Below are 115,343 nucleotides of genomic sequence, written 5' to 3'. Positions count from 1 at the left end.
GCCGCCGATGCTGCGCTGGGCGCTCGGCCGACTGCCGGTCGGCGACACCGAAAAGCAGCGCGTCGACCGCGAACTGCTCGACGAGCGTGGCTTCGTCTCCAAGCTGGAGCGGTTGCTGCTGCTCGTCGACGACAGCCCGGTCGGAAAATTCACCGCCTATCTCGCCGGCCTCGTCGGCGGCGGCAGCGGCATGCCGACCACGCTGCTCCACCTCAAGGATGGCAAACTGCCCGGCCCTGCCCGCGACAAAGGTCCCGAGCGGGCCTCCAAGCAGGTCAAGAGGGGCGCGGCCAGAAGCGCCAGGGCTGTCAGGAAGGCCGAGGATACACCCGTCGACAAGGTCCACCTCACGGCTCGCACCGAGCTTGAAGCCACCACCGAGACGATCGCGGCGGAAGCCCGCAAGGGCTACGGCCTGCTTCTGGTCGGGCTGGACAACGCGCTGGCCGAAGGCACCTTCAGCGGCACGCTGAACGCCATCACCAGCGGCTTCGACGGCCCGCTCTGCCTGGTGCTGAATGGCGCCAACGCTGATGGCAAGATGCCGATGCTGCGCGCCGGCGCGACCATTCTGGTTCCCGTCAACGGCACCGAGGTAGCCCGGCGCGCGGCCGATTTCGCGCTCGCCTTGGCGCGGCCGCACCGGGCGCGCGTAAAAGTCCTTTATGTCTCGCAGGCCCGCAAGGGCAGCCGGCCAAGCTCGGTTTCGCACCGCCGCGAGGAGGCCGTGCTCAAGGATGTCGCCGATCTCGCCGACCGCTATGGCGTCGCCGTCGAAACCGCGATCAGGACGCGCGCCACGCCCGACAAGGCGATCGCCAGGGAGGCCGCCAAGGGCGCCGCCATGGTGGTGATGGGCGTCACGCAACGGCCGGGCGACGAGCTGTTCTTCGGCGACACGGCGAGCGCGGTGCTGGCCGCCGTCGCCTGCCCGGTCGTGCTTCTGGCCAGCGACCGCGTCCGGCGAACCGAAGCCGCCGCCGAGGAGGCGGCAGCCGAGACTGGGGCTTGATGCCTGTCGGCCTTACGGGAATACGCAACTCCCCAGGGGAAGCGCTGCGCACTTTTCCTGGAATTGCGCCTACAGGCCGAGGAATTGCCGTCCGATCATGTAGCCCAGCGCCGCCGCGACGAGCGGAAACAGCGCCGGCGCGACCTTGCCGAAGAAGGAGACGCTTGTGTCCTTGGGCGGCACATAGCGTCCATTGCCAAGATTCTTGGTCATTGCGTACCCCACGCCATCAGCTAATTAGCAGATGCTTATTGACGCATGGCCGCATTAACGGGTTGCAAAGAAATTCGATCGAAAGCCGGCCATTTGAGTGGATGACTGGCGAATGCGGCTTGGCTTGGCCTGGATCTCGGAAGCGAGTTTGCCCGCGGCATCGCGCAGCCGCCGGGGCATCGGTCGTCGAGCAGCCGATCCGGCCGCTGCTTCAGCTCCCGCCAATAGGCCTGGTCGGCGTCAGGCAGGGCATAGCCCGGCGCGACGCTGGCGAAATAGGCCAGCAGGTCGCGAACATAGTCGCGCGTGAAGCGAGGCGCCCAGCGCTCGACCAGCCATCCCTTGCGGCTGACGACCTCCGGGCCCGCCTGCCGCAGGCGCGCCGGAAGCGTGGAACCGCAATCGGTGCCGAGCACGCCCCGTCGCGAACCCTGCAGCCTGGCGGCCATGAAGCCGCCAGCAGGGCCCGGTCCATGGGCAGGATTTGCAGGATGGTCGAATCGAAATCCTTGACCGCGAAGATGCCGCCCGGCTTCAGCACGCGCCTGGCCGCAACAGGGATAGAAGAGCACCCAGCGGCACCACGCAATGCCCCGCGGGAACCGACGCCGCTCTACGCCGGCAAGGACGGCTCGGTGTTGGGTTCCAGCGCCTCTTCCGCCTCATGGTCGTCTGGAAGCACGTCGCCATGCACCGCCAGTGGCCGGCCGATCCAGATGGGATCGACCAGATGGTCGCGCTTGGGATTGCTCGTGTTCGGGTGGATGAGGATGCTCAGGCCGCCATGGTTCAGCATCAGCCATGGAACCAGCGCGCCGAATATCCCGGTCGCGAAGGAGACCTGGTACATGGCCTTGTCGTGCGGCCCGATCTGTCTGTCGTGCCAATTGCCCAGGCGCACGCGGAATCGTTCCGCGATGCGCAGCCGCAGCCATTCGGCCCGCTGCCGCTCGGCCTGCCCGTCGAAATAGACATGCGCGTGATAGCTGGCGATCTCGGCAAGTGGCCGTGGACTGTCTTGGCTCATCTCGATGCCCTCCTCGCGGCATGTCCCACCATTCAGCCCAAGAACGCGGTTTAGGCAAGGTCACCGACTGCCCGCTCGAGCCGCCGGGAAGATCGGCACCGGCCGGACGCGGTTCTCGCCGACCAGGCATGCGGTGACGCCGCTGGCGCCGCGAGGCTTTCGGCCCCGCGCGCTTCGTGTAGTCTGTTCGTCCCCTTGGAAAATGACAAGATGAACACCGCCGAAACCCTGCCCTATCTGTCTTCCCGGCTGCTCGACCGCCTGTCGATCTCGACAGTCGACATGGTCGGCGAGATCGAACGCCAGATATCAGGCCAGCGGCGCGGCGAGGTCTGGTGCGCGCCGAAGGCGGTCGTGCTGCCGGGCGACGACCGCTACATCATGGCGACGCTGGGCGTCGCCTCCACGCCGCCCGTGCTGGCGACGAAGTCCCTGGTCGTCAACCCCCGCAACGCCGCGCGCGGATTGCCCACGCTCAATTCGCTGATCACGCTGCTCGACGCCGAGACAGGCCTGCCGCTTGCCCTGGTCGACGGCAATTGGGTGACGGAGAAACGCACGGCCGCCTTGAGCGCCGTCGCCGCCAAGCGCATGGCGCGCGGCGATGCGTCTTCGGTCGCCTTCATCGGCTGCGGGGTGCAAGCGCGTGGACATTTAGAGACATTCGCCGACCTCTTCGCCTTGCGCGAAATCCGCGCCTTCGGCCGCGGCGTCGCCAACCGCGACGCGCTGTGCCAAATGGCGCAATCGCGGGGACTGGAAGCAATCCCATGCGACACGGCAAGGGCCTCCATCGAAGGCGCCGACATCGTGGTGACGACGGTGACCCTGGTGCCCAAACCCGCGCCCTTCCTCGACGCAAACTGGCTGAAGCCAGGCAGCTTCGCCGTGATGACCGACCAGGCCCTGCCCTGGCTGCCGCAGACAATGCCCCGCTTCGACCGCATCATCGTCGACGATTTGGAGCAGGAGAGAAATATGGCCAAGCCGATGGTCGACCCGACGCTGGTTGTGGGCGACCTGACGGGGCTGGTGTGTGGGGATTTCGCGGGGAGGCAGGGGCCGGGCGAGACGACGGCGTTTGTGTTCCGGGGGCTGGCAGTGGGGGATTTGGCGGTGGCTGCGCTGGCGTATGGCCGCGCCCAAATGGCTGGGGCGGTTGGGGCGTAGGCGGTGCGGGAGAGCGTCCCGTGTGGCTGGATAGGGCGAGCAGTAAGTCCGCTTTTGGTGAGGGGAAAACGAAAGCGGACCCTTTAAGCTCAAACATCGGATCTCGTTGGGGGCCCCCGGGCATCGTTCTGCGGCATCCATTTTGGCTAATGAGCTGCCCCCACCCGGGCAATTGCCACGAAACCGACGGATTGCATTGCCGCTGCCCCAAGGGGCCAAGCATGCTCGCAATCAAAGTAGTACTAGAGTACGTTCTCAAGCCAAGCTTTTGCCCTTGGAGGTGGGACACCAGCGTATGGAGCGACGGCTCACTGCAATCCTTGCTGCCGACGTGGTCGGATATAGCACGCTCATGGGCGAGGATGAGGTCGGTACGCTTGAACGGCTGAAAAGCTGCCGCCGCGAGTTGATCGACCCTTCGATCAAGGAATTCCGCGGTCGCATGGTCAAACTCATGGGCGACGGGGCACTGGTCGAATTCGCGAGTGTTGTCGATGCAGTCCAGTGCGCCGCAGCGATTCAGCGCCGGATGGCTGCCCGAGACCAGGGCCCCTCCGGCCCACGGCACATCAGGTTTCGTATCGGGGTCAATCTCGGCGACGTCATCGTCGAGGAAAATGACCTATACGGCGATGGCGTAAACATCGCCGCTCGCCTTGAGGCGATGGCCGAGCCAGGCGGAGTCTGCATCTCCGGAACAGCGTTCGATCATGCCGTCCACAAGGTGGACGTCGGCTTTGCCAGTCTTGGCGAGCAGCGCCTCAAGAACATCGCCGATCCGATTCGCGCGTATCGGCTGCTGCTCGATCCCGCTGCCGCGGGCAAGGTCGTGGCCGCGCCACACTGGCCGCGCTCGCGCATTCTGATCCTGGCGAGCGTCGCGGCCCTGGTAGTTGCCGTGCTTGCCGGCATGTTCGCCTGGCAGAAGTTGTCGTTGCCGTCGCGGCCATCGGTCGCCGTGCTGCCGTTTGCGAACCTAGACGGCGATCAAGGCCAGGACTATTTCGTTAACGGCATAACCGAAGACTTGATCACGGATCTCACCAAGCTTTCCGGTCTGGACGTCATCGCACGCAACTCGGTTTTCGCCTACAAGGACAAGCCTGCGGCGGTGGCAGACGTCGCGCGCGACCTTGGGGTCCGCTTTGTCGTCACAGGGAGCGTCCGCCGCACCGGCGATCAGATCCGGCTCAATGCCCAGCTTATCGATGCGGCAACGGGCGATAATCTATGGGCCAACCGGTTCGACCGTGGCATGGCCGGCGTGTTTGCCATCCAGGACGAGATGAGCGGGGAGATCGCCAAGGCCCTTGGCATCCGGGCTTCGGCTGCGGAGAGCGAACGAATGGCGCGTCCGCCGACCGAAAACCTTGAAGCATACGACTTCTATCTTCGTGCAGAGCAGACAGCACGGACCGGTCGGCGCAACGGACTGCGGGAGGCGCTCACGCTCTACGACAAGGCGGAGCAACTCGACCCAGCCTTTGCCGAAGCCTTCGCGGCTGATGCAAGCATGACAGTCTATATCTGGCGCGAATCGTTCAACGACATCATGCAGAGCGCACCGGCCCGCAAGCGTGCCTATGAGAAGGCAAGCCGTGCGCTGCAACTCGACCCAGATCTTTCGTCGCCTTACGCGATTCTTGGCATCATGCAGGTCGTGGATCGCCGCTACGAGGAAGCCATCGCTTCGGTTGAGCGAGCCGTAGCACTTGGCCCCGGCGATGCCGAGACGCAAATAGCCCTGGGATACGTGCAGCTGTTCGCTGGCAATCATGCCGAGGCTGCGGAAGCGGTCGAGACAGCTCTCAGGCTCGATCCCAACCTTTCACCCATCAACCGACAAATTGCCGGTCTGGTCTTTCTCATTCGAGGAAGCAACGACAAGGCGATTGAGGCGCTCGAACGCACCCGCAACGATGCGCCATCAGTCGGAGATTTCACGATCACGCTTGGTGCCGCCTACGCTCGCGCCGGCCGCCTTCAGGATGCCAGGGCGGCGGTCGCCGAGGGAATGGGTGCCATGTCGACACCGGGGTTCGATTCATTGTCCGCATACCGGCTCAACGGTGCCCAGTACCGTAGCCCGCAGGATTTGGCTCTCATCATCGACGCGTTACAGCAGGCGGGCTTGCCCGAATGGCCGTTTGCCTTTACCGGCGACGAGCAGAATCGATTGAAGGGCAAAGAGATCGCCTCGTTGGTGCTGGGCCATACGCTGCAAGGCAAGCTTGAGCCCGGTCTCCAACCAGCCTTCCTGCAGATAGGCAGCGACGGCAAGGCAGCCTTCCGCTCTACGACGCGGCTAGTCACCGAGACTGTTCGTCTGGATGGCGACCTGTTGTGCGAGCTAAGCGAGAATATGTTCGGGCGCCCCGACTGCGGACCTGTCTACAAACGCCGCGACGATGCCGTCAACGGCTATTCCTTTGTCAATTCAAGCAAGGTGTTTCACTTCACTGTAGTCCAGTAGGCGGACTTGGTATCAGTGATACTTATCGAGCTTCAGGTTGGCGACGACCTTCGGCCAGTTAGCGTCGGCTTTCGGTATTTCTTCATCCGCGCGCGCAGCGAAACTGTCCGCATTGCCGACGTCGTAGACCAGGTAGAGCTTACCGTCGATAATCTTGAACGCTTCCGGATCGACATTAATCGTGACCCCTCCCCCTACGACTTCGCCAGCACAGTAGCCGCCATATTGAGGAGCGTACTTGACCGGCTCGCTCATGAACATTTCCTGGTGTTTCTTGCTGGCGAAATGCCAAGGTGTTCCCAGCCATTCATAAGTGAATTCTTCGGAGCCCTTTACGGCCTTGCCATCAGTGAAGTAAGCAACCGTATCGTAGCCCATGATCGCCACCCCGCCGAAATAGCCAGTGTTTACCGATCCGTCAGCCCAGGCCGATCCCGCGCCGGCGACCGCAGCTGCCGCGACCAGGGCAGCCGCCCCCAAATTCCGAACCAGCCGCGACTTGATCATCGTGCTCATCTGCATCCTCCGTTAATCGTGGATCTCCGCGCACTTTGCCGCATTAGCCTCGCCAAGGATCTTGGCCTGGCAGGTAGCACCATGGCGCTTGAACAGTCGTAATATATCGGTGTTGCCCTTCCAGAATGCGCGCGTTGTCGGCATGTAGCCATGCCCCTCGGGATGGTTCACATCGGCACCTTTCCCAATAAGGAATTCGGCCAATTCCAGGTGGTTTTCCTCGCCAGCCACCAACAACGGCGTAGCGCCCGCCTTATTGACGGCATCGTCGAGCACCGCGCCTTTTTCCAGCAGCAGCTTGGCGATCGGCAGGCTGCCCGAGAAGGCCGCCGCATGAAGGGGGGTAAAGCCGCCCGAGTTACGCGCCATCACGTCGGCGCCCTTGCCCAGCAGGAATTCGGCGATTTCGGGCTGGTTGTCGAGCGCGGCAGCGATGAGGAGGGTTGCCTGGTCGCGCGCCCGGCTGTCGACCTCGGCACCGTTTGCCAGGGCTTGCTCCACGGCGCCCTGGTCGCCTGCGGCGACAGACTCGAACAATTGCTCACCTGCGGCTGCTGTTGTAGCCGCCAATACCAGCATACCCAGTGCCAGCAGTCCGCGCATAACGCCGTGGTAGCATATTAGCTTGGAGTCATACAAGCGCCTTTGGGCTCACCAGGAGGATGCCGACGTGCGATCCAGCCGGGCATAGCGAACGCGGCCCAAGTGGAAGAGGCGCAGGGCTTTGGCTTCGACTAGGGCCACAGTTTTGGTTTGGCTTGAAAATCCGACTACCGGTCGTGGGCGGCCCCATGGAAACTTGTCTAGTTCCGCGATTGGACGGCCGGCAACCGCAAACGTAGCCGTTCACTGGGATTCCGCTTTCCGGATGCGACTATGGTCTGCTCAACGACTGACATTGGGCGCGAAGGTGACATCTATACCTCGCATCCTCTCCCTCACCCACCAGCCAGTCTCGGCAGCAAAAAAATCTCCGCCCCCGGCGGCAGCTTCTTCGCCCACGTGTCCCTGTAAATCACCCCGTCGATCGCCACCGCGATCCCGCGATCGATCCACGGCTCGAAGCCGGGATACTGTTCAGCCAGTTTCCTGAACAGCTCCCTGATGTCCTTGGCCTCGACCTCGACCTTGCTCTTGCCGCCGGCGAGCTGGCTCAGCGCACCCCATAGGGTGACTTCGACCATCGCCTGCCCCTATTCCTGATGGAGTATGATGTTATCCGAAAACCGCTTCGCACTTTTCGGCATCATGCTCTTAGCCTTCCCGTTCCGCCTCGATCGCCGCCAGGATGCGCGGCGGCGACATCGGGATGTGGGTCATGCGCACGCCGGCCGCGTTCGACACCGCGTTGGCGATCGCCGCCAGCGGCGGCACGATCGAGGTTTCGCCGACGCCGCGCACGCCATAGGGGTGGTTGGGGTTGGGGATTTCCAAGATCTGCGTGTCGATCATCGGCAGGTCGGAGCACACCGGGATGCGGTAGTCGAGGAAGCCGGCGTTCTGCAGCCGGCCGTCCTTGCCGTAAATATACTCCTCGTTGAGCGCCCAGCCGATGCCTTGCGCGGCCCCGCCCTGGTACTGGCCCTCGACATAGGTCGGGTGCACCGCCTTGCCGGCATCCTGCACCACCGTGTAGCGGATCACCTTGGTCGAACCCGTCTCGGGGTCGACCTCGACGTCGCATATATGGGTGGCGAAGGAGACCCCGGCGCCGTCGGCGACGAGCTCGCTATGGCCGGCGATCGGCCCACCCGTGGTGCCCGATTTGGCGGCGATCTCCTTCAGCGACAGCTTGCCGAGATTGCCGTGCTTCTCGCCCTTGGCGACCGCGTGGCCCTGCTCCCAGATCACGTCGTCGACCGAGATGTCCCACATCAGCGCGGCGCGCTCGCGCAGGATCTTGATCGCGTTGCGGGCGGCCGAGATCGTCGCCATCGAGGACGAGAATGTGCCGCGGCTGCCGTCGGTCATGTCGTTGTAACCGAGGGAAGAGGTGTCGGCGACCACCGCCTTGAGCTGGGAATAGTCGATGCCGAGCTCCTCCGCCGCGACCAGCGACAGCGACGCGCGGGAACCGCCGACGTCGACCGTACCCACGGCTAGCGACACCGAGCCGTCCATGCCGATGTTTAAGTCCACGCAGGTCTGGCCGCCGAAATTGAACCAGAAGCCGCAGGCCATGCCCCTGCCCTGGTTCTCCTTCAGCGGCGCCTTCATGTGCGCATGGCTCTTCACCGCTTCAAGCGTCGGGCCGATGCCGATCGGGCCGTAGACCGGGCCGTAGGAGGAGCGCGTGCCTTCCTGCGCGGCGTTCCTGATGCGGAACTCGACCGGATCCATGCCGAGCTCCTTGGCGAGCTCATCGACGGCACTTTCCACCGCGAAGGCCGCCATCGGCGCCGAGGGGGCGCGATAGGCGGCGGTCTTCGGCCGGTTGACCAGCACTTCGTAGCCCACCGTCTTGACGTTATCGAGCTTGTAGCAGGCGAACGCCGTCATGGCGCCGATCTCGGCCCAGGAACCGGCATAGGGGCCCGCGCTGTAGCGCAGCGTCGCTTCGGCCGCCGTGATGGTGCCGTCCTTGCGCGCGCCGATCTTGACGTCGATCGAGGTGGCGCTCGTCGGGCCCGAGGCGCGGAACACCTCGTCGCGGGTCATCACCAGCTTCACCGGGCGCCCGGCCTTGCGCGACAGAGCGAGCGCCACCGGCTCGGCCCAGACATGGGTCTTGCCGCCGAAACCGCCGCCGATCTCGGAAGAGGTGACGCGCAGCTTCGAGGCTTCCATGCCGAGCAACTGCGCGCAGTGCTGGCGGTAGACGAAATGGCCTTGCGTGCAGACCCAGAGATCAGCGGTGCCGTCGGAGCTGACATTGGCCACGCAGGCGTGCGGCTCGATATAGCCCTGGTGCGTCTGCTCGGTCTTGAACGAGCGCTCGACGATGAAATCGGCTGCCCCAAAACCCTGATGGACGTCGCCATGGCCGAATTGCGAGCGCTTGGTGACGTTGGACGGCTTGACCGGCTTTTCCTCAAGCCCTTCGGTGAAGATCGTGTCGTTGATCAGCGGCGCGTGGTGCGCCATCGCCTCGTCGACGTCGGTGACATGCGGCAGCACCTCGTAGTCGACCTCGATCAGCTTCAGCGCCTGCCTTGCCGTGCGGGCATCGATCGCCGCCACCGCGGCCACCGCATGGCCGTCATAGAGCGCCTTGGTGCGCGCCATGCAATTGTCGAGGATGTCGTACATGGCGGCATCGCCATCGGTGAGGTCGGGCAGGTCGGCGGCGGTGATCACCGCCTTGACGCCCGCAAGCGCTTCCGCCTTCGAAGTGTCGATCTTGCGGATCTTGGCATGGGCGTGCGGGCTGCGCAGCACGCGGCCGACCAGCTGGCCGGCCATGTTGAAGTCGGCGCCGTAGCGGGCGCGGCCGGTCACCTTGTCGACACCGTCGGGACGGATCGGGCGCGTGCCGACGGATGCGAATTTACGTCCCGAAAAACGCGGATCGAAATTCATCTCAGGCTCCCTTCATAACGATGGCCGCGTCCTGGACGGCGCGCACGATCTTGTCGTAGCCGGTGCAGCGGCAGAGATTGCCGGCCAGCCCGAAGCGGATTTCCTCCTCGGTCGGGTCGGGGTTCTTGGCCAAGAGATCCTTGGCCGCGATCAAGAAGCCGGGCGTGCAGATGCCGCATTGCAGCGCCGCATGTTCCAGGAACTTCTGTTGCAGCGGGTGCAGCCGGTCGCCATGCGCCATGCCCTCGACGGTCTCGATGCGGCGGCCCTCGGCTTCAGCGCCCAGCACCAGGCACGAACAGACCAGTCGGTCGTCGACGATGACGCTGCAGGCGCCGCAGTCGCCCGTGCCGCACCCTTCCTTGGCGCCGGTCAGCCCGAGCCGGTCACGCAGCACGTCGAGCAGCGTCTCGTCGGGCTGGCAGAGATATTCGACATTGTCGCCGTTGATCGTGGTTGAAACTGCTACGCCAGCCATCATTTGCCTCCTGCACGTGCATAGGCGGTCATTGCGGCCCGCCTGGCCAGCACGCCCGCAACCTTGCGCCTGAATTCGATTGTGCCTCTCTTGTCGTCGATCGGGCGGCAGGCCCCGGCGCAGACCTTGGCCAGCCGCTCCAGCGCTGCCTCGTCGAGCTTGCGGCCGATCAGGGCCTCGGCCCCTTCTTCCACCAGCAACACGGTCGGCGCCGCAGCGCCGATCGCCACCCGGGCCGCCGTCACGACGCCTGCCTCGTCCAGCGTCAGGTTGACGCCGGCGCTGACCACGGCGATGTCCATCTCGGTGCGCGGAATGAACCTGAGATACGCATCGGCCGAACGCGGCGCAGGCTTGCCGAGCAGGATCGCCTCGATGATCTCGCCCTTGGCGAGCGAGGTCCGGCCCGGCGCGGTCGGCACCGTCTCGACGGCAATGGTGCGCTTGCCCGACGGGCCGACGACCACGGCCTTGGCGCCCGCCGCCACCAGCGCCGGAACGCTGTCGGCCGCCGGCGAGGCGTTGCACAGATTTCCGACAATGGTGCAGCGTCCCTGCACCTGCTTCGAACCGATCAGCTTGGCAGCTTCGACCACGCCGGGCCAAGCCTTCTTCAAGCCGGCGTTCTCGCCGAGCACGGCGCAAGGCACGGCGGCGCCGATGCTGAACCCATCGGCGGTTTCCCTGATATCGCGCAAGCCTGCGATCGACTTGATGTCGATGATCAGTTCGGGTTCGACAAAGCCGCCCTTCATCCTCACCAGGAGGTCACTGCCACCGGCAAGGATGGCGGCGGGGCCGGCCGATCCGGCCAATTGGCCGACGGCGTCTTCGATTGAAAGCGGACGTATGTAGCGCATCGTCTCCCCTTGGTATCGCGATTTCAGCGACCGTTATAAACAATCGTCTCATAATGACCATCCGTTTCCCGAGCCGAGGCGATTGGGCCAGGTGCGGCAAAATGCGGTCCACTTGACCTGGAACATGGCCGGGAGGCGTCAGTCAGTGGGGCTTGACCGAGCGATGCCGTGCGTCGATCCTTGCCGGCCAAGGGAGGAGTTTCGATGCGACGTCTGTTGGCTGTGCTTTGCGCCGTGATGCTGGCCGCTCCCGCCGGCGCCGCGACGCTCTATTACGGCGCCCGGGTTGGAATGGAGCTTGCCATCGTCAAAAAGTCGGGCATCGGCTCCGCCCACGCCAGCATCCTGGCCAGACACGACAGGCGGAAGGCCCGCCTCTACTGCCGCGAATATGGCCATGATTTCACCGAGGAGTGCATTGATGAGGAAATGAAGGCGCCCCTGCATTTCGAAATCACCGCCAACTGCAAGACCGGCGAGTTCACCACCTTCTACGGCGCCGCCATGCTGTTCCAGGGCCGCAACAAGGGCACGGATGTGGCGACCGACTACCGGATCACCGCCGTCGACGAGAAGGTGGTGCTGGATGGCTCGGGCGCCTCGGGCTACGACTATACGCTGGATCAGTTCAAGGCGCTCTGCCCCAACCGCGTGAAATAGACCGGGCGCGAAGCCTGGCCCGCCGAAGCCCCGGACCTTGGACCGTGGCCGGCACGGCCGTTTATCGCTAGCACAGGACCGCAGTGGAGGCGAAAGACCATGACCCTGACCAATCGCGACATTGTCGAACTGACCGAGTGGCGGCGCAAGCTGCACCGGCAGCCGGAAATCTCGAACGAAGAAGAGAAGACGGCGAAAGAGGTCGTCTCCTTCCTCGCCGACACCGGGCCGGACAAGGTGCTGACCGGCCTCGGCGGCCACGGCGTCGCGGCCATCTACGACAGTGGCAAAAACGGACCAACCGTCCTGTTTCGGTCCGAACTCGATGCGCTGCCGATCGAGGAACTGTCCGGCGTGCCGCATGCTTCGCAAGTTCCTGATAAGTCGCATATGTGCGGCCATGACGGACACACCGCTATCCTGGCCGCCCTTGGCCGCCAGTTCGGGCGCGAACGGCCCGCCAGCGGCCGCGTCGTGCTTATGTTCCAGCCGGCCGAGGAAACCGGCAATGGCGCCGCCGGCGTCGTGGCCGATCCGCGCTTTGGCGAGATCGCGCCGGATTTCGCCTTCTCGCTGCACAATCTGCCCGGCGTGCCGTTCGGCGAAGTCAGGCTCAAGTCCGGCGTGGTCAATTGCGCCTCCCGCGGCATGCGCATCNCGCATTCCTCCATGCCCGAGACCGGAACCTCGCCCATGCTGGCTATCTCCGAGTTGATGCCTGCCCTGCCCGCGCTCGGCCGCGCGACTTTCGCCGATGATGATTTCTCCATGGTCACCGTCACCCATGCGCGGATGGGCGAAGCCGTGTTCGGCATCGCGCCCGCCCACGCCGAGGTCTGGGCGACGCTGCGCACCCGCCGCGACGAGCGCATGGCGGACCTCTGCGCCGCCGCCGAAACCCTGGTCAAGGAGATCGCCGGCCGCCACGGCCTCTCCGCCAGCTTCGATTATCACGAAATCTTCGTCGCCAGCGTCAACTCGCCGGATGCGGTGGAGCACCTGCGGCGCGCCCTCGATGAAGAGAGCGTCGCGCATGGCGAGGAAGCCTTGCCGATGCGCGCCTCCGAGGATTTCGGCGTGTTCGGCCACAGCGCCAAGTCGGCGATGTTCTTCCTGGGTGCGGGCGAGCGGCACCCTGCCCTGCACAATCCCGATTATGACTTTCCCGACGACCTGATCCCGATCGGCTCGAAGATATTCATGAGGACGGCGCGCAACCTCCTCGGCTGATCTCAGCGGCACCCGGCCAGCTCTGCCGCGAAGCGCCGTCCCCAATCAACTGGCCAACTGGACTCCTCGAACTGGATATTTCCAACGGGCCGGATTGTGTGGCATCTGTCAGGGCAACGCGAGGAGTTCGAAAATGTACACGCCGCCCGCCTTCCGCGATGACGACAAGGACAGCCTCTTGGCGACGATCCGCGCCGCCCGGCTGGCCAATCTCGTCACCGCCACGGCGGACGGACCGCTCGCCACCCCCCTGCCGCTTTTTCTCGACGAGACCGAGGGCGAGCACGGTGTCATCCACGGCCACCTGGCCAGGGCCAACCCGCAGTGGCGCGTTCCCGCGATCGGCGACGGGCTGGCCATCTTCATGGGCCCCGACGCCTATGTGACGCCGGCCTGGTACGCCACCAAGCAGGAAACCGGCAAGGTCGTGCCGACCTGGAACTACGCCGCTGTCCACGCCTACGGTCCGGTCGAGTTCTTCGAGGATGCGGACAGGCTGCTGGAGGTCGTCACCCGGCTGACCAACCTGCACGAAGGCGCCCGCGCCGCGCCCTGGGCCGTGTCGGACGCGCCAGCGGACTTCATCCAGTCGCAGCTTCGCGGCATTGTCGGCCTGCGCATGCCGGTCGTCAGGCTCGAAGGCAAGCGCAAGATGAGCCAGAACCGCAACGCTTCCGACCGCGCCGGCGTGGCCTCCGGGCTGGCCGCGAGCGAGCGTCCGTCCGACCGCGAGGTCTCCGCCCTCATCCCGTGAGGGCACGACGCCTCACCTTGCCAGCACCAGGTCCGCGTCGTCGAGAACGTAGCGGACATAACGGTAGTCGCGAATGAAGGTGATCCGGCCGTCGCGCCATTCCAGCCACATGAAATGGCTGGGTTTCGCGTCGGCCGGGTCTTCGAACACCGCGATCACCTCGCGGCCCTCGACCCATGCCGGCCTGAGCCACAAGCCGTCGCTCTTGGCGTAGATCGTGAAGAACATGCCGACGTCGGCGGCCCCCGCGCGCGGCTTGTGCGTGGACTGATGGAGCCTCACATCGTCGGCCAGCAGCGCGCGCAAGCCGTCCCAGTCGCGTCGGTTGAACAGATTGACGTAGCGCACGATGGCCGCCGAAGCGACGCGCGCATCGGGGAGCGGATTGGCCTCGGCGTTGATCCGCCGAAGCCGGGCGCGGCCGCGCGCCAGATGCGCCTTCACCGCATCGACCGTGATGCCGAGCAGGGCGGCGATGTCGGCCAGCGGCTCGTCGAGCACATCCCTAAGGATGACCACGCTGCGTTGCGTCACCGGAAGCCCGGCGAAGCGCGACACGGCGGTTTGCACGGCTTGCCTGCGCATCAGCACCTCCACTGGGTCGGCTTCGTCGGCTATATCGAGCGCCGTCTCGATGGGCTCGGCAACGCGGATCGCGCGGCTGCGCAGCAGGTCAAGCGCGCGGTTGTGGGCGATCCGGAACAGCCAGGGCCTGAGCTGAGGCACCTCACACAACTCCTCCAGGGCAACGACGGCGCGCGCGAACGTGTCCTGCACGACATCCTCGCCGTCGATGACCGAGCCCATCAGGCGCGAACAGTAGCGGTGCAGCTCCGGCCGCAAGGCGGTGGCAAGGGCAAGCAGCCCTTCCTGCCGGTCGCGCTCCACCGCTGGCTTTCCGTCGCTCAAGGACCCGCGCCCTCCATGATCGTCACCCCCGCGTCGCCGCTGAGGCCAAAGATGACGCCCTCGGCATATTGCGGCTCTTCCAGCAGCGAGACCACCCTGTCGCCGAACGCCCGGGGCGGCATCGGCGCGCCGAAGCGGGTGACGAATTGTTGCGGCGTGATGCCCATCGAGCCGGCATAAGCGCCGGCGGCCGCATCGCCGATCCCGGTGTCGAGGATCATCTGCCGCGGCACGATCGCCTGGAAGCGGATGCCGAGGCCTTTCTCCTGCGCCACGCCATTGGCGTATTTGGCCATGAACCAGAGCATCCGCTTGGCGCCGCCATAACCGCCCGACATCTGCGACCCGGTGACGGCCGCACCGCTCGACCCGACCAGCACCCGGCTGCCCGGCCCGAGCGGCAGGTTCAGCGCCGCCTGCAGCCAGTAGAGCCCGGCCTTCACGTCGGTTTCCCAGGCGATGGAGAAATCCTCCCACTTCAACTGGTCCAGCCGCCCCATCCGGGGCGTGGCGCCGGCGTTGAGCACCAGTATGTCAGGGCGGACCTCGCCAAGAATGCGATAGGCAGCGTCCTCGTCCGTGACATCGGCCGCGATGGTGGCGACCCCAAGCCGGGCACCGACCGCCTGCAGCGCCTCGGCGCCACGTGCGACCACGGTCACGCTGGCACCCTGCTCGACCAGCGTTTCGACCAATCCGAGGCCAAGCCCACGGCTGCCGCCCGTGACCACGATTTTCTTATCCCTGAGGCTCATTTGACCCTGCTCCAGTGTTTCACTGTAGCTAAGACGTTTGAGGGTTGGGAAAAGAGTCAGCGGTTTGCGAGATTTGATGATGTCGTCAGCCAGAAACCAGGTCGACAGTCCGCGCGGCTTCTCGCTATGGATCTTGAGGAAAATTCGTGCGCCGGTTTGGACATTGGGGCGCGACATGTGCTCCATGGGCAGGTGACGAAGCGGCGGGGAAGAAGTGAAGCGCGTTTTTCGACTGTTTGCCACGGCGGTCATGGCATCCGCACTGAGCGGCTGCACCAGCGTTTCCTACTACGCGCAATCGCTGGAGGGTCATGTCCGGATCATGGCCGCGCGCCAAGACGTTGGAAAACTGATCCAGGCCCCTTCGACACCCAAGGCATTGCGCGCCAAGTTGACATCGGCAAGCGCCATAAGGCGGTTCGCCACGGATGAGCTGGCACTGCCCGAAAACAACAGCTACCGCAGCTATGTCGACATCCACCGGGACGCCGTGACCTGGGCCGTTTTTGCCGCCCCGCAATTCTCGCTCACGCCCAAGACATGGTGCTTTCCGGTTTTCGGCTGCGTTCCGTACCGGGGTTACTTCGATCGGAAATCCGCGGCCGAAAGCGCCGTCGAACTTCATCGACAGGGGCTCGACGTCTATGTCACCGGCATCACCGCCTATTCCACGCTGGGCTGGTCCAGTGACCCGCTGCTCAGCACCATGCTGCGTCAGGACGACACCTATCTCGCAAGCCTTGTCTTTCATGAACTGGCGCATCAGCGCCTCTATGTGAACGGCGATTCCGCATTCAATGAGGCTTTCGCGGTCGCTGTCGAAACCACCGGCACGAGAAAATGGCTCCGCGCCGCCGGCGACCGCGCCGGATTGCGCCGCTACGAGACCGATCGCAAGCGCAGCGCCGATTTTCTCGCATTGGTGTCGAGAACCCGCGACGAGCTGCGGCAGGTCTATGAAAGCTCCCGCACCCCCGATGAGATGGCAGCGGCCAAGGCAGCCACGCTCGACAGGCTGCGGACGCGCTACCGGCAAATGCGCGACAGAAGCTGGGCCGGATACCGGGGATACGACGCCTGGTTCAATGCGCCGATCAACAACGCAAAGCTCGCCGCGACGTCTGTTTACGGCGAACAGGTTCCGGCGTTTATTCGCTTGTTCGATTTATGCTACGGCGACTATCCAAGGTTCTACGCATCAGTTCGACGGATCGCCGATCTGCACGAACCGGCCCGTGGCAAAGCGCTCAAGGCCGCGACCACCTGTGATTGACTTGAACGGCACGGGTTGCTGCGATGTCGGACTAGGCCCGCGAGCTGACGGCCAGCTTCTAAGCTGAAGTCACCGGCAAGCCAACGATCCGGCGTGCGCGTCGAGCACGAAACGCTCGCATTGCTCGCCGTCGGACCCATCGATGAAGCTCTCGACATGTGTGAAGCCGAGCTTCGCCAGGATCCGCAACGACGCGACATTGCGCACCGCCGCTTCGGCCGTCACCTGATCGAGCGCCAGGGCCTCGAAGGCGTAGCGAACCACTTCGCGTGCCGCTTCGGACCCCAGCCCCTGCCCCCAATGCGTACGCCCCAGCACAAATCCTAACGCGGCTGTCTTGGCCTCGTTCGCGCCGAAGGACAGGGTTATCGTCCCGATCGCGTCCGACACGTCTGCCTGGTCTATCGACCATTTGATCGCCCGGCCGTCGACCAACCGCTGACGCGCAAGGGCGAGCCATCGCGCGCCCGCGCTCAAGTCGTCGGCAACGGGATCGCCGGCAAGGAAGGCGGATTCGACATCGCTCGCCCGCGCGAACCAGGCCGGAATATCCCGCTCGCCCGGCGCCCGAAGCACGAGCCTTGGTGTGGTGAGCCTGGGAACTGTTTTCATCGAAGGCATTTTCGCCCTGGGGCAGCGCCAATGCAACGGCGCTGAGCCGCGGCGGCTGACCGCCAGGACAGAATTCGACCCCAGGGTACGCCCAACCGTCTTCAGCCTCAGCGCCGGGCGCTTCGATCGGCACTTCAATCACTCCGGGCCACCGGCTGCCGCCGATCTGCGAGTGGCGTGAGATTTGGTGATGCCGCCAGCCCACCACAGGGCGGACCATGGCAACGCGTCGGCGATTCGCGATGAACGGCCGTTGTGGGGCCGTGTATGGACGGCGGCTTTACGGAAGCTGAAGCGGTCGAGCATGCCCAGATAGTTACAATTTAGAGCTTTGCAGCAGCTTTGGTTTCGGCGCTAAAACGGGAAAGGGTCTCGGCCTATTGAGCCCGCAGGCCTGAGGCCAAGAGTGCCTGGAACAGAATAGAGCCTGCCCAGACCAAACCTTGGTTTGGTCGAACGCAAGCCCGGAGCGCAAATGCGGACGAGGGACCGCTGCTCATCCTGCATAAGGATGAGGGCGAACACCCCCAGGTTTCGTTCGTGGCAGAGTTTGAGGCATGAGGCGTAGTCAAGTGTCGATTCGTCCACGCAGGCAGGGCCGCCGGTCCCGCCCTGCAAATATAGACACGACCCAAGATCCGTCTCTTGATGCCAGCGATAAAGCTGCCGCGCCCCGGGCGTAAAGCCGGTCGTTCTCTCTTGCTGCGCCTGTCGGGAGAGCAGAGCAAGATTTGCCTCACATTGGGCAAGCTCGCCAATCGCCCTTGTGGCAGCCGCCGACCACGATGCGCCTGCCGCAAACCCCATCGCCGGACACCGGCCGGAACTGTCGCTGGAGATTGCCGCAACGACTGGCACCGCCAAATCCAACGTAAGTCGCAGAAGCCGCAATTGGCGACCTCGGTGCCGAAGCCAATCCTCGTAAGACGATACGGTGTCGCTTGCCATCGACTTCGGATCTATTCGAGGCAGGACAAGTCGATTGTACCACCAGATAGAGGTCGCATCTCGCTCTATCAGCTCGAGAAGGGCGCTCATCGCAGCGACCTCAGGGTTGATGCCCAGCGCAAGTCCGTTCGAGTCGGCAGCCGGCAAAGATGATTGCCCGCCACCGGCATACCCGAGGAAACACAGGCCCGCGGGCACCCAGGCTTGCTCGGTACCGAGCTTGTCGTCACTCAGGATCCAGTCTTCAGGCGCAGATCTGTCCCAGCGGGCCGGTACCATGTTGCGGGACTGTCGACTCCCGGCTTCTCGCTGGTCATATTGCTCTTCGCTGAAAAGCAGCACGTCGGGCGGCTCGACGATCCGCCCCGCGAACGCATTGGCATACGACCGGAGAATTCGCCCCTCGGGAATGATCTGGGCGAAGTAGGTCTCGTCCGCCTCATAAAGGCAGCCCTGCAGCGCCTGCTCGACCGTCGTGCCCCAACCAGACACGAAGTAAGTGCTCTCATCGCCATCCTTGGCAGCGCGAACGCGGCCGGCCGCCACAGTGAGAGGACAGCCGAGCAACGGGTCCGAGATCACCACCGGGCCATAAAGAAGACTTAACCCCACGCAGACCTCGAATGTGCGGATCTTTCGCATTGCGAGCACTTCAGAACGGACTTTGCTAGGTCGTACGTCGGAAGCTCTCGTGTGGCAGTTTACACGCTGCCGTGCGCGATCGCATCATGCAAATGTGCTAAAGTACGTTGGAACGTCCGACCCGAGGTATGGATTGACCCCAAAGCATGGATTGACCGTAAACAAGGGCCCCCTGAAGCGGCGCCTGGCTGCGATCGTGGTCGCCGACGTGGTCGGCTATTCGCAACAAATGGCGGAAGACGAGGAAGGCACCTTTACCCGCGTCCGGGCGCTAATGCACGACGAGGTCCCAGGCTACGTTCATCTGCATGACGGCCGCGTTGTAAAGAACACCGGCGACGGTGTCGTAGCGGAGTTCCCCAGCGCGGTCGAAGCGGTCCGGTGTAGCGTGGCTATCCAGGCCTATCTCGCAAGCCCCGAGCGATCGTCGCCCGGTCTGTTGCTTCGAATTGGCATTAATTTCGGCGATATTATCGTCGACGGCGACGGAGACGTGTTCGGCGACGGTGTGAACGTGGCTGCACGCCTCGAACAGGTCGCAGCCCCCGGAGGCATTTGCCTTTCGGCAAAAGTGCATGAGGAGGTCCGCGCAGGATTGCAATTGCCCTTCGAATTTTGCGGTGAGTTTCAGCTTAAGAACATTCCCCGACCCGTAGCCGTCTACTCGCTTATTCGCAGACCCGACCGCCCCGCTCCGCGGATGGGCGCCGAGACTTCGGGCTCGAACACGCCATCGATCCTGGTCCGCCCATTCGTCAGCACCGGCGGCGTGGAACCCTATTTCAGCGAAGGGTTCACAGAAGATGTCATCACCGAGCTAACGCGGTTCACGCAGCTCTCCGTCGCATCGTATCATACCTCGTTCCGGCTCAAGGATGTGGAGCTGCCGAAACTGGTCTCGGATATCGGGCTCGATTTCGAGCTTTCGGGGCGAATCCGGAGGATGGGGAAGCGTATCCGCCTTTCTTGCGAACTGGTTGACGCCACGTCCGGTGGTGACGTTTGGGCCGAGCATTATGACAGCGACGATCAGGACATATTCGATTTGCAGGACGAACTGGTCCGCAAGATCGTGGGCACGGTCATCGGGCGCCTCAAGGCAGCGGGGGCTGAGAAGGCGCGGCGCAAGCCGCCGGCCAACCTGGCGGCCTATGAGTGCGTGCTGCGCGGCAATGCCCTGCCGCTAGGCGACCTCGCGTCCGAAGCGGAAGCCAGGCAATGGTATCAGCGCGCCATCGATCTCGATCCGACCTATGGGCGCGCCTACGCCAAGCTGGCTCACTACAAGCAGCTGGAATGGTTTCGCGACATGGGACCTTCCGATGCCCTGCTCGACGAGGCGCATGCAATCGCTAAGAAGGCGGTGGCGCTCTCCGCCAACGATCCGGTTTGCCTCAACATTCTCGGCTGGGTGCTGCTGCACCTGCGAGATTTCGACGTCGCCGCGCAACTCTACGCCCGGGCCCTCTACCTCAATCCGAACGATCCAGAGCAGGTTTCCTATCTCGGCACCCTCTACACATTTGGCGGCGAGCCGGATCGCGCCATGCAATGGTTCGAGCGGGCGCAGGTGCTCGATCCCCTCTACGAACCATCCTGGTATTGGCCGTTTCGCGGTATCGCCCATTTCATTGCCGGCCGGCCCGAGCCGGCATTGGTCGCTTTGAGCCGTTCGTCGACGATGCCGGCATGGGTTAGCGCCTATATGGCCGCTTCGAGTTCGGCGCTTGGCCGGAACAGCGACGCAAAGTTGTATTCGGCTCGCGTGGTGGCGGGTACGCCCAGCTTTTCTTGCAGTCGATTCGTGGCCAAGGAGCCCTATCGACTGGAGGAGGATCGGGCCACGGTGCTTAAAGGACTGCTCGCCGCAGGGCTGCCGAACTGAAATTGGAGTTTGCTATCGGCAGCCGAAAAGGACCGCGGACGCAAGCTCTTCATGATAGTGCCGACCCTGCGCGTTTTTGTGGTACGCCCCAGGTAATCCAGCAGGTCCTCTCGCGTGACGACGCCTTCCGGCAGGGCTGGCAGGACTACAGTCAGCTCTCGTTGGCGCGTCGCACACAACTTTCACGTTCGCGTCNCGCCTTCCGGCAGGGCTGGCAGGACTACAGTCAGCTCTCGTTGGCGCGTCGCACACAACTTTCACGTTCGCGTCGACGATTTGTTCCAATTCGTTGCCAACATCAAATTCAGATCTTTTAGTTTCGACACTACGCCATTCTTTAAATCTTTGCCTTCGTAGGCGATATCGGCACCGACAAGATCAACAACAAGGTTTCCAGCACCCGGCGGCGGATCGCGGGTCACTGGCCCGGATTGGCGCGAGATCAACTCCACGAGGAGACCGACCTACCGGTCACGACCGATGTCCGCTCGATCGTTGACGCGGTGTTGAAGGACCACCTTGGACTTTCAAGCCGAGCATTGGCGATGGTCGCTCCAAATGCGTCGGGCCTTCAACCAATTAAAGGCTTGTTTCGGACTTGATGCACCCTTGGCAGAACGCGTAGCGGCGCCGACGTCCGCTTGTGAGCCGTGCCCGATTAACGGCAATCAACCTGCATCCCGAAACAAACCAATTGACGCTGGCAGTTCAGCAGCGCTCGCAAATACCTTCGCAACAGTCCGGTCGGGAAGGCGAAGATGCTCAATTAATACGGCCTTGATTATTGCTCGCAGATCGGTCGTAACGGCAAGATCGGTTCCGCCGCGTAGTTGGCTGGGTGCCAGCCCAGGCCACTGGTTGCCGACTCGGCCTCCGGCAACGGCACCGCCCATTAGGAACGTGACGCTGGCCGTCCCGTGATCGGTTCCGCCGTCTGCGTTGAATGCCACTGCACGGCCGAACTCAGTCACGACCAAGACAACTGTTCTGTTCCAGGCCGTTCCAGACGCTTCGGCGAACGAAACGAGCCCGTCTGCCAGGGCCTTCAATGCTCGCGCCAGACGCACGCCCTGGCTGATGTGCGTATCGAACCCAGGCAATTCGAGCGTTGCGATCCGAGGACCGCCATCCGTTGCCAGCGCCTGTGCCGCACGGGTTGCGGCGCGAGTGAAACTGGCCGCTTGGCAAAAGCTTCGCTGCGCGAGCGGATCTTCCACACATTTCGATCCGCCCACCTGCGCTTGCTCAGGGGAAAGCAGGGCCAAGTCCAGCAGCGGATTGCCCCACGCCAAATCCGATATGAGATCGATGGATCGGTCGGCCGAGCCGTTCCGCCATGGTTCAGTCTCTAAGGCGAGCGAGGCCAGTCTGGGCCAGCCGGTGAGGCCATCAAAGTCGCTCCCGAACAAAGCAAATTCCGAGGCTGCATGAGATCTCTCCACTCCCGCAATGGCCGTCCCTGGGACGATCAGCAGCTCGCCGGCATTAAAGTAGGGCAGAAGCGGCGCCAGTGCTGGATGGAGCGCAAAAAATCCGTCCAGCTTGATTGTTTTGGTCGCCGACTCCTCATTCACAAGCGCCTGAGCTTCGCGCACGGCTAGCAATTTAGGATCCCCAAACGGAGGGATCGCCGCAACGCAATCGAGTCCGCCCCGGAGAAACACCAGCAGGAGTTTTGGCTCGTATGCCGCCGGTCTAGCCCTTGCCGCGATTGGACGAAGCATGGAGGATAGTAAAATCCCTCGCAGGGCTGTCCTTCGGGTCAGTTGCATTTTGGGTGCTTTGGTGAAGTAGCGTCAGACTTGCCCGCTGCCACGTACGCAACTGTGTCCGCGTCAGGGTAGGTACTATCTGTAAGGTCGCCTGGCGACACTGACCCGCGAACGAGCAAACCAGCCAGAATTGGCGCAGCGAATGAAGTTCCCCAACAGACATTCTGTTGTGGATTATTTGAATCATCCGACAGCCACAAGGACCGCACCTCGACGCCAGGTTCTGCAAACGAAGCCCCGAACGCACTGCCTTGCCACAGTTTGTCGGACCACTTCATGGTCATTGGATCAAATTTACTGTCAGCCGCTGATACACTATATATCGCTCCAGGACTGACCGGCGAAGTATACGGTGCAGAATTTGCCGGCGTGAACCCTTCGGCCCACGACCATCCGTTGCCATTTGCTCGCTCAGCATTTCCTGCCGCCACAACAATTCGGAGTTTCCGATCCGCCATCAAATGGAATAGGTTATCTAACAACGTTATATCGTTGCTGTACCCGCCATTCCTTGCAGCCTCAAGAAAGTTAGCTCCCCAGCTTATGTTTACAACGTCACCAGCTTTGGCGTGATCCAAGACGTATCTTATTGCTTTAAGAGGTCGGTCCCACACGCTTACGGTTTCATCATCACCAAATATTTTAATGATATTCAGAGCTACCTTAGGACTAACCCCTGCCAATCCTGTATAGTGCGACGATCCATCTTTAAAAGTCCTTCCTCCAATAATACCTGCGACCATGGTGCCGTGTCCCAGCTCATCATCAACGGCCCCCGTCACGCAACTGCCTTGCGTACAGTCGACCTTTGTCGCCACATTCAGAAGATTTGAATTGACCGCAACCGGGTCAACTCCGCTGTCTAGCACCCACACCTCGGGGCCGTATGTGCTTTCCACCGGTGACCCGACCACACGGCAGACGTTTGCGGGAACGTCCTGGATAGTGGTGGTAGTATCCTTTTTGATTATCCTCGGATTGTTCTTGCATCTAGCTGCGTCAAAGAGAGTAACAGAAAATGGATTTGCAAGTTCAAACCCCTGCGATTCAAGCTCTCTTACTCTTGCTTTTGTAATTTTTAACGTTAAAAAGCTTTTACCTATTTCGGGAAAATCTATGGAAATAACTTCCTTTTTGTCAGTATTTTGAATTTCTGCTTTAAAATCCGCCGAGTTGTTCGCCTTCATAGGCATCTCGCCGTAAGGCGCAACAAATGTCGCGGCGATCTCATTCGCAGGCATCTCGTCTGCCAATGACGATCTCTGAGTGGCAGCCAATGACAAGACGCTCATGACAAAAACGGCGCGGAACTGTAGAACGACCACAGCAAGCCTCCTACGTCTGGGCAAACAGCATGCCCCCAAAAGCAGTGCGCTGTCTATAAGAACATGAATTGGGCGTCGTTCCACATCGAGAGCTATCTTGCGGTAGCTGCGAAACGCGCATACGCTCACAGATGGTCCTGTGTTGAGAAGCATGCGATGCCCAGAGCGAATCTTAGGAAGGGTCGACAAGCGCGGGAAATCGGCGCGGCGATTGTCGAGACCTGGCTCAAACTCCTGCCTACGCCGGCCACCATCTTGTCGGTCGATAGTACGGCTGGAAGCCCTCTGAAGATTACAATAAATCGCCAAATATTCACAGCTGCCGGCCAAAGTATCAACCTTCGCGACAGCGGTGGTAGCACTAAGACCAAACTCAAGGTCGGAACCCCAAGCGCGCTGGGGGACTATAAGCAGCAACTGTCGATATTCCTCGCCGACGGAGCCACTGCTTTTCTAACGGCGGGCGATTTCACGAACGGGTTGGCCTTTTCTGATGTCGGCACCCCCAGTTCTCATTTGAAAGACGAACTTACGGCCGTTTTGAACCAAATCGTCGATGGGGTGACGGTGGAACCTGAGTTCGACGAGGCCGGAAAAATTTACGTCGTGGTACCGCGGATTCCGGGAGACATACTTATCAGGGCCGACCTGCTCGACTACTTGGAGAAATACCATAGATTTGGACAGGGGCGACACTATCATGACGAGCTTGGCGCGGCGGTGCTGTTTGGCTGCAGGTAGCTGGACTTAATCCGCAAGCGCTTTGATAGTCAGGCAGATGCTAGTTCACAGCTATGGATGCAAATCACGCCTGCCAGAACGGCTTTTGAAGTTCCGCCTCGACGGCAGACAAGGTGAGACCGACGTCGTCGATCCGCTGAGGCCCATCTTCCGCAAGTCGCTTCAGCTCCTCGCGATAATACATGCGCTCGCGCCAAACCGCGACCAGGCCGCGCAGGGCGACGAGTCTCGCCCAGACCGATGCCGGTCCAGTCGTCCACGTCGGCGGTTCGCCCCAGAGAGACTGGTAGAATCTTGAGGTGAGAGAAAGCTGCGTGCTCATTTGGCTCGTCCTTTCTTGGTGTTGCTAAAAATCGATGACGCTACTTTGGCGGATGAGCGGACCTGCGTACTAAAGCGCGGCCGAAACTGTTCCGAAAAATTCCGAAACGTCTAATATGGCGGGATGCATCGGGTTCACCTCGCCTTTGGTCCGTTCGTGCTCGACCCTGAGAAGGGGACGCTCCTGCGGCAGGACATACCGATCTCCATTGGGCATCGCGGCATCACGCTGCTCGCCGCGCTTGCGGCCCGGCCCGGCGACATCCTGACCAAGGCCGAGCTGATGGAAGCTGCCTGGCCGGGCCTGGCGGTCGAGGAAAGCAATCTCACCGTCCAGATTGCGACGCTGAGGAAGGCGCTCGGCCCTACCGACCACGGTGGCGATTGGATCGCCACCGTGCCTCGCGTCGGCTATCGCTTCACCGCGCCTGTCGAGCGCGTGGAAGGTTCAGTGCAGCGACCGATCGCGCCATCCGGCAAACCCACCATTGCCGTGCTGCCCTTCGCGAATTTGAGCGGCGATCAGGACCAACAATATCTGAGCGACGGCATCACCGAAGATATCATCACTGAACTGGCTCGATACCGTTCGCTCGTGGTGATCGCGCGCAATTCATCTTTTCAGTTTCGTGGGCCAGCGCCGGACCCCGCAGAAGTCCACCGGCAACTCGGCGCGCGCTACCTCGTCGAGGGCAGCGCGCGACGGCTCGGGGACCGCATCCGAATCACGGCGCAACTGATCGACGGCGCCAGCGGCTTCCATTGTGGGCTCAACGCTACGACCGAGCGCTCGAGGACATCTTTTCGGTCCAGGAGGAGGTGGCGGCTCTCGTAGCTTCAACTGTCCAAGGCGCCGCCGAGGCAGATGCGACTAGCCGCTCGCGGCGAACCCCGCCGGCCGATTGGGCCGCCTACGACTACTACTTGCAGGGTCGCGCGCACTACCATCAGTATGAAATGGACAAGGGCGAATCCATGTTCGCCCGGAGCGCCGAACTCGATCCGGCTTTTGCTCAAGGTCATGCCTATCTGGCGCAGTGCCTGGTTGCGCGATTCTGGTACGACCGCGATTCTCGTACGCTGCAAAGTGCCTTGCAGTCTGCGCGCACGGCGCTCCTGCTCGACCGGAATGACGGCATCTGCAACCAGAGCATGGGCCTCGTGCTCGTACATATGCGCCAGCATGGGGATGCCGGATTGCATTTCCAGCAGGCCCGTACGCTCAATCCGCACGACGTGAACATTGCCGGAGATTATGCAAGCTGGCTCAACTACGGCGGCCAGGCTCAGCAGTCCTTGGCGGTCCTCGAAAGGGCCATACTGCTCGACCCGTTGCCCCCGGTCTGGTTCTGGGAGGTGAAGGGCAGCGCGCTCTTCCTGCTCGGCCGATATGCTGAGGCCATCGACGCTTATCGGAAGGCCGGCGACCAGTTCTTCATCCATGCCTTTCTTGCGGCGGCCTACGGGCATCTGGGCGAGATGGAAAACGCGCATGTCGCAGTCGAGGCCACACTGAGGCGGCAACCGGACCTCTCACTTGGCTACCTTGCACACCTTCCCTTCGCAGACCCGCCATCCTTCGAGCTCTTCCTCTCCGGCTTCAGAAAGGCCGGCTTTTTATAGGATTCAGTCGGTCCGAAAAACCCTGGACTTCGAAACACCCGCCGATAGGCTACACAAGGTGTTGCAGTGACCGGTTGAANCCGAAAAACCCTGGACTTCGAAACACCCGCCGATAGGCTACACAAGGTGTTGCAGTGACCGGTTGAACCCACCGGCGCATTCCTGACGTAGGCAACCAACGTGCGCTTCGCATCACATCTTGCGATTGCCCCCGGTGGCAGCACGGCGGCCCAACCTGCCTGTCCTACACAAAGCTGTCACCTGTATGTCTTGCCGCAACTTATGAGAGCGTTCATTCACCCTTGCAAGTCGTCTCGTAGATGTTCGTATGATCGGCAGCCGCCCACTCAACCTTCTCCAGGGAACGCAGGAACGCACGCGTCGACCGCAGGTTGCATAAAAAATCGATTTTTTCGGGGACGCGCGAAAGAGTTCCAATTGGCTCTTGCCGAAGCCGGCGGCCTCGCTCATCCATGCCGTACAGACACTGGGGCCATGATGACCGAGACCAGCCTTCACCTCGTCGAAGCGTCGATCGACCAATTGCGCCAAGCGCTCGACAACGGCGCCGTCACCAGCGTCGAACTGGTCGCGGCCTATGTCAGGCGGATCGCGTATTTCGACCGGCACGGCATTGCGCTGAACGCCGTACCCGTGCTCAACCCTGAAATGTTCGAGGATGCCGCCGCTTCCGACGAGCGGCGGCGGCAAGGAAAGACGCTCGGCCCGCTCGACGGCATCCCCTACACCGCCAAGGACAGCTACAAGGTCAAGGGCCTGACGGTGGCCGCCGGCTCGCCCGCCTTCGAGCATCTCGTCGCCAATGAGGACGCCTTCACAATCGCCCGGCTGCGCGCCGGCGGCGCGGTGCTGATCGGCCTCACCAACATGCCGCCCATGGCCAATGGCGGCATGCAGCGCGGTGTCTATGGCCGCGCCGAAAGCCCCTACAATGGCGACTATCTGACCGCCGCCTTCGCGTCGGGCTCCTCCAATGGCTCAGGCACCGCGACGGCGGCCAGCTTCTGCGCCTTCGGGCTCGGCGAGGAAACCTGGTCGTCTGGCCGTGCGCCGGCCACCAACAACGCGCTGGTCGCCTACACGCCCTCGCGCGGCGTCATTTCCGTGCGCGGCAACTGGCCCTTGGTGCCGACCATGGATGTAGTGGTGCCGCACACGCGCAGCGTGCCCGACATGCTGGAACTGCTCGACGTCATCGTCGCCGACGATCCGGAAACGCGAGGCGATTTCTGGCGCGCCCAGCCTTGGGTGGCGCTGCCGAAAAGCTCCGGGAGGCGGCCACGACGTTATACCGACCTGACGCTTGCGGGGTCGCTGAAAGGCAAGCGGCTCGGCGTACCCAGAATGTATATCGGCCGCGACGCAGAAATAGATCGCCCGATCGAAACCCGCGCCTCGGTACTTGCCCTCTGGAAACAGGCGGCCGCGGATCTGCGGCGGCTCGGCGCCGAAGTGGTCGAGGTCGACTTTCCCGTCGTCTCCAACTATGAGCGCGACCGCCCAGGGGCGCGGACCATGGTCGAGCGCGGCCTGGTGCCGCAGGACTTCGCCGACCGCGAAATCTGGGATCTCTGCATCTGGGGCTGGGACGATTTCCTGCGCGCCAACGCCGACCCTGCTCTGCCCGATCTCGCCTCGGTCGACGGCTCAAAAATCTTTCCGCGGCCGCCGGGCACGCTGCCCGACCGCTATGAAGGCGGCTTCGATCTGGCGGAGTATGTCGAGCGGGCAAAGCTCGGCGTCGCGCCCTTGGCCGACATCCCGACGATCGCAGACGGAATCAAGGGACTTGAAGCAACAAGGCGCATCGACTTCGAGGACTGGCTGGACGCACAAGGCCTCGATGCCGTGGTGCTGCCGGCCGCCGCCGATGTCGGCCCGGCCGACGCCGACGTCAACGAGGCGTCAGCCGATCTGGCCTGGCGTAACGGCACCTGGGTCGCCAACGGCAATCTGGTGTGGCGCCATTTCGGCATCCCGACCGTCACCGTGCCCATGGGCACAATGGCCGACATCGGCATGCCGGTCGGCCTCACCTTCGCCGGCAAGGCCCATGACGATGAAAGGCTGCTGCGCATGGCCGGCGATTTCGAGTGCGCCACGCAGCGCCGCGCCCGGCCGCCGCGCACGCCTGAATTGCCCGATGATGTCTTTCCGGATCGCCCCAGCCAAGCCGGCAACGGCAAGACGCCGGCGCCAACCATCAAGCTTGCGGCGGAGACGCGCGATGAAGGCGACCAGCATGAGATCGCCATCACGATCGAAATGGTTGGCGAGATAACTGAAACGGCCAGCATCAAGGTCCATGTCAACGGGGAGCCCGTTGACATGCGGCGAAGCGGCACGCGGTTCACTGGGCGCGCGCTCGTCCCTGCCGCCGAGCATCGGCGCCTGCACAGCGTCTGGCGCGGCCCGTATGGTTCGATCGTGACTGCTGTCTTGCGGCTTCAGGATGGGCGCACCGCGGGCGCCTATGCGGTTGCCGGTGGGATTGGATGATCATGCGCTGTACGGGCCGCCTCACCATGCGCGCCCAGCGACAAACGCAACCGACCAGACCACGGAATCCAGCCATGATCAAAGTCAAGCAACTCGCCCATGTCTGCATCTTCGCCAACGACCTGGAAGAAACACGGCGCTTCTACCGCGATGTCCTTGGCATGGACATCCAGTTCAATTTCCTGCGCGATGGCGCGGTTTTCGGTTTCTACCTCAATTGCGGCGGCCGCAGCCATGTCGAGGTCTTCCAGAAGGATGGAGCCCGGTTCAGCGAGACGGACCAGATCAACCATTTCTGCCTCGAGGTCGAGAACATCGACGCCGCGATCGCGCACATCACGTCCATGGGCGTGGGTATCACCGCCAAAAAACACGCCTGCGACGACACCTATCAGGCCTGGCTGCGCGACCCCAACGGGGTGAAGATCGAACTGTTCGAATACACCGGCAAAAGCGCGCAATTCACGGGCGGCGATCGCGTCGCGGACTGGTAGGCTAGTCGCGCGCGGCCCACAGCAAACCGCGCTCCATGATTAGCGCCATTTCCGGCACCGCGAACTCATCCGCCGTATGGCCAAGGGAACTGTAAAAAACCTTGCCCGCGCCATAGCGGCGCTTCCAGACGACCGGCATGACGACGCCGTCGATCCCGGGAAAATGCGCGTCAGTGAAGGTGGTGGTCGCCAGCACCTCGTTGCCTGGGTCGACATGCATGTAATATTGCTCCGACCGGTAGGCGAAATCGCTGATGCCTTTCGTGACCGGATCGTCCGGCCGGGTGATGACGACATGGTAGTCGATGATGTTGCCGGGATGCGCGACCCACTGCCCGCCGGTCATGAACTGGTAGTCGGGCTCCGCCCGAAAACTGTCGCCCATCGTGCCGTGAAAGCCGCCGAGCCCGCTTCCCAGGCGAACCGCCTGCGTCAGGTTGTTCAGCTCGGCCTTTTCGATCGTCGACATGGTGATGACAGGCACGATGAGATCGAATGAAGCAAGGTTCGGATCGGCGAACATCACTGTCCCCTCGCCGAGCGTGACCGCGAAGCCGTTGCGCTTCAGCATGTCGCGAATGACATTAGCACTGCGCTCTGGCGTGTGGCCTTCCCAGCCTCCCCAGGCAATCAGGGCTTTCCTGGACATGCGGCAACCTCCCTCGATCCACTAGACCGACGACCGCTCGCCGCACGGGTCAGCGCCAGCCGAGCGCCGGCGCGACATGGGTGAGGATCGCCTCGATGACATGGGCGTTGTAGTCGACGCCGAGCTGGTTGGGAACCGTGAGCAAAAGCGTGTCGGCCTCGGCGATCGCCTCGTCCTGCGCCAATTCCTTGATCAGCACGTCCGGCTCGGCGGCGTAGCTGCGGCCGAAGATCGCCCTGGTATTTTCCTCGATGAAGCCGATCTGGTCGCGGCTCTCATTGCCGCGCCCGAAATAAGCGCGGTCGCGGTCGTCGACCAGCGCGAAGATGCTGCGGCTGACGGACACGCGCGGCTCGCGCTTGTGCCCGGCCGCCTTCCAGGCTTCGCGATAGATGCGGATCTGCTCGGCCTGCTGGACATGGAACGGCTTGCCGCTCTCGTCGAATTTCAACGTCGAGCTCTGCAGATTCATGCCGAGCTTCGCCGCCCATTCAGAGGTGGCGTTGGTCGCCGCCCCCCACCAGATGCGCTCGCGCAAGCCCTCCGAATGCGGCTCGAGCCTGAGCAAGCCGGGTGGGTTGGGGAACATCGGCCGTGGATTGGGCTGGGCGAAGCCTTCGCCGCGCAACGTATCGAGGAACACCTCGGCGTGGTGCCGCGCCATGTCGGCATCGCTTTTGCCTTCCTGCGGCACATAGCCGAAATAGCGCCAGCCATCGATCACCTGCTCGGGCGAGCCGCGGCTGATGCCGAGCTGCAGCCGGCCGCCAGCGATGATGTCGGCCGCACCCGCATCCTCGGCCATGTAGAGCGGATTCTCGTAGCGCATGTCGATGACGGCCGTGCCGATCTCGATGCGGCTGGTCTTGGCGCCGACGGCCGCCAGCAACGGGAATGGCGAGGCGAGCTGGCGGGCGAAGTGATGCACGCGGAAATAGGCCCCGTCCGCGCCGAGCTGCTCGGCGGCGACGGCGAGATCGATCGATTGCAGCAGCGCGTCGGATGCCGAACGCACCTGCGATTGCGAAGAGGGCGACCAGTGCCCGAATGACAGGAAACCAATTTTTTTCATGGTCCTGAAGTATATGCGGGCGGCACATGCTTCAATGGCGAAAGGACAGGGTTACACACCGTCGCCCTCTCGATGCCAAGTTCGCAACATCAAAGCACCAGAGGGTCGACCGCCGTGGAGGATGGGATGCTCAGGGGAACCCGCATCGTCGAGATCGAGGCGCTGGGACCGGCGCCCTTCGCTGGCATGCTTTTCGCCGATCTCGGCGCCGATGTCATTGTCGTCCACCGCAAGCAGGCGGCCGTCCCGGGCGCGCCCCAGCGCTCGCTGCTCGATCGCGGCAAGCGCTCGATCGCGCTCGACCTGAAGAATGCAGACGACGTGGCCGTGCTGATGCGCCTCGTCGCCACCGCCGACGGGTTGATCGAGGGGTTTCGGCCCGGCGTCATGGAGCGTCTCGGGCTCGGCCCGGAGGCCTGCCTCGCGGCCAACCCGCGCCTGGTCTACGGCCGCATGACCGGCTGGGGCCAGCACGGACCGCTGGCCGGCGCCGCCGGCCACGACATGAATTATATCGGCCTGTCCGGCGCGCTCTGGTACGCCTCAGTGCCGGGGGAGCCGCCCATGGCGCCACCGACGCTGGTCGGCGACATAGGCGGCGGCGCGCTCTATCTGGCGATCGGCATGCTGGCCGGCATCATGAACGCGCGAGCGAGCGGTGAAGGCAGCGTGGTCGACGCGGCGATCGTCGACGGCTCCGCCCATATGATGAACCTGCTGATGTCGCTCGCACAATCCGGCGCACTGGCCGCCGAACGCGGCCAAAGCCTTCTCGACGGACCGCATTGGTGCCGCGTCTACCGGACATCGGATGGCGGCTTTATCAGCGTCCAGTGCGTCGAGCCGAAATTCTACGCGCTCTTCCTCGACAGGCTTGGCTTGACCACCGATCCGCAATTCACCAACCAGTTCGATCGCGAACTCTGGCAGAAGCTCAGTAATCGGCTAGCGACGATCTTTGCCGCAAAACCGCGCGACGAATGGGCGACGCTGTTCGACGGCTCCGACGCCTGCGTCTCCCCGGTGCTCAGTCCGCAAGAAGCGGCACTGCATCCGCACATGGCCGCGCGCAGGTCGTGGCTGACGGTGGACGGCGTCCTGCAGGCGGCGGCCGCGCCGCGCTTTTCCGGATGGGAACAAAAGACACCGGCCAAAAGCCCGATGCGCGGCGAACATGATGCCGAAATCCGTGCAGGCTTGCCGAGTTGAGACGAGGTCCATGGCGGTTCGGTCGATCGTAAAATTCCCCAATCCCCTCCTTCGCGCCGTAGCCGAACCCGTGGAGCTGTTCGACGGCGATCTGCAGGCGTTGGCCAGCGACCTTGTCGACACCATGCGCGCGGCTCCCGGAATCGGTATCACCGCCCCGCATATCGGCATCTTGAAACGCCTGGTCGTCATCCAGCTCCCTTCCGCGGCTAAACCGGGAATCTATGTAAATCCGTCCGTTATCCAGGCCTCGACCGAAATGATCCGTCATGAGGAAGGCAGCGTTTCGATGCCCGGTGTCACCGAGGACATCGAGCGGCACGCCCGTATCCGCGTTCGCTATCAGGATCTGGACGGCAATGAGCGGTTCGAGGACGCCGAGGGCCTGCTGGCGGTTTGCCATCAGCATGAGATCGATCAACTCGAGGGGCTGTTCTGGACACACAGGCTGACCCGCCTCAAGCGCGACCGGCTGATCAAGCGCTATAGTAAGCTGATGCGAACCTCGTAGACACCACGCAAGCGTGGACGAACGGCATTGGACTGGCAACGGTCTTGGGCGGATTGCGACGTTGCGCCGGGCGCGTGGCCGCGCCGGCGGACCGTGTCACGTTCGCAACGTGCTGACCTGATCGCGGACGAAACGTCTGCCAGTCATTTTCCGCAGTGGTGATCGTTGATCTTGTTTATCGCAAAACCGTCCGGACCAGTCCGGTGGTAGGAGCAGGCTCCGGCGGCCGTTGTGAACAACTGCTGGTCGTAGTAGCGCGGGCCGCCGAAGAGGAAGTCGATGAGATCGTCATTGGCGGGAACGTAGCGCTCCTGTTCTTCCTGGTGACGACGGTGCTTGGCCCCCGCGAATGCCGAGGAGGACATGCCGAAGCCTATCGCGAAAGCAAGAGCGCAGATCGCCAACCGTTTCGTCGTCATCGCAAANTGCCGAGGAGGACATGCCGAAGCCTATCGCGAAAGCAAGAGCGCAGATCGCCAACCGTTTCGTCGTCATCGCAAACACCCTTCTGTTCGGGATTCGATCTTACATCGAAAATCGCCAGATGACGAAAAGTTCCTGAACAAGGGCCTTGCTCCGGCCGATGCGCCGGCGACGATCTCGGACCGTAGGCGCCCTCACCTGAATATCGCCACGCCCTCAGTCCGTCTGGATCCAGACGGATTTGGTCTCCAGATACTCGTGCAGATGCTCGATGCCGCCCTCGCGACCATGGCCGGACATCTTCATCCCGCCGAAAGGCACGGCCGGATCGATGGCATGGTACATGTTGACCCAGACCGAGCCGGCCTTGATGCGGCGGGCTAGCTTGTGCGCGGTGCCGAGGTGGGTGGTGAAGACGCCGGCCGCAAGTCCGTAAGGCGTCGCGTTGGCGCGCGCCACGGCCTCGTCCAGCGTGTCGAACGGCATCGCCGAAATAACGGGTCCGAAAATCTCCTCCCGCGCGATGGTCATGGTGTCCGACACAGCGCCGAAAACGGTCGGCGCGATGAAGTTGCCGCCATCATAGAGTTCGCCTGTCAGCCGCGCGCCTCCGGCGACCAGTTGGGCGCCTTCGTCGCTGCCGGCCTTGATGTAGCCTTCCACCTTGCCGGCCTGCCTGGCATTGATGAGCGGCCCGATTTCGGTCTCCGCCTCGATGCCGTGGCCGATGCGCAGTTTTCCGGCGAACTTCGCCAACCGGCGCACGAATTCGTCATGGATCTCACGCGCCACGAACAGGCGCGAGCCGGCGATGCAGATTTGGCCCGAATGCACGAACACCGCCATCGCCGCGATTGGGACGGCCTTGTCGATGTCGGCGTCGCGGCAGACAATGATCGGTGACTTGCCGCCGAGCTCAAGCGAGACGCGCTTGAGGTTGGTGACGGCAGCCCGCGCGATCGCCTGACCTGTCAGCGTCGAGCCGGTGAAGACGATCTTGTTGACGTCGCGATGTTCGGCGAGCCGCGCGCCCGCTTCGGCCCCGGTTCCAGTGACGATGTTGACGACGCCGTCGGGCACGCCGGCTTCCTGCATCAGCCCGGCGATCAGCAGTGGCGTCAGCGATGCCTCCTCGGACGGTTTCAGCACGATGGTGCAGCCCGTGGCGAGCGCCGGCGCGATCTTCCAGATCGAAGCCGCGGTCGGCGCATTCCAGGGAATGATCGCGCCAACGACGCCAACCGGTTCGCGCCTTGTGAAGGTGACGATCTCGCCGGGGATCGAATTCTCGATCGCCTCGCCATGCAGCGCCGTCGCCATGCCGGCATAGAAGCGCAGCATGCCGATGACGCGGCGCCGATTGGCCAGCGTACGCGTGATCGGCAGTCCCATGTCGAGCGTGTCGGAAACGCTGAGCTCTTCCCAATGTGTCTCGAACAGGTCGGCGATCCTGAGCAGCACGCATTGCCGCTCATAGGGCGAGAATTTCGACCAGGGCCCTTCGAAAGCCGTGCGCGCTGCCGCGACCGCTGCATCGACATCGGCGGCTCCGCCACGCGGCACCGTCGCCAGCACCTCGCCGGTCGCCGGGTTCAGCGCCTGCATCACCTCGCCGGACCGCGCGGCGACCCACTTGCCGCCAATGAACATCGGCCGGAATTCGCCATGGTAGAGCGATGCGGCCTTCGCCCTCGGGTCGAAATTCACCGCCATCCCTTCCTCCTTGCGAATCCCCGTGACTATTACTCCCGGCGCGGGCGACCTCAACAAGGAAAGCTGAAGGGCGTTCGGATAATCGGACTGCTAGCGTCGGCGCCCGTGTTCACCAGAAAGGCGCAACAACAGGTCCGCGTCCGCTGACACAGCAAACCGTACGGGTTCAAAGATGCCTAGCCCCCGCCGCCCGGCGTGCGTTCCGACAGGAATCGCGTCAGCGCGCCGGGCCTCCCGTTGCGGATCTCGGCGTCGTTCCGGCGCGCGATCGCGGCGCGCACGAGCTTGGCGCCGAGATAGCGGAACGGTTCCGGCGGCATCGTCTTGCGCCGATCGAGCCCCACCAGTCCACTGCCGCTCCAGCGATCCTTCCGTTCCAGAACAAGGCTGGCGAGGACGCGGCCGCCGATTGGGGTCTGGGCAATGCCGGTCCCGTTGTAGCCCATGCCAAAGACAATGTTGGGATGCCCCTTCAAGTGATCGAAGACGGGGACATGCTCCGGCACGCAGTCGATCGGGCCCGCCCAGTCATAGTCGATCGGCACCCCTCGCAGTTCGGGGTAGACGCGGCCGAGTTCGCGGATATTGTCCCGTCCGTGTTCGGGGCTGCGGTTGAAGCTTTGGCCGAAATTGCCCGCATAGGCGATGTTGCCGCTGCCGCGGCCGAAGACCACCCGGCCTTTCGGGGTGCGCTGGTAATAGAGGACCTGGCGCTGCGAGTCGCAGATGGAGGCTCCGTCGCGCCAGCCGATCCTGTCGAGCAAGTCAGGGATTTCCGCGGTCGCGACCACCTGGCTCGCGACCACATAGAGATGCCGTCGCAGTTCTGGCAGCGCCGACAGCCAGGCATTGGCCGCCAGCACGACCTTTTCGGCCCGCACCTCGCCCTGCGCGGTCCGGACCAGGCAGGTCCTGCCGGGCACGATTTCGGTGACGGGACTGCGCTCATGGACGGCCACGCCGCGAGCGATCGCCAGATCGCGCAGGCCTGTGGCCAGCTTGGCTGGATGTACGGTTCCGGCATTCTGCTCGACAACGCCGGCATAGGATGCGGAAGACCCGGTGCGCTGCTTGATCTCCTCGCCGGTCAGCTGCCGAAAGCGGTTGGCCCCGGCTGCCTCGGTCATCGCGACAGCGCGGTTCCAGGCTCCCTCCTGGGCAGTGGAACTGGCCGTCCATAGCCAGCCGTCGAGACGAAGATCCATATCGATCGTGCCGTCGCGCTGAAGTTTCTCCAACTCTGCGATGGCATCGACGCTATCGGCGCAAAGTGCCCGCCCCTCCTCCTCGCCGACGACGGCGCTGATCTGATCGAGCTCGGCGAACCAGGAATGCACCTGTCCACCATTGCGCCCCGAAGCGCCGGAGCCGCACTGATCGGCCTCGAGCACCGTGACCCGGGTTTCGGGAGCCAGATCGCGGATCCGCAACGCCGTCCACAGCCCGGTATAGCCGCCGCCGACGATCACCACGTCGACCTGCTCGCCGCCGACCAAGGGTTGCGTCGCCGGAGAAGCGGCGATGTCCTGCAGCCAGAACGACCGATCGGCTGTCGCCGCGACCGCCGGCTGTCTCATCCGTAATGTGGCCATGTCAGACCCTCGTCTCGCGATTGATCACGTCGGCGTATTTCAGCGGCAGCCAGTCCGGGATAGGGCGCGGTTCCTGCGGGAAGCCGCCGAGATGCGTGCAGGTTCTGCTGGCATCGAGGGAGGCTTTTCGCATGGCATCGTCGGCGTCGAGACCCGCGAGGCAGAACGCGGTGATGAAGGTGGCGATAAAGCTGTCTCCCGCACCACACGTGTCCACGACGGAGGTCGGCGACGCCTCGGCATGGCGAACGCCTTGGCTATCGCGGAAATAGGCGCCGCGGCTGCCGCAGGTGAGCACGACCTGGCGCGCCCCGGCCGACCGCAGCGCGGCCATAAGGGGCTCGACCGGCACGCTCGGCTCGTCTGGACCGGACGCGAAGACCAGAGGCACGCCCTCCAGCGGCAAGGCCAGATGCGCGGTCGAGACGTCGAGACTGAACGGCACGCGCTCGCCAACCAGGCGGCGCACGAGATCCTTGTTGGCGTTGGTGCCCAGATGCACCCAGTCGGCTTTCGATATGACCTGCCAGTCGCGCGGCGCGGGCATGTAGTTCTCGCCGACGCCGAAGGATTCGAACAGGAAAGTACGGTCGCCCGACTGGTCGCGCAGCAAGGTCACCGCCGTATCGCCGGAGATCATCTCGACATCGTTGCGGGACAGCCCGGCGGTCTCGATCTCGCGGAGCGTTATCTCGCCTTCAGGATCATCGCCAACGGCGCCGAAATAGCGTGCGCTCCAGCCATCGCGGCGCCATTGAACGGCAACGTTGAGGGCGTTCCCGCCCACGGTCAGGAGGTCCTTGTTGAGATAGACGTCGAGGCAGTTGTCACCGACGGCGACCAGATTGGGCGATGCTCTTCCGGTCATGCTGCTGTCGGCGCCCGCGTCAGGTGGGGCTCGATGGCCTTCAGATTGCGTGTCCACGCCGCGACCGGGTCGAGCGCATAGGAGCCGTTTCCGAACGGCTCGAAGGTCAGTTTCCCCCGATAGCCCGACGCGGCGAGGTGGTCGAGATATTGGCCGATCGGAAGCTTGCCGTCGCCCCAGACAAGATGCCCCGCGGGCAGCCCGTCGACGATCTGGACATGCGCGAGGCGCGGCCCGAACAGCCTGATATAGTCGGCCACCGTATCGCCGGCCGTGGCCATGCCGACCGTGTCCAGGACCACGTCCATGGTGTCGGCGCCGATCTGGTCGAGCATTTCGCGCAGGCCCGCCGCGTTGGTGACAACGTTGGTTTCGACGCGTTGCAGCGGCTCGAGCAGGCAGCGCACGCCGAGCGAGGACGCATGGGCGGCGATCTCCGCAAGCGACTGGGCCGACCGTGCCCACGCCTCTCGCGGCGGGTCGTGTTCATATCCACGCCCGGACGTCAGGAACAAATATCGGGCGCCCAGTTCGGCGCATATGTCCGCCGCGCGGCAGAACCGCTTGACGCTGTCGCGGCGGTATTCGCCGTCGCCCGACGCGATGTTGATCGGATAGATCACCTGCTCGGGCGTGAAGCACCAGACCGTCAGGCCGTTCTGCGCAAGTATCTCGCGAACCGATCGAACATGCTCGTCGGTCGCATGAAACAGGTCGAGATGCGGCGCGATGCCCCAAAGCTCGATCTCCTTGAAGCCGAAGCCGCGAAGGATCTCCGCAACGCGCTCGAACGCGTAATGCTGGAAGGCGAAGTTGGCCCCAATCAGCTGGTCGACCTTGAATTGCGGCATTGATGTCCTTCCCGGTGATTTATTTGCCGATGCCTTCGGACAGGCCGCGGATGAAGTACCGCTGTGCGGCGAAGAAAAGCAGGACGATCGGCAGGGCCGAGATCGTCATCGCGGCGAAGACGACGCCGTAATTGGTGCCGTTCTTGGACATCAGCGAGGTCAGGCCGACGGGCAGCGTCTGCACTGCCGATCCGTTGGTGAAGACCATCGCGAACAGATACTCGTTCCAGGCAAACAGAACGTGGAGAATGATGCAGGAGATGATGATCGGCTGGCACAGCGGCAGGATGATGCGCCAGAAGATCTGCCCCTCGCTGGCGCCGTCGATGCGGGCCGCCTCGTCGAGATCCTTCGGCAGCCCAAGCATGTAGGCGCGGATCAGGAAGGTGCTGAACGGAATCCGGAACGCCGTGTAGAGGATGATCAGAGCCCAGTAGGTGTTGTAGAGGCCGATCGCCTGCAGCATCCGCACCAGCGGAATCAGCGCCACTGTCGGANCGGCAGCCCAAGCATGTAGGCGCGGATCAGGAAGGTGCTGAACGGAATCCGGAACGCCGTGTAGAGGATGATCAGCGCCCAGTAGGTGTTGTAGAGGCCGATCGCCTGCAGCATCCGCACCAGCGGAATCAGCGCCACTGTCGGACTGAGCATGAGGCCGCCAAGGACCAGGCCGACGACAAGCGGCTTGCCGGGCATTGGCGTTCGCGTCAGCCCGTAGGCGGTCCAGGCGCTGATCAGCACCGTGCAGATCGCTGAAGCGACGGTCACCAGCAGGCTCGAGACCAGATAGTCGCGGACGCCCCGGTTCCAGGCCTGCACATAATTGCCCCAGGTCCACCGCGACGGCAGCGCGAACGGGTCGCCGAAGATCTGCCCATTGTCCTTGAAGCCGTTGAGCGCCATCCAGACCAGCGGATAAAGCACGACGATGCCGAGACAGATCAGGAACGAGTACAGAAAGGCTTTCGCAAGAGCGCTCCCGAAGGTCGGGCGCGCGGTCCGCCCGCTGGCCGCCATCACCGTCACAGCTCGACCCTCCGGCGCCTGGTGTACCAAAGCTGGGCCGCTCCGGTGATCATGGTCACGGCGAAGATCACGGCGGCGATCGCGGCGCCGTAGCCGAAATTGTTCTGGATGAAGCCCTGCTGGTAAAGCCACGTGCCAAGCACCTGGCTGCGGTTGTTGGGCCCGCCGGCGGTCATGACCATGACCTCGTTGAACACCTGGAACGCGCCGGTGATGGTGACGATGATCATCAGGCCGGTCATCTCGCGGGTCAGCGGCAGCGTCACGCTCCACAGCCTGCGTAGCGGCCCGGCTCCGTCCATTACGGCGGCATCATAGAGATCGCGCGGAATCTTCTGGATCGCGATCGCGAACAGGAGCGTCGAATAGCCGAAGCCCTGCCACTGGCTCATCGCGATGATCGCGTAGATCGCCGTGTGCTCGCCGCCGAGCCAGGGTTGGATGAGTTGTTCCAGACCAATGCGCCTGAGCCCGGCGTTCAAGAGCCCGATATCGGGCTGGTAGATGAAATAGAACAGCAGGCCGGTCACGGTGATCGAGATCGCGGAAGGAATGAAATAAATCGCCCGCCAGAAACGCCTTTGCCGCTCGCTGCCCAGCCCCTCGATCAGCGCCGCCAGCACGAAGGCGCCGCCGACCTGGAAGATGATGGAGATCAACGCGTAGAGCGTGTTGTTCCACAACGCCACCCAGACGACCGGGTCGTGCAATAGCCGCTCATAATTGGCGAGGCCGATATTCGTGGTCTCGCCGGTAAAGATATCCTCGTCGGTGGTGCTGACGATAAAGTTGTCGACGATCGGGTAATACACGAACCAGCCGACCAGGATCACGGCGACGGCGACCCAGCGGAGCGAGCCCCAGTGGCGGAGCCGGCGGCCGGTTTTCGCCGCCGGCTCGCCTCTGGCGTTGCTCAAGGCAGCGCCTTCCATTCTGGCCAGACCGTGATTCGCCATTGGCCTATTTCGATGCCGCGGCCGCCTGCTTGACCTGCTCCATGACCTGTTCCGGCGTCATCGAGCCGCCGGTGAGGGCCTGGAGGCTGGACAGCCAGGCTGAAGCCACGCGCGGCGGGTTCACCGTGTCCAGCCACGGCATCAGGTAGGAGGCGGAGGCGATCTCCTTGAGGCCGGCCACGACGGAAGGGTTCATGTTGGCTTCCGACGCCCCGCCGATGGTCGCGCTAGGCTGCCCGTAGGGCGGAGCCGAGAGCACTTGGCCATTCTGCTTGGACGTAACGAATTTCATGAAGTCGATCGCCAGCGGGATGTTGCTGGAGGCGGAACTGATCATGTAGCCTTCCGGCGCGCCTTCGATCGCTTTCGCGTCGCCCTTTGCGCCGTTCGGCACAGGCAGGGTGAAGAAGCCCAGATCGGAGACTTTCAAAGCGGAATCCGCCGACGCGCTCTGATCGAACTCGATGATCTCCTGGTAGTACATGGCCGATTTCGTGTTGCTGAAGGTCTGAATGGCCGACGAATATGAGGTGCCGTTCACCGAGGCGCCGCCATCCGTGCAACTGTCGATGAGCTGCTTGTATTGGGTGAGCGCGGCGACATAGCCCGGGTCGCTATACTCCGCCGTGCCCGGGTCAAAATCCTTCTCGAGTACCGCCTGCGGGACGTCGTAGGCGAGCAGCTGCCCCACATAGTGGATTGCCGGCCAGGCTTCCTTGTTGCCGAAAGAGATCGGCGTCATGCCCGATTTCCGGATCGTCTCGCAGGACGACAGGAGCTCCTCGAAGGTCTTGGGCGCGCTCAGGCCGAGCTTGGAGAAAGCCTGCTTGTTGTAGCCCATGAATTTTGCGTCGAGATAGAGCGGAATGCCGTAGTATTCGCCGTTGTACATGAAGGCCTGAACGGCCGCCGGTGTCAGTGTCTTGCCCCACTCGGTATCGGGTCCGATGACCGGGGTCAGGTCGACGGCGCGATGGCCGCGCACGAAGTTTCCACCCCAGCTGCCGGTCCACGAAAAGTAGATGTCCGGGAGCGAGTTCGACGCGACAAGCGTTTTGGTCTTGTCCTTGACGCTGTCGTCGCTTTCCTGGATGAGTTCGACTTTCACGCCGGGATGAAGCTTCTCATAATCCTGGGCGACGCCGACGAAGTAGGGCGCCAGCTGCTGCGCGCCGAACTTCGTCAGGACCGACAGCGTTCCCTGGTAATCGACCTTCGCGTTCGGATCGGCCTGGACCGCCTCGGCGCCGACACCTTGTCCCATTGTCAGGCCCAGTGCCGATGCCGCGGCCAGCGCGGCGATTGCCGCCTGTGTTGAATATTTCATGATCAGTTCCCTTCTTCGTTTTTATGAGGTGAGGTGATCAGTATTCGACGCGCTTGTAGTAGCGGCGCGTCGTCAGCGGGTGATTGCGCAACACTTCCAGATGTGCGCTTACCCGTTCCAGCAACGTCGCAAGCACGATCGGCGAGATGAACTTGCGGACAGCAGGCGAGATACCGGGCAGTTCGACCGACGCGGCATCGAGAACGTGCACCTTGTCGGTGTATCGCTTGATGAAATTTTCGACGCGATCACCCAGCGGACGGCTGGCATCTTCCCCCTTGAAGAGGAATACGCTCACACCCGGTTCGACCAGCTCCAGCGTGCCGTGGAAGAAGTCGGCGGCATGGACCGGTCTGGTCCTGATCCACTGCATCTCTTCCAGAATGCACATGCCGTAATAATAGGCTTGCGGCCAGACGGAGCCGGCGCCGGTGAAGATGTGATAGGTTTCGTTCTTGATCGTGTCGGCGAGTTTTGCCGCGCTGTCTTCGTAGGCCGCCTTTGCCCCAACCAGCAGTTCAGGCAGTCTCTTGAGCTCGGCCACCGTGGCGTCGAAGTCCTCGTACTCGCCGCGCTCGGCCAGCAGTGCCAGCACAATCAGCAGCGACTGCAGATAAAAGGATTCCGAAGAGGTGTCGTCCTCCGCGAAGTTCGTGAAGGTGAAATCGGCTTCCCTGGCAAGTGGCGTGTCGGAATGGCCGGTGAGCGAGAGCGTGCGCACGCCTTTCTGCTTCAGGAAGGAAAGCAGCTGCACGCTTTCCCTGGTCGTGCCCGACAGCGAGGGAATGACCACGAGCGACTTCCGGTCCAGCCCGGCCGGCGGATCAAGCACGACCTGCGCCGGATATTCTCCCCGCACCGGAAAGTTCGTACGGCGCTCGGCCAGCTCGATCGCCGGAAGGGTCAGAAGCTGCACGCCGCCGGTCCCCATGAAATAGAGCCGCTCGACGCCCTCGCCGAGCAGCCGGTGCAGGAGCGCCCTCGCCTCCTCGGCGAAGGAGACGGCTCCGCTCTGGATCTTGATGAAGCGGTCTTTGTCAAAGTTGAGCATGCAGGTCTTCCTCGTATTTTCGCTGCGGCAGGGCGTCCGTTCGTTGCAGGTGCGCTGCCGGTAGGTCGCCACGGCCATCATCGATCCGGCTAATTGTGAGATCGATCTCACATATTTAACGCACGCATTGCAGAGGTTGGCAAGTCCCTCGTCGGACGAATTCGCGGAAGAGCCTATTTGGATCGGGGGATCAGCGCCCGTACAGCCGCGAGACCGAGCCGCGAACGATGAGACGGGTCGGGAAGCGCGTGTGGCGCGGGGCCAGCTTCTTGCCGGCCAGGCGGTCGAGCAGCATTTTGGCGGCAAGCGGCCCTATTTCGGCTGTCGGCTGCGCAATGACGGTGATCTGGGGATCGGTGAAGGTGGCGAGGTTGAAATCGTCGAAGCCGACCAGCGAAACATCATGCGGGATTGACAATCCCATCGAGCGCAGGCCGAGCAACGCGCCTTGGGTCATAAGGCTGTCCACGGTGAACAAGGCGGTTGGGCGATCGCGGCGGCTGAACAGTCGAATGGTGGCGTCGACAGCATGTTCCACGGTCGAGCGTGACACGCTGACCAGCGACGGGTCGAGGGCAATGCCATGCGCCGCAAGCGAATTCTGGTAACCGGCAAGGCGTTCCTGCGCGGTGAAGATGCGCGATTCGTCCCGCAATAGGCCGATGCGCTCGTGGCCATTGGCAACCAGGTAGTCCACGGCCTCGCGCGCACCGCCTTCATTGTCGACGACGACGCTGTCGCAGTGCACTTCCTTGACGACACGGTCGATCAGCACGACCGGCGTGCCCTCACGGGCGAGTTGCACGATATGCTCGCTGTCCGTCGCCGAGGTCGGCGCAAGAATGAAGCCACGGATGCTGAGCGCACGCAGGCTTTCGAGCAGTTCCTTTTCCTGGTCGACATTCTCTTCGCTGCTGGCGATCAGAAGATTGTGGCGGTGCCTGCGCAGTTCCGCCTCGATATCATGGGCAATGCGCGCGAAGAACGGGTTCTGGATGTCGCCGGGAATGAAGCCGACGATCGGCAGCTGCCCGCTGCGCAGGGCCTGCGCCACGAGGTTGGCGCGATAGCCCAGTCGCTCGGCGGCTTCCAGCACGCGCAGCGCCGTCCCGTCGCCAACGTAACCATAACTGTTGAGCGCCCGCGCCGCCGTGGCGCGCGAAACGTTGGCCGCGGCGGCCACGTCTTTCAGGGTGATCCCTTTCTGCGTCACGATCATTGTGCTCCCGGGACGGTAATATCCCGCTTGGCGAACCTGCGGGCAACTTGCCCGTACGCTATTGGTAAATAACAATAATGGTGGGCCGGAGGGTGTGCGATTGAACCCGAAAACAACGAACGAGAGTGATTGCTGACTCGAAATACCAATTTAGCCTGAGCTGGCCAAGGACTCTCTTTGCGAAAAAATGGAGCGGTTTGCGGACTGTCCGTTTTGGCGATGACGAGACTTGAAAGCGGACCGATGCGTCCAGCGTATCGCGAACTGCTTTGCGCCAACAGAGTTGATAGTCGCCTGTCAGCGACTTCAGGTCTTGCGGGGATAGCGCGTCTTGATTTGCCGGTCGCTCGCGTGGGTGTGGCTGGTACAACCACCATCGGCCCGGTTGATGGCGAGGGCATTATCTAGGCGCCCCCGCCACTCGGAAGAACAGTGACCGACGCCGCCAGTTACCTCACGTTGCTTAGTTGGAATTCGTCGCTTAGCGCGCGCTCGTTGGGATCGATCGGACCCAAATTCTTCACGATTCGGAAGCGACCGCTTTGTGCCTGTGCGATATACATGTTCATGCGAACGTGGTGCTGGCCAGGGACCATTTCGGCCGGGCCACCCGGCCCCTCGCTGAGCTTGGCGTGATCGAGCGCCCGGATAACCGCGTCGCGCTCGACCGTGCCGGCTTCGTTCACCGCAGCTTCCCACATCTTGATCGCCCGGTAGTGGCCGGTGCATCCGCTGCCTGCCGTCAACATCGCGCTACCGGGGAATCGGTCCCGGTAGCGACACAGGAGCGCTCGGCCAAATGGGTCGTCGAGCTCCTGATAATAGTCGAGGCAGCTGTAGAGGCCCTCGATCTGCTCCGACGGCACCAGGTTGAAGAAGTTCTCGTCGAAGTAGGTGCAGATGATCTTGCCGCCGCGCTTGCCGAAACCGGCCTCGTGCAATTTGTCTAGGAACGGCGTCAGGCCCGGCGGAACGATGGTGTTGAAAACCACCTCGGCGCCACTCGCCATGATGTGCTGCACTGTTCGCTGGAAATCGACGGTGTCGAGCGGAAAATACTCCTCACCGACGATCTCGCCGCCATTGGCGCGCACTACCCGGCTCGCGGCCTTGTTCAGCAAATGCGGCCAGATGTAGTCCGCGGATGGCAGGTAGAATTTCTTCGCCCCGGTGCTCTTCATCAGCCATGGGATCAATGGCTCGACCTGCTGCGCCGGGACGGGGCCGGTGCAGAAGATCAGGGGATCGTTTTCCTGCCCCTCATATTGCTCGGTATAGATATAGAGCGTCCTGCCGCGCGAGACCGCTTCGCTCTTGATGGCCAGGCGGGTCGAGCTGTAGATGCCGCCGACGACCAAATCGACTTTGTCGATGTCTATCAGTTTCGCGGACCTTGCCTTGGCGACACTTTCGCTGGTCTCGCCGTCCTCGACGACGAGCTTCACCGGCCGGCCCAGCAGGCCGCCTTTGTCATTGATGTCGTCGACGAGCATGGTCGTCAGGTTTGCGTTGGCGATGCCCATGAAGGACAACGGGCCGGTAAGTTCGGCGATGAGGCCGATCTTGATGGGTTTCAAATCCATTTCATTTCTCCGATCTTGGGGGGTCGTGGGGCGCGCCGCTGCAGGCAGCAGTCGGCGCGCAGCGCATGTCAGGCCTCATAGTGACCGAGCAGCAGTGCNCGGGCCGGTAAGTTCGGCGATGAGGCCGATCTTGATGGGTTTCAAATCCATTTCATTTCTCCGATCTTGGGGGTTTCGTGGGGCGCGCCGCTGCAGGCAGCAGTCGGCGCGCAGCGCATGTCAGGCCTCATAGTGACCGAGCAGCAGTGCCGCCTGCGGCTTGCCGACGTGGCCGGCTTCCTGCAGAATCGCCGGCACTTCGGGATCCGACACGAAATTCCTCCAGCCCTCGGCGTCCCAGTCGAAGATCGCCCAGACGCGGTCCGGCTCGCTGGGGTCACGAAACACGGTTGCGCCGTTCGAACCGTGCAACCGGCGCTTGTCGGCGCCCTTGGTCGAAAAGATACGGATGAAGCGGTCGACGTCCACCACCTTGGTCGTTGCGAGAAGCATTTGGTTTTCCTCCTGTCGGTCGCGGCCACCATTGGCCCGTCGACAGGATCACGATGCGCGCCTCTGAGCAGGCGCACATGGGGTGTATTCCCTATGCCTGCATTTCCCCCGGTCGGATAAGGCCGTGCTCGACCGCATAGAGCGTGGCTCCGGCGCGGGTGGTCACGCCGATCTTGGAATAGACGCTCTGGATATGGTGATCCGCGGTCTTGGGCGAGATATCGAGCTTGCGTGCCGCCTCCTTCGCCGTGAGTCCGGCAGCGATCAAACGCAGCACCTCGATCTCACGCGGCGTCATTCCGGCCAGCGACCGGGGCGACGCCCGGCGCGACGGCTGGCCCGCGAAGGACAGCACGGCCTCGGCGGCGGCGGCGCAGATACAGCCCTCTCGAACAGCGGCGTTCAGCTGCGTTGCCGCCGCCTCGCTGGACAACGCCTTGCGGTGCGGACGTTCCTCTCGCGAGGTCTGGAAGGCTTCGGCAGCAGCCAGGATCCGTGCCGCCGGGGACAGGTCGGAGCCGCCAACCTTGCGGTGATACCCCGAGCCATCCAGGCGTTCGTGATGGCGGAGCACGAGCGCGGACATAACATCGCCCTCGCGGCCGAACGAGGCCAGCGCGCGTTCGCCGTAATAGGCGTGCAACTGCGCCGCGTCGCGTTCGCGGACCGACAGCGGACCGTTGCGCATCCAAGTCGCCACCGGCACCACGAGTTCGCCAATGTCATGGATGCAACCGCACCAGCGCAGCGCACGGACGTCAGGGGCGGGCAAGCCGATACGTCTCCCTGCACCCTCCGCCAGTTCCGACACCATCCTCGAATGGCCTTGCGTAAAGGGCATGCGCATATCGATCATGTCGGCAATGGCCAGGAACGCCTCGTCGCAGGCTGCCTCGTCCAGCATCACCGGCGGATCGGGCTCTAGCGCCAAAATGGTCTCGCGGTCGACCGTCGCCCTGATGCCCTCCATCAGCGCCGGCGCGTTGTCCGAGACGAGTCGGGCCAGATCCGCTTCGTATGGGCCGTCAGCGCGGCTGGCGATGGCCTCGGCCATCCCTTCGATACCGACCGCATCGCAGAGTGCGATAGCATCCTGCGCCAATGTGATGAGGCGCACGGCTGGCAGTACATCCTCGCCGCTCAGCCCACGCGGTAGGCCCTTGCCATCCCAACGTTCGTAAATTTGACCGAGATTGCGCCGGATCTCGTCCGACAGGCCGAGCCGCTCGCCTATCCGCTGCGCGACCTCGCAATGAGCTGTGAGGACCGGGCGCGCCACCGCGAGCGCCTGCGACATCGCGGTCTCGATCGCCCTCGCCTGCGCGTCCGGTTCGAGGTCGTAGTAGAACCGCTTGAAGGCCTGCACGAAGACCCTCCCCAGTTCAGCACGATTGCCCATGTCTAGACCGACAAGATCCTGGCGGAGCGCGATTTCGTCGCCGAAGGTGGCCGACAGAAGGTCGGTGTCCGCATTGCAGCCGACATAGCGCAGCATCGACTGGTGGTAGGCATTGCGCCGATCCTGCTCGGAAACTCCCGCAAGATCGGCGATCCGCATTGCAAGTACGCAGGACTTGAGCGCGAAGTCGCGAGAATGGCCGGTGGCAAGGTCCGACGCATAGGCGAGGACCATCATGAAGTCCGCCCGGCGGATCGAGACGTTTGTCATCCCCCACCTCCCAGTGAGCCCATGCTAGCCCCGTGTGCCGTCAAGACCTAGGGGAAAATCTCAAGCGGGCTTAGATCCTGCAAGAAACAGAGGGTCCTGTTTGGGGCCATGTATGGACGCTCTCCGTTGGCAAGGGATTTGTGAGCTTTTGCAGTTGCTGGGTGGTGCGGCCATGTATCCGACCTGTAGGTGCGGCCTTTCATGTGCTGCTGGCCATAATGCCATTCGCGCGTTTCAGGTCCCGATCGAAAGCTCGCACTCATAGTGCACGGCCCCAGTGGGTTTTCCTGATCCGGCGGGTTGACCGGCTTTGTGCATTAGCTCCTGTCCGCCCTTTCCAACCTCGTTGGCGATCCCGCGCCTTGTTTCGTTCTATGCGATGACCGGCTCCCTGTAGCGCTCGCCGCCGGTCATCAATGCCCAGACCATGCGGGCTGTCTTGTTAGCCAGCGCAACCGCCGCCCCCAAGCTTCTTCACTATTTTCACGACCATTGCCTCCGAGACACCGGCACCGTCGGGTGCTGGCGGGCAGCGCTGCGCTGAAACAGGCGCGGCCACTCGGCCACGGTGCGCGTGCCGGGATATTCTTAGTTCCTAATGGAACAAAGAGTGCCACGTCAGATTTGAAAAGGTCCGCTGGCTTTGGAGCCGCAGATGGCTGGCTCTCCGCCAGGGCCGGCCGGCTGGCCTGCGCCCGGCATGGCGCAGGCCCCACGACGACAGGATTACACCCATGAAACGTCTGCCGCATATTCTGCTCAGCTTGGGCGCCACGATGATCTCCACTTCCCTGCTGGGTGCTGAACAATGGGAGGGGTTTGGGATCAAGCATCTGGGATTCGTATTCGACGTTCCGCCGGGGTTCGTGCTTGCCCAGCGCTCCGATCAAGGAGCAGCCTTTGAGGGCAAAAACAAAGCATTTCTTGCGATCTGGGGGGCGCAACTCGGCAAGGCAAGCTTTCGCACCGAGATCGAGCATCGCATTGCCGTGAACGAGAACGACGGCTGGAAGGTGACCTACAAGCGAGTGACCCCGCAATGGGCCAGCTATTCNTCGCATTGCCGTGAACGAGAACGACGGCTGGAAGGTGACCTACAAGCGAGTGACCCCGCAATGGGCCAGCTATTCGGGACTGAAGGACGGTCAGATCCTGTATGTCCGGGCTATCAAGATCTGCGGGGACAGAGCGGCATTGTTTACGGTCAACTATGCTCGCAATGAGAAGGTCCCCTATGATCCGCTTATCGTTCGCATGGTCAAATCACTGAAGGTCCAGGGCTGCTAGGCAGCCGGTGGCCGGCGCCGGCTTCCAGCCACCGCGGGTGCCAGCTTCTGTGGCTCGCCCCCGCAGGGCTCCTAGGCAGAGGCGCGCGCTGATACGCCCCCGAGAAGCCCTTGAAGCTCTCCCTTGGGCAGTGGCCTCGACAGCAGAAAGCCTTGGAGCTGGTCACAGCCGAGCTTGCGCAGATAATCGCACTGGCTTTCGGTCTCCACCCCTTCGGCAGTGGTGCTAAGTCCGGTCGCGCGGGCCAGGTTGATAATCGCCTGAACGATGGCCTCGTCACCGTTGGAGCGACCAAAGCCCTGCACGAAGCTTCGGTCGATCTTGATCCTGTCGACTTGCAGCGTCTGCAGTCTTCCCAAGGAGGAGAATCCGGTGCCGAAATCGTCGAGTGCAAAGCGCACTCCGATGCTGCGCAGAGCCTCGATGTTGTTTCGGCATTCGCTCCGTCGCTCCGACAGAGCGCTTTCGGTAACTTCGATTTCGAGCCGCCGCGGATCCATGTGCGTCTCCAACAAGATACTGGTCACTCGCATGGCGAAACTGGGGTTGTTCAACTGCAAGGCCGACACATTCACAGCCAAGGTCTCGATGGGCCAATCCACCGCGTCAAGGCACGCCTGCCTGAGCACCAGTTCGCCAAGCTTTTCGATCAACCCTGCTTCCTCGGACAGCGGTATGAACAAGTCCGGTGCAACCCAGCCCCGCTCCGGATCAGACCAGCGGGCCAGCGCTTCGACACCCGTCATCCTGTTTGTGTCGGCGGCGTATAGCGGCTGATAGTGGACCTGGATCTGGCCGCTCGCATCGAGCGCGTTGCGCAGGTCCTGTTCCATGCCCTTGCGGCTGGCCAGCGTCAGATCCATCTCGTGCCCAAAGAAGGCGTAGCTGCTGCGGCCCCCCGCTTTGGCATGATAGAGCGCCACGTCGGCTTTCCGCACCAACTCGACGGTGTCCAACCCGTCCTTGGGTGCAACCGCTACGCCGACACTTACGCCGACAAAGACTTGTACCCCGGCGACCTCGAACGGCCGACGGGCAGACTCGATCAAATGCTCGCATAGTGCCTTGACGTCATTCTCGCCGCCAACCGAACGTCGGATGATGATGAATTCATCGCCACCAAGACGCGCCACCGTGTCCGCATCAGTCGTCAGCCGTCTTAGCCGGTCCGCGAACTCCCTGAGCAGCTCGTCACCCGCCGGATGGCCAAAACTGTCATTAACCTGCTTGAAGCGGTCGAGGTCGAGGTAAAGTATCGCGAGCTGCTCGTCCGTCGACGGCAGGCGCGCCAGTGCATCTGCCAGACGCTCGTTGAACTGACCGCGATTGGGCAGCGCTGTAAGCAGATCGTTGTGAGCGAGGTGGTAGATCCGGTCCTCCGTCTCGATCAGCTTCAACGTCCGCTTGCGAAACCCTATCAGGGCCGTGATGACACCGGCCAGCACCAGACCAAACACGGTGACGAGAACGGGCACGAGTTGAAAGAGGACAAATGCTCCTGGCCGATATGGCCGCCAAACGAAGAAGGCGATAGGTCCAGATCGGTCGACAACGGGATAGGAAGCCTCTCCGGAAGCGAGCTTATCGTGCCAGGAGAACCGCGCGCCATCGAGCAGATAGTCTTGGCGCAGGGCGGTAAGGAAACTGCCGTCGAGGTAGCGAACGGCCACATGCAGGAATTCCTGGCCTGGCACCTGCGCGATGTGGCCACTGTCGGAAACCACGGGCTTGATGCTGACGACCGCGGGATGGCCGGCGATAACGGCCATTTCGGAAGCGCCTATTGTGAGCACCTGTTCCGTAACACCTTCGGTATCCCCTCGCTTCAACCTTGCTCTCAAAGTCTGGACCAGAGGCGCAGTGGTCNCGTGTATGGCGCGGTAGCTGCCGGGGTCAGCGGTCGCCCCATCGGTGAATGCGTAGACCGGCGCATCATTGGCATCGAGAATATAAACCTGGTCATGACCGAAATACGTGTGCATCCAGCTGCCGAGATTGGTATCGATCCATTTCGCATCGCCGCCGCGCAGCGCGTTGACCGCGTCGTCCCAAACCGTCACGCTCTCCTGGTCGTGCGCTACTGCGCTCTCCAGCTTGGACATGATCAGTCCAACCAGACTTTTCTGCCGCGCCGCGGCAACGCTGTCAGTCTGGATCGTGGACCAAAGCAATAAGCCTGTCGCGGCTGCTGCAATGAGCAGTGTCACCCCAATGACGGGCAAAGCCGTTCTCATCAGGAAGAGACGACGGGTCGGTTCGGCAAAATGTCGCAGCAGTTTCATCAGATCGCTTTAAGCGATGAAGACTTCTGGACCGTTAAAAGGCCCTGCGCGACAGGGCCGGTGCGTGCCCTGCCCGGCAGCCTCGTGTTCGGGGTCGCTGCCTCGCGCGGAGCCGACGCCCCAGGCCGGCGACGAATAGGATGAAATCCAGCGAGAGACGGACGGTGCGGCGGCAGCTAACTGGGTGGGCATCTGGCGGCTGGGGTGAAACTGCGAGGCTAGGGTGGTTAGACGCGCGATGGGTCTGTCGGCGGGCACGTCGCCATCGCGTATATATACAATTTTGCTAAAATTATCGGAACTCATTGCCCTCCCACGTTTTGACTCCCGATTCCAGGAGTTCGTGTGCGCATGAGTAAGACCGAAGACCGGCTGTCATTCATCGAGTTCCAGTCGCCAATGTTGGTCGAGAAAGCTCCTGACGGCGGCAGCTGGCTTCACGAGATCAAGTATGACGGCTACCGGACCCAGCTCATTGTGGAGGGTGCAAGGGCGCGAGCCTTCACGCGCCGGGGTCACGATTGGTCACATCGGTACAAGAGAATCGTTAAGACGGCGGCGAGCCTGCCGGCAAAGTCCGCGATCATCGATGGTGAGGCTGTCGTTCTGGGCGAGACCGGCCTCCCGGACTACCAAGCCTTGGAACGGGAGCTAGGCAATCCGGGCTCGCCGAGGCTCATCTTCTATGCGTTCGATCTGCTTCATCTCAACGGCAGCGATCTTCGGCAGCGGCCGCTTTTGGAACGCAAGGCGGCCTTGGAGAAGCTGCTCAAAAGTTCAGCGCCGACGCTGACCTATGCCGAACATCTCGAGGTGAGCGGCACGGATATGTTCGCGCATGCCTGCCGTATGGGCTTGGAAGGCATAGTGTCAAAGCTTGCCGATTCCCCTTATCGCTCCGGCGTCCAGACAAGCTGGGTCAAGATAAAATGCATCAAGAGCGACACCTTTCCTATCGTGGCTTTCGTAGAGAAGCTTGGCGCTCAACCGCGCCGGATCGCCTCGCTCTACATCGGCAGGCGTGAAGACGACCGGCTGCTTTATGCCGGCAAAGCCCAGAGCGGCTACAGCTTGAGTATCGCGCGACAGGTCCGCGAGCGTCTCGACCCGCTGATTATTGACAAGGCGCCATTGTCGGAGCCGATCGACAAGCCCAAGGCCACATGGGTCAGGCCGAACGTTTTGGCCGAGGTGCAGTTCAGCGGCGTCACCGACCGCGGCATCTTGCGCGAAGCAGTATTCAAAGGCCTCCGTGAGGATCTCATCACGGTCCCGGCAAAGCCGCCCGCCTCATCGAAGCGGCGGAATAGGGCCGAGGGACACGCAGTGCCCCGTGAGAACGTCCTTCAGCTGCTGCCGGACGCGGTCTCGCCTTCCAAGGAAGCCCTTGTGCGCTACTGGGAACAGGTTGCCGAGCAAGCGCTGGTCCATCTCGGCCACAGACCACTGAAGCTGGTCCGCCACGCGAGCGGGACCACTTTCTATCACAAAGGTCCCTTGCCCGATATTCCGGGCGCCGTGCATCAGTTGCGCATCCAGAAGCGCGAGGGTGGGCAGGGTGTCCGCGTGTGGGTGGACGATCTCGCCGGTTTGCTCGGGCTGGTCGAGATGGATGCGGTCGAGCTTCATCCGTGGAACGCCACCATGGATGACATCGAGCGGGCCGACCGCGTCGTGCTGGACCTCGACCCCGGCGAGGGCGTCGAGTGGGAGCAGGTGATCGAAGCGGCGCTGGCGCTTCGCGACATCCTGGAGGCTTCAGGTCTGAAGAGTTGGCCCAAGGTCACCGGTGGCAAGGGCATCCATTTGATGGCCCCTCTTGAGACAAGGATGACCCACGACAACGCCCGGCAACTCGGCAAGTCGCTTGCCCGGTGCCTCGCTGACGCGCATCCCGACCGCTACCTCCTGTCTGCTGCACCGGCGGCAAGAACGGGACGTATTTTTATCGATTACCTCCGCAACGGGAGAGGCAACACGGCCGTGGGCGCGTTCTCTCCACGAGCACGCCCCGGATTTCCAATCGCCCACCCTGTGACATGGGGCCAGGTTGAGCGGGCGGTGCGGCCAGACGCCTTCACCATGGATCAACCTTTCAAGGCAGTCATCAGGAAAGCAGCCTGATTGGACGATGTGAAGCCAGTGCGGCTGTGCTGTGGCAGTGCTGTCAAATTTTGCCGCCACTGCCGCCTTGATCGACAAGCCGGCAGATGCGTCGTGGCGGCGGCAGGACCGGCGCCAGCCTTGTAACCAACGTCATGTCCACGGAGGGCGAGAGCACCTCGTCGCAACCAGCGCGCCGCCAAGGTCCGGTCGGTCAGCCTGTGCTGAAACCCAGCCCCCCCGTCAAGAACTGCAGTCCGGCTCCACGAGAAGCGTGCTATATTTCGCCCAAAGTTGCTCGCAGTGCTGCGCTCTCAAACTTGGTACTCCCGCGTTCCCATAGAAGATCATCGCAGAGCGAACATCGTAGCCCAAAACCGACGCGTTCGCGATAAAGTGAACCGCATCGCCCAGACGGCGAAGTTCAATGGCAGCTTCTTTCTTGTTCGCCGCGTCAAACACGCCGAGAACCCGCACTTCGTCATCGCGCGAGGCCAGTACGGCAGCCATGGCCTCGTCAGTCATCGTCCCCACGACTGGACACGCCATTGCCGCAGAACCGACCCGAGGGTGTCCCCTGCGTTGACATCCGATTCGCACCAGCAACGGTTTCTTCTTTCGTCCTCATTGCCTCTCGCAGCGAGCCAAATAGCGGCAGGCTTCGTAAGACCAATGAGGCACTGACCTGCAAACTCGGCCGGTTCGTCGGTGCTCGTGTCGAATACCGCCCACATTTCGCTTGGTTCCTGAACTGGCAAGAATTTCAAATTAGTCTCCGCTAATTTTCTACCCGAACATAAGCGGAGGCACATTGTTCCGGCGGCGACCCGCCGTTGGTCAACAGCAGTACGATCACGGTTCTTGAAGCCAGACATGCCTAAATTGCCATCCAGCACTGGAAGCGGAAGGGGTCTGCCGAATAGGTGGACGGGTTACCAGCCCGGTAAAGTCGTGCCGCTTCGGTTACGCATGAGGTCGCAGGTATGCCGAATACCTGCCGAGCGGCTCAACGCGGCACTTGTCGTTGATCCGATCCGCACGCATGCAAGCCTGGTGGCGGATCGCAAACTCACAATCGAGGTTTAGATGGCGCGCGCGATGCTCTTACAGCCCACCCTCGGCAGGTCGCCGATCAAGAAAGGTTAATTGCGACGTTGCGCAACAGCGCAACGGATTTTCGCATACCTTCCATCGGCGTCAGCATCATGTCCTCGTGCTCGATGGACAAGACATCGTCGTAGCCAACCTGCTTGAGCGCGGTACAGAACTGCCGCCACCAGGTCTCACCGTGACCGTAACCGAGTGTGATGTAATTCCAGGCTCGTTCGGCATAGAGGTTTGGTGGGCGCGGATCGAGCGTGCCGTCGATGGCCGCGGCGATGGGCTCGATCCGGGTATCCTTGGCGTGCACATAATAGATGGCCGAGCCGAGCATGCGAATGCCGGCAATCGGATCCGCCCCCATCCACAGCGGGTGACTGGGATCATAGTTGGCGCCGACCGTCTCTCCGACAGCGTCACGCAGCTTGAACAATGTCTGGACATTGTACACGGCTTGATGGCCATGCAGTTCCAGGCATAGTTTGTGAATGCCGAGATTGTTTGAAAACGCCACGAGGTCGCGCCAGTAGGGAATGATCCGCTCCTCCCACTGATAGCGCTGGATCTTGAGGCATTCCGGCGGCCAATCGGTGATGATCCAGTTCGGGTTGGCGTCACCCGGTCCGCCCGGCAGGCCTGACATCATGACGACACGGTCGATCTCCATCAGGCCGGCCAGGCGAATGGTGTCCTGTGTCACACCATGGTGGACCTGCCCCTGCGGGCCCGGGTGCAGCGGATTGCCCGAGCAATTGAGCGCTGCAATCGTCAGCCCGTGATCCCGGATCTTGGCGACGAACTCCTTGCGCGTGGCAGCGCTCGCGAGCATGGCCTGCAGGTCGATGTGGGGCGCTGACGACCAATTGCCGCACGCGAATTCCAATGTCTGAAGCCCAAGCTCGGCCGAGGCGGCTAACATCTCGTCGAATGGGAGGTCGCCGAGGCTGTCTGTAATCATCCCGATCTTCATCTGGAAGCTCCTCGTTTCGATTGCCCTAAAATCTGACCGTCTCGAACCTGCCCGACTTGGCGGAGGCAAGCGCTGCCTCGCACAGGATCATCGCCTTGCGGCCGTCGCTTGCCGTGACCTCGGGCCGTCGCCCCGTTTCGACGCAGGTAATGAAATGATCGATCTCGGCCGCGTAGGACTCGGCATAGCGCTCAACGAAGAAGTAATAGGGCTTGTCGCGCGATATCGCCTTTGCGCCTGACATTTCAACCGATGTCGGCATCCTGTTGCCGGCCCGCAGCATCCCGTCCGCACCATGCACCTCGATGCGCTGGTCGTAGCCGTAGGCGGCCCTGACGCTGTTGTTGATGTGACATTGCCGGCCCGACGACGTGCGCAGCACGAACATCGCGGTATCATAGTCCCCCAGCTTGGCATAGTGCGGCGCGACAAGCGACGACCCGGTCGCGAAGAGCTCGACCGGCTCCTCTCCCAACAGGTTCCGTGCCATGTCGAAGTCGTGAATGGTCATCTCCCGGAAGACCCCCCCTCCTCCCGCCAGCGCTTCCTCGGTTTCCGGTTCCGGATCCCGGCTGGTGATGATGACCTGTTCAACGGCACCGATCTCGCCTTGCGCAAGGCGCGCCTTCAGCGCCCGAAAGCTCGGGTCGAACCGACGGTTGAATCCGATCTGAAAGGGTACAGCTGCCTTCTCGACAGCCGCCAGACATTGATCGGTGCGCTTGAGATCGAGGTCGATCGGCTTTTCACAGAAGATCGCCTTGCCACTGGCGGCCGCGGCCATGGCCAGGTCGGCATGCGTTCTCGTTGCCGAAGCGATGAACACCATGCGGATCGATCGGTCATTCATCACGGTCTGGGTGTCGGCGATCTCGGCCCCTGTCAGGGCCGAGACCTTCGATGCAGCCTCGCGATTCGGATCGACGATATAGCGCAGGCGCACCCGGGGGTGGCGCGCCAGGTTGGCCGCATGCACCTGGCCGATAAGGCCCGCTCCGAACAGACAGACATCGAGCATATCTTTCCTTCCCTAAAAGGCGGCATGGTGTCGGCCATGAGCGTGGCCGCGACGGCGACTTGATTGACGTGAGTGACTGCCCAGCCGGGTCGTCATTTGACGGCTCCCATGGTCAGTCCGCGAACCAGATGGCGCTGCACCAACAGCGCGAAGACGACGATCGGCAACGCGCCGATAACGCCAGCGGCCGACATCGAGGCCCAGTCGGTGTCGATGCGGCCGATCAGCGTGGCGGTGCCGCGTGGCATCGTCATCGCGCGGGGCGTGGCCGTCAGCGCCAGAGCGAAGAGGAATTCGTTGAAAGTGACAAGCACGGCAAAGATGGCGGTCGCCGCGAGGCCGGGAGCTGCCAGCGGCAGCGTGATGCGCCGGAACGCGCCGAAGCGGGAATCGCCATCGACCATGGCGGCTTCCTCGAGATCCACTGGGATTTCCCGAAAGAAGCTCTCCATCATCCAGACGCAGAAGGTGATGTTGAAGGCGGTGTAGGTGGCGATCAAACCCAACCAGCTGTCGAGCAGGCCGAGCTTGAGCATCAGCAGATAGACCGGGATCAGGATCACGACCGGCGGCACGATGCGCAGCGTCAGCAGGAACAGACCGACCTTGCGCTCCGTCATGAAAGGCAGGCGAAAGCGGGCGATCGCATAGGCGCCCAGGGCGCCGCAGAACAAGGCGATCGTCACCGAGAAGAACGTCACCACCAGCGAGTTGGTCAGATAGGCGCCGAACTGCTTTTCCGTGAACAACCTGATATAATTGTCCAGCGTAGGACCATGTGGATAGAGCGTGCCTTCCTGGGTGATCTCGCGATTGGACTTAAGCGATGTCGAGACAAGCCAGTAGACGGGCAAGAGCACGATGGCCAATACGGCGCTCATCAGCCCGATCCGCGCCAGACGATTGTTCATGATGCATCGACCCTGCGCAGAAGCCGCACGGCGCTAAGGGCCAGCGCAAGCACGACCAGCCCGATCGTGACGAACAGCGCCGCCGCATAGCCCGTCTGCTGGAATTTAAAGGCGGTGTCGTAGCCATAGATCGAGACCAGCCGCGTCGCCTCGCCCGGTCCGCCCCGGGTGAGCACGAACACCTGGTCGAACGTGCCGAAGGCGTCGATCGTTCGCAGCACGATTGCGATCGCCAGCACGGGCCGCATCATAGGAAAGGTAAGATCGGCAAACACCCGCCAGGTGCCGGCGCCATCGACGCGAGCGGCCTCGAAGGGTTCATGCGGCAGCGACTGCAGGCCGGCCAGAAGGATCAGGAACATCAGCGGCGTCCATTCCCAGACGTCGAGCACGACAAGGCCGATGAAGGCCTTGATGGGATTTCCGAGAATTTGCACCTGGCCGCCGCCCATCCACTCGGAGACTGCCGTCAGCATGCCCGCGTCGCTGGCATAGATCAGCCGGAAGACGATGGCGACCACGACCGGTGTTATCACCATCGGAATAATCAGGATGGTCCTCAGCAGGCGGATGCCGCGAAATTCGCGCAAGCAAAACAGCGCCAGGGCAAAGCCCAGAATTGCCTCGAAGGTGACCGACAGGGCGACGAATTTGACCGTCACCAACAGCGAATTCAAAAACTGTGGATCGCTCCACAGTTTGATGTAGTTGCCCATGCCGACATCGGCGACTACCGAGCCATAACGATAGACCTTGGTGCTGGCGCGCAGGCCGTCCCACAAGGGATAGACGAGCACGCCCAGCACGATCAGCAAGCCTGGCGCCAGCATGAGATAAGGGAGGGCGAGGTCGAGCCCCGCCCCCTGCAGACGGTATTTGCGGCTCTGCGTCCCGCCATTTGGCATCAATAATAACCGACAGAAGACAGGTACTCCTTGACCTGCTTGGCGGCCGTGTCCAACGCGGCCCCGCCACCCGAGCCAGCCTGCAGCGCCTTGTTGAGCTCGATGCCGAGCAGTTCCTCGACCTTGGCCCAATCTGGCGTGCGCGGCCTCGGCAGCGCTCCAGCGTCGAGCTGCTGCAAGGCGACGGGGATCAGCCGGTTGCCGGGCTTGGCGACGCCGAAGGCGCTCCGCTTGACCGGGATGGAGCCCGCTTCCGACAGCTTGGCCTGGACGTCGGCGCTGACATACCATTTCAGGAACTCGACCGAGTTGGCCTTGTTGGGCGCCGATTTCGGAATGCCGGCAATGAAGATGCCCATCTGGGCGATCGCCGCAGTCTGTTTCGGCACGGCGCCGAAATCGAGCTTGCCAGCCACCTTTGTCTGCGTCGGATCGTCGGCCTTCAGCGCATTGCCGGAATATTGGATGATAGCACCTGCTTCGCCGCCGAGGATCGCCGCGCCTTCCTGGTCCGAGTCGAACTCGACGACGCCGCTCGGCGCGTTTTGCTTCATGGTGCCGACGAAGAATTCGGCCGAGGCTTTGCCTGCGGCGGAATTGAAGACCGGGTTCCACTTGTCGTCGAAGAAGGAGCCACCAAACGACAGGAAGACCGGGTACCAGCTGGTCACGATCGGATTGCCGGAAACGCCCCGGAAGACGACCGGATATTTGATCTTGCCCGCCGCCACGCCTTCCTTGCCCTTGGCGATGACCTCGTCCCAGGTTTTCGGCGCGCCGCTTGTGTAGACATCGTTGCGGTAAGTCAGCGTCTGCAGATCGCCGACGAACGGCACGCAGATGAGCGCTGGCGCGGCAGTTTCAAAACCCTTCACGCGCGGGCCTTTCTGGGGCGGCCAGTAGCCCATGTCGATCATCGAGCCGATCCAGTCCTTGTCGCCGCCATCGATGCCGGCCGCTCCAAGATCCTCCAGCACATTGGCGGCGCCGAACTGCGGCACCCAAGGATCGTCGAGAAGATAGAGGTCGTATTGGCCGGCGCTGTTCTTGGCGTCGGCGAACCACTTCTCCAGGGTTACGCCATATTCATCCTCGAGGAACTCGATGTCGAAGCCGGCATCCTTGGCCAGAGGGATGATCTTCTGTTTGAACGGGGTCAGGCCGCCGTCGGCGAAGGCGCCGATGATCACCTTCTTGCCAGCGGTGCTCGCCGCGACAGGCAGGCCCAATGCCGTAAGGGCCGTCGAGGCAAGTGCGAGGCCAATTCCCCCCTTGAGCACGGAACGGCGAGTAAGTCTGCTAATGCTGGACTGCGTCATTTCACTCTCCATCACTGTTGACCCTATGGACGGCCGTCAGGCCGGCGGAATTGAAGAAGCATGCATTCGACACATCGAAAGTGAGCCCGATGTTGGCGCCCACCGTGCCCCTGAAGTCGCGGCCTGCACGGACCGAAACATTGCCGCTGCCGATGCGGACATTGACCAAGGTCTCGTTGCCCATCGGTTCGACGACATAGATCTCGCCGGGCAGCGCGGCCCGGGTGCCGGGTGCCGCAACACTCATGTCTTCCGGCCGCAGTCCGATCTCGACCGCCCCGGCGGCGCGGCATGCCGCCAGCCGGGGCGCATCTATCGGAACCAATGCTCCGCCGACCTCGATGCATTGTTCGGCAAGCGCGACCGGCAGAATGTTCATCGGCGGGTTGCCGACGAAGGTGGCGACGAAACGGTTGGCCGGGCGGTCGTAGATATCGCCCGGCGGCGCCATCTGCTGCAGTTCACCGGCGTGCATGACCGCTACGAAGTCGGCCATGGTCAAGGCCTCTACCTGATCGTGCGTGACATAGAGGGTGGTTGCGCCAAGCCGCTGGCAAAGCCGTTTGATCTCGCCGCGCATGGTCAGGCGCAGGCGTGCGTCAAGGTTCGACAGCGGCTCGTCCATCAGGAAAGCGGCCGGATCTCGAACAATGGCGCGCGCAAGCGCCACGCGCTGCCTCTGCCCGCCCGAGAGCTGGCGCGGCCGGCGATCGAGCAGGTGGCCGATCTCGAGGACCGCGGCGACCTCGTCGATCTTGGCTCGGCGCGAGGCATCCGGCATGCCGCGAATCCATAAGGGATAGCCGATATTCTCACCGACAGTCATCTGCGGATAGAGCGCATAGCTCTGGAAGACCATGGCGATGTCGCGGTCGCGCGGCTGCAGCCGGGTCACCTCACGCTCGCCGATGAAGAGCTTGCCGGCGCTCGGCATGTCGAGACCGGCAAGGATGCGCAACGCCGTCGTCTTGCCGCAACCCGAAGGACCGAGCAGGGCCAGGAACATGTGGTCGGGAACGGCAAGGTCAAGCGAGCGCAAGACGTTCAGCGCGCCGTAGTTCTTGACCACATTTTGGTACAGGACAGAACTCATTGCCGCTCCCCAGCGCGCCCTAAGCGTATCAGTTCTCCCGTTCGTCGACCTCGAAACCGGCTCCGAGGGCCAGGTCGCGCAGGTTGCGATAGCCCATCTTCGCATAGGTAAGGGGATGGGCCTTACTCGGATCCTGTTCGGCCTCGACCACCAGCCAGCCGCTATAGCCATTGTCGGCAAGCATGCCCAAAAGCGTCGAATAGTCGATGGACCCATCGCCGGGCACTGTGAAGATGCCTTCCATCACCGCGCCCATGAAGCTCATATCCAGGGCGCGAGCGCGCTTCAGCACATCGGGCCGCACATCCTTGCAATGCACGTGAACGACGCGGCCGAGGTGATGCCGCAGCAACGTCTCGGGATCGCCGCCGGAGAACACGCAATGGCCGGTGTCATAGAGCAGGCCGACGGCTTGCCCCGAACCGGCCATCAGCCTGCCGATCTCGTGATCCGTCTCGACGATGGTCCCCATGTGGTGGTGAAAGGCCATGCTAACGCCAAAATCGGCGAACCGTTCAGCCAGTCGCGTTATCTTTTTGCCGTAGGACTCCCACTCGTCTTCAGCAAGCTTGGGACGCTGCGAGATTGGATCGTGAATGGCGCCATGGCGGCCGCGCGACGTATCGGCGTAGACGACGTGCTTGGCGCCGAGGTCGCGCAGCAGCGTCAGATGCGGGAGGATGGCGTCGAATTCCTCCTCGACCTCCTTTTCGCAGATCCGGCCATCGTACCAGCCCGAGACCAGCTTAAGGCCGTAGGTCGCGAGAACCGCGTCCAGGTCCTTGCTGGCACGCGGGAACTTGCCGCCGAGTTCCGTTCCCGCGTAGCCGGCTTCGGCCGTTTCGGAAAGGCACACCTCGAGTGGCGTATCCCCGCCCAGCGCGGGCACATCGTCATTGCTCCATGTGATCGGATTTATGCCTATGCGGACAGCCATCATCGTTCCTCATCGGACAGGCCGGGGGCATTTGCTGGCGGTGCCTCGTCGAAACCAATCAGGTCGGTGAGGCGTCTTGCGGTCTGTCTGGGCCCGTCATTCCCTCTTGTTTTCATTTAAGCGCCGATCTGTCTCCATCGCGAGAGCCAGTTCGGTGAGAAGTGAAGGTGCCAGTTTCACTCGCCGCGGCGCTCGTCTAAGCTCGATCCGCTCTCATACCGCGAGGCATTTTCCGATGCAGATATCGAGGCGCAAGCGCCAAGGCTTTCCGATGGACGCGCTGATCATCGATCGGGCAATTGATGAACCGATCCATCGCCAGCTCTATCGTCAGATTGGCGCGATGATCCGTGAGCGTCGTCTGGCGCCCGGATCGGAATTGCCCTCGTCGCGCGCGCTGGCTGAGGATTTGGGTCTCGCCCGTAACACCATCGTCGCCGCGTATGACCAACTCGCTACGGAAGGTTATCTTGCGAGCCGGCAGGGCGCGCGACCGGTGGTCATCGACCTGCCCGTGAACTCGACCGATCAAGGCGGCAAACCCACGGCCATGGCAATCCACCGTCCGCTTTCGAGGCGCGGCGAGAGCCTCATGCGGCAACCCTTCCATCATGGAGCGCCGGGGCGCTTTGCCTTTCATCCGGGCATGCCGGACCCGCAGAACTTTCCGTTTGGCGTCTGGGGCAGGCTGCTTGCACGCCGGGCAACGTTTGGCGCCGACATGTTGTTCGGCACCTATCATGTGACCGGCCTGCCGGCGCTCAAGGAGGCGATTGCCGGCTACCTGATCTCGGCCAGGGGGGTGCGGTGTTCTCCCGAACAGATCGTCATAACGACGGGGGCGCAGGCGGCGTTCGATTTGCTGGCGCGTCTGCTGCTCGATCCCGGCGACACGGTCTGGCTGGAGGAACCGGGCTACTACGCGGCCAGGGCGACCTTCACCGTCGCTGGCGCCAATATTGTGCCGCTTGTGGTCGACCGCGACGGCTGGCAGATAAACCAGCCCGAGGTTTCACCGCGCCTGATCTATGTGACGCCCGCCTGCCAGCATCCCTTGGGGATCACGATGCGCATGGACCAGCGGCTGCGGCTGTTCGAGATCGCCGAGCGCAACAATTCGTGGATCATCGAAGATGATTTCGACGGTGAGTACAGATTTCAGGGAAGGCCGGTCCCCGCCATACAGAGCATGGATTACGCCGACCGGGTCATCTATGTCGGCACCTTTGCCAAGCTGCTGTTTCCGGCGCTCAGGCTGGGCTTCATGGTCTTGCCCGCCGCCTTGTGCGAGGGCATTCCGCATGCGCTGAGCACCACTGGGCAGTTCGCACCACTCCTGCTGCAGGCGGCGCTGGCCGATTTCATCGATGAAGGGCACATGACCCGCCACCTCAAGCGCATGCGCCGCATCTACGCCGAGCGCCGCAAGCTTTTCTACGAATTGTGCCAGACCGAATTGGCCGATCACATGACCCTTTCGGCGGCGGAAGCCGGAATCCAGGTCGTTGCTTGGCTTCACGAAAGTTGCGACGATCGGGCGGTCGTGCAATGCGCCGACAAACTCGGTGTCAACGCATCGCCGCTTTCGAAATATTACTGGTCATCCTCCGGAAATGGCCTAGTGCTTGGCTATGCCGCCTGCAACAAGGCCGATAGCGAAGCGGGAATCCGACGTCTGCGCCAAGCCATCGAGCAAGTGCGCACTTTGTCATGAGCCCGTCTGCCTGTCATGCAGCGGGAGCAAGCATCACCTCGAAATCCTAGCCATGGCTTTGCCGAACGATGGGCTGCGCAACTCACCCTGCGGACCTGGCCGCTGAACGGTCTCGGGCCGGCAGCTCCACCCCGACCCTTGCGCAAATCGTAAGATTGGCCGTGTGAACCCGAAGGCGGCGCCATGATCGCTACGATAAGCCAATTCCAGCCGTTGCTTCGAATTGACTTCGGCGACACCCCACGATGAGAGGCGCTGGCAATCTCGCCTGGGACCTCAGGTTTTGCCAATTCGAAATTGGCATTGGGAATGGCAGGCAAACCACGAAAGCGGACGGGCGTGCGGTAATCTGCTGCCAGACTTAAGTCTGGGGTGTGCAAGCCAGTAGGCCGGTAACATCGCCGCAACGGTCCTGCACGCGCCTTTCCGCGGCTCGAGCGGGAATATCTGCGCCCCCTCCGCGTTCCCTCTATGTACAAGAGGAGGAGATCTATCATGCAGAAATTGACCTTCACCGGCATAGCGCCGCTGGCTCTGCGGGCGTCAGCCGCATTGGTTCTGGTTGTTGCGCCCTATCAGGTCAGCTTTGTCGGCTCGGGCAAGCTGCGGCCAGCCGCCGCCTATGCCGAGAGCGAAGGCGGCAGCGGCGGAGGTGGTGAGGGCCATGGCGGCAACTCCGGTTCTGGCGGCGATGGAGACCACGGCGGCAACTCAGGGTCTGGCGGCGGCTCCGCGTCCGGTGGCCACGACGGTGGCGCAGGCGACGACGACGGCGGTCACGACAAGGGTCATCATGGGCAGGAGCATGTCGACGCCGCCGGCGACAAGGTTGAAGTCTCGGATGACAAAACTGAAGTCACTCATCCCGACGGCACCAAGGAAGAGATCGAAAATGGCCGTCTCGAAGTGAAGGACGCGGCAGGGCGCACGATCGTGGAGAGGGCTGCAACAGCTCAGGATATCGCGCGGCTGCAATCTCTGTAAGAATACGGCCCAGCCTGAAGCAAGCACGCATCAAGCCACCTTCGCCGGACGGCGGAGGTGGCTTTCGCAGCATCGCACTTGGGCTGAATCTCTCTCCACGCTTTACCTCGGGAGGGCGCGGACGAGCGTTCGACAAGGCTATTGCGCAAATAACTTTTGGCGCCGCTGTCGATCACGCAGAAGTGACCGCCGTGCGGACCTGTGCAATATCGGCCTGATCTGCAATCGCATTCGTTCGTGTCGAGGGTCGGCGCCATCTCGGCGCCTTAGCCGCCCAAGACGCGGACGCCGCTTTGGGCGACTACGGTCAGCACTCAAACCCTTTCGTCATCGGCGATGTCCCAGACCGGGATAGGCGCTCCCATAGCACGAGCTTTGAGCCGCACTGTTTCCACCGAGAGAGACCGGCCGAATAAAGCAGCGATTGCATTTGGAATAGCCGGCCTTCCGGGTGGAGTTTGAACACCGGCCGCCTTTGATCGGGATGGCAGGAACCCGTACCATCAAACGTCGCCGGCGCTGGCGTATGATTGGAGCCGGGTCGTTGACGAGAATGTTGTCTGCCGGCGGCAGACGTTCGGCCAAACTGAACTGGAACCTAAACGCACACGGCTGGTTTGATGGCGAGAAAGGAGGACCTCCATGATACGCTTACTCGTTCAATTCGGTGCCCTTTGCCTGGCGTACAAATTTGGCAAACAAATAGGCCGTGAGCAGGGCCGTCTCTCGCCAACAGGCCAACCCCGACGCCGCTCCTTTCCGGAGGCGGGTACCGCACAAACTGGTGAGCCCAACGAACAAAGTTAGCGCTTGCGGACTGTGGCCACCTGCGAACCGCCGCAGGCCTCTGACGAGGCCATGCGACATGCCGCAAGCTTCGCGTGAGTGTCAGCGCGACGCGGGCCGACGGTGCCTTCTCAACCTGGTAATCGCAGAGTGTCCGACAGTGATTATGCCCCCGCAGTCAATCCGCACTGTCAATTTGTCGGCTTGGCGATCGATGCGGATGATATCCCCGACGAGAACCACCTCATCTCCAGCGCGCGTTTTGGGTGGCGGGTCAACCGAATAGGGTTGACCATACGACGAAATGCTTACTTGGGCGCGTCCGCTCGGCAGTATCGAGGTAACGGTGCCCGTCAACGCGACCTCGTCACCGATCTCAAATTCGCGGGGCACGCTACAATGTAGCATCGGCGTCCTCCGGCGCTTCCAGGTATCAATGCCGACAAACTGACTTGGTTGCGTTAAATCGTAAGTCTCTCCCTCGCCCGCATGGTGAGGTCATTCATGTGATCTTCTCTGAAAAGCGAAGTGCGCCGCAAATCCTCCTCACCGCGAAAGGGCTTCGCCCTGCCGATGATCCCGGCTCGATTGGGCTGGCGACCGCTGTATGCCTTTCGGTGGCGGCCCGGGGTGCGTGTTCCTGAGCACGAGCAGGCCTCGAAGCTGCAATTGGTTGACGAAATCGGTGGAAAGTCGTCGAGCAGAGGTGTTCTGGCGGAGACTGTTGTTTTAGCCTGGTCCCGCCGACTGAAACCCGCGCGGGTGTGTCAGGCTCGAACGGTTCAACCCATGTCAGTGTCTGCCTTTCCCGTAAGCCGAGAGCTTTCCTCAGTTAGGATCGTCGCCGACGCAATAGCTCGGCTTCCGAATGACGAAGCGGCCGTGCTTTGGGACGAAACGGCTAAGCATCTGTTGTCAGTGGCGATTGAACGCGGCCATGACACAGACCGGGCGCGCACTGAGGTCGTCCGGTTCTTCGATGCGGTTCAACGCATGCGAACGACGGTTTCATCAAAATAGATGGAGACGATTGTCGCAGGCTATGAAAAGCCTACGACAATGAGGAGTTCCGTTTTGCACATAGTTGGCCTTTACCGGTGCCCGGGCGTTCCCGCCTTTGTCTGCGTGAGAGAGGGAACTCGGTGCAGTTACCTATCGCAGGACGACTACAGAGCGTCCGGATATCAGCCTGACTTCGAGGTGCTGCCTTGGGAATCGGAATACAGGGCCACCAGAAATCCTTACCAGTGTTCGCAGACGGTGATACGAAGCGGCAACGTGCCGGACAATGCCGCCGCGGCATGAGCTTCCATCAGACGATCGACCTTCTCCTTGGCCAAGCACCTAGGCTGAATTGTTCTCGAGCAAAACAAATTGGGTCCTTTTAACAAATCTAAGTGCGGGCGAGCCTCACTCCTGTAAATTCCCCAGGAACGGAGGCAGCGATGAGCCAGAAGCGCCGCGATCTCGACTATCTTGTTCAGCACTATATTGAGTGCAGGAGAGGCAAACCTTGGCCGCTGTCAGTATCGGCTGCCGTGGTGGCGATACGCACGGTTTTCCGGGAATGCCTCGCTTCCGATCGTGAATTGGCAACGCTCATTGCCAGAGCTGCGATCGATCGAGGACAGATTGTCGAGTTCGACCTCGATGAGCCTGCGCAGGCGGCATAGTGCCAATAGACGCAGGTACTCGATCAATTCTCACGGCCTGACACAAGTCCCAACAATGTGGAATTGGGGTCTTCGGATGAGTGCGGATAGCTCTTCAAGAAGACCTCGGACCGCGCGTCACGCGACCTGGCTGATTCCGACATAAGATCGCAAACTCGGTCAGTCGCGCAGCTGGCGCTCTGCAACTCAAGGCCGGCGGATCAAGTCAAAGGCAGTGGCACGACCTGATCAGCAACAACACGCCGATTGCGTAAGGGATGAACAAAAACACCATAGCCAACCAGTAGCCAGGTTGCGCCATCGCCGCCAAATCTGATCCAAGCTGTTCCATTGGCTGTCCAACGCAGGACGGTCCAGCTTTGTTCCCGGGTTGCGACCTAGGAACCCCCGGTGGGGTTCCAGGTCTTACGCTCGGTGGTGGAGCTGCAGCCCCGGGATTAGCCTACACCAGCTCTGATTTTGCTTTCTCACCTTCACCCTCGTGCGCCCGTACAAACGTGCAAACGATCCATCGATCCTAGGCCATTTCGAATTGCCGCGAAGGAGTTCCTCGGCAAGGATTTCCGTCACTCGACGCGCCTGTGGTCTGAACAACCAGGACGCTGTGCGCTTTCCTTTCTCGCAAGCGGCGCAAAGGGTCGCGCCCAGCGTCGATAGTCAAGGTGGCCGGAAGCTGGCGAGACCCTAACGAGGAGGGGCAGCAAAAAATGGAAGCTTCGCTCACACACAGCGCCCTTGTTCTGACGGCTCTGTCCGCGCAGTGCCAACAGGTTCGCCAACACCAGATGCACGAGCGCGCCATCATCAGGGTCGCGGCCCAGCGATCGCCGGCAAGAGTTTTTCACGCAGGATTAACAGACAAGATCGTTGCCGGCCCTCAAGAGTTGACAGTCGACTAGCATATTCGACGCTTCCTCAACCGAACCGGGTTGGGCGGAATTTGGCCAACAAGGGATGTTCGTTTCCCGTGGCCATCTCGCCTGCAAGCAGTTCGCCAGCGATCAGTCCGAGCGTCGCGCCGCTGTGACTGAAGGCAACGTAATATCCCTCAGTGCCCTTCAGCCGACCAAATACCGGCTCGCCATCGCCCGGGATCGGCTTGGGACCGACGCCGTAGCTCTCCAACTCCAGCTCCGGATTGCCCTCAAGCACCTTCGAGGCTTCGTCGAGAAGCCCCTGGAGGGTCGAAGCCTTCACGCCATACGTACCGTCGGGATTGACGATTACCTCTTCTTCGGACCATGCGGAATCGAGTACGAGAGCTCCGTCCGGCGTTGGGCGAACAGCGACCCGCGGCGTGTTGAGCACCGCCCGAAGTGGAAGGGCGACAGGCTTGGTCCTGACCAGTAATGCGATCGGCGTTCCGTCCGGGATATGCTGCCCGGTTTGCGCCACCGTGCGCGGGACGTCGCTGCCCGTTGCCAAGAGGACCGCATCGGCAGCAAACGTGGCGCCCCTCTCCGTCGCGACGCCAGTGGTGCGCCCCGTGGCAAGTGTCACCGTTGCGCGCCCCGCGTCAGTGACGAGCTGACCGCCCCGCTCCACGAATTCCGCAACCAGCAATTTGATCAACGACGGAAGATCGACCCAGCCTTCACCCGGATTGAAGATCGCGCCCTGGCGCGTGACCGCGCTTGTCGCGATGCCCGGCGTAGCCGAAGGAATGTCGCCTGCGAGCAAATGGCGCGCGTCATATCCGAGGCTCTTTTCATGTGCCAAGGCTTCCAGGATCTCATTCGAGGCGTCGTCCGCATCCCAGGTCAAACCACCGTCGAAACGCAGCCAGGCAGCATCCGGGTATTTTGCCGACAAGGTGCGGTACCGGTCGATGCCGATCATGCGCAGCTGATGATATTCAGCCGATCGCATGCGTGCGGAGTTGAGCCACGCGAGCGACCGGCCGGACGCTCCACTGGCCAGCGGTCCATCATTGATGAGGATGGTTTCGATGCCGAGCCGCGACAGATGAACGGCGGACGAGACACCAAAAATACCGCCCCCGACAACGACGACTTTTGAGACCGGGTGTGTAGGCATGGAATGTTCTTTCGCTGTGGAGAATGAATCGTGCGAGTGGACCGTGTCGTCCTGGTTCTTCGGCTTCGGATCAAAGCACTTCGGCCAGGAAGTGCTTTAGGCGTGTGCTCTTGGGTGTGTCGAAAATCGCTGCGGGTGTGCCGGCCTCAATGACGCGGCCTTCGTCCATGAAAACGACCTGGTCCGCAACCTTGCGGGCAAAGCCCATTTCATGGGTCACCACGACCATCGTCATCCCGCGCTGGCCAAGGTCCGCCATCAGATTGAGGACCCCCTTGACCAGTTCTGGATCAAGCGCGCTGGTCACTTCGTCAAACAGGATAACCTCCGGATCCATGGCGAGCGCGCGGGCGATTGCCACACGCTGCTGCTGACCACCCGAAAGACTGCCGGGGCGATGGTGTTTGCGTGCGGCAAGGCCGACATCGGCCAGACGTGCCTCGGCGATGCGCGAAGCTTCATGCGCCCGGATGCCCTTGACCTTGGTCAAAGACAGCATGACGTTTTCAAAGGCGGTATGATCCGGAAAGAGATTGAACTGCTGAAATACCATCCCGACCCGCCGTCGCAGCTTCTCGGGTTTCATCGCCAGGATGCTCGCTCCGTCGAGCAACACGTCGCCGCCCTTGGGTTCGACCAGACGATTGAGGCAACGCAACAGCGTCGACTTACCCGAACCCGAGGGACCGATGATGCAAGTGACCGTACCTGCCTTGACCGTCAGGCTGACGCTCTTGAGGACGTCGAGCTCGCCATAGGCCATATCCAGCCTGCTGACGGCGAGACTGCCGCCCTTGAACAGGGGACGCTCCGACGAGGATCCGAAACCTGCCTCCGACGATGCGCTGCTGGTGGCGCCTTCCAGTTCACTCACCTCGGCCAGGCCGCTTGTGACCATGCCAGCTTTTTGCTTTCCAGTCCGCAGCCGGTTGTCGATGTGATTGACCACATGGGTCAAGGGTACGGTGATGACGAGATAGAAAACGCCAGCCAGGAGCAATGGCGACAGATTTCCCGTGACCACCGCCTGATCCTGGCCGACACGGAAAATCTCGCGCTCCGATGCGAGCAGGCCGAGGAAATAGACCAGGCTCGAATCCTTGACATTGCCTATGAACTGGTTGACCAGGGCCGGCAGGACGCGGCGGATGCCTTGCGGAACCACGATCAGGCGCATGCCTTGGCCGTAACTCATGCTGAGCGCCCTGCAGGCCTCCATCTGGCCGCGTTCGACGCTCTGTATGCCCGAGCGAAAGATCTCTCCGATATAGGCGCCGGCGATCAGGCTCAGTGCAAGGATGCCGAGCGGATAAGGCGAAGGGCCGAAGATTTCACGGCCCATGCGGGCGAAGCCCTGGCCGATCAGCAGGATCGTGACGATCGCCGGAAGTCCGCGGAAGACATCCGTATAGATCCGGGCGGGAATGCGCAGCCAACGTGATTGCGAAATGCCCATGATTGCCAGGACCATGCCTATTGCGACCCCGAGCACCGTCGAAGCGGCCGCAAGGACCAAGGTGTTTTTCAGTCCGATGGTGATCATGCTGGGTAGCACGTCGGCCATGGCTTGCCAGTCGAGAAAACTGCGACGCAGGTTTTCAAGCCAGTTCATTCGGGCCCCTTCTCATGGCGCGGGTGCGAACTCATCATGCGGTCAGAGAGGTTTCCAGCCGCCGACCCTGGCCGACGGCTGCGGTGGTCACTTCTTGGGAAGGTATTGATCGGGCATCGGCGAACCGGGGAACCACTTTTCATAAAGCGTCTTCCACGTGCCGTCCTGCATGGCTGCATGCAGGGCGGTGTTCAGCGCAGTACGCAGCTTGTCGTTGCCCTTGCGAATGACGAAGCCCGCTGGCGCGTCGAACGATGGGATATTGACTGCAATCTTCAGCTCCGGGTAGCGCTGGCCATAGTCCTTGGCCGCCTCGTAATCGAGAAAATGAGCATCGACGGTGCCGTTGTTGAGCGCCGAGACGGCCGAGTTGTTGTCGGGGAATTTGACCAGATCGGTTCCCGCGAAATTTTTTGCGGCATAGATTTCCTGCAGCGTGCCCTGCACGACCCCAAGACGCTTGCCCTTGAGTCCGTCAGCCGAGGTGATCGTCTTGTCGGCGGTGAGAACGGATAGGTAGCCGGCGAGATAGCCGTCCGAAAAATCGACCGTCTTCTTGCGCGCTTCGGTCGTGCCGATCGCAGCGACCGCGATGTCGAAACGCCCATTGGCGACCGAAGGCATCAGGGCCGAAAACTCCTGACCGGTGAAGATCACCTGATCGGGCTTGAAGCCTAGCCGGCTGGCGACATTCCGGAACAGTTCGATGTCGAAACCCGTGAAAGTACCATCGGCCTGGGTGAAGGCGTAGGGCTTAGCGTCGCCCATCGTGCCGACGCTGATGACCTTGGCATCGATAAGCCCATAGGGATTGTCTTGCCCCGCGGTGGCCTGCGAAACAAAAGCAGCCCCGACACACGCAATTGCAAGCGCCACTCGGCCAGCCCGGGCCGGCGCCGTCAACCATCTAAGAATTCCAAACTTGTTCACGTCTTCTCTCCACTCTGAAGGTCTGTTTTCTTGGCATTCGCTCGCGGCCGCCCTCCAGCCGCCTTCAACAGGCGGGTCTTAGCGGCTCATCGCCCTACAAAAGAGACCGGTTTCTACAGGATGAGACCGGTCTCATCAGTCAGGCTACCGCCCGATTGACCTCCCGTCAACATTTCTTGTAGTCGTTCTACGATGACGAAAGTCCCATTCAGAGCCCGCCCCAAAACGGTCGCTGACGTTGCGCGAGCGGCAAACGTCTCGAAAGCTACCGCCGCGCGCGTGCTGGGCGGGTATGGTGTGGTCAGCGACCCGGTCCGTGCGAGCGTCACGGCAGCCGCCAAGGCCCTCGATTATCGGCCGAACGAACTCGCCCGCAGCATGACGACCGGAAGATCGGGCATCATTGGGGTGGTCGTCGGCGACATCGAAAATCCGTTCTTCAGTCTGGCCGTGCGAGGCATCAGCGATGCGGCGAAAGGGGCCGGCTTCAACGTCATTCTGGCGAATTCCGGCGAGAAGATCGAAGCCGAAAAGGCAGCTGTACGGCTATTGATCGGCAAGCGTGTCGACGGGCTCATCGTGACACCCTCGGAGTCACGCGACATCAGCCATCTGCGCGACATCCATCGTTCCGGTCGGCCGCTTGCCCTGCTTGACCGAGCCCTGCCCGACCTGGATGTCGATACTGTCACGGTTGACGACCGTGAGGCCGCCATGCAGGCGACGCGAGTGCTCATAGACGCCGGTCATCGCAATATCGCCTATGTCACCGCGGTGGAAGCCAAGGGCGACGAATACTTTGACCTCCGGCAAATCTACACGTCGTCGGTCCGCGAGCGCATCGATGGCTTTCTCACCACGTGCAGGGGCGCCGGAGTCGATCGACCCGAGCGCCACGTCCGGCTCGGCGCTACAAGCGCCGAGGCGACACGCAGGATCACTGACCAACTGCTGTCCCAGCCAGACCGACCCACCGCGATCCTTGCCTCTGACAGCGTCATTGCACTGGAAATCCTGCGGACCATTCGCCAACGCGGTATGAGGATTCCCGACGAAATTTCGCTGATCACCTTTCACGATGCGGACTGGACCGGTGTCACAACTCCGCCGATCACCGTTGTCGACCAGCCCGTCTATGCACTTGGCCATAGCGTCGCGGACCTGCTCATCCGCCGGCTGAAAGGCGATATCCAACCAGCGGAAAGGCTGGTCCTGCGGACCGCGATCATCACCCGAGGCTCGGTGGGTGCACCACATCCGTGAGCCACCACAGTTGAGACAGCAACATCTCTTCACCTCGAATTCGAACCAAGGAGATGAGGCCGGGCGTGGAGACCTGCCCGTGTGGCCGCCTTTGGACCGGAGACGGCCTGCTTCCGCCGCTTCGGAACAAAGGCAAGCGTTCATCATTCCTTGCTGGAAGGGATGACGTTTCGGCAGACAGGAATATCGACATGAAAGCTTTGATCCTGGGAACCTTGGCGCTTTGTCTGGCAGTCCCGACCATCTCTTCGGCCGCCGAGGCTGACGTGGTGATCTCCACCCATCACCGGCATCACGATAACGCCGTCTTGTACAATGATGAAGGAGGCCGTCTTCATCACCGACATCATCGCCAAATAGCGTTCTACGACAACGGTGATCATGCCTGGCGCCACCGCCACCACCGCCCCGACACCGTTATCCTGACGAATTCCGACCACCGGCGCCACCACACCGTCATATACAATGATGAGGGTGGTCGTCTTCATCACCGGCATCACGGCCAAATGGCGTTCTACGACAACGGCGATCATGCCTGGCGCCACCGCCATCACCGCCGCGACGCCGTCACCGTGACGAGTTCCGTCCAACGTCATCACCAAAACCGTCCCGTGGTCATTCAGCAGGACGGCGGCGACAACGACTAACCGCCTGCCGACCCGGCTCCTGCCGTCAAGGAAGGAGCCGGGCCAACATGCAAGTGCATGGTGGAGGCGGATTACTGGAGCGGTGTTTTGGGTGTGCCAGAGGTGGCAGTTCTAGTCCTCATCAACGATGGAGCTGGTGCGGTCGCCGCAGTCGACGACATTGTCACGACGGTACATGGCGGCTTGCTGAAGCGGGGAATCGAAGCAGAGGTGAGACTGGTCGCGGGCAACGAGATCAGCGAAGCCGCCTCGCAATTCGTCGGCCAAAAGACAACGTCGGGTGAAAACATTCTGGTCGTCGGCGGCGGGGATGGCACGCTTAGCTCTGCCGCGGCCGTTCTCGCCGGGACTGAGGTGGCCCTGGGTGTTCTTCCGCTTGGCACCCTCAATCACTTTGCGAAGGACCTCTGCGTGCCACTGGAACTTGACGCGGCGATGGATGTAATCGCGGCGAGACGTCCGGTGCTCGTCGACGTCGCGGAGGTGAACGGTCGCGTTTTCTTGAACAACTCGTCGATCGGTCTCTATCCCTTCTTTGTCGCGGAACGCTCTGCGGAACAGAAGCGACGAGGAGCGGGGAAACTAGCAGCAATCGGTCCCGCTCTTGTTCGGACATTGAGGGCGGTATCTTGGCAGTTTGTGCGTATCACCGCCGACAAGGGTGAGGACCAGGTGCTGACACCGTGCGTGTTCGTCGGCAACAATTTCTACGACGTCGGCGATTTTGGGCACCGCGAAAGCCTGTCTTCACGAGAACTGTGCGTCTATGTCGTCAGGCGGCGAACGTGGTTTGGGCTGGCATTGCTGCCGTTCAAGATCGCGCTTGGCCTGGTCGATCGCCATCGCGACTTGGAACTGCTTCGGCCGTCAAGACTCGAGATCATCTCGAACAGAAGAGAGACCCTTGTTTCGGTGGACGGCGAGGCCACAACGATGAAGATGCCGCTGCACTTTCAAATTCGACCAGCGGCACTAAAGGTCCTCTCGGTCCCGGAGCCGGATACGAAGTAACCCGAAGGCGGAGATTTTCTTGCAAACACTTGTGCACCTGTCCGACCTCCATTTTGGCACGACGGACACTCGCATAGTTGATGCGATCGGCGCCGAGGTCCGGGCATGCAAACCAGATTTGGTGGTTATATCGGGTGATCTGACCCAACGAGCTCGCCGGGCAGAATTCTGCCAAGCACGAGAATTCCTAGATGCGCTTCCGACCCCACAAATTGTGGTGCCCGGCAATCACGACGTGCCGCTCTTCAACATCTTCGCGCGAACGCTCACGCCTCTTGCTCGCTACAAGCACTTTATCCAGGCAGACACGGACCCGTTTTATGCCAATGACGAACTCGCAGTGGTCGGTATCAACACTGCGCGGTCCTTTACAATCAAGGACGGAAGGATCAATGCCGGCCAGCTTGCTGCCATGACTGCTCGATTTGCGGGCCTGGCTGACGAAACCACCAAGATAGTCGTCACCCATCACCCGTTCGAAGGGCGAACATTCGGCCATGCGACCGGAGTCGTCGGACGAGCCAAAATGGCTATGGAGGCGTTCTCGCAAAGCCGCGTCGACATCATCTTGTCGGGGCATCATCACCTCCAGCAAGCCAATCTCAGTACAGTTCGTTACGCGAAAGCGCGATATGCAGCGTTGCTCATTCAGGCAGGCACGGCGGTCTCAACGCGCCGTCGCGACGCAGCGAACTCGTTCAACATAATCCGCGTCGAACGTCCACGGATACGCCTTGAATGTCGTGCTTGGCAGCCGCAGGCGAGACAATTCTCCACTTCGGCGAAGTATTCGTTCGGTTTGGGTCCAGATGGCTGGGTGCTGGACGAGGCGTGACCCAGGGCCGCCTGAAAACCTGGCACGACGATAAGCGAGCGCGGCAGAGATTTTCTAGACATCCCCGTCATCATGGATGGTGGCGAGCCCCTCCTGTCGGCCAAACTTGGCCACTATAACGAGGAACCCGGATTCGTTTTTTAGATAGCTTCTAAAGAAGCGGTCGAAGCGCCGGCGTACTTTTCTTCAGCCACTCCCGCACCGACGCAAAGAGAGCGCCACCAATCTCACAGGAGCGGCCCCTCCTTGCCTCGCCATTTTCGATCGAGCGCTTTTGAGGGTCCAGTACGGAAGACACTCTCCGTTGCCTAGGGAACAAGTCGGTGTAATCGGCAGCAACATCGACATCCCCCCAATTTCCCGATTGCAGGCCACGCGGATCGGTTGGAGTGTTGCGGCGTGAGAACCACATTCGGGAACCTAGAAAAACTATTGGTCGAAGGTGGTCGTCGAGCGGTCGCTTCACCCTTTCGATAATATCGAACGCGACTTGATGGCGCTTCAGCAGCGTTCGGCGGAAGAAATGATTGACGAGACTTAGTCGCCCCCTAGCTTGAATGGATGGAATTCAACCCGCCCTCTTCGTCAAACGGCCTTCTGCAAGCCTTTCGCAGCGATTCTATGTGGCTGATCGCTTCATTGCTTGTGGCTGGCGGCCTTGTCCTCGGATTCAGCCTCCTGGCCGAGGAAGTTACCGAGGGTGACACGAGCGGATTCGACCGGGCCGTGCTCATGGCGTTTCGGAGCGCCGATGATCCAACGAATCTGATCGGGCCGCCGTGGCTGGAGGAAATGGGCCGCGACGTCACGGCCTTGGGCAGCGTCGCATTCCTGGGTTTTGTATCGCTGGCGGCCATAGGTTACCTGCTGATAACTCAGAAGCGGAGATACGCGTGGTTGGTCACCGCCGCGGTGGCTGGTGGAGAGGCCCTGAGCACAGTTTTGAAGGTCGCCTTTGATCGGCAGAGACCCGACGTTTTCCACACCACCAGGGTCTTTACCGCCAGCTTTCCGAGCGGCCACGCGATGTTGTCCGCTGTCACTTTCCTTACGCTTGGAGCTTTGCTGGCCAAGGCAAGTCCTGATCGCCGGGTGAAAGGGTATTTCGTTGCCCTGGCGGTGTTCCTGACCATCATGGTCGGAACGAGCCGGATTTATCTCGGCGTTCACTACCCCACGGATGTACTTGCAGGATGGTGCGTCGGATCAGCTTGGGCAATCCTTTGCTGGTCGGCGGCCCATTGTATTGAGCAGCGGCGCGGGTCCTGATCCGCCTCCCTTTCGGAACAATCTTGCTCCGACAGGCTGCGATATGCCGGTCTCCAGAGACGCCGTCGGCCGGCCTGCGTTCGCCATCGCTCCGGTCTTCTTCGACTAGCCGAACAGCTGACAATCCAACGGACTTGAGTTCCAGATGACTAGGGCGGATAGCCGAGGAAGCCGCACAACCTTCCATTCTTGCAAGATCAACGCCAAGCCAACTCCGTGAGAGCCAGACGACTATCCCGTGGCCGGCCATTTGCGAGATTGGGCGAAGCGTTCCAAGGCCTTGGCGTCCATCGGTCTCCCGAGCGCGTAGCCCTGCAGCAGGTCGCAGCCGAGCTCCTTCAAGATGCGCGCATGCTCCATCGTCTCGACGCCCTCGGCCACCACTTCGATTCCGAGCGATTTCCCGATCTCGATGATGGATGACACCAAACGCCGTTGCGGCAGCGAGCTGGTGACGGGTGTGATCAGCTGGCGATCAATCTTCAGTCGGCGCGGCTGGAGCTTGAGCAGACTGACGATCGAGGCGTAGCCGGTGCCAAAATCGTCAATCTCAATGTCGATACCGAGGTCCTTGATGTGCTCGATGTTCCAGGCGACGAGGTCGTCATTCTCATCGAGGAAGATGGACTCGACAAGTTCGAACGAGACCGTGCCTTCGCGGATGTTGAGCTTGCGCAGGCCATCGATGAGGTCCTTGTCCTCAAGCCGGCGTGCCGAGACGTTGACGGAAACGTGTGGAATATCGAGGTGCTGAAGCTGCCAGCGCTCAAAGTCGACCAACGTCCTTTTGAGGACCGTTCGGTCGATCAGCGCGACGACGTTCAGTTCCTCCGCAACCCTGAGAAAGACGTCGGGGCCCAGGATTCCGCGCGTCGGGTGCCGCCAGCGTGCCAGGGCCTCCACGCCGACAATCTCCAAGGTTCCGGCGTCAAACTGCGGCTGGTAAAAAACGATGAATTCGTTGCGCTCGAGGCCGCCAAGGATCTCGTCGGCGGTCCGCTTGGTCTGCACGATTTCACTTTGCAGCTCGTCGTTGAAGAACTCGTAGCGGTTTCGGCCCCGGCTCTTCGCCCGATAAAGGGCTAGATCAGCGTTGACCAGGAGTTGCCGTGCGTCGAGCCCCTCACCCGTATTCGCCGCAATTCCAATGCTAACGCCGAACCGGCACTGGTGGCCACGGAAATCGACGGGTTGCCGCATCTCATCGATGATGCGGTCGGCCAGTGCGGCGAGTTCGGCGTCGTCGCGCCCGGCACAAATGACCACGAACTCGTCGCCACCAATGCGCGCGACGAAGTCGGCTCGTCCCGCATTGGCCGTGATCACCTTCGAGGCATGCATCAACATGGCGTCGCCAGCCGCGTGCCCGAGCGTGTCGTTGATCTGCTTGAAGCGGTCGAGATCCATATGCAGGAGTGCGGTTCGTTCACCCTGACAGGCGGTCTTCGCCAGCATTTCGTCGAGATAGCGGCGGTTCGGCAGGCCGGTGAGCGAATCGTGCAGCGCCACATGTTCGATGCGCCCCTTGGCCACTTCAAGCTCGGCGTTCCGCAGTTCCGATAACTGCCTTTCTCGCACAAGATTTTCGTTGAGCACGACATCGCTTGTCACGTCCCATTCGGCGCCGATCATCCTGGGCGTGTTGTTGCGCTCCTGGAAATAGGTCGCGCGCGTGCGCACATGCCTGATCTCGCCATCCGGATGGACGATCCGATATTGCGAGGAATAAGGGCCCTTTACCGCCGCCGCCGCATCGAAATCCCGCTGCGCCCGTTCGATGTCCTGCGGATGAATCGCTGACGCCCAGTCATCATAGCCGCGCGGCTTCCCATCAGCCGGCCTGCCGTAGATTTCGTTGACACGGTCGTCCCACACCAGCTCGTTGGTGGCAATATTGTGCTCCCAGACACCGATCCCCGATGCATCCAGCGCGAGTTCCAGGCGACCGGACAATCGCCTGAGCTCGGCGAAGTTTTTTTGCCTCTCGCCGAACAGTCTCCCCGCAACCAGAATGGGCAGTACCACAAGCGCACCGGCCAATGCCATGATGGCCCGCAAGGCCCAGGCATTCTTCGCCGATGCGGCCCAGCCACCTCTGGGGATCGCGGCGATCTGCCAGGAACCGGACGGCAGATGCACCGTCTCGGTCACCGGGTTGGCACGCGTGACACTCGCGCCACCGAAGAAGCGATCACCCGTCCCGCCAAGGCCGTCCTTGCCGGTCAGCGCGATCTCGATGTCGAGATTGCCGTCGAAAAGACCGCTTGCCTTATAGAGGCGCTCGACGTCAACGACGACCGAGACGATGCCCCAGAAGCGATCGCCGCCGCCCGCCGTCTTCACGAAGACCGGAAAGCGGCCGATGAAACCTTGGCCGCCCTGCGCCAGGTCGACCGGACCGGCCAGCACGGGCGCCCGCAGGTCGCGCGCCCTGAGGGCGGCGGTGCGTTGGGCATCGTTCTTGCGATAATCGAGGCCGATGGCCTTTTCGTTGCCGGGCATTGGATACATTAGCGAGATAACGAGGTCCGGCGCGCCGGCGATGTTGCGCAGCTGAGATTCCTGCTCAAACAGGTTGCTGGCCAGGGCCGCAAACCTCTGTTGCCCCATATAGGGCTCGGTCACGATCGCCGAAACGAGGCCGCGCGTAAGCTGGAGATTGCCGTTGATGTTGCCTTCCAGCTTGGCCCTAATGATGTTCACCTTGGCCAAGACGTCGGCGCGCGCCAGTTGGTCCGAAACGATCCTGTTTTCACGGTCCGCCAAAACGGCGCAGATCACAAGCACCGCAAAAGCGATCGCCGCCGGCAGGTTCGCTGAAGACAAAACCGAGCGTCTCAACTGACTGAGACTGGATGCGATGCTGGCCAATTGACCCAAATACCTTTCCCGGGACAAACCCTCGGCCGACCCTAGTAGAAAGTACTTAAATTTGCTTTTCCATCATGCCGAGCAATTTCAGCATTGGATGGCGCGCTCGCAAGGAGGTCATGAAGCCGGCATCGGGGTCTGAAGAGCGGCACTCTTGGAAGGAACACCGCGACGAGCGTCCCCCAACTGCCTGGGCGAGCAAGACGTGGCGCCTTCTGAGTGCATTGAGGGCGGAAGGGCTGTTTGACGTGCCTGCAGGTTGGGAGCGGGTCGGCGGCCCCGGCGCTCTCACTTCCGATGTCGCGCCATAATTGCGCTGAGCCAGCTGAACAGTCTGATTTCCTCAGGTCGCCCCGCTACTTCCTCAATGGCGGTGCGCGGCGTGAGCTCCACCAGATCATCTGCAGCCTCTATGGTCGTCGTGTCGACGGATCTGGCGCACAGCCTCGTGCGAGCCTGCGCAAGTCCTACCCCGTTGATCCAAGCGAGGATCAGCGGAGCATGGGACGGCGAGGAGCCAAACACCGCGCTCCAGCCATCTCCTGTGGCCTCTAGATTCGGACAGACAACCCGTCGGCTCTAACGTCGGTCCTGGTCTCCTCCGGGTCGGAAAAACGATTGGAGTTCCTGCATGTCGACGCTTTCATCGCCGTCCTCGTCGACAGCGTTAAAGATCCGCCCGATGAAATCCTGAACCTCCGTCCGCGACAGCGTACCATCACCGTCGGTGTCCATGATAGCGAACATGATTCTCATTTTGGCACTCTGCATCATATCGGCGCCCGCCCTGCGGCCATGCCTCATATGTCCCGGGTCACGCTCGCCCATTTCTTCGTCCGGAAGCTTCGGGCCCCTCTGTCGCCAATCCGCCTCGGGGTCTCGGTCCTTTGCTGTTCTCTCCTGCAGCATCTCATCCATCATCTCGCGCATCATTTGACGCATTGCTTGCTGGTTCTGTCCGGCTTCACCCGCGGGCCGATCCTGGGCTGGTGAGACAGGCTTGGGAGCATCCGCGGATTGAGCAAACGCTGACGAGGCGAGCATAGCGAACGCGGCAGCCAATACTGCAGTTGTGACAGAACGTGTCATTGGGTTCCTCCTTTGATGATTGCCAAGCCGACCAGCCGGCGTGCTGTCCCAACCAGCAGCTCGGTTCATGGTTCCTGGGCATCGGACGCAAAAGCGGCATAGCTCCAATCATCCCAGCAAAGCCCTGGCTGTCTTTGTCGCAATCTGGCCTTACCAGTCACTGATCGCCGCGCGGATTTGCCCGGTGCGCAACAAAGGTCGATCTTCATCCATTGGCCGAAAGCACCCATTCCCAACGAGCTGGCGCAGACCCCCGCTGCAAGTTCCGAGAGTTCGGCTGGATGAATGCATTTCAAGTCGGCGGCAATGGCACCGTATCCGGCCGGCCCACATGCCCAGGACAGGCACTGGACCCACCAGGGCATCCATTCCAAACCGGATTGGCGTTCCCAGGATGCGCCAGCGCGAATCCAGCAGCTCTGACAAGATGTCCCTTCGCAGTCTGGCGATCTGCAAAAGGTCTTTCGGTTGTTCATACCTTCCTGGCTGGCCTTGCTCGCTCGATCCAATCTCCTTGGTTTCGCACTGACCGTTTGCAGTCCGCTTGCGTCAACCGGAACTAGCGTTGCGTCGGCCGGGAAGGCACGTCGTCGAGCAGGTTGCGCTGGTCTGGGGCGGCATTTGTTGGCTGGTCTGCTGGGAGGGTGCCATCCGGTGTCATCTGGTTGACAGCATCCGGCAGATCCCTGGTTATCCTTGCAATCAGCTCCTCGCGCGAGAGGCCGGTCTGGCGAGAAAGTGCCTCCAGCGTCTGCGCGTCGATCGCCGTTTCCACCTCGTGCGGCTCTATCGGCTGGTTCGCCCCAGTGCCAACCCAGGAGTCCACCTTCGAGCCGGCACCTGCAGTTCTAAAGCGGTCGAGAATTTCGCCCAGCGCGGTGCCGGAAACGCCCTTCGACACCTGGTCCAGTATCCCACCCTGGGGGTTGCGGGGATCGCGCTCTCCCGCTCCGCGGATTACCTCCGCGATCTTGTCGCGGTTTTGATAAGCCAGAACCCCCAGCATAGCGATCGCAAGTTTTCCTAGATTGGCCACTCGTTCCTCCTATGGTTTCGGATATGCAGAAGGTCTCGGCCTGCCAAAAGTTCCGGGATTGGGCAGTAATATCTGGAAGGGCTTGGCAACCGCGACGGCTCCCATCCCAGCCGGATCACGAGGCCTGCACGCGGGGACAGAAGTGGGCGGGCAGAAGACAGACCGCTCGGGCTGGTGCTTAGAGTTTTTTCGTCGACGACAGCCGCTCCAAACCAAGGCGCTGGTGCTCGATGGTCGGTTGCGGCAACCGCGCCAAGGCGGCCCGCTTTTCCGCCTGGCGCATCGGAAGTAGCGCACAATGGAAAGGCCCGGCCGACAGCCAGTCCGCGCAAGACCGCCGCATCGGACATCCAGGGGGACTGTGTCGGTAGTCGCGATGATACAGATTGTTGGAGGTAGGTCCGACTGTCTCTATCGGTCTAGCCAAGTCCGCTGTAGCTGGGCATGTGGCGAGCTTTGCGTAACCAGGAGATATTGAATGGAATCGACTGGATCGGGCTCCGACGAAGCGACCAAAATCGGGGCACTCGTCCCTTTGACCCGCCCCGGCTGGGTTGAGGCAGGCAGACATTTGCTCGCGGGCCTTCAGCTTGCTGTAAGCGAAATCAACGGCGCTGGTGGGGTCGGCGGCAAAGCGCTTGAGCTGCTCGTCCGAGACACTGCAGCCGATCCGCAGAAGGCCGTCGCGGCCGTGGATGACCTGGCTCGCTTGGGCGTGGTGGCGATAGCGGGAGAGTATCACAGTGTCGTTGCTCGCGCGGCGGCCATCAGGGCCGACGAGCTCGGCCTGCCGTTTCTCTGCTCGTCGGCCGTACTCGACAGGCTAACGGAACAACCAACGAAATGGGTCGCCCGCCTTGCACCGCCGCAGTCCCGCGGCTGGCAAATATATGCCGACTTTCTCTCGCGAGCTGGCCACGATCGGATCGCGGTTGCATCGCAGCAGAGTATCTACTGGGCATCTGGCGTTCACATTCTGCGAGATCGCCTTAAAGCAAACGGCGCGACCTTATCGGACATCAGCATGAGCTCGCTGGACCCGTCAATGTTGTGCGACCAACTCATCGACCGTCGCGCAACAGTCCTTCTTCTTCTCGTAGGCCAGCCAGAGCCAGCAATCTCAATCGTCAAGTCGGTTCGCAATGACGGCCGCCTGTCCACGCTCAAGATCGGCGCTCCAGCTGGGCAACCAGAATTCGCTGAATGGGCCACATTGCTAGGCGAAGATAGCGCTGCGATCCCCTTCCTGCGCTACCGACCCGGACACCTCAACCCGTTAGGCTCACGTGTCGAAAGGGCCCTGTGGGAGAAGTTGGGCGAGGCGCCCTCCTTCGTCGCTTTGGAAGGGTACGACACGATCGTCGTACTTGCTCAGGCAATACGGTCCTTCGGCACTGATCGGAACAGCATCGCAGAGTCATGGCCGCACATAGAAGTTGCCGGCACCCGTGGCCACATCCAGTTCTTTCGCACACCAGCCACGACCGCTTGGCAGTGGACTGATGCGCCGATCCAAATCGCCGAAAGAACCCCGGGCAACCCGGCGCAATTCAGGCATGTTCTCGATTCAGGATGAGGCGGAGTTCGATGGCCGAAGTTCGCGGCGGCGGCAGTGCCGTCGCTTTTGGCGATCCAATGACTTGGAGCATTCTCCACGCTGTGGCCGACGGCGTCGCAGTTCTTGACGGGGTCCAGCCGTGAGCGGCGACTACTGCCTCGACACCAGGCCGATTGCAACACGTCCATAAAGTTCTAGCGCGGCGTCAATTCCGTCCCGCTTTCCAAGTAAGCGGATAGCGCACACTTCATCTGAGGTGTGAACGCGCTGGTCGATCTCTTGCCTGGTGCGCAGCCTGCTGCTCTCTTTTGGCAAAGTGTTTCTTTCCAATGAGCCCTGAAAACAGCTTTGGTGTTTCCGAATGGAGGGAACATCAGCGCCTAATTGACGTTCGGGAGCCGATTGGGATCATGGATCCCGAAAGGATGTCAGATGACCAACGATCTCTCACGCAATCAGGAACGGCGGGGTACAGCTCGGATCGCGAGCTGGGCGGTGGTCGTGATCGCGCTCGTTTTTCTAGGCCTTCTCGCCTTTTTTATATTTGCGCCCTTATCAAACGCGTCGCGGCAAGCAACGCCGCTTAAGGTTGCCCCCGAGCAGAACCAAGGCGGCAACGCACCCGCGCCCACTTCGCCTCCGGCAGGCTGATATGAATCGGCCGCCGCACCGCCAGACCGGCAACTGAAGCTGCAAGCTGGGCGGCGATCACTTCCACACTTCTTCCAGTGCCCGCATCGGCTTCGGCGGCGGGATCTTTCTCGCGTCTCAGGGCACACGCGGCCGAACCGATCAAACGGTGCGCATGAACGGGTGTCAGCATCGGAGGGATGATCTTACGAATATGGGAGCATCGCAAGCTTCTCGCTAGTGAGAGAACCGCACCCTTTGATTGCAGCGATTGCTGCTGGACGTCGTGACGACCTTGACCCAGGAGCCCTTCCGAGACCGTGGCGTTGCAGTGCGCGCACTGAAAGGTCAGATCCTTGTCGAGCAGACGATTGGACAACCCAATTGGTTCCTCGCGAAAGGACATGCTCCCAGCAAATCGGATCTCAGGTAGAAACCGTCTCGNAAGCTTCTCTCTAGTGAGAGAACCGCACCTTTGATTGCAGCGTTTGCAGCTGGACGTCGTGACGACCTTGGCCCAGGAGCCCTTCCGAGACAGTGGCGTTGCAGTGCGCGCACTGAAAGGTCAGATCCTTGTCGACAACCCAATTGGTTCCTCGCGAAAGGACATGCTCCCAGCAAATCGGATCTCAGGTAGAAACCGTCTCGGCCTCTTAGTGCATTCGAATGCTTCACGAGTGCCTAAGAGAGTGCATAACCTCTTAGCCGGCGAGAGGACGCGGCCCCGTGCCGATCTCGCTGGCTAGGCTCGGCGTCTTCAGGCAACTCTCCTCTGGGCGCCGAGCCGACGAAACTCTGCTGCCAGCCCCGCAGCCAATCGGCCATCGGTCGCCCTCCTCTCTGGGACATTCTAGCGGACGGGGCCAACGATAGCTGGCGGTGTAGGGCCCACCATAGGAAACAGAAATCATCCGCATGCGACGCCTCGAATGTGGAGAGCGGCCGATCTAGGACCACCTGTTGGGTTCCGCGCTCACCGGTGCGGGCGATCCTCCGCTATAACGTTGTAGAGAACACAGCACGCCAACAACGAGACGACACCGCCCAGGAGATCACTCCCCGTCAGACCAGAAAAGTAGACGAATTCAAAGGCTGACACGATCGTTCTCTCAATTAGAAAAGCCACCAACGTAGAACCGTTAGCAAGCTCTCATGTTCCGCTCCCGCGTGGCACTTTCTGGACGTCGTCGATGCCGAGACGGCATGCTCCGTGTCAACCCTTTTCGACTTGCTTCGGCCGAAGCCGGAATCATTGCCGGCGCGGCGAAAGCGTGTTGGTGACCGTCGGACGGCGAGCCTTTCTCGGCGCAACGCCTAACCCGAGGATGGCCCGTTGAGGCAGGTTGTCCGGACTTGTGGAAGGCCTAACGCCGCACGGCTTGAGAAAGGCGTTGGGCGTTTATTCGCAGAGGCATAGGCCCTCCACCAGGCAGCTGCTGACGTGCTGAGGCAGGACAATACTGACGGCGCGGAACTAATTGTGGCGAGGCGTCGCGGGGCGGCCAGTCCGTTTTCGACGCATTGCTGCTCGATCGGAGGGCTCTCCGCACAGGCGATCCAAAGCAAACCCCATGCGGATCGATTTGTTGCAGGCAATTGATGCTGCACTGCAGCAACCAACCTGAAAATACGGCGTTCCGCTTGTTGGCCCCGCTCTGGATCGACGCGAAAGGATAACGACATGAGAAGTCTCGCCGATACCGTTGCACGCTTGGCTGCTCGGCGAAAGCAGATCGACGGCGTCTTGGATGGTCACGACCAAAACGAGCGCTTTTCCGAACTTCAGGCGTTCGGGTCAAATCCCGGAAAGTTGCGAGGCTGGACATACCGGGCCAAGGATCTTGCACCCCATGCCCCTCTGGTCGTTGTCCTCCATGGCTGTACGCAGTCGGCGGCATCCTATGACCGCGGCGCCGGCTGGTCGAGGACGGCGGATCGCATGGGCTTTGCCGTCCTGTTTCCAGAACAGCAGCGGAGCAACAATGCCAATCTTTGTTTCAACTGGTTCGTCCCGGTCGACACCCGACGGGGCTCCGGTGAGGCGCTTTCCATCCGCCAAATGATAGAGGCCGTGGTCACCGCTCACGACATCGACCGCACCAGGATTTTTATCACCGGACTTTCCGCCGGCGGGGCAATGGCCGCCGCCATGCTCGCGATTTATCCGGAAGTCTTCGCCGGCGGGGCCATAATAGCTGGTCTACCCTATGGCAGCGCCAATAGCCTGCCACAGGCTTTCGACCGCATGCGAGGGCACGGCGGCCCCACCGGGAGGCGATTGGCGACGACCGTCCAGCAAGCTTCCGGTCACTGCGGACCATGGCCGAAACTCTCCGTCTGGCATGGAAGCGCCGACACAACAGTCAGTCCGGTCAACTCCGATCAGCTCGTCGGGCAGTGGCTCACATTGTTCGGGCAAAGTAGAGTGCAATGCGAGACACAGGTGCATCAGGGCTACCGCCGCGACGTCTGGAAGAACGCTGCGAATGAGGAAGTCATCGAGCAGTACCTGATCCCGGGCATGGCGCACGGGACACCCGTGGACTCCGCGGACGGCTTGAGTCAGGGCGGATCCTTTGTGATCGACACCGGCATATCGTCCACCTCGCTTATCTCCAGATTCTGGGGGCTTGAAGATGCGGGCTCTGCGGGCCCATCGCCAGATGCGTGTTTACCGGCAACATCGGTCGGACACTCCCCTTTGGTGGTCGCGCACCCGCCCGTCGGACCGAGCAGCGGTCCGACCGCTGGGCCTGGTCAGGTTATCGAAAGCGCCCTTCGCGCTGCCGGCTTGATGAAATAGTTCGGGACTAGACTTGTTGGAAAATGTTCGTCTATGGGGGCCGGCCTGCCGTGTCGCTATGCGAAATGGGACTGAGAACAACGAGCGTCTCAGGCGCCCTTGGCTGTCGAAAGGGCAGCCCGGGATGCTTATGTTGATTTTCAAACCGTCCGATGTCCAATCCCGCAGGATCTCACCCTGAAGCTGCTTCTGGACAATTGCATTGACCATGGTCGTTCCGAAGCCGGGCGCCCCTGGCGGAGATCCAGCTTTACGTCTGCCGCTTTCTTCCCACCGCAGGTTAAAGCCGCCATGATGGCCAGTCGCCTGCCAGCTGACCTGCAACCGCCCCGTATCCTGGGCGAGAGCTCCATGGGTGGCGGCGTTAACGATCAATTCATGGGCGACGAGAGCCAGTGGTTGAACGACCACCGCTGGGATCAGAACTTCAGGACCGGTCATTGCTGTCCTCCCAGACGCGAAATGGGCGACCTGCCTGGAGACGATTTCGTCCAGCGGCACATCGCGCCAGCCGCACTCGGCCAACAGGGCGTGTGCGACCGCCAAAGCCTGGACCCGGCGTTGAACGGCCGCGGCATAGAGCGGTGCACTGTCTGTCTTGCTCAGCCGAACAATACCATCGACAACCGCCAGAACGTTCTTTGCGCGATGATCGACCTCCATCAGGAGGCGGTGCTCCGCCGCTTCCAGGGTCTGGATCATGCGATGTTTGGTAACGTCGATCTGCGACGCGAAGTAGTAGAGAAGCCCGCCTTCATCGTCCTTTATGGGGCTCAGATGTAGCTGGTTCCAGAACGGCGATCCGTCCTTGCGGAAGTTCAGTATCTCTACATTCGTCTCGCGTTCACGCTCTATCGCCGCTCGAATTTCCGCAACGGCCGCGGGCGATGTTCCCTCCCCTTGTAGGAAGCGGCAATTTCGACCCAGGACTTCATCGGATGTATAGCCGGTCAGATCCAGGAAGGCCTTGTTGGCGAGCACGATGGGATTGTCAGGCTGCCGAGCATCCGTGATGACGATGGGCATGCGCGTGCGCTCGAACGCCGCCGATGCCAACTCCTTGCGATCCGCCCATGCGGTGGTGGCTGCTGCCGCCGGCGCGTCGCCATGCAGGGCTGACGTTGATTTGAAGTTGTCAGGCACTCTTTGCTCACTTGACAGAGACCAGCGATAACGCCCGACTTCCTACAAGGTTTCCAATGTGATGTTTCGAACCGGACTGGTTGCTGGAGTAAAGCCACGCGATCGGTTCTTGGGAATGTTTACTCGAGGCGAGGCACAATTAGCTATGATGCAGCTAACATGTGCAACCTACCGGGCAGACTGAGCATCGTGGGCGTGGTCAGTTATGGTCGACACCTTGACCACCCTCGAAGGTGAGTCTCGTCGATCTCGGGCGTTTCCTGCGACGAACCATAAGCCCCCCGGCGGGTGTCACCTCCGGTCGCGGAGCGCGCCGTTCGAACGTGGCCAACCAGTTCTCATTTTATCGCCGTGACCCTGCCCGCCCTGTCCAGTCGACAATCGACCTCGGCCTGCCGAACCTCGACGCCCCCTTGCCTCCTATAGTCTATTTGCACCTTGATTGGTGCTGTGAGTGTACCCCCACGCCGATGCAACAACCCTGCGCTCAACGCCCGGACGCGGACAGCGCCAAGCGGTGTGGCGGCGGATGTGATCGCGGAGCGGCAGGCTTGCACAACAGCAGCCGGTATACCGGGCTTCGCTCTCAGGGGTCTCTGAAGCTTGAAAGGATAGCCGTCGGTGAAGCCGCCGTCACCAGATATGGAAGGCTTGAGAATCGGTGGCAAGGCGATCGATTGATTGCCGCCCCTCGCGGACGCAGCGGCCGTAGGCCCAGCCGTTCCTTTGGGTGTGGTGGCTGGACTGCCGCTAGCGGTAGGCGACCCGTCGTCGGCCGCCGGATCATCGCCCGTACCAATACTGGTCGAAACGCCTCCGCTTGCGTTGCCGACATTGCCGCTGGCACCAACGCCAACGCCAACTGATCCCTTGCCCGTGCCAACCGAAGCTCCGACATGTGATCGCCCTGCATCGCCGACGCTCGCTCCCACCCCGACCGATGCGCCTTGCGAACCCGCGTTTACTCCGGCGCCGACTCCGATTCCGCCGACGCTGGCACCTACCCCTTTGTCGAGAGCGCAGGCAGGTCCGACTCCAATCCCGATCATCAGGGCGGCTGCGACGTACTGTTTCATTGTTAGGTTGACCTTCGGCATGGATTCGGGCTCCACGGTCTGTTCACTGGCGCGGGTCGAGCCCTTTCGGTGGTCGGGTCGGCAGCAACGCGAGGGGAAGAGAGATCGGGGCCAAGACAGCAGCCTGTTTCTGTTTTTCTCGCGAGCCCGGTTTGCGCCTCGGTTCAACACCTGATCTGGGTGGTGCGCTTGCAACCACACCTGCCGGCTTATGGATCATTCGCGAACGCGCTGCAGCCGCAACCCGGTTCCTGGTTGCGACGTCGTCGATTGCCTCGCGCGCGGCACTCAAGCTCAGGGCCAGACCGGTCGCCCGTTCACGTTCTTCTTCCAGCGCCGCGCTTAACCCGACCGAGGTCCGGTTTGAAGCGTCGCGCTCCTTGCGAACGAGGTCGAGGTCACGGGCAGCTGAATCAGCTCGTTTGCGTTCCAGTTTGAGCGCTTCTCCGGCTTGCCGTAGAACTGCTTCGGCCGCCTCACGGTTCTTATTGGCGTCGGCCAGCTCGACGGCGACCGCATTTGAGGCTGTCTTGAGAGCCTCGATGGTTCGGTGAGCCGTTGTGAGCTCTTGGGACAAGAGCTCAACCTTGTGCCGTTCGTCGTTAAGAGCTTGCGTCACAGCAGTCTCGGGGACGTCCTTGGAGGGCTGGGTTGCTGCGGCGGCGGGCTTCTCACCGCCCCAGAGAGTGGCTTCGGCCCTGAAGCTTTCGATGGCGCGCTGCGCCGTCTGCAGATCGAGCGAAAGGGCTTCGTCCTTTCGCTGCTGCTCTTTCAGAGCTTGTGCTTGCTTGGCTATCTCCGCTCGTGCGGCATCCAATTCGCGTCGCAACATCTCCTGATTTTCGCCAGGCGGCGTTTGCGCCTCTGCGTCGAGTGCCTGTGCTTCGCTTGGCACCAGCTCTCTAGGTGCGGGGGATCCGAATGCCCTTGTCGGTGCCTTGTCGGGCTCTTTGCCGACATCGACGTGCTCTGCAAATGCATCCGACGTGCTGTCGCTAGCTGGGAGAGCCGCTGACTCGTCAGGCGCCCGCTGACAGTGAGCCGGAGATGCGAACAGCAAAACAAGGCATAACGGAAAGAGGGCGAAAATCGCCCCGGCCCTTCCTCCGCGTGTCTCGTGCGGCAAAATCGAAGTCCATCGTCCAATCGAGCTGAACGCAGCGAGGCAAAAATTTGCCCTGGTGCTCTGCACATGACCCATCGCTGAACCTCAAGACCGCGGCCCTCACCGCATTGCATCTCCACCTGTCGAACATCTGGTGCAGCCGAGCAAAAGCGCGAAGCAGCGAAACACCACCGCGCGCGCCAAAGCATCAGTAGGAACCTAACTGCTCGTTCCTCGGTTGCCATCATTCGAACGAACGGGAGATTCGTTCTATAAATGCCTGCCTCGCTTGGCATTCGCCCTTGGCGCCCGTCCATCCAGGCGGAAAAATCAACGATCGCCAATCCCACATCGTCTGGCGATTTCGTCGCGTTGATATGTGACGCAATCACCTTCGGCGGCAATCGCTTCACTCGGGCTCGAACGGCAGGAACTGAACACGCAGGCGCCGCATGATACAGCTGGCGAGCCGCGCCGGACCGTAGTCGCGTATGCTGCAGCTTGGCTGCTCAGGATCTTTGATGTTCAATTTCGTCTTTGCCACCGGAACGAGCAACTGAACACCAACACCGCATCCACTGAGCACGCCTCCGGGAGTATGGCCATTGTGAGCGCTGGCTGGCGCGGATCCATCGCTTCTTGTGTCGGATTGCGTGGCCTTGAACTGAAGAGACCTTCCGTGGGACACAGGAAGTAGTTCGGATGCGATCGCGCGACCGACTACGAGGTGCCCGCCCGGGCCATCAACAGCGGGACTGACTCATCATGGACAGGTTCATTCGAAGCAGCTCTTGCCGGTGACGAACCGCATGATCCTGATTGTCGAGCCACACCTGGATGACGAGGCCGGTCATCCTTTTCGGTATGTACGCGCGGTGATCGCCACTTGCGCTGGTTTGGGGTGGGGGAGCCTCGTCCTTGCGCATCGCGCCTATTCCGGCCCGAAGACGATCAACGGCGCCGAAATCCGGCCGACCTTCCCGCGGAGTTACTATGAACGAAAAGACCGCCGGACCGGCTTATCGCGCGCGCTTGAGCGAGGGTTGCGACCCGTTCTGAAGGCTTTGAAGCGGCTGGTTAACGATCCCGTCAATGGCCCGGACCGGTTTGTCCTGATGGCTGGTAGAGCCGCATTGGCGGTCATGGCCATGCCCGCAATTCTCGTCCTTCTGCTTCCTTATGCATTATGGCGGACGACGAGCGCGGCCCTGGGCCGGTCATCCACGCGCGACACCTGTTCGCCTTTCGTGCGCAGCGTAGCCCGCCAGATCGACAACACATCGGGCGAATTGAGCTTGCTGGTACCGACGGCGACCCCGGCCATGCTGGCCGAGCTACTTGCCTTGCCTGTGCTGTTGGCGCGACCGCTGCCCAAAATGGCGTGCGTCTTTCATGAAGATCCGCGCCTTTATGCAAATTGGTATCGTCCTCTGGACCTCGATTGCCTGGCACACCGCCTCCGTGGCTCCGGCTGGAAAGCCGGTATACGCTTTTACGCAACCAACCCGCTGCTCGCTATGGAGATGTCCAAGCTGCTGGACGCGCCGGTGTGCGATTTTGGAGATGTCTTCGACGAAGACGAAGTGGCATCTCTGGGCATGATCGCGGCGGGACAGCATGTGGAGGCGGACGAGCTGTCTGCCAAAGAGGCTCTAATCTTCACAGAACTGTCGCAGCGCAAAAAGTCCGGCAGGCGCCTGGCCGTTTGCCTAGGGGCGTTACGTCCGGACAAGGGCGGCACTCAGCTTCGCTCTATAGTTTGCGCACTTGACGGCTCATCGGGCGATTTCGATCTCGTCATCCAGGCAGCTCGCTGGCCGAACAGCTTGCGTTCAGAATGTCTGGCGCTGAAGAGCCGGAAGGATGTGATCGTCATCGAGAGACCACTCTCGGCCTCTGCCTATCTCCAGCTCGTATACCTGTCGGACGTCGTTCTGCTTCCATATGATGCCGAGGCGTATCGCTGCCGCGTCAGCCGTGTATTCATCGAGGCTGCTCTTGCAGGGCGGCCGGTGCTGGCCTCTCAAGGAATCGCGGCGGAAACCGATCCGGCGCCGTCGTCGTCTCGATTCATTTCGAACTGGTGTGCCTGGCCAGACGAGGCCGTCAAGCTGCTCGATTCCTCTTCTCCCGATACTCTGGCCCACCGGGCGCGCGAGCGGATCTCAGGGGGCACCTGGAACCGCTGGTCCGAGGCTGCGACCTGGCTTTGCACCCCATCACAGCCGATCGTTTTGCCTAAGCCAGTCTTGTATGTGCGACCGTCCTGGTTCGCGACTGGCAGCGCCACGGTGTTCGATCAGCATCTGCGGTACCTGGCCGACAGGGGACTGCCGGTCATAGAGGTAATCGTCGTTTCCGATCGCGATCGCAAGGCGCAACGCATGTCCTGGCGGGCCGCCCTGACCGACCGCGACTCCAGCTCGGCTGTGCTCACTTGTGTGTCCGCTCGGCGATCAGGCGTGGTCGGGTCATTGCAACGCAGGCTTTTGCATATTGACACGGAACGGCGAAGCCAAGCCGTTTATCTGGCGGAGCAGTCCAGGCTCTCCCCCCTCCCGTCCATTGTGAGAGAGATCGGCCTTGATCGAGGCTTCTCCTTCATTCTGGTGAATCACTATTTCCATCTGCCATTCATCAAGCCCCTCAAGCATCGCTCTCCTGTGTGGCTGGAGACGCATGATTTGCAGGCTCGACAGATAATCCTGAGACGGGAAATCAATCGCTCGACCGGTATCGAAGACGCATTCGAAGACCTCGTCGCTGACGAGATGTCGTATCTACGCCGCGCCGATGTCATCGGTGCCATCAACGTTGATGAAGAGGCCTTTTTCCGCGCTCACCTCGGCTCGGAAGGATCAAGAGTATTGCTTTGCCAACCCTCGATCTTCCTGCATCCGTGTGACGAGGTCGCTCCTGAGTGTGACGTGCTCATCGTCGCGAGCGACAACCAGTCAAATGTGAGCAGCCTCTCGTGGTTTGTGCATCATGTATTGCCCAAACTGGATCCGACGCGATCGGTCAAAGTGGTCGGGAGCATACAAAAAGTGGCGCAGCAGGAGCGCCTGCTGCACGACCAGGTCCAATACCTTGGCGTCGTAAAGAACCTAGCGCCTCATTATAAGTCGGCGCGTCTTGTCGCCATGCCAATCATTGCCGGCGCGGGAATTGCAATCAAGGCGCTGGAAGCTCTCGCCGCCGGTCGTCCAATTGTCGCGTCGCCACTTGCCTTTCGTGGGCTTCCTCCGGATTTCCAGCCCCCTGCGCCGACGCCGACATCCGATGCTTTTGAATTCGCCGCGGCCATCGATCGGCTGCTCAACGATGAGCAAGCGCGTGGCGAGGCGCTTCAGTCCACGCGGAACGCTAACCTGGCTCTCGGAATGAGAGAGCGCTTCGAATCCCAGATGGCGCAAGCTGTCGAGCGCCTCGCGAATTGCGCCATCAGCTAAGGCCCTATCCACGCCTCGCAATCAAGCATCGCCCGGGCAAAAGGCATTTAAAACGGCCATTCCAACGGTACGAAGGATTGGCAACATGCCTTCTGCGAACGCCTGGGAATTCGCTTCCGTGGACCTCACGTCCAAGACGGACCAATGATCTGGCTGGCTCTACCTCCTCTTCCAAAAATTCTCCATGGAGAGGTAGGTGAACGAGGCGGTCCAGCTCAACAGCACCAGGCCGGTGAGCGCCTCCGACGAAGCAATCAGTCGGAGCGGACCCTCGGCTCTGATGTCGCCCACTCCCAGCGTGGTGTAATTGGTGACGGAGAAATACAGGAAGTCGATCCAGCCGCCGGAAATTTCTCCGACGATTTCGCCTAAGAGCCCGTAGCTATGGAGGCCCCAGAAGACGAAACCGTAAAACGTAATCTCCACCGTATGCGCGGCAAGTGCTCCGAAGATTACGATCAACAGTCGTCCTCGGCTCGGGAACCCGCCGACCTCGGCTGAACGGGCAGAGCTTGCGACCATTTTGAAGGCCTCATAGTGGACTAGAACACACGCGATCGCCAGAATGAGCGATACGAGACTGACTGCGATGACGTTCATGACGATGCACCGTTCAAGGAAGCTTCGTGTTGATCGCGCGATTCAGTGCCTGTGTGAAGGTCTGTTTTTCTGGAACGCTTTAGGAACGAGTCTACGCGAGCGACTTAGCTCGGGCAGACCGGGATCGAAGTGCACGATCCACTAGAGGATGTCCGATACAGGCTGTCGACCTCTTCATCGACTTCCTCACGTTTGATCCCGAGCGCTTTAGCGTCCGAAAATAAGTTCGTGGATCGAAACGACGTCAGCTCCGACGTTTCCGGGACGTTGTTGAAAGTCCGACCGCGGAGGAAGTTATCCCCTGCGTACTCATGTCGCGATAAGCTCAAGCCCAGGTTTCGCTACTTGACGCTCGCGCCGGCCGCACCAGAGTCCAATGCATGGCTAGCGGCCTCAACATCGGGGATGAGGTGGCGATCGACGCCACCATAATTCGACGCGTCACTGACGACAGGATCAGCGTGTCGATACCGACCTACGGATTTCCGCATTCCGTTCGGGATAGCACCACGAAGGTCCTCAAAGGCCAGACCATGGAACTGATCGGCAGCGTCACACGGGTCGAGAAAGACGCCGTGACCGTCAGCCTGGGTGGCCCGGTGGTGACGGTCGCGCTTGATGTTGTGCGGCGAGTGACGCCCAGGGCGCGTTAGTCAGCCAAGGACCATCCCAGCGAATACCACAGTGAGGAGCAGTGATACCGGCACGGCTAGCAGACAGCACAGCTCGATGGTTTTTGTATCTTGCCGCTTGTCCATCTCACCGCCTCCACTCGCATTGTTCGCCGTCATTTTGACGCTAACGGGATGGCGGATGGAAGCGGTTCCGCGCGGGATGCGGTTAGAGATGCTGTCGAGTGGTGTATATTAGCAACACCTTGACCGACCCCGGGAAGGCGTGACGAAAGAGTAGCCCGCGGCAGGTAACCGGCGGCGATAGCACGATATGGCGTGCGCCACCCCGTACTGAGTTTACGCCACACCGGCCGCGAACGGGACGGCTGTGGCTGGAGCCACGCAGCGCTACGCCGTGCCACACCACGTGATGCTTGCACCAGTTGCGCGGTTCCCGGGACGGCCAGCCCAACGGCACTACATTCACTTGAACTAATGCTTGCTGTTCCTGGTCCGCTGATTATGGTTGAGTGTTCCTGCGCCGGCACTGGATACGGACTTGCCTCGTCGATCAGTTCGATCGCACCTGCTTGCTTTGACTGCCGCCTCGGTTGTCCCGGTGTGGCTCTTTGCCGGCTATCTGCTAGGCCAATATGCACTGCATGAACGATATCGTTTTGAGCAGGACGCCGTGCAAACGGCTCGGCAAGTGTCGCTCGTCGTAGAGGGCGAGCTGGCAAATCTCCACACCATCCTCGACGGCCTTTCCAAATCCGCCGCGCTCGCCAACGGCGATCTGCAAGCCTTCCACCGCGAGGCGCTCGATCTTGTCCATGGGACGAACCGGATGATCGTCCTGCGCGATCTTGGCCGCAATCAGTTGATGAACACCGAAATCGGCTACGGTGCCGCCTTGCCGCCGGTCACCGCGATAGAAGCTGTCGACGTCGAGACACTCAACCGTTCCGGTGTTTTCGTCAGCGGTGTCTTCACCGGCAAGGACTCAGGCGAATACCGCGTGGCTGTTGCCATTCGGGTGCCCGCCCCGAAGGGGGAAGACCTGCTTCTTTCGCTTTCTGTACCGACTGCCCGGATCCGCGATGTTTTGATGCCGGCCGTCCCGGAAGGATGGACTGTGGGCGTGGGAGATCGCGACGGAAATTACGTAGCCCGATCCAAGTTGCACGAAGAATGGACGGGAAAGCGCGGATTGCCCGAATACGTGGAAAAGATAGTCGGGCGCTCGGGCTCATTCACGTCCCGGAACTTCGAAGGAGAGACGTTGCTGGCAGGCTATTACAGGTCTCCGCGATCTGATTGGTTCTACACCGCGAACGTGCCGCTTTCAGCAGTGCAGGCGCCGCTTTGGCGCTCGCTTGCCGCGATTTGCGGGATAGGTCTCCTGTCGCTTCTTGTTTCCGTTGCCCTGGGATATTTCGTCGGCAAGAGATTTACGCAGGCCACCTCTGAACTGGCGAGACGGGCCGCAGCGCTGGGTCATGGCCGCAGCGTCGAACCCCTGTCGACTTCGGTTAGGGAGTTCGCTGCCATCGCCCAGGCAATGGTGGATGCAGAGCGGGCGATCGCCCAACGGCGCTACGAGTTGGAGGCGGTGTTGGAGACAGCGCCGGCGGCAGTCTGGTTTACCTATGATCCGAAGGCTCTTCAGGTTATCCGCAACCGCTTCGCGGCCGAACTTATGGGCCTGCCGACGGACGCGCACAAATCGTTCGGCAGGCCCGAACTCGTCATCGACACCGTCGCCGTCCAGGACGGGCACATAGTAAGCCGCGAAGACCGCCCTCTTAGCCGCGCCATGCGCGGGCAGCTGACGGATCATGAAGAGTTCGCCTACACGCTGCCGTCGGGTGTCGAGCGCTTCCTACTTTCCAGCGCACGCCCAATTCGCAACCCAGGCGGCGGCATTATCGGCGCCGTGCAAATCAGTCTCGACATCACGGAACGCAAACGCGGCGAGGAGCAGCTAAAATTGCTGACCAATGAGCTGAACCACCGCGTGAAGAATATCCTTGCCGTGGTTCAGTCCATTGCCTCCCAAACACTGCGCAACGCCACAAGCCTGCCTGAAGCAGGACGCACGCTCTCCAGCCGTCTCGTCTCGCTGGCCAAGGCCAACGACCTGCTTATCCAGCAGAACTGGAGTGGCGCCGACGTCAAGGATCTGATTGCCACATCGGTCAGCTCACACGCACCGATCGACCGCTTCAAGATTAGCGGCGAGTCGGTCTGGCTACCACCGAACGTCGCTCTTTCGGCCGCCATGGCTTTTCATGAGCTTACGACGAACGCGCTAAAATATGGAGCACTGTCGAACGAAACCGGCACGGTGTCCATTCGGTGCAAGCTTGCCGGTCAAAAACAGCATCGCTGGCTCGATCTGGAATGGCGCGAACGGGGAGGTCCGCCTGTTGAACCGGTCGAGCGAAAGGGCTTCGGCACGCAGCTCCTCGAGCGCGTGTTTTCGTCCGGCACCTCAGGACGCGTCACTCTGAAGTTCTACAAATCGGGACTGGTCTGCACCATGCGAGTGAATTCTGCGTCTCCGCTCAATCCCGCGATGGACAACGACGATACTCCCGGACGCGAAATGTAGAGATCTTCCCAGCGAAGCTTTCCCTGCGGCGCAGGTGCAGAACTTGGCGCACACAACCCTGGGATGCGCTTTTGAGGCACCGTTTCTGCTGCGAATTCCTTGCGACACGCCGACCCTCAAGCCAAGGGATCACTTCAGCTCTGACGACCAAGGAAAATTCACATACTCGTTGCGGCTGTCGTAACAGGTATTTCCGTACATCTTCAGGTAGTCGTTACGGCGTGCCGGATCGGCATAAACCGAAGCTGGATCCAGCAAGTCGGCATCGTACTGCTCAAGGTTGGCGCTTGTCAGTGCAATAGGCAGGATATCCATTGCCTGCGGGATGCTTTTGCCGTCGAGCCAATCGGCCGCAAACTGCCCCATGGCATACCCGAAGACCGGCGACGATAAGGCGATGCTCGCCTGGTATTGAGAGCATTGACCTCGTCGCGTGTCTTGCGAAGTTCTCTTGTGGATTGCGCCCTCTGGCCAAGCCAGAAGTTTGTGACCACGATAGCCATCAGCGCCGTAAACCCTATCAGCAGGGAGGCGGACGTTAGTCGGACAAGGTTACGGCTGGGAACTGACATCAGCGCATTCCTGCCCGATTTCGCCTCTGTGCGCCATCGTGTAGTAACGGCCAACGAGCCCTCGGCGAGAAAGCGATACCCTCCCGGGCGATCTACCCGATCGCATTGGAGGCCGTGCAGCGCCTGGATGCACTATGGAGCGCGAGATCGACGGATTGAGCGCTGAAGCGCGTGCTTGCGCCCGGCCAGGAGCGTAGCGCTCCACTGCTGGGAGGACCTTCACGCCCTGGCGGATCGCCCACCTTGCCCAGCTCTCACGCAACCGCGATCTCGCCAAGGCCATCAACTACATGCTGCGCCGATGGCCGGCGGCAAGTGGCTTTTCGTACCGATCACACCCATGCTTGCCGAAATCCTTGAGGCTACGGACAAGCGCGGCGAAACCGTCCTGGTAACCGCCTGTGGCCAGCCCCTCTCCTCCAAATCCCTGACTGGGACCATGGCGCACTGGTGCAAGCTTGCAGGGCTTACAAATGGGCTGACGGTGCACGGGTTGAGGAAGTCACTCGGCGTCTATCTCGCCGCGGCAGAGGCCTCGACCAGACAGCTCATGGATGTGCTGGGCCATGACGACATCGATCGCGCGGAACTCTATTCACGCGAGGCATCGCGGGTTCGTCTGGCGGTTCAGGGTATGGATCGCGTCGTGCGGCTCGTGACCCGCAAGCCGATGCTTGGAAGCGCTCCTTCGGATCTCAATAGGACATCGAAATGTTTTGAATCATCCGCGCCATCAGGCCGGGAACAGGAATGCGGTAGCGGGATCGAAAAAGATACGTTGACCCGGCGCGATGGCGCTGATCGCGCCCTCTGCATCGGAGGTCGGCCTAACATCGATTTCATGCCCGCTGGCGATGCGGGCCACGACGCGCCGGCGGTCGCCGAAGAAGGCGGTATCGACGATCTCTACGGCAAGTGCCACGCTCGCCGGCCCAGGGGTGAGGCGGAAGGCCTCCGGGCGCACCATCAGCCGGACCTTCTGGCCATGGCCGAAGAGCGTTGTCGTCTTGACGCCGGTGACGATCGAGCCGTCGGCGAGGCGGATCGTTGACGCACCTCCCGTGCTTTCCAAATGCTCTGCCGGCAGGAAATTCGAGTTGCCGATGAAGCCGGCGACGAACTCGCTCGCCGGCCGGAGGTAAAGATCCTCGCCGGTGCCGATCTGTTCGATACGGCCTTCCCTGAACAGGGCGATGCGATCCGAAAGATGCAGCGCCTCTTCCTGGTCGTGCGTGACATAGAGGATGGTGACGCCGGTCTCGCGATGGATGCGGCGGATCTCGGCCTGGATCTCCTGGCGCAGTTTCTTGTCGAGCGCCGACAGCGGTTCGTCCATCAACAGGATCGGCGGGTCGTAGGCGAGCGCGCGGGCAAGCGCCACGCGTTGCTGCTGGCCTCCAGACAGCGCGCCCGGATGGCGGTCGGCGAAGTTTTCGAGGCGCACCAGCGCCAGCATGTCGGCGACCTTGCGCCTGATCTCGCCGTCGGGCCGGCGGCGCACGCGCAGCGGAAAGGAGACATTCTCGGCGACGCTCAGATGCGGAAACAGCGTGTAGCGCTGGAAGACCATGCCGATGTTGCGCTTGTGCGACGGCACCGAAAGCAGCGACCTGTCCTCCAGCAGCACATCGCCCGAGCTCGGATCCTGGAAACCGGCGATGGCGTAGAGCGTGGTCGACTTGCCGGAGCCCGACGGGCCGAGGAACGTCAGGAACTCCCCCTTGGGTACATCGATGGTGACGTCATGGACGGCGACGAAGGCGCCGAACGTCTTTCTCACCGCGCGTATCGACAGGAAGGGTCGGGTCATCTGGACAATTTTCTGCGAAGGAGTGCGGTCACGATCATCAGGCAGAGAGTCAGGCCGACGAGCAGGCTGGAGGCGGCGGCGACGACCGGGCTGAGGTCGGCGCGCAGGCTGCCCCAGATCTTCACCGGCAAGGTCTGCAAGGTCGGGCTTGCCATGAAGATCGCCACCACGACCTCGTCCCATGAGGCCAGGAAAGAGAAGATCGCAGCCGAGAAGATGCCGATCCTAATCGACGGCAAGGTGATCCTCAGCCGCGCCTGCAACGGGCTGGCGCCGCAGACGATGGCCGCGTCCTCGATGGATTTGTCAAAACCCTCAAGCGCCGTGGTGATCGGGATGAGTGCGAAAGGCAGCGCCAGGACGGTGTGGGCGATGACGAAGCCGACCGTGGTGCCGGCAAGGCCGATGCGCAGGAAGAAGGCGTAGATGGCGATGGCGAAAACGACGACTGGCAGCACCATCGGCGTTAACAGCAATCCGCGCAGGACCTGTCGTCCGCGAAACTCACCCCTGACCAGGCTGAAGGAGGCGAACAGGCCGATGATGACGGCGAGGATGGCGGCCATGGCGGCAATCCGGGCGCTCGTCAGCGCGGCATCGATCCAGGTCGGGTCGGCCAGCAATTGCTGGTACCATTTCAGCGTCCAGCCGGGTGGCGGGAAGGCCAGCCAGCGCGATGAGCCGAATGACAGGAGCACGATGAAGACCACCGGCAGCAACAGGAAAGCCGCGACTGCCGCGGTGAAGCCGACAAGCGCCACGCGCAGCCATCCGAGCCGGTCATAGTCGAGCAGCATACTCAGATCCCTCCGCCGGCGCGCTTGGCCCCGACCAGGCGAAGCTGGATCGCGTAGAGCGCCATGGTGACGACAAGCAGGACGAAGGCGGCCGCACTTCCGAGACCCCAGTTGAGCAGCGACTGCACCGTCTGGGCGATCATTTCGGCCAGCATCATGTTCGATGTGCCGCCGAGCAAGGCCGGCGTGACGAAATAGCCGAGCGACATGACGAAGACCATCAGGCCGCCAGCGGCGACGCCGGGAAGCGACAGCGGCAAGAGGATGCGGCGGAAGGCCTCGAACGGGCTTGCGCCGCAAAGGGCCGCGGCGCGCAGCGTCATCGGGTCTATCGCCCTCAGTGTGCCAACCAGTGGCAGGATCATGAAGGGCAGCATGATGTAGACCATGCCGATGGTGACGCCGGCCAGATTGTTGATGAGCGGCAGCGGCTCATGGATGATGCCCAAACCCATCAGTGCCCTGTTGATGACGCCGGTGCGCTGCAACAGCACCATCCACGCATAGGTGCGGGTGAGAAGGTTCGTCCACATCGACAGGATGATGATGCCGAAGACGATCGAGCCCTTGGCCGGCGGCATGATCGCCAGCATCCAGGCAACGGGGAAAGCCACCAGGATGGTGACGGCGGTGACGACCGATGCGACCAGGAAGGTATTGAGGAACACTCGCACATAGGTGCCGCTGCCGAACAGCTCCGCGTAGTTCTGTAAGCCCGGTTCGGGATCGGTGACGCTGCGCAGCAGCAGGGCAACCACCGGCACGATGAAGAACAGGCCAACCAGAAGCAGGGCCGGCAAGGCGCTGCCGCTGCCAGCTGGCAGGCCGGCAACCGAGCTACGTCCGAAAGAACTTCCCTGCATCGAGCGGCCCTGTCTCGAAACGGGGCGCGCAAGCCGCGCCCCGTCGGTCTGCAACGGTGTTACTTGGTCTGCCAGGCATACCAGCGCGTGGCGATCTCGTCGCGATGCTCGGCCCAGTAGTTCATGTCGAGGTTGATCTGGCCATCGATATGGGCATCGGGCAGGGCCTTGACCGCGTCGGCGGGCATCTCCGCCTTGGCCTTGGTGTTGATGGGCGCATACCCGCTGGCCTCGGCGAATTTCGCCTGGCCGGCCGGGCTGGTGGCGGCGGCGAGGAACTTCATCGCGCTGTCCTTGTTCTTGGCGCCCTTCGGCACGACGAGCACGTCGGCGGCGGTGAGGTTCTGCTTCCAGGCGACGCCGACATCGGTGCCATCCTGCTGGAGGGCGAAGACACGCCCGTTCCACAACTGACCGAACGAAACCTCGCCGGAAGCAATCAGCTGCTGTGATTCAGCGCCGCCGCTCCACCAGACGATATCGGATTTGATGGTGTCGAGTTTCTTGAAGGCACGGTCGAGATCAAGCGGATAAAGCTTGTCCGCCGGCACGCCGTCGGCCAGCAAAGCGATTTCGATGACGCCCGGCGCCGACCATTTGTAGAAGGTCCGCTTGCCGGGAAACTTCTTGGTGTCGAACATGTCCGCCCAGCCGGTCGGTTCGCCCGTGACTGTGCTCTTGTTCCAGGCGAGCACGAAGGAATAATAGAAGCTGCCAACGGCATGCTCATTGCTGAAGCGCGGGTCGAGATCGGCCTTGGGCACGACCGCATAGTCGATCGGCTCCAAAAGCCCATCCTTGGCAGCCTTGATGGCGAAATCCATCTCCACGTCGACGACATCCCAGGTGACATTGCCGGCGTCGACCATGGCCTTGAGCTTGCCGTAGTCGGTCGGCCCATCTTGCAACACCTTGATGGCGGAGCTGGCTTCGAAGGGTGCCGCCCAGGATTTGGTCTGCGCTTCCTGCGTGGTGCCGCCCCAGCTGGTGAACGCCATTTCATCGGCCTTGGCGACGGTTGTCGTGAGCAGCCCGGCCAGCAGGCCGGTCAGGATCAGTTTCATGTCATTCTCCTCTGGTTGGTTTGTTCTGTTTTTTGTTCTTCACAGTGCTCCGTCGCCGTACGGTTCTCAGCGCATGACGAAGGGATCGGGGATCGGCTCGTCCGAGGTGTTGATCCAGACGGATTTCGAGCGTGTGTAATCTCTGATGGCCTCGAGCCCGCCTTCGCGGCCGAGGCCTGACTGGCCGTAGCCGCCGAATGGAACGAGCGGCGATACGGCGCGATAGGTGTTAACCCAGACGACGCCGGCATGAATGTCGCGCGCCATGCGGTGGGCCTTGCCGAGATTGCTGGTGAACACGCCGGAAGCCAGGCCGAAGGGCGTGTCGTTGGCGAGTGCTAGCGCCTGCGCCTCGGTGTCGAAGGCAAGCACGCTGAGCACCGGCCCGAACAATTCCTCGCGCACACAGGGCAGGTCGCTGCCGCCGGCATCGATGATGGTCGGTGCGTAATAGAAGCCGTTGCCGGCTGGCCGTGTTCCACCAGTGATGAGCGTGCCGTCACTGGCGAGGCTTTCCGCGACAACCTTCTCGATCCAGTCGCGTTGGCGCAGCGTGGCGAGCGGACCCATTTCGGTCGTCGGATCCTGCGGATCGCCGATGCGGATGGCTTCGGCCTTGCGCTTGAGGCGGGCGAGGAATTCATCCTTCACCGAACGTTCAACCAGCAGCCGCGAGCCAGCGACGCAGCTCTGTCCGGTCGCGGCGAAAATGCCGGCGACAACCGCATTGGCCGCGCTGTCGAGATCGGCGTCGGCAAAGACGACAACCGGGCTTTTGCCGCCGAGTTCGAGCGTGGTGTAGGCGAGGTTCTCTGCTGTGTTCCTGACGATGGCGCGCGCCGTCGACGGACCGCCGGTGAAGGCGACGCGCGAAACCAGCGGATGGCTGGTCAGGCGCCGGCCGCAATCATGGCCAAAGCCGGTGAGGATGTTGACGACGCCTGGGGGGAAGCCGGCCTCCTGGACAAGTTCGGCAAAGGCGAGCAGCGGCGCCGGGCCGTCCTCGGAGGCCTTGAGCACGATGGTGCAGCCGGCGGCAAGCGCCGGACCGAGCTTGACGGCCGAAAGGAAGAGCTGCGAGTTCCACGGCACCACCGCGGCGACGACGCCGATCGGCTCGCGGCGGATGGTGACGTCGAGATCCGACTTGTCAACAGGGACATGTGTGCCTTCGTGCTTGTCGGCGAGCCCGGCATAGTAGCGATAGTAGTCGCCGACATAGGCAATCTGGGCGCGGGTCTCGCGGATGATCTTGCCGGTGTCGCGCGTCTCGAGTTCGGCCAAGCGTCCGGCGTTGGCGGCGACGAGGTCACCGAGCTTGACCAGCAGTTTTCCACGCGCTGTCGCCGTCATCGTCCGCCACGGGCCCGAGCGCAGCGCGCGGTGCGCCGCTTCGATGGCGCGGTCGACATCCGCTTCGCTCGCCGCCGGCATCCTGGCCCAGGCCGCGCCAGTCGACGGGTCAACGCTGTCGAAAGTGGCGAACGGCTCGTCGAAGCGGCCATCGATGAAGTTCCTGAAAACAGCGTCGGTCATGGGCTCACGATCGGAGGAAGGCCGGCATCACCCGGTCGATGAACAGTTGCAGTGATTGCATTTTGCGCTGGTGCGAAAGGCCGCTGTCGATCCAGATCGAGTACTGGTCGTAGCCGAGCGCCTCATAGGTCTTCAGCCTGGCGATGACCTCATCGGCTTCGCCGATGACCAGGTTCCGCCTGATCTTGTCCGGCGCATACTGCGGCATGGCCGCGATCTCGTCCGCCGTCAGCGGCTCCAACATGCCTTGGTGCACCGGCTTCTTGTTCTGGAACCAGGCGCCGAACTGGCAGTAAAAGGTTGACAGGTCCTGGGTGAGACGATCGGCGTCGGCCGCGTCCACGGCGACGAAAGTGTGCATCAAAAGCATGATTTCTGGTCGTTCGATCTCGGGATGCGCGGCGCAGGCGGCGTTGAAGCGCTGCATCAGGCTCGTCACCTCGTCATCGCCGGAAGCTAGCGGCGTCACTTGGACCTTGCATCCGTTGGCGACTGCGAAATCGTGCGAGTTCGGGTCGCGAGCCGCCACCCAGATCGGCGGGTAGGGTTTCTGCAGTGGCTTGGGCGAGGAGGTGGTGGCGGGGAATTGCCAGAACTCACCGGAGAGTTCGAAGTCGCCGTCCCAGAGGCGGCGGATCGCCGGTATGATCTCGCGCATGCGCTGGCCGGCGCCCCATGCGTCAAGGCCGGGAAAGATGCGCTGATATTCATAGCTGTAGGCGCCGCGCGCGATGCCGATGTCGAGCCGTCCGCCGCTGATGACGTCGGCCATCGCCGCTTCGCCGGCAAGCTTGATCGGGTGCCAGAAGGGCGCGATCACGGTTCCGGTGCCGAGGCGGATGCGGCTGGTTTTGGCGGCGAGATAGGCAATGTTGATGAAAGGGTTCGGCGAGATGGTGAATTCCATGCCGTGATGCTCGCCGATCCAGGCGGTCTCGAAGCCAGCCTGTTCGGCCAGCAGGACCAACTCCTCGAGCTCGGTCACAAGCTCGGAATGCGGCTTGGTCAGGTCCGAGCGTTCCATGTGCGCGAAGAGCGAGAATTTCATCCGTGGTCACCTGTATTGACGGTGGAAGCGCTGGGTCTGGCGAGCGGCCGGACCTCGCCTTCGACATTGTTGCCGACATAGACACCGAATGCATCCACCGAGCATTCCCTGACATAGCGCGAGAGCATCGAGCGGATCGCCGGATCGGCGATCTTCAACCGTTCGATCGCGTCGATCTCGATCAGCCGGATGCCGCGATCGCTGGAAGCGGGCACGTCGAACGTGCCGCGATAGTAGACATGCGTGCGCGAAACAGGTCCGGCGTCGTCCCAGACCGCGAACAGGAAGCCGAGCTGGGCCTCGATGGCCTTCGCCGCAAGCAGCCCTCGGAGGCTTTTGTCATCGCCAGCCGAGCCCAATCCTCGGCCGCGCGGCAGTTCGAAACCATCCGCCGTCTCCAGGAACAGGATCCTGCCACCATTTTCGAGGATGGCACCGACATCGGTGCCGGGCTGGGTGGCGGCCAGCGCGTCCTGGCTGAGGCCGGGGGCGACATAGGCGCCGCGGCAATAACCGAGCGGCTGCGCGGAATTGTGCTCGAAATCGCGGACTCGGCCGATGAGGATCGAATGATCGCCTGCCTCGACCAGCCGTTCCATGTCGCAGTCGAAGGATGCGACCGAGCCGTCGAGCACCGGGCTGCCGGTCCGGCCCGGCTGCCAGCCGACGGAGGCGAATTTGTCCGCCGCCTTCGAGGCGAAGATGCCGGAGGCGGCCTTCTGATCCTCGTTGAGCACGTTGATGGCAAAGCTCTTGGCGGTGGCGAAGACGGGATGGCCAAGCGCCTTGTGGGCGATGCAGACCAGCACCAGCGGCGGATCGAGCGAGACGGAAGTGAAGGAGTTCGCGGTGAAGCCGCGCGGCTCGCCTTCCGGGCCGATCGTGGTCACGATGGTGACGCCGGTCAAGAAGGAACCCAGTGCCCGGCGGAACTCGCCGTTGTCGAAAGCGGCGCCCATTTCCGCGGCACTTCTTTGCTCGATCGCTTCGTCCTCTCCGAGGAAATCGACGATATGCCGCGCTGTCAGATCGGGTGCCGCGACCGCCATCATGTGCTTCTCGTCCGGCAGCACCGTGCAGCGGCCAAGCGGCGCCAGGCGCGCCATCGCCGCCGACATTGCCGGCGAAGAATTCCTGTCCTCGGAACCGGTCATGAACAGGGCCGGTACGGCAAGCGTCGGCAGGCGATCAGCGTGGTCGCCGTCGGCACGAGCGAACAGGCGGTAGGTGCGGGCATAGCCTTCCGGGTCGACCGCGCCCAGTGCGGATGCCGTCTTCTGCGCTGCAGCCTTCAGCTCAGCTGGCACCGGATCTCCGAACCAGCGGGCAATGGTCAGTGCCGTGCCGGCCGCGTCACTATGGCCGGTGAGCGCCACCGCGCGCTGACGAACGGCTTCGGCCAGTTCAGGTGGCCGCCGGAACACGGCATTCAGCGAGACGATGCGGCGGACGCGCTCCGGTGCGTTGAGCGCGAGTTCCTGGGCAACCAGCGCACCCATCGAGTGGCCGACGACGGACACCCGATCGAGGCCGAGATGATCGAGCAGGCGAATGGCCTGATCCGCGTAGTCGGCGAGTTCCGGGTTCGGCGGCGGCAGCGGGGACCGGCCATGGCCGAGCATGTCGATGGCGATGACGTCGAAGCTCTCGGCCATGCGGTCGATCTGCGGCTGCCAGATCGCTGCGTTCATGCCGACGCCGTGGATTAACAGCACCGGTGCGCCCGCGCCGGCACGGATGAAGCCAGTGCCGTCGGGCGCCGTGCCCTGTCGAGCCCACGCGGAAGCGTCAGCCATGCACGTCCCCGAGTTCCTTGAGGTCCTGGTAGCGGTCACCTATGCGATGATGCGGGCGGCCGCCGATCGAAGCACCAAGCGCCACCACCAGCTCGTCCGGCGCTGGCGCATCGCCAATCTGGAAATGCACGGTCAGGTAGTGCGAGCGCCGTCCTTCGTCATTCTTATCCATCAGCGGGATCATGATCGGCGTGTTCGGCCCGCCGCGCAGATTGGTGAAGGCAAGATAGGTCTTGGCGCCGACGGCGCGCCGGTAATGATTGCCGAAATGCAGTGTATGGATCAGCGCCGAGGCATGCTCGATCTCGCCTGACGTGCCGCAAACGGCCGCCTTGCCATAGCCCTCGATCGCCTCGCCGGAACCGGCGATGGCAATGATCTCACTGGTCAGGATCTCTCCCAGCATCGGCGCGCACGCGCGGATTTCGGGCGACAGATCGTCGGTGAAGCCGCGACCGGCCCAGGGATTGGCCAGCACCGCGGCGACGCCGATCAGGCGTAGTGGCCGGGGCGCGGCCTTGCCGCCTTCGATCAACGTGTTCTCGGTATAGGTCACGATCTTGCGAATGGCAGGCTGCATTGCAATCCTCGGGTCCGTGATGCCATGGGGGATCCATCGATCCCTGTACCATCTTATGGTATACCATGCTATGGAGCGCCAAGTACCTTGTCAACCGGGCATGGAATCTGTTTTCATGGCGGCGCAGGAGGCAACACATGCCAGACGACACGCTCCGCATCGACCGCAGCGCCAAGACGTTGAGGACGTTGGCGCTGGAGCGCATGCGCGAAGCGATTATGGATTTCCATTTCCAGCCCGGCGAAAGGCTGGTCGAGCGGCCGCTATGCGACCAGCTTGGCGTCAGCCGTTCCGTCGTGCGCGAGGTTCTGCGTCAGCTCGAGGCGGAGGGGCTCGTGCAGATGATCCCAGGGCATGGGCCGGCGGTGGCGAGGCCGGATCTTGGCCGCACCGACGAGATTTACGAGCTCAGGGCGCTGCTTGAAGGCATCGCGGCGCGCGCCTGCGCCCTGTCGGCGACCAGCGAGCAGCTGGCTACGCTCGAACGCGCGCTGGCGGATCTGTTCGATGCGTGGGCATCGGGGACACCGCCAGCAGTGATGCGGGCAACGACGAAATTCTACGAAGCGCTATTCGAGGCTGCCGACAAGCGCGTCGCTTGGGAAATCGTCAGCGGCCTGAATGTCCGCATCAATCAGCTCCGTTCGATGACCATTCTTTCGGAGAACCGCCGCGAGCCAGCCATCACCGAAATGACTGAGATCATGGATGCGATAAGGGCGCGCAAACCCCAGGAGGCGGAAGCGGCGGCACGGCGCCATGTCGAATCGGCTTGGCAGATCGCTCGAGATAAACTTAGCCTGGTCTAGAACCGCGTGAGTCCAGCTACCCTTCCAAGCGCTTTGCTGAAATGTCTGCTTGCAGGCAACCGAAAAACGGAACTCCACGACTGAAATAGGCGCTTTTCAGACAGGCAGCCTTGGGGCCTCACTCGCCGCATCCACCCCGTGGATTTGAAACACTGACTTCGCAATATCCAGACCAATCGTCGTAACGTTGCCCATCATAGATCTCCTCCAGCTTCTGGCCCAACNACACTGACTTCGCAATATCCAGACCAATCGTCGTAACGTTGCCCATCATAGATCTCCTCCAGCTTCTGGCCCAACGATCATACCGCAGGGCGGGAGGAGAGCCGTCCACCGCATCAGAAGCGGACAGGCCGCTCCCCTACTCTGTAGCGAGGATTTCAGAGGTTAAAAATGCCGGCTTGGAACTTGCCGCACCAACAAAGCGGCGCCAACCGCCATATGCAGAGATATCTTTAGCCGCCGACAGCCCCGCGGTCTCTGCCAGAAAACCCTTTGCCGTTGTGCCGTCGGCGAGCTCGATGGTGCCAATGCCGAGCGGCGGCGGGGTGGCGGCAACGAAACGGCCGAAGGCGTCGGCAGAAAGACGCCAGACCTCGACTTCGATGGCCGCGCCGCCGCTACCGACCCGCAGCAACCCCGGCTTAGGCGGGATTTGGTCAGCAAGTTCATACAGCCTGTAGACAGGCGACGTCATCGTGGCTCTTGAGAAAGATGCACCGGCCAATTTGAGCTGGCCATTGAGCGGCATCCCCGATAGGTGCGCACCGACTACCACCAGTTCGATCGTGCCATCTTCAGTCGGTCCAGCTTTGGGCTGGGCATTCGGTTGCTGCCAGCCGGTCGCGCCGAGGGTGAGACCACTTGCGACATGAAGATCGCGCGCCAGCGCAGCCGTCAGCGCGTCCTTCCCGGCCGCCGAGAGCAAGGTGACGCTCATCGGTAAGCTATCGCCGCGCGTGCCGGTCGGCACGGCAATGCCGCACATGTCGAGCAGATTGACGAAGTTGGTGTAGGTGCCGAGCCGGCTGTTGGTGACGATTGGATCGGCCAGCACGGCATCGACGCTGTAGTGCGTCGGCGCCGTCGGCACGCAGAACAGATCGACGGAGGCGATGACCGGGGCGAGCCTGGCCTTCAAGGCCTGCAAGGCATAGAGGCCGTTGAAGGCGTCTGACGCCGAAAGCCGGCGCGCGCCGGCGATGATCTGCCGCGTCACCGGATGCATCGCCGCTTCGTCGGTGTCCATGAAGCCGCGGATCGCCGCGTAGCGCTCCGCCACCCAGGCGCCTTCATAGAGCAGGTTGGCGGTGGCGTAGAAATCGCCGAAGGGGATTTCGACCAGCTTGCAGCCGAGCTCTTTCAACATAGAGAGTGCAGCGGCGAAACCGGCTTGCATGGCATCGTCGCCAAAGAATTCGAGGTCGCTCTCAGCGGGAACGCCGACGGTCAGCACAGGCGGACGGGCGGCGGGCGGCGGCGCGGCAATGGTGCGCGAGTAGGCATCGGCCTCGTCCTTCGCGGCAGCCACCTTGAACACCGCGTAGGCGTCGTCGACGGTCAGCGCGAAGACCGAGATGCAATCCAGTGTGCGGCAGGCCGGCACCACGCCGGCGGCCGACAGTGCGCCGACCGTCGGCTTCAGGCCGATGATGCTGTTGAGGCCGGCCGGTATGCGCCCGGAGCCGGCCGTGTCGGTGCCGAGCGCGAAGGAGACAATGCCGCGCGCCGTGGCCACCGCCGAACCGGACGATGAGCCGCCAGGCACCAGTTTCGGGTCGATGGCGTTCTTCGGAATAGGATAGGGCGAGCGCACGCCGACGAGACCCGTTGCGAACTGGTCGAGATTGGTCTTGCCAATCACCAATGCTCCGGCCGCCTTCAGCCGGGCAACCACCGTGGCGTCCTTTTGCGGCGTATAGGCATATTCGGCGCAGGCCGCCGTGGTCGGCATGCCGGCAACGTCGATATTGTCCTTGACCGCGAAAGGTATGCCCCACAGCGGCTTCGCCGCGGGATCAAAGGGTCCAAGAGCCTCTGCTTGCGCAAGCAACTCGGCCTTGTCGGCAAGGTGGATGAAGATGCCGGGGTCAGCGGCTGCGGCAATGCGCTCGAATACCGTCTCGACCATGGCCGACGCCGGCAGACTCGCTGCATAGGCGGCGTGGAGATTGCCGAAATCAAAGCGAATGTCGCTCATTTTTCTTCCCCCAGAATGATCACCGGCAGATCCCATTGGATCAGCACGACGCAGCCTTTTTCCGTCCAGACAGAATGCTCGGTACCGACCGGGTTCAGTATGACGCTGCCGGCGGCATACTCGCCATTCTCGTCGCTCTGTATGCCCTCGATGACGACGATAGTCTCCAGCCCGACATGGCGGTGGCGCGGCACCCCGGCGCCGGGCTGGTAGTTCAGGATTGCGACGGAGGGCTCGACCGGCCCCCCTCTCAGCAGCCAGTGCACCGTGATGCCGTCGCGAAAATGCTCGAACGCCAGCTGGCGCCAGCCCCCGTCGAGGAGGCCGGCAAAACTAAGATTGGGCATTGGCAATTCCCTCGAGCACCTGGTCGGTTGTCGCCGTCCAGCCGACAATGGCGCCTTGCGCCCGGATCATCGCAAGCGCCGCCATCTTGAATTCGGCGAAGTAGCTTTCGGTCGCATCCTCGGCCAGCAGGCATTCATAGCCCCTGTCGTTGGCTTCACGCATGGTCGTCTGCACGCAGACCTCGGTGGTGACGCCGGCGAAGACCAACTGTTCCACGCCGAGCCGCTTGAGATCCTCGCCAAAGCTGGTCGCATGGAAAGCGCCCTTGCCGGGCTTCTCGATGACGATCTCGCCGGGAAGCGGGGCCAGTTCATCAAGGATCGCGGTACCCGGCTCGCCGGAGATAAGCACCCGCCCCATCGGGCCTATGTCGCCGATACGGATCGACGGATTGCCGCGATTGCGCTTGGCCGGTGGCAGGTCCGAGAGATCGGACCTGTGGCACTCCATCGTGTGGATCACCGGCAGGCGGGCGGCGCGGAACCCCTCGATCAGTTTCTTCACCGTCGGCACGATTGCCGTGATCCGGCTGACATCGTTGCCGAGGCTGGCACCGAAGCCGCCAGGTTCGGCGAAATCGCGCTGCATGTCGATGACCACGAGCGCCATGGTCCCAGGCTTGAAAGCGAAGGCGAAGGGAAGCGCGTCGATTTCCGCCATCAGTGATNTGGAGTTCAGACGTGTGCTCTTCCGATCTACTGGCTTGCGCGATCGGGGTTTCGTAGACCAGCGCGCCGTCCGACATGACGAAGATGCGGTCGGAGAGTTCGAGCAGTTCGTCGAGGTCCTCCGACAGCAGCAACACCGCGGCGCCGGAATTGCGCGCGCGCATGATGCGGGCGCGGATTTCGGCCACGGCGGAAAAGTCGAGGCCGAAGCAAGGGTTGGAGACGATGAGCAGGTCGACCTCGCCGGTCAGTTCGCGGGCCAGCACCGCGCGTTGCACATTGCCGCCGGACAGCGACGAGATCGGTGAAGCCAGCGACGCCGTCTTGACCTTGAATTGCTCGACCAGATTTGCTGCGAAGCTCTTGATGCCGCTGGTGTTGATCCAGTTCACCAGCTTGCCGTTGCCGTCGATGTCGAAGCTGCGAAAGGCGATGTTCTCGGCCACCGTCATCTTCGGCGCGCAGGCGTTCTTCAACGGCTCCTCCGGAATGAGCCGCACGTTCAGCGTTCGCGCCTCGGTGCGGCTCGATGCATAGGGCGAGCCCTTGACCAGTACCGCGCCGCCGTCGCGTGCCCGCTGACCGGCGAGCACTTCGAGGAACTCCTTCTGACCATTGCCGGAGATGCCGGCGATGCCGACGATCTCGCCGGAACGGACGCCGAGATCGTCGATGCGGATCGACTTCAGTCCGGTGCGGTCCGGCGCCTTCAGCGACGTCACCTTGAGCACGATGTCCGCGTCCGGTTTTGTCATCGCGCGGCTGTCGAGCGCGGTGATCGGCTGATCGCCGATCATCATCGCCGCCATCGCCTTGTGGTCGAGATCGGCGACCCGGCCGGTGCCAGTCAGCTTGCCCTTGCGCAGCACGCTGACATCGTCGGCGAACGCTGTCACCTCGTGGAATTTGTGCGAGATCATCAGCACGGTCAGGTCGCCGGCCTTGGCCATGCCGCGCAGCAGGCCAAGCACTTCCTGTGCTTCGCCCGGCGTCAGCACCGAAGTCGGCTCGTCCAGCACTAGGAAACTGCGTCCGAGATAGAGCTGTTTGATGATTTCCAGCTTCTGCTTCTCGCCGGCGGCAAGCTCGGCCACTTTCACGTCGAGCGGCAGCTTGAACGGCATGCGCTGCATGAAATCGGCAAGGTCGGCACGCTCCTGCCGCCAGTCGATAATCCCTGGCACTTTCTCGCGCGAGATGACCAGGTTTTCCGCGCCGGTCAGCGAAGGCACCAGCGTGAAATGCTGGTAGACCATGCCGAGGCCGAGCGCCGATGCGTCGCGCGGGCTGGCGATGCTGACCTCACGCCCGTCGACAAGGATGTCGCCTGACGTCGGGTGATAAAAACCCATCATGCATTTGACCAGAGTCGACTTGCCGGCGCCATTCTCGCCGAGCAGCGCATGGAACGACCCCGCCGGCACCTTGATCGACACGGTGTCGAGTGCAGTGAAGCCGCCGAAGCGCATGGTCATGCCGACGGTCTCGACGCCGACCGCTTTCTTGTCGCTCTCACTCATGGCCGAGCTCCATCATGGCAGTTGCGCGACGAAGGCTTTCGAATTCGACACCGCGCCGAACACGCCGCCCTGCATCTTGATCATCTTGATCGCGGCCAGATGGTTGCCGTGGTCGGTGGCGCCGCAGCAATCCTCCAGCATGACGCATTCGAAGCCACGGTCATTGGCTTCGCGCATCGTCGTGTGCACGCAGACATCGGTGGTGATGCCGGTGAGCACGATGTTTTCGATGCCGCGCTGGTTGAGGATCAGTTCCAGGTCGGTGGCGCAGAACGAGCCCTTCCCCGGCTTGTCGATGATCGGCTCGCCTTCGATGGGATAAAGGTCGGGAATGATGTCCCAGCCGGGCTCGCCGCGCACCAGGATACGCCCGCACGGACCGGGGTCGCCGATGCCGGCATTGATGCGGCGCGAGCGCCAGCGTTTGTTGGCCGGCAGGTCGGCGAGATCGGGGCGGTGGCCTTCGCGCGTGTGGATGATGGTGTAGCCCTTGGCTCGCATCGCCAACAGCACCGACTTGATCGGCTCGATCGGTGCTCGCACCAGCGACAGGTCGTAGCCCATATGGTCGACATAGCCGCCAGGCCCGCAGAAATCCGTCTGCATATCGATGATGATCAGCGCCGTGTTGTCTGGGCGAAGGTCGCCATTGTACGGCCACGGATAGGGATCGGCGTCGATGTAGTGCTGGGTGAATTCGGCTCTGGCATTCATGCGGAAACTCCAGTCATTTGCTGCCAAGTCTCATTTGGTGCCAGCCTCATTTGGTGCCAGCCTCATTTGGTGCCAGCCTCATTTGGTGATCGACAGTTCGCCGGGCGCGCCGGCCAGCGAGCGGTCGGGCGAGGAGGTGGCGATCATGATGACAAGGGTGAGGATGTAGGGGGCGGCGTAGAACAGATAGTAGCCTTGCGTGACGCCGACCGACTGCAGGGCCGGCCCGAGCGCGCCGGCGCCGCCGAACAGCAATGCGGCGGCAAAGCAGCCGAGCGGGTTCCAGCGCGCGAAGATGACCAGCGCCACCGCCATCAGGCCTTGTCCGGACGAGATGCCCTCGGTCCAGCTGCCGGGATAGTAAAGGGAGAGGTAAGCGCCGCCGACGCCTGCGAACGCGCCGCCGACGCCGGTGGCGAGCAGCCGCACGGTGTTCGGGTTGAGACCCATGGCACGCGCCGCGTCGGAGCTGTCGCCGACCACCCGCACGATCAAACCGGCGCGCGTGTTCTTGAAGGCCCACCAAAGGAATACCGCCAGCACCGCCCCGATCAGAAACAAAACATTGACGTCAAGTGCGGCCTGCACCTGCGGAATATCGGACCAGCCACCGAAGGGGATCGCCGGCAAATTGGGCGCTTTGGGCTGGATGAAAGGCTTGCCGAAGAAAAAGGCGAGGCCCGAGCCGAACAGCATCAGGGCGATGCCGATGGCGATGTCGTTGACCTTGGGAAATTTGCAGATCCAGCCGTGGAACAGGCCGAAGCAGGTACCGGCAACGGCCGCGGCAATCAGGCCGAGCCATGGCGATCCTGATATCACGGCGACCGCATAGGCGGTCATGGCGCCGAATACCAGCGTTCCCTCGAGGCCGAGGTTGATCCGACCCGAGCGCTCGGTGATGGCTTCACCCAGCGAAACGAAGATGAAGGGCGTCGAAACGCGGATGGCGCCGCCGACGATGGCGAGCGGCACGCCCCAGAGGCCGATGTCGGTCGGGTCCATCAGGCCACTCTCTTCCAGAGATCGGGATTGAAGGCCTTGAAGCGGCCGTACAAGGTCTCGCTGAACAGGATGACGATGAACAGCATGCCTTGCAGCACCAGCACGGTGGCGTCGGGCAGGTCCATGCGCCGCTGGATCAGGCCGCCGGCGGCATCGATGCCGCCGAGCAGGAAAGCGACCGGGATGATAGCGAGCGGATTGTGGCGGGCGAGGAAGGCCACGAGAACGCCGGTATAGCCGTAACCGGCGGCCAGCGAGGCGTTGGCGCTGCCCTGTACGGCCGCGACTTCAAGCATGCCGGCGAGCCCGGCGAAGCCGCCAGCAAGTGCCGTGAAGCCGACGATCAGCGGCCCGACGGCAAGTCCCTGCACCTGCGCTGCCTTGACGTTGCCGCCGGCTATACGGGCGGCGAACCCCCAACGGGTTTTCTCGATCAGCACCCAGGACAGCACGCAGGCGACGATGCCGATGACGAGGCCCCAATGCACCTCCATGCCCGAAATGTTGCCGATGCGGTAGGCCTCGGCCAGTGGCTTCGTCGACGGCTTGTTGAGTGAGGCCGGGTCGCGCAACGGTCCCTCGACCAGCTGGTTCATCAGCGCGATGGCGATATAGGCCATCAGCAGGCTGGAGATGGTCTCGTTGACGGCGCGGTAATGGCGGAGCGCGCCGACGGTACCGATCCAGATGCCGCCGGCGGCCATGCCCGCCACGCCCATGACGAGAATGACGATAAAGGACGGCGCGCCATTGAGCGCCGCGCCGGCTGCCGCGGCAGCTAGGCCACCGAGC

Annotated in this window: 98 protein-coding genes and 3 pseudogenes (1 of these 101 running past the window's edge); 32 read left to right on the top strand and 69 right to left on the bottom strand. The window is 62.1% G+C overall.

The window, feature by feature from the left end; genetic code table 11:
- Positions 1-1,012 carry the final stretch of a cation:proton antiporter gene (locus X742_RS148790; protein WP_031248172.1) on the top strand. Its footprint begins 1,355 nt before the window's first position, so only the last 1,012 of its 2,367 coding nucleotides appear in the window; its start codon lies beyond the left edge, outside the window; it ends in the stop codon at positions 1,010-1,012.
- A gap of 69 nt (positions 1,013-1,081) precedes the next feature.
- Here X742_RS148790 and X742_RS1000000174860 read toward each other — a convergent pair whose 3' ends face one another.
- The 3 genes from X742_RS1000000174860 to X742_RS148795 form a co-directional block, all read right to left on the bottom strand.
- A complete protein-coding gene (locus X742_RS1000000174860) occupies positions 1,082-1,225 on the bottom strand; it encodes a hypothetical protein (protein ID WP_023773607.1) in 144 nt (47 codons plus the stop codon).
- Between the two features lie 35 nt (positions 1,226-1,260).
- Complete coding sequence (locus X742_RS1000000175885; protein ID WP_023773606.1) at positions 1,261-1,674, bottom strand: hypothetical protein; 414 nt, start codon at positions 1,672-1,674, stop codon at positions 1,261-1,263.
- Positions 1,675-1,838: 164 nt separating this feature from the next.
- Entirely contained in the window at positions 1,839-2,252 is a 414-nt protein-coding gene (locus X742_RS148795) for a DOPA 4,5-dioxygenase family protein (RefSeq protein WP_023773605.1), read from the bottom strand.
- A gap of 210 nt (positions 2,253-2,462) precedes the next feature.
- Here X742_RS148795 and X742_RS148800 point away from each other — a divergent pair, with 210 nt between their 5' ends.
- Both X742_RS148800 and X742_RS148805 read left to right on the top strand, forming a co-directional pair.
- A complete protein-coding gene (locus X742_RS148800; protein WP_031248171.1) occupies positions 2,463-3,422 on the top strand; it encodes an ornithine cyclodeaminase family protein in 960 nt (319 codons plus the stop codon).
- Between the two features lie 295 nt (positions 3,423-3,717).
- Positions 3,718-5,895, top strand: coding sequence for an adenylate/guanylate cyclase domain-containing protein (locus tag X742_RS148805; RefSeq protein WP_023773603.1), 2,178 nt, complete (start codon positions 3,718-3,720; stop codon positions 5,893-5,895).
- 12 nt (positions 5,896-5,907) lie between these two features.
- On the opposite strand, the gene X742_RS148810 is transcribed toward X742_RS148805, so the two are convergent.
- The 6 genes from X742_RS148810 to X742_RS148835 form a co-directional block, all read right to left on the bottom strand.
- Entirely contained in the window at positions 5,908-6,411 is a 504-nt protein-coding gene (locus X742_RS148810) for a YHS domain-containing (seleno)protein (protein ID WP_023784889.1), read from the bottom strand.
- Between the two features lie 12 nt (positions 6,412-6,423).
- Complete coding sequence (locus X742_RS148815) at positions 6,424-7,014, bottom strand: ankyrin repeat domain-containing protein (protein ID WP_031241752.1); 591 nt, start codon at positions 7,012-7,014, stop codon at positions 6,424-6,426.
- Between the two features lie 335 nt (positions 7,015-7,349).
- A complete protein-coding gene (locus X742_RS148820) occupies positions 7,350-7,595 on the bottom strand; it encodes a MoaD/ThiS family protein (RefSeq protein WP_023773600.1) in 246 nt (81 codons plus the stop codon).
- 70 nt (positions 7,596-7,665) lie between these two features.
- On the bottom strand, positions 7,666-9,930 hold the full coding sequence (locus X742_RS148825; RefSeq protein ID WP_023773599.1) for a xanthine dehydrogenase family protein molybdopterin-binding subunit: 2,265 nt from the start codon (positions 9,928-9,930) through the stop codon (positions 7,666-7,668).
- A gap of 1 nt (position 9,931) precedes the next feature.
- The gene (locus X742_RS148830) at positions 9,932-10,408 is read right to left on the bottom strand and encodes a (2Fe-2S)-binding protein (protein ID WP_015316741.1); all 477 of its coding nucleotides are present in this window, start codon (positions 10,406-10,408) and stop codon (positions 9,932-9,934) included.
- A complete protein-coding gene (locus X742_RS148835; protein ID WP_015316740.1) occupies positions 10,408-11,268 on the bottom strand; it encodes a xanthine dehydrogenase family protein subunit M in 861 nt (286 codons plus the stop codon). The genes X742_RS148830 and X742_RS148835 overlap by 1 nt, the downstream gene beginning before the upstream one ends.
- A 204-nt stretch (positions 11,269-11,472) precedes the next feature.
- Between X742_RS148835 and X742_RS148840 the strand changes: the two genes are divergently transcribed.
- From X742_RS148840 to X742_RS148850, 3 genes are all read left to right on the top strand, one after another.
- Positions 11,473-11,928 carry a hypothetical protein gene (locus X742_RS148840; protein WP_023784891.1) on the top strand — a complete coding sequence of 152 codons (456 nt, stop codon included), beginning with the start codon at positions 11,473-11,475 and terminating at the stop codon, positions 11,926-11,928.
- Positions 11,929-12,027: 99 nt separating this feature from the next.
- Positions 12,028-13,158, top strand: a complete 1,131-nt coding sequence (locus X742_RS148845; protein ID WP_023773596.1) for an amidohydrolase — start codon at positions 12,028-12,030, stop codon at positions 13,156-13,158.
- Positions 13,159-13,291: 133 nt separating this feature from the next.
- On the top strand, positions 13,292-13,912 hold the full coding sequence (locus X742_RS148850; protein WP_023773595.1) for an FMN-binding negative transcriptional regulator: 621 nt from the start codon (positions 13,292-13,294) through the stop codon (positions 13,910-13,912).
- 12 nt (positions 13,913-13,924) lie between these two features.
- Here the strand turns inward: X742_RS148850 and X742_RS148855 are convergent, their stop codons facing one another.
- The gene (locus tag X742_RS148855) at positions 13,925-14,821 is read right to left on the bottom strand and encodes a sigma-70 family RNA polymerase sigma factor (RefSeq protein WP_031248170.1); all 897 of its coding nucleotides are present in this window, start codon (positions 14,819-14,821) and stop codon (positions 13,925-13,927) included.
- Positions 14,818-15,576: an SDR family NAD(P)-dependent oxidoreductase gene (locus X742_RS0137590; protein WP_031248169.1), complete on the bottom strand. Its 759-nt coding sequence runs from the start codon at positions 15,574-15,576 to the stop codon at positions 14,818-14,820. Before X742_RS0137590 ends, X742_RS148855 begins: the two co-directional genes overlap by 4 nt.
- A gap of 250 nt (positions 15,577-15,826) precedes the next feature.
- Between X742_RS0137590 and X742_RS148860 the strand changes: the two genes are divergently transcribed.
- Positions 15,827-16,849 (top strand): aminopeptidase, encoded by a 1,023-nt coding sequence (locus tag X742_RS148860; RefSeq protein WP_051407662.1) that lies wholly within the window; start codon positions 15,827-15,829, stop codon positions 16,847-16,849.
- A gap of 69 nt (positions 16,850-16,918) precedes the next feature.
- On the opposite strand, the gene X742_RS148865 is transcribed toward X742_RS148860, so the two are convergent.
- A complete protein-coding gene (locus tag X742_RS148865) occupies positions 16,919-17,461 on the bottom strand; it encodes a GNAT family N-acetyltransferase (RefSeq protein WP_031248168.1) in 543 nt (180 codons plus the stop codon).
- A gap of 354 nt (positions 17,462-17,815) precedes the next feature.
- Positions 17,816-19,051 carry a YcaO-like family protein gene (locus X742_RS148870; protein ID WP_023773590.1) on the bottom strand — a complete coding sequence of 412 codons (1,236 nt, stop codon included), beginning with the start codon at positions 19,049-19,051 and terminating at the stop codon, positions 17,816-17,818.
- A 151-nt stretch (positions 19,052-19,202) separates the two neighbouring features.
- Between X742_RS148870 and X742_RS148875 the strand changes: the two genes are divergently transcribed.
- Positions 19,203-20,936 (top strand): tetratricopeptide repeat protein, encoded by a 1,734-nt coding sequence (locus tag X742_RS148875; RefSeq protein WP_023773589.1) that lies wholly within the window; start codon positions 19,203-19,205, stop codon positions 20,934-20,936.
- Between the two features lie 257 nt (positions 20,937-21,193).
- Here the strand turns inward: X742_RS148875 and X742_RS1000000174120 are convergent, their stop codons facing one another.
- The 3 genes from X742_RS1000000174120 to X742_RS1000000172775 all read right to left on the bottom strand — a co-directional run bounded on the left by X742_RS1000000174120 (position 21,194) and on the right by X742_RS1000000172775 (position 23,961).
- Entirely contained in the window at positions 21,194-21,388 is a 195-nt protein-coding gene (locus tag X742_RS1000000174120; protein WP_156939416.1) for a hypothetical protein, read from the bottom strand.
- A gap of 216 nt (positions 21,389-21,604) precedes the next feature.
- Positions 21,605-22,531: a DUF1501 domain-containing protein gene (locus X742_RS1000000171545; RefSeq protein ID WP_245275584.1), complete on the bottom strand. Its 927-nt coding sequence runs from the start codon at positions 22,529-22,531 to the stop codon at positions 21,605-21,607.
- Positions 22,532-22,698: 167 nt separating this feature from the next.
- A complete protein-coding gene (locus X742_RS1000000172775; protein WP_198019224.1) occupies positions 22,699-23,961 on the bottom strand; it encodes a S8 family serine peptidase in 1,263 nt (420 codons plus the stop codon).
- A 228-nt stretch (positions 23,962-24,189) separates the two neighbouring features.
- On the opposite strand from X742_RS1000000172775, the gene X742_RS148880 reads away from it, so the two are divergent.
- On the top strand, positions 24,190-24,774 hold the full coding sequence (locus X742_RS148880) for a hypothetical protein (RefSeq protein WP_023794417.1): 585 nt from the start codon (positions 24,190-24,192) through the stop codon (positions 24,772-24,774).
- Between the two features lie 64 nt (positions 24,775-24,838).
- Here X742_RS148880 and X742_RS09045 read toward each other — a convergent pair whose 3' ends face one another.
- A complete protein-coding gene (locus tag X742_RS09045) occupies positions 24,839-25,096 on the bottom strand; it encodes a hypothetical protein (protein WP_023773586.1) in 258 nt (85 codons plus the stop codon).
- A 123-nt stretch (positions 25,097-25,219) separates the two neighbouring features.
- On the opposite strand from X742_RS09045, the gene X742_RS1000000175880 reads away from it, so the two are divergent.
- The 4 genes from X742_RS1000000175880 to X742_RS148890 all read left to right on the top strand — a co-directional run bounded on the left by X742_RS1000000175880 (position 25,220) and on the right by X742_RS148890 (position 29,732).
- Complete coding sequence (locus tag X742_RS1000000175880) at positions 25,220-25,930, top strand: winged helix-turn-helix domain-containing protein (protein WP_023773585.1); 711 nt, start codon at positions 25,220-25,222, stop codon at positions 25,928-25,930.
- 122 nt (positions 25,931-26,052) lie between these two features.
- Positions 26,053-26,718, top strand: a complete 666-nt coding sequence (locus X742_RS1000000175875) for a tetratricopeptide repeat protein (protein ID WP_023773584.1) — start codon at positions 26,053-26,055, stop codon at positions 26,716-26,718.
- A gap of 498 nt (positions 26,719-27,216) precedes the next feature.
- Positions 27,217-29,238 carry an amidase gene (locus tag X742_RS148885; protein WP_023794411.1) on the top strand — a complete coding sequence of 674 codons (2,022 nt, stop codon included), beginning with the start codon at positions 27,217-27,219 and terminating at the stop codon, positions 29,236-29,238.
- A gap of 74 nt (positions 29,239-29,312) precedes the next feature.
- A complete protein-coding gene (locus X742_RS148890; RefSeq protein WP_023794409.1) occupies positions 29,313-29,732 on the top strand; it encodes a VOC family protein in 420 nt (139 codons plus the stop codon).
- A 1-nt stretch (position 29,733) separates the two neighbouring features.
- On the opposite strand, the gene X742_RS148895 is transcribed toward X742_RS148890, so the two are convergent.
- Positions 29,734-30,381 (bottom strand): ThuA domain-containing protein, encoded by a 648-nt coding sequence (locus X742_RS148895; protein WP_023781602.1) that lies wholly within the window; start codon positions 30,379-30,381, stop codon positions 29,734-29,736.
- 49 nt (positions 30,382-30,430) lie between these two features.
- Positions 30,431-31,453, bottom strand: a complete 1,023-nt coding sequence (locus X742_RS148900) for an LLM class flavin-dependent oxidoreductase (protein WP_023773580.1) — start codon at positions 31,451-31,453, stop codon at positions 30,431-30,433.
- Positions 31,454-31,579: 126 nt separating this feature from the next.
- Here X742_RS148900 and X742_RS148905 point away from each other — a divergent pair, with 126 nt between their 5' ends.
- Together X742_RS148905 and X742_RS148910 are read left to right on the top strand one after the other, a co-directional pair.
- Positions 31,580-32,662, top strand: a complete 1,083-nt coding sequence (locus X742_RS148905) for a CaiB/BaiF CoA-transferase family protein (RefSeq protein WP_023773579.1) — start codon at positions 31,580-31,582, stop codon at positions 32,660-32,662.
- 10 nt (positions 32,663-32,672) lie between these two features.
- Positions 32,673-33,173, top strand: coding sequence for a peptide deformylase (locus tag X742_RS148910; RefSeq protein WP_023794404.1), 501 nt, complete (start codon positions 32,673-32,675; stop codon positions 33,171-33,173).
- Between the two features lie 143 nt (positions 33,174-33,316).
- Here the strand turns inward: X742_RS148910 and X742_RS148915 are convergent, their stop codons facing one another.
- The 13 genes from X742_RS148915 to X742_RS148980 all read right to left on the bottom strand — a co-directional run bounded on the left by X742_RS148915 (position 33,317) and on the right by X742_RS148980 (position 47,943).
- Positions 33,317-33,592 (bottom strand): hypothetical protein, encoded by a 276-nt coding sequence (locus tag X742_RS148915; protein ID WP_023773577.1) that lies wholly within the window; start codon positions 33,590-33,592, stop codon positions 33,317-33,319.
- A gap of 220 nt (positions 33,593-33,812) precedes the next feature.
- Positions 33,813-35,309 carry an aldehyde dehydrogenase family protein gene (locus X742_RS148920; RefSeq protein WP_023773575.1) on the bottom strand — a complete coding sequence of 499 codons (1,497 nt, stop codon included), beginning with the start codon at positions 35,307-35,309 and terminating at the stop codon, positions 33,813-33,815.
- 176 nt (positions 35,310-35,485) lie between these two features.
- Positions 35,486-36,901, bottom strand: coding sequence for an FAD-dependent oxidoreductase (locus X742_RS148925; protein ID WP_031248165.1), 1,416 nt, complete (start codon positions 36,899-36,901; stop codon positions 35,486-35,488).
- Position 36,902: 1 nt separating this feature from the next.
- On the bottom strand, positions 36,903-37,769 hold the full coding sequence (locus X742_RS148930) for a PfkB family carbohydrate kinase (protein WP_023773573.1): 867 nt from the start codon (positions 37,767-37,769) through the stop codon (positions 36,903-36,905).
- The gene (locus X742_RS148935) at positions 37,766-38,620 is read right to left on the bottom strand and encodes a sugar phosphate isomerase/epimerase family protein (RefSeq protein ID WP_023773572.1); all 855 of its coding nucleotides are present in this window, start codon (positions 38,618-38,620) and stop codon (positions 37,766-37,768) included. The genes X742_RS148930 and X742_RS148935 overlap by 4 nt, the downstream gene beginning before the upstream one ends.
- Before the next feature lie 19 nt (positions 38,621-38,639).
- Positions 38,640-39,110 carry a carbohydrate ABC transporter permease gene (locus X742_RS148940; protein ID WP_023773571.1) on the bottom strand — a complete coding sequence of 157 codons (471 nt, stop codon included), beginning with the start codon at positions 39,108-39,110 and terminating at the stop codon, positions 38,640-38,642.
- A gap of 532 nt (positions 39,111-39,642) precedes the next feature.
- Positions 39,643-40,563, bottom strand: a complete 921-nt coding sequence (locus X742_RS148950) for a sugar ABC transporter permease (RefSeq protein ID WP_084569581.1) — start codon at positions 40,561-40,563, stop codon at positions 39,643-39,645.
- A 43-nt stretch (positions 40,564-40,606) separates the two neighbouring features.
- Positions 40,607-41,929 carry an ABC transporter substrate-binding protein gene (locus X742_RS148955; protein WP_023773568.1) on the bottom strand — a complete coding sequence of 441 codons (1,323 nt, stop codon included), beginning with the start codon at positions 41,927-41,929 and terminating at the stop codon, positions 40,607-40,609.
- Positions 41,930-41,966: 37 nt separating this feature from the next.
- Positions 41,967-42,980, bottom strand: coding sequence for an SIS domain-containing protein (locus tag X742_RS148960; protein ID WP_031248162.1), 1,014 nt, complete (start codon positions 42,978-42,980; stop codon positions 41,967-41,969).
- 190 nt (positions 42,981-43,170) lie between these two features.
- On the bottom strand, positions 43,171-44,199 hold the full coding sequence (locus X742_RS148965; RefSeq protein WP_023773566.1) for a LacI family DNA-binding transcriptional regulator: 1,029 nt from the start codon (positions 44,197-44,199) through the stop codon (positions 43,171-43,173).
- A gap of 449 nt (positions 44,200-44,648) precedes the next feature.
- Positions 44,649-45,782 carry a substrate-binding protein gene (locus tag X742_RS148970; protein WP_023773565.1) on the bottom strand — a complete coding sequence of 378 codons (1,134 nt, stop codon included), beginning with the start codon at positions 45,780-45,782 and terminating at the stop codon, positions 44,649-44,651.
- Positions 45,783-46,001: 219 nt separating this feature from the next.
- Positions 46,002-46,274 (bottom strand): hypothetical protein, encoded by a 273-nt coding sequence (locus tag X742_RS148975; RefSeq protein ID WP_023773564.1) that lies wholly within the window; start codon positions 46,272-46,274, stop codon positions 46,002-46,004.
- Between the two features lie 91 nt (positions 46,275-46,365).
- A complete protein-coding gene (locus X742_RS148980; RefSeq protein ID WP_023773563.1) occupies positions 46,366-47,943 on the bottom strand; it encodes an HD domain-containing phosphohydrolase in 1,578 nt (525 codons plus the stop codon).
- A gap of 734 nt (positions 47,944-48,677) precedes the next feature.
- On the opposite strand from X742_RS148980, the gene X742_RS1000000174115 reads away from it, so the two are divergent.
- The gene (locus X742_RS1000000174115) at positions 48,678-49,166 is read left to right on the top strand and encodes a hypothetical protein (RefSeq protein WP_245275582.1); all 489 of its coding nucleotides are present in this window, start codon (positions 48,678-48,680) and stop codon (positions 49,164-49,166) included.
- 135 nt (positions 49,167-49,301) lie between these two features.
- Here X742_RS1000000174115 and X742_RS148985 read toward each other — a convergent pair whose 3' ends face one another.
- A complete protein-coding gene (locus X742_RS148985) occupies positions 49,302-51,332 on the bottom strand; it encodes an EAL domain-containing protein (protein ID WP_245275581.1) in 2,031 nt (676 codons plus the stop codon).
- Positions 51,333-51,863: 531 nt separating this feature from the next.
- On the opposite strand from X742_RS148985, the gene ligD reads away from it, so the two are divergent.
- The gene (gene ligD / locus X742_RS148990) at positions 51,864-53,636 is read left to right on the top strand and encodes a DNA ligase D (RefSeq protein WP_023773560.1); all 1,773 of its coding nucleotides are present in this window, start codon (positions 51,864-51,866) and stop codon (positions 53,634-53,636) included.
- 222 nt (positions 53,637-53,858) lie between these two features.
- Here the strand turns inward: ligD and X742_RS148995 are convergent, their stop codons facing one another.
- The 8 genes from X742_RS148995 to iolE form a co-directional block, all read right to left on the bottom strand.
- On the bottom strand, positions 53,859-54,140 hold the full coding sequence (locus X742_RS148995) for a hypothetical protein (RefSeq protein ID WP_023773559.1): 282 nt from the start codon (positions 54,138-54,140) through the stop codon (positions 53,859-53,861).
- A gap of 607 nt (positions 54,141-54,747) precedes the next feature.
- Positions 54,748-55,686 (bottom strand): sugar phosphate isomerase/epimerase, encoded by a 939-nt coding sequence (locus tag X742_RS149000; RefSeq protein ID WP_023773558.1) that lies wholly within the window; start codon positions 55,684-55,686, stop codon positions 54,748-54,750.
- Between the two features lie 25 nt (positions 55,687-55,711).
- Positions 55,712-56,704: an inositol 2-dehydrogenase gene (gene iolG, locus X742_RS149005; protein ID WP_023773557.1), complete on the bottom strand. Its 993-nt coding sequence runs from the start codon at positions 56,702-56,704 to the stop codon at positions 55,712-55,714.
- Positions 56,705-56,796: 92 nt separating this feature from the next.
- Positions 56,797-57,615 (bottom strand): carbohydrate ABC transporter permease, encoded by an 819-nt coding sequence (locus X742_RS149010; protein WP_023773556.1) that lies wholly within the window; start codon positions 57,613-57,615, stop codon positions 56,797-56,799.
- Positions 57,612-58,520 (bottom strand): sugar ABC transporter permease, encoded by a 909-nt coding sequence (locus X742_RS149015; protein WP_023773555.1) that lies wholly within the window; start codon positions 58,518-58,520, stop codon positions 57,612-57,614. Before X742_RS149015 ends, X742_RS149010 begins: the two co-directional genes overlap by 4 nt.
- Complete coding sequence (locus X742_RS149020; RefSeq protein WP_198019223.1) at positions 58,520-59,839, bottom strand: extracellular solute-binding protein; 1,320 nt, start codon at positions 59,837-59,839, stop codon at positions 58,520-58,522. Before X742_RS149020 ends, X742_RS149015 begins: the two co-directional genes overlap by 1 nt.
- 1 nt (position 59,840) lies before the next feature.
- The gene (locus X742_RS149025; protein WP_031248160.1) at positions 59,841-60,932 is read right to left on the bottom strand and encodes an ABC transporter ATP-binding protein; all 1,092 of its coding nucleotides are present in this window, start codon (positions 60,930-60,932) and stop codon (positions 59,841-59,843) included.
- Between the two features lie 28 nt (positions 60,933-60,960).
- Positions 60,961-61,869, bottom strand: coding sequence for a myo-inosose-2 dehydratase (gene iolE, locus X742_RS149030; RefSeq protein ID WP_023781579.1), 909 nt, complete (start codon positions 61,867-61,869; stop codon positions 60,961-60,963).
- Positions 61,870-62,104: 235 nt separating this feature from the next.
- Here iolE and X742_RS149035 point away from each other — a divergent pair, with 235 nt between their 5' ends.
- From X742_RS149035 to X742_RS149045, 4 genes are all read left to right on the top strand, one after another.
- Positions 62,105-63,583, top strand: coding sequence for a PLP-dependent aminotransferase family protein (locus X742_RS149035; protein ID WP_023773551.1), 1,479 nt, complete (start codon positions 62,105-62,107; stop codon positions 63,581-63,583).
- A 495-nt stretch (positions 63,584-64,078) separates the two neighbouring features.
- A complete protein-coding gene (locus X742_RS149040) occupies positions 64,079-64,567 on the top strand; it encodes a hypothetical protein (RefSeq protein ID WP_023773550.1) in 489 nt (162 codons plus the stop codon).
- A 1,359-nt stretch (positions 64,568-65,926) separates the two neighbouring features.
- Entirely contained in the window at positions 65,927-66,373 is a 447-nt protein-coding gene (locus X742_RS1000000176750; RefSeq protein WP_348524182.1) for a DUF6074 family protein, read from the top strand.
- Positions 66,374-66,798: 425 nt separating this feature from the next.
- Entirely contained in the window at positions 66,799-67,026 is a 228-nt protein-coding gene (locus X742_RS149045; protein ID WP_023773548.1) for a hypothetical protein, read from the top strand.
- Between the two features lie 915 nt (positions 67,027-67,941).
- Here X742_RS149045 and X742_RS149050 read toward each other — a convergent pair.
- The 3 genes from X742_RS149050 to X742_RS149060 form a co-directional block, all read right to left on the bottom strand.
- Complete coding sequence (locus X742_RS149050; protein WP_023773547.1) at positions 67,942-69,063, bottom strand: FAD-binding oxidoreductase; 1,122 nt, start codon at positions 69,061-69,063, stop codon at positions 67,942-67,944.
- A 70-nt stretch (positions 69,064-69,133) separates the two neighbouring features.
- A complete protein-coding gene (locus X742_RS1000000176560) occupies positions 69,134-70,675 on the bottom strand; it encodes an amino acid ABC transporter permease/ATP-binding protein (protein ID WP_023773546.1) in 1,542 nt (513 codons plus the stop codon).
- Between the two features lie 87 nt (positions 70,676-70,762).
- Entirely contained in the window at positions 70,763-71,551 is a 789-nt protein-coding gene (locus tag X742_RS149060; RefSeq protein ID WP_023773545.1) for an ABC transporter substrate-binding protein, read from the bottom strand.
- A gap of 246 nt (positions 71,552-71,797) precedes the next feature.
- Between X742_RS149060 and X742_RS149065 the strand changes: the two genes are divergently transcribed.
- On the top strand, positions 71,798-72,868 hold the full coding sequence (locus tag X742_RS149065) for a LacI family DNA-binding transcriptional regulator (RefSeq protein WP_023773544.1): 1,071 nt from the start codon (positions 71,798-71,800) through the stop codon (positions 72,866-72,868).
- Between the two features lie 143 nt (positions 72,869-73,011).
- Here X742_RS149065 and X742_RS1000000174110 read toward each other — a convergent pair whose 3' ends face one another.
- The gene (locus X742_RS1000000174110; RefSeq protein WP_031248157.1) at positions 73,012-73,464 is read right to left on the bottom strand and encodes a hypothetical protein; all 453 of its coding nucleotides are present in this window, start codon (positions 73,462-73,464) and stop codon (positions 73,012-73,014) included.
- Between the two features lie 108 nt (positions 73,465-73,572).
- On the opposite strand from X742_RS1000000174110, the gene X742_RS149070 reads away from it, so the two are divergent.
- From X742_RS149070 to X742_RS149080, 3 genes are all read left to right on the top strand, one after another.
- Positions 73,573-74,526 (top strand): diacylglycerol kinase family protein, encoded by a 954-nt coding sequence (locus tag X742_RS149070; protein WP_023773541.1) that lies wholly within the window; start codon positions 73,573-73,575, stop codon positions 74,524-74,526.
- 19 nt (positions 74,527-74,545) lie between these two features.
- Positions 74,546-75,361 (top strand): metallophosphoesterase, encoded by an 816-nt coding sequence (locus X742_RS149075; protein ID WP_023781568.1) that lies wholly within the window; start codon positions 74,546-74,548, stop codon positions 75,359-75,361.
- A 561-nt stretch (positions 75,362-75,922) separates the two neighbouring features.
- Positions 75,923-76,630 (top strand): phosphatase PAP2 family protein, encoded by a 708-nt coding sequence (locus X742_RS149080; protein WP_023773538.1) that lies wholly within the window; start codon positions 75,923-75,925, stop codon positions 76,628-76,630.
- Between the two features lie 231 nt (positions 76,631-76,861).
- Here X742_RS149080 and X742_RS149085 read toward each other — a convergent pair whose 3' ends face one another.
- The 3 genes from X742_RS149085 to X742_RS149095 form a co-directional block, all read right to left on the bottom strand.
- On the bottom strand, positions 76,862-79,471 hold the full coding sequence (locus X742_RS149085; RefSeq protein ID WP_198019226.1) for an EAL domain-containing protein: 2,610 nt from the start codon (positions 79,469-79,471) through the stop codon (positions 76,862-76,864).
- Between the two features lie 609 nt (positions 79,472-80,080).
- Complete coding sequence (locus X742_RS1000000171540) at positions 80,081-80,590, bottom strand: EF-hand domain-containing protein (RefSeq protein ID WP_051407660.1); 510 nt, start codon at positions 80,588-80,590, stop codon at positions 80,081-80,083.
- A gap of 559 nt (positions 80,591-81,149) precedes the next feature.
- Complete coding sequence (locus X742_RS149095) at positions 81,150-81,626, bottom strand: YidB family protein (RefSeq protein ID WP_023781563.1); 477 nt, start codon at positions 81,624-81,626, stop codon at positions 81,150-81,152.
- 478 nt (positions 81,627-82,104) lie between these two features.
- On the opposite strand from X742_RS149095, the gene X742_RS149100 reads away from it, so the two are divergent.
- Positions 82,105-83,202 carry an ABC transporter substrate-binding protein gene (locus X742_RS149100; RefSeq protein ID WP_023773532.1) on the top strand — a complete coding sequence of 366 codons (1,098 nt, stop codon included), beginning with the start codon at positions 82,105-82,107 and terminating at the stop codon, positions 83,200-83,202.
- Positions 83,203-83,767: 565 nt separating this feature from the next.
- Here X742_RS149100 and X742_RS1000000174105 read toward each other — a convergent pair.
- The gene (locus X742_RS1000000174105; RefSeq protein WP_156939415.1) at positions 83,768-84,193 is read right to left on the bottom strand and encodes a hypothetical protein; all 426 of its coding nucleotides are present in this window, start codon (positions 84,191-84,193) and stop codon (positions 83,768-83,770) included.
- Between the two features lie 1,302 nt (positions 84,194-85,495).
- Here X742_RS1000000174105 and X742_RS149105 point away from each other — a divergent pair.
- Positions 85,496-86,617: a PHB depolymerase family esterase gene (locus tag X742_RS149105; RefSeq protein WP_023773530.1), complete on the top strand. Its 1,122-nt coding sequence runs from the start codon at positions 85,496-85,498 to the stop codon at positions 86,615-86,617.
- 120 nt (positions 86,618-86,737) lie between these two features.
- On the opposite strand, the pseudogene X742_RS1000000172740 reads toward X742_RS149105, so the two are convergent.
- The 3 genes and pseudogenes from X742_RS1000000172740 to X742_RS0137520 form a co-directional block, all read right to left on the bottom strand.
- Positions 86,738-87,730 (bottom strand): annotated as a pseudogene (locus X742_RS1000000172740) (PAS domain-containing protein); the annotation flags it as partial.
- Between the two features lie 368 nt (positions 87,731-88,098).
- The gene (locus X742_RS1000000175855; RefSeq protein WP_084569579.1) at positions 88,099-88,836 is read right to left on the bottom strand and encodes a hypothetical protein; all 738 of its coding nucleotides are present in this window, start codon (positions 88,834-88,836) and stop codon (positions 88,099-88,101) included.
- A gap of 43 nt (positions 88,837-88,879) precedes the next feature.
- The gene (locus X742_RS0137520; protein WP_156939414.1) at positions 88,880-89,731 is read right to left on the bottom strand and encodes a hypothetical protein; all 852 of its coding nucleotides are present in this window, start codon (positions 89,729-89,731) and stop codon (positions 88,880-88,882) included.
- 1,019 nt (positions 89,732-90,750) lie between these two features.
- On the opposite strand from X742_RS0137520, the gene X742_RS149110 reads away from it, so the two are divergent.
- Entirely contained in the window at positions 90,751-93,393 is a 2,643-nt protein-coding gene (locus X742_RS149110) for a glycosyltransferase (RefSeq protein ID WP_023773527.1), read from the top strand.
- Between the two features lie 159 nt (positions 93,394-93,552).
- Here the strand turns inward: X742_RS149110 and X742_RS149115 are convergent, their stop codons facing one another.
- Positions 93,553-93,993, bottom strand: a complete 441-nt coding sequence (locus X742_RS149115) for an ion channel (RefSeq protein ID WP_023773526.1) — start codon at positions 93,991-93,993, stop codon at positions 93,553-93,555.
- Between the two features lie 380 nt (positions 93,994-94,373).
- Here X742_RS149115 and X742_RS149120 point away from each other — a divergent pair, with 380 nt between their 5' ends.
- Both X742_RS149120 and X742_RS149125 read left to right on the top strand, forming a co-directional pair.
- Positions 94,374-94,646: a hypothetical protein gene (locus X742_RS149120; RefSeq protein ID WP_023773525.1), complete on the top strand. Its 273-nt coding sequence runs from the start codon at positions 94,374-94,376 to the stop codon at positions 94,644-94,646.
- 580 nt (positions 94,647-95,226) lie between these two features.
- Positions 95,227-97,221, top strand: coding sequence for an HWE histidine kinase domain-containing protein (locus X742_RS149125; protein WP_245275580.1), 1,995 nt, complete (start codon positions 95,227-95,229; stop codon positions 97,219-97,221).
- Positions 97,222-97,350: 129 nt separating this feature from the next.
- On the opposite strand, the gene X742_RS149130 is transcribed toward X742_RS149125, so the two are convergent.
- Entirely contained in the window at positions 97,351-97,587 is a 237-nt protein-coding gene (locus X742_RS149130; RefSeq protein WP_023773522.1) for a hypothetical protein, read from the bottom strand.
- Between the two features lie 516 nt (positions 97,588-98,103).
- On the opposite strand from X742_RS149130, the pseudogene X742_RS1000000172725 reads away from it, so the two are divergent.
- Positions 98,104-98,448, top strand: a pseudogene (locus X742_RS1000000172725) (tyrosine-type recombinase/integrase); the annotation flags it as partial.
- A gap of 78 nt (positions 98,449-98,526) precedes the next feature.
- Here the strand turns inward: X742_RS1000000172725 and X742_RS149135 are convergent.
- From X742_RS149135 to X742_RS149170, 8 genes are all read right to left on the bottom strand, one after another.
- Positions 98,527-99,603: an ABC transporter ATP-binding protein gene (locus X742_RS149135; RefSeq protein ID WP_023773521.1), complete on the bottom strand. Its 1,077-nt coding sequence runs from the start codon at positions 99,601-99,603 to the stop codon at positions 98,527-98,529.
- The gene (locus X742_RS149140) at positions 99,600-100,400 is read right to left on the bottom strand and encodes an ABC transporter permease (RefSeq protein WP_023773520.1); all 801 of its coding nucleotides are present in this window, start codon (positions 100,398-100,400) and stop codon (positions 99,600-99,602) included. Before X742_RS149140 ends, X742_RS149135 begins: the two co-directional genes overlap by 4 nt.
- A 2-nt stretch (positions 100,401-100,402) precedes the next feature.
- Positions 100,403-101,263, bottom strand: a complete 861-nt coding sequence (locus X742_RS149145; RefSeq protein ID WP_023773519.1) for an ABC transporter permease — start codon at positions 101,261-101,263, stop codon at positions 100,403-100,405.
- Between the two features lie 59 nt (positions 101,264-101,322).
- Positions 101,323-102,327 (bottom strand): ABC transporter substrate-binding protein, encoded by a 1,005-nt coding sequence (locus tag X742_RS149150; RefSeq protein ID WP_023773518.1) that lies wholly within the window; start codon positions 102,325-102,327, stop codon positions 101,323-101,325.
- Between the two features lie 66 nt (positions 102,328-102,393).
- The gene (locus X742_RS149155; protein WP_023773517.1) at positions 102,394-103,863 is read right to left on the bottom strand and encodes an aldehyde dehydrogenase; all 1,470 of its coding nucleotides are present in this window, start codon (positions 103,861-103,863) and stop codon (positions 102,394-102,396) included.
- Positions 103,864-103,867: 4 nt separating this feature from the next.
- Positions 103,868-104,911 (bottom strand): LLM class flavin-dependent oxidoreductase, encoded by a 1,044-nt coding sequence (locus X742_RS149160; protein ID WP_023773516.1) that lies wholly within the window; start codon positions 104,909-104,911, stop codon positions 103,868-103,870.
- The gene (locus tag X742_RS1000000176555) at positions 104,908-106,707 is read right to left on the bottom strand and encodes an alpha/beta fold hydrolase (RefSeq protein ID WP_023773515.1); all 1,800 of its coding nucleotides are present in this window, start codon (positions 106,705-106,707) and stop codon (positions 104,908-104,910) included. The genes X742_RS149160 and X742_RS1000000176555 overlap by 4 nt, the downstream gene beginning before the upstream one ends.
- Positions 106,700-107,287 carry an amino acid synthesis family protein gene (locus tag X742_RS149170; protein ID WP_023773514.1) on the bottom strand — a complete coding sequence of 196 codons (588 nt, stop codon included), beginning with the start codon at positions 107,285-107,287 and terminating at the stop codon, positions 106,700-106,702. The genes X742_RS1000000176555 and X742_RS149170 overlap by 8 nt, the downstream gene beginning before the upstream one ends.
- A 137-nt stretch (positions 107,288-107,424) precedes the next feature.
- On the opposite strand from X742_RS149170, the gene X742_RS149175 reads away from it, so the two are divergent.
- Positions 107,425-108,096 carry a GntR family transcriptional regulator gene (locus tag X742_RS149175; RefSeq protein WP_023773513.1) on the top strand — a complete coding sequence of 224 codons (672 nt, stop codon included), beginning with the start codon at positions 107,425-107,427 and terminating at the stop codon, positions 108,094-108,096.
- A 361-nt stretch (positions 108,097-108,457) separates the two neighbouring features.
- On the opposite strand, the gene atzF is transcribed toward X742_RS149175, so the two are convergent.
- The 7 genes and pseudogenes from atzF to X742_RS149200 form a co-directional block, all read right to left on the bottom strand.
- Positions 108,458-110,296, bottom strand: coding sequence for an allophanate hydrolase (atzF, locus tag X742_RS149180; protein ID WP_023773512.1), 1,839 nt, complete (start codon positions 110,294-110,296; stop codon positions 108,458-108,460).
- On the bottom strand, positions 110,293-110,643 hold the full coding sequence (locus tag X742_RS149185; protein ID WP_023773511.1) for a cupin domain-containing protein: 351 nt from the start codon (positions 110,641-110,643) through the stop codon (positions 110,293-110,295). Before X742_RS149185 ends, atzF begins: the two co-directional genes overlap by 4 nt.
- Positions 110,630-111,304 (bottom strand): cysteine hydrolase, encoded by a 675-nt coding sequence (locus X742_RS0137500; protein WP_023794306.1) that lies wholly within the window; start codon positions 111,302-111,304, stop codon positions 110,630-110,632. Before X742_RS0137500 ends, X742_RS149185 begins: the two co-directional genes overlap by 14 nt.
- 52 nt (positions 111,305-111,356) lie before the next feature.
- Positions 111,357-112,832, bottom strand: a pseudogene (locus X742_RS0137495) (ABC transporter ATP-binding protein); the annotation flags it as partial.
- Positions 112,833-112,844: 12 nt separating this feature from the next.
- The gene (locus X742_RS149190) at positions 112,845-113,546 is read right to left on the bottom strand and encodes an isochorismatase family cysteine hydrolase (RefSeq protein WP_023773508.1); all 702 of its coding nucleotides are present in this window, start codon (positions 113,544-113,546) and stop codon (positions 112,845-112,847) included.
- 78 nt (positions 113,547-113,624) lie between these two features.
- Positions 113,625-114,551, bottom strand: coding sequence for an ABC transporter permease (locus X742_RS149195; RefSeq protein ID WP_023773507.1), 927 nt, complete (start codon positions 114,549-114,551; stop codon positions 113,625-113,627).
- A partial coding sequence (locus X742_RS149200) for an ABC transporter permease (protein ID WP_023773506.1) occupies positions 114,551-115,343 on the bottom strand: 793 nt, incomplete at its 5' end. The genes X742_RS149195 and X742_RS149200, both read right to left, overlap by 1 nt.

This window comes from Mesorhizobium sp. LNHC229A00 (genome assembly GCF_000502415.1).
In the GTDB taxonomy this organism is placed as follows: domain Bacteria; phylum Pseudomonadota; class Alphaproteobacteria; order Rhizobiales; family Rhizobiaceae; genus Mesorhizobium.
This window is presented reverse-complemented; position numbering and strand designations above follow the sequence as displayed.

What these genes read in the sequence shown, in the direction of transcription:
- X742_RS1000000174860 (WP_023773607.1), bottom strand. Translation starts at nt 1,225, where the DNA reads ATGACCAAGAATCTTGGCAATGGACGCTATGTGCCGCCCAAGGACACA.
- X742_RS1000000175885 (WP_023773606.1), bottom strand. Translation starts at nt 1,674, where the DNA reads ATGGCCGCCAGGCTGCAGGGTTCGCGACGGGGCGTGCTCGGCACCGAT.
- X742_RS148795 (WP_023773605.1), bottom strand. Translation starts at nt 2,252, where the DNA reads ATGAGCCAAGACAGTCCACGGCCACTTGCCGAGATCGCCAGCTATCAC.
- X742_RS148800 (WP_031248171.1), top strand. Translation starts at nt 2,463, where the DNA reads ATGAACACCGCCGAAACCCTGCCCTATCTGTCTTCCCGGCTGCTCGAC.
- X742_RS148805 (WP_023773603.1), top strand. Translation starts at nt 3,718, where the DNA reads ATGGAGCGACGGCTCACTGCAATCCTTGCTGCCGACGTGGTCGGATAT.
- X742_RS148810 (WP_023784889.1), bottom strand. Translation starts at nt 6,411, where the DNA reads ATGAGCACGATGATCAAGTCGCGGCTGGTTCGGAATTTGGGGGCGGCT.
- X742_RS148815 (WP_031241752.1), bottom strand. Translation starts at nt 7,014, where the DNA reads ATGCGCGGACTGCTGGCACTGGGTATGCTGGTATTGGCGGCTACAACA.
- X742_RS148820 (WP_023773600.1), bottom strand. Translation starts at nt 7,595, where the DNA reads ATGGTCGAAGTCACCCTATGGGGTGCGCTGAGCCAGCTCGCCGGCGGC.
- X742_RS148825 (WP_023773599.1), bottom strand. Translation starts at nt 9,930, where the DNA reads ATGAATTTCGATCCGCGTTTTTCGGGACGTAAATTCGCATCCGTCGGC.
- X742_RS148830 (WP_015316741.1), bottom strand. Translation starts at nt 10,408, where the DNA reads ATGGCTGGCGTAGCAGTTTCAACCACGATCAACGGCGACAATGTCGAA.
- X742_RS148835 (WP_015316740.1), bottom strand. Translation starts at nt 11,268, where the DNA reads ATGCGCTACATACGTCCGCTTTCAATCGAAGACGCCGTCGGCCAATTG.
- X742_RS148840 (WP_023784891.1), top strand. Translation starts at nt 11,473, where the DNA reads ATGCGACGTCTGTTGGCTGTGCTTTGCGCCGTGATGCTGGCCGCTCCC.
- X742_RS148850 (WP_023773595.1), top strand. Translation starts at nt 13,292, where the DNA reads ATGTACACGCCGCCCGCCTTCCGCGATGACGACAAGGACAGCCTCTTG.
- X742_RS0137590 (WP_031248169.1), bottom strand. Translation starts at nt 15,576, where the DNA reads ATGAGCCTCAGGGATAAGAAAATCGTGGTCACGGGCGGCAGCCGTGGG.
- X742_RS148860 (WP_051407662.1), top strand. Translation starts at nt 15,827, where the DNA reads ATGGCATCCGCACTGAGCGGCTGCACCAGCGTTTCCTACTACGCGCAA.
- X742_RS148865 (WP_031248168.1), bottom strand. Translation starts at nt 17,461, where the DNA reads ATGAAAACAGTTCCCAGGCTCACCACACCAAGGCTCGTGCTTCGGGCG.
- X742_RS148870 (WP_023773590.1), bottom strand. Translation starts at nt 19,051, where the DNA reads ATGCGAAAGATCCGCACATTCGAGGTCTGCGTGGGGTTAAGTCTTCTT.
- X742_RS148880 (WP_023794417.1), top strand. Translation starts at nt 24,190, where the DNA reads ATGCCCAGAGCGAATCTTAGGAAGGGTCGACAAGCGCGGGAAATCGGC.
- X742_RS09045 (WP_023773586.1), bottom strand. Translation starts at nt 25,096, where the DNA reads ATGAGCACGCAGCTTTCTCTCACCTCAAGATTCTACCAGTCTCTCTGG.
- X742_RS1000000175880 (WP_023773585.1), top strand. Translation starts at nt 25,220, where the DNA reads ATGCATCGGGTTCACCTCGCCTTTGGTCCGTTCGTGCTCGACCCTGAG.
- X742_RS1000000175875 (WP_023773584.1), top strand. Translation starts at nt 26,053, where the DNA reads ATGGACAAGGGCGAATCCATGTTCGCCCGGAGCGCCGAACTCGATCCG.
- X742_RS148885 (WP_023794411.1), top strand. Translation starts at nt 27,217, where the DNA reads ATGACCGAGACCAGCCTTCACCTCGTCGAAGCGTCGATCGACCAATTG.
- X742_RS148890 (WP_023794409.1), top strand. Translation starts at nt 29,313, where the DNA reads ATGATCAAAGTCAAGCAACTCGCCCATGTCTGCATCTTCGCCAACGAC.
- X742_RS148895 (WP_023781602.1), bottom strand. Translation starts at nt 30,381, where the DNA reads ATGTCCAGGAAAGCCCTGATTGCCTGGGGAGGCTGGGAAGGCCACACG.
- X742_RS148900 (WP_023773580.1), bottom strand. Translation starts at nt 31,453, where the DNA reads ATGAAAAAAATTGGTTTCCTGTCATTCGGGCACTGGTCGCCCTCTTCG.
- X742_RS148905 (WP_023773579.1), top strand. Translation starts at nt 31,580, where the DNA reads ATGCTCAGGGGAACCCGCATCGTCGAGATCGAGGCGCTGGGACCGGCG.
- X742_RS148910 (WP_023794404.1), top strand. Translation starts at nt 32,673, where the DNA reads ATGGCGGTTCGGTCGATCGTAAAATTCCCCAATCCCCTCCTTCGCGCC.
- X742_RS148915 (WP_023773577.1), bottom strand. Translation starts at nt 33,592, where the DNA reads ATGACGACGAAACGGTTGGCGATCTGCGCTCTTGCTTTCGCGATAGGC.
- X742_RS148920 (WP_023773575.1), bottom strand. Translation starts at nt 35,309, where the DNA reads ATGGCGGTGAATTTCGACCCGAGGGCGAAGGCCGCATCGCTCTACCAT.
- X742_RS148925 (WP_031248165.1), bottom strand. Translation starts at nt 36,901, where the DNA reads ATGGCCACATTACGGATGAGACAGCCGGCGGTCGCGGCGACAGCCGAT.
- X742_RS148930 (WP_023773573.1), bottom strand. Translation starts at nt 37,769, where the DNA reads ATGACCGGAAGAGCATCGCCCAATCTGGTCGCCGTCGGTGACAACTGC.
- X742_RS148935 (WP_023773572.1), bottom strand. Translation starts at nt 38,620, where the DNA reads ATGCCGCAATTCAAGGTCGACCAGCTGATTGGGGCCAACTTCGCCTTC.
- X742_RS148955 (WP_023773568.1), bottom strand. Translation starts at nt 41,929, where the DNA reads ATGAAATATTCAACACAGGCGGCAATCGCCGCGCTGGCCGCGGCATCG.
- X742_RS148960 (WP_031248162.1), bottom strand. Translation starts at nt 42,980, where the DNA reads ATGCTCAACTTTGACAAAGACCGCTTCATCAAGATCCAGAGCGGAGCC.
- X742_RS148965 (WP_023773566.1), bottom strand. Translation starts at nt 44,199, where the DNA reads ATGATCGTGACGCAGAAAGGGATCACCCTGAAAGACGTGGCCGCCGCG.
- X742_RS148970 (WP_023773565.1), bottom strand. Translation starts at nt 45,782, where the DNA reads ATGGATTTGAAACCCATCAAGATCGGCCTCATCGCCGAACTTACCGGC.
- X742_RS148975 (WP_023773564.1), bottom strand. Translation starts at nt 46,274, where the DNA reads ATGCTTCTCGCAACGACCAAGGTGGTGGACGTCGACCGCTTCATCCGT.
- X742_RS148980 (WP_023773563.1), bottom strand. Translation starts at nt 47,943, where the DNA reads ATGACAAACGTCTCGATCCGCCGGGCGGACTTCATGATGGTCCTCGCC.
- ligD (WP_023773560.1), top strand. Translation starts at nt 51,864, where the DNA reads ATGAGTAAGACCGAAGACCGGCTGTCATTCATCGAGTTCCAGTCGCCA.
- X742_RS148995 (WP_023773559.1), bottom strand. Translation starts at nt 54,140, where the DNA reads ATGACTGACGAGGCCATGGCTGCCGTACTGGCCTCGCGCGATGACGAA.
- X742_RS149000 (WP_023773558.1), bottom strand. Translation starts at nt 55,686, where the DNA reads ATGAAGATCGGGATGATTACAGACAGCCTCGGCGACCTCCCATTCGAC.
- iolG (WP_023773557.1), bottom strand. Translation starts at nt 56,704, where the DNA reads ATGCTCGATGTCTGTCTGTTCGGAGCGGGCCTTATCGGCCAGGTGCAT.
- X742_RS149010 (WP_023773556.1), bottom strand. Translation starts at nt 57,615, where the DNA reads ATGAACAATCGTCTGGCGCGGATCGGGCTGATGAGCGCCGTATTGGCC.
- X742_RS149015 (WP_023773555.1), bottom strand. Translation starts at nt 58,520, where the DNA reads ATGCCAAATGGCGGGACGCAGAGCCGCAAATACCGTCTGCAGGGGGCG.
- X742_RS149020 (WP_198019223.1), bottom strand. Translation starts at nt 59,839, where the DNA reads ATGACGCAGTCCAGCATTAGCAGACTTACTCGCCGTTCCGTGCTCAAG.
- X742_RS149025 (WP_031248160.1), bottom strand. Translation starts at nt 60,932, where the DNA reads ATGAGTTCTGTCCTGTACCAAAATGTGGTCAAGAACTACGGCGCGCTG.
- iolE (WP_023781579.1), bottom strand. Translation starts at nt 61,869, where the DNA reads ATGGCTGTCCGCATAGGCATAAATCCGATCACATGGAGCAATGACGAT.
- X742_RS149035 (WP_023773551.1), top strand. Translation starts at nt 62,105, where the DNA reads ATGCAGATATCGAGGCGCAAGCGCCAAGGCTTTCCGATGGACGCGCTG.
- X742_RS149040 (WP_023773550.1), top strand. Translation starts at nt 64,079, where the DNA reads ATGCAGAAATTGACCTTCACCGGCATAGCGCCGCTGGCTCTGCGGGCG.
- X742_RS1000000176750 (WP_348524182.1), top strand. Translation starts at nt 65,927, where the DNA reads ATGATCCCGGCTCGATTGGGCTGGCGACCGCTGTATGCCTTTCGGTGG.
- X742_RS149045 (WP_023773548.1), top strand. Translation starts at nt 66,799, where the DNA reads ATGAGCCAGAAGCGCCGCGATCTCGACTATCTTGTTCAGCACTATATT.
- X742_RS149050 (WP_023773547.1), bottom strand. Translation starts at nt 69,063, where the DNA reads ATGCCTACACACCCGGTCTCAAAAGTCGTCGTTGTCGGGGGCGGTATT.
- X742_RS1000000176560 (WP_023773546.1), bottom strand. Translation starts at nt 70,675, where the DNA reads ATGAACTGGCTTGAAAACCTGCGTCGCAGTTTTCTCGACTGGCAAGCC.
- X742_RS149065 (WP_023773544.1), top strand. Translation starts at nt 71,798, where the DNA reads ATGACGAAAGTCCCATTCAGAGCCCGCCCCAAAACGGTCGCTGACGTT.
- X742_RS1000000174110 (WP_031248157.1), bottom strand. Translation starts at nt 73,464, where the DNA reads ATGACGTTGGACGGAACTCGTCACGGTGACGGCGTCGCGGCGGTGATG.
- X742_RS149070 (WP_023773541.1), top strand. Translation starts at nt 73,573, where the DNA reads ATGGTGGAGGCGGATTACTGGAGCGGTGTTTTGGGTGTGCCAGAGGTG.
- X742_RS149080 (WP_023773538.1), top strand. Translation starts at nt 75,923, where the DNA reads ATGGAATTCAACCCGCCCTCTTCGTCAAACGGCCTTCTGCAAGCCTTT.
- X742_RS1000000171540 (WP_051407660.1), bottom strand. Translation starts at nt 80,590, where the DNA reads ATGACACGTTCTGTCACAACTGCAGTATTGGCTGCCGCGTTCGCTATG.
- X742_RS149100 (WP_023773532.1), top strand. Translation starts at nt 82,105, where the DNA reads ATGGAATCGACTGGATCGGGCTCCGACGAAGCGACCAAAATCGGGGCA.
- X742_RS149105 (WP_023773530.1), top strand. Translation starts at nt 85,496, where the DNA reads ATGAGAAGTCTCGCCGATACCGTTGCACGCTTGGCTGCTCGGCGAAAG.
- X742_RS1000000175855 (WP_084569579.1), bottom strand. Translation starts at nt 88,836, where the DNA reads ATGAAACAGTACGTCGCAGCCGCCCTGATGATCGGGATTGGAGTCGGA.
- X742_RS149110 (WP_023773527.1), top strand. Translation starts at nt 90,751, where the DNA reads ATGATCCTGATTGTCGAGCCACACCTGGATGACGAGGCCGGTCATCCT.
- X742_RS149115 (WP_023773526.1), bottom strand. Translation starts at nt 93,993, where the DNA reads ATGAACGTCATCGCAGTCAGTCTCGTATCGCTCATTCTGGCGATCGCG.
- X742_RS149120 (WP_023773525.1), top strand. Translation starts at nt 94,374, where the DNA reads ATGGCTAGCGGCCTCAACATCGGGGATGAGGTGGCGATCGACGCCACC.
- X742_RS149130 (WP_023773522.1), bottom strand. Translation starts at nt 97,587, where the DNA reads ATGGGGCAGTTTGCGGCCGATTGGCTCGACGGCAAAAGCATCCCGCAG.
- X742_RS149135 (WP_023773521.1), bottom strand. Translation starts at nt 99,603, where the DNA reads ATGACCCGACCCTTCCTGTCGATACGCGCGGTGAGAAAGACGTTCGGC.
- X742_RS149140 (WP_023773520.1), bottom strand. Translation starts at nt 100,400, where the DNA reads ATGCTGCTCGACTATGACCGGCTCGGATGGCTGCGCGTGGCGCTTGTC.
- X742_RS149145 (WP_023773519.1), bottom strand. Translation starts at nt 101,263, where the DNA reads ATGCAGGGAAGTTCTTTCGGACGTAGCTCGGTTGCCGGCCTGCCAGCT.
- X742_RS149150 (WP_023773518.1), bottom strand. Translation starts at nt 102,327, where the DNA reads ATGAAACTGATCCTGACCGGCCTGCTGGCCGGGCTGCTCACGACAACC.
- X742_RS149155 (WP_023773517.1), bottom strand. Translation starts at nt 103,863, where the DNA reads ATGACCGACGCTGTTTTCAGGAACTTCATCGATGGCCGCTTCGACGAG.
- X742_RS149160 (WP_023773516.1), bottom strand. Translation starts at nt 104,911, where the DNA reads ATGAAATTCTCGCTCTTCGCGCACATGGAACGCTCGGACCTGACCAAG.
- X742_RS1000000176555 (WP_023773515.1), bottom strand. Translation starts at nt 106,707, where the DNA reads ATGGCTGACGCTTCCGCGTGGGCTCGACAGGGCACGGCGCCCGACGGC.
- X742_RS149170 (WP_023773514.1), bottom strand. Translation starts at nt 107,287, where the DNA reads ATGCAGCCTGCCATTCGCAAGATCGTGACCTATACCGAGAACACGTTG.
- X742_RS149175 (WP_023773513.1), top strand. Translation starts at nt 107,425, where the DNA reads ATGCCAGACGACACGCTCCGCATCGACCGCAGCGCCAAGACGTTGAGG.
- atzF (WP_023773512.1), bottom strand. Translation starts at nt 110,296, where the DNA reads ATGAGCGACATTCGCTTTGATTTCGGCAATCTCCACGCCGCCTATGCA.
- X742_RS149185 (WP_023773511.1), bottom strand. Translation starts at nt 110,643, where the DNA reads ATGCCCAATCTTAGTTTTGCCGGCCTCCTCGACGGGGGCTGGCGCCAG.
- X742_RS0137500 (WP_023794306.1), bottom strand. Translation starts at nt 111,304, where the DNA reads ATGGCGGAAATCGACGCGCTTCCCTTCGCCTTCGCTTTCAAGCCTGGG.
- X742_RS149190 (WP_023773508.1), bottom strand. Translation starts at nt 113,546, where the DNA reads ATGAATGCCAGAGCCGAATTCACCCAGCACTACATCGACGCCGATCCC.
- X742_RS149195 (WP_023773507.1), bottom strand. Translation starts at nt 114,551, where the DNA reads ATGGACCCGACCGACATCGGCCTCTGGGGCGTGCCGCTCGCCATCGTC.